We start from the raw sequence: 111499 nt of genomic DNA, 5'->3' as shown, positions 1-111499 counted from the left end.
CGACGACGGCGGCCAGGCAGACGACGACCGCCACGCGCTGCTCGCCGACGCCGTCGCGGCGCGTGATCCAGCACGGGCGGCCGCCGAGAGCCGCAGCCACCTCGCCGACCTCGCGAAGACGCTCGGCTGACGCTCGCCGTCGACGTTCAGTCGCGACCGCGACGCCATAGCTTCGACGGCCACCAGATGACTCGACCCAGGTCGTAGGCGAGAGCCGGCACCAGCAGCGAGCGCACCACGAACGTGTCGAGCAGCACGCCGAACGCGACGATGAACGCGAGCTGCACGAGGAACAGGATCGGGATCACCGAGAGCGCCGCGAAGGTCGCCGCAAGAACCAGCCCGGCCGACGTGATGACGCCGCCCGTGATGGACAGGCCCCGGAGCACGCCCTCGCGGGTGCCGTGCTCGAGCGATTCCTCCCGCACCCTGGTCATCAGGAAGATGTTGTAGTCGATGCCCAGTGCCACCAGGAACACGAATCCGTAGAGCGGAACCGCGGGGTCGGCGCCCGGGAAGTCGAACACGCCGTTGAACACCAGCGCCGAGACGCCCATCGCCGTGCCGAACGACAGCACGGTCGTGAGGATCAGCAGCACCGGCGCGAGGATCGAGCGCAGCAGCAGCATGAGGATGAGCATGATCACCACGAGGATCACCGGGATGATCAGGTTGCGATCATGAATGGAGGCGTCGTTCGTGTCGATCGCCGTCGCCGTGACTCCACCGACGAGAGCGTCGAGGTCGTCGAGCTGGGTGCGCAGGTCGCGAACGGTCGCAGCTGCGGCATCGGAATCCGCTGCGTCCGTCAGGGTGCCCTGCAACAGCACCTCTCCGTCGACGACGGTGGGCTCGGGGGCGGCTGTTCCCGGAGGGCCGACCGCTTCCAGCCCGTCCGTGGTGACCGTCGCCGAACCGCTCGGCGAATCGGCTGCCGTGACCGATACCCCGTCTATCCCGTCGTCGGCGAGGAGCACGTCGGCCGCATCCTGCAATTCGTCCTCCGCGACCACCACGTACACCGGGCTGCCGGAGCCGCCGGGGAAGTGCTCGCCGAGCGCGACCTGGCCGTCGCGGGCCTCGGATGCGCCGAGCACCAGATCGGACTGCGGCACGCCGACGGCGTTGAGCTGCAGTGCACCCGCGGCGCCGGCGAGCAGCACCAGCGTCGTGACGACCCAGATCAGGCGAGGACGCTTCGTGATCAGATGAGCCAGCCGTGCCCACAGGCCGGTCTTGCGCATGCCGTGCTCTTCGGCCACGACCTCCGGCTCGAACTTCGGACGCCGGGGCCAGAAGACCGCGCGTCCGAACAGCAGCAGCAGCGCCGGCAGCAGGGTGAGAGCGGCGAGCATCGCGAACACGATGCCGATCGCGGCCACCGGGCCCAGCGTGCTGTTCGACTTGAGGTCGCTGAGCAGCAGGCACAGGAGGCCTGCGATCACGGTTCCACCAGAGGCCACGATCGGCTCGAACGAGCCCTTCCAGGCGGCCAGCACGGCAGTGCCCTTGTCCTGGGCGACGCGCAGCTCTTCTCGGAACCTCGCGACGAACAGAAGGGCGTAGTCGGTAGCGGCTCCGATCACCAGGATGAACAGGATGCCCTGCGTCTGGCCGCTGAGCAGCAGCACCTCGAATTTGGCCAGCCACCACACGACCAGCAGCGCCACGCACAGGGCGAACAGGCTGGTCGAGAGCACGACGATGGGCAGCAGCAAGGAACGGTAGACCAGCACGAGGATGACGAGGACCGCCAGGAGAGCGACACCGAGCAGCAGGCCGTCGATACCCGCGAACCCTGCGACGAGGTCGGCGCTGAAGCCTGCGGGTCCCGTGATGTACACGGTGACGCCATCGGGAGCGGCGTCCCGGAGCTGCGCACCCAGCGCATCGATCGCGTCTGCCAGCTCTGCGTCGCCCTCGATCGGGATGAACGCCTGGATCGCCTTGCCGTCCTCCGAGGTGAGCGCGGGTGACACGTCCTCGCTCACACCCTCCACGGATGGAGCATCTGCGACGGCATCCGAGATGGTCTCGATGTCGGACTCCGAGAGCTCGTCATCGGACACGAAGACGGCGATGGCAGGGATCGCGTCGCTGTCGTTGAACTCCCCGAGGAGCTTCTGCACCTGAGTCGCGTCGGCGGACTCCGGCAGGTAGCTGGTCTGGTCGTTCGAGGACACCTCGTCGACCTTGCCGAACAGGGGGCCGCCGAGACCTGCGCCCACCAACCACACGAGGATCAGGACCACGGGGATGAGGACGCGGACCCAGGAGTGTCGACGCGTGCGTTCGCGGGTCGGCGGAATGGGCGCGTGCTCAGGGCTGGACATCAGGTTCCTCTCGGGGCGTGCAGGTGGGGATTCAAGCGGGTGATCAGGAGATCCAGGCGAGGATGAGGATCATCGTCGCGAGGAAGCCGGCGAAGTAGTTGAGCGCGATGAAGCGCCGCCATGCGCGGTTCGTGCCGCCCGACGTCTCATCGGTGACGCTCCACCAGGGGGCGGCGTTCACGATGTAGGGCACGGCGAGCAGGGCGCCCAGCGGCCCCGGCCAGGTGGTGAACAGCATGGCCGCCCCGGCGAGGACCCACAGAGCGATCGACAGTCGCACCGTGGCTCGTGCGCCGATGACCGTGGCGATCGAGCCGATGCCGCCCTCGCGGTCGGGGCCGATGTCCTGCACCGCGCCGAACGCGTGCGCGGCCATGCCCCACAGGAAGAAGGCGACGAGGACGATGACCGCGGTGGGGGTGACGGTCCCTGTGGCGAGAGTGAGGCCGACGATCGCCGGCGTCACGAAATGCAGGCTCGAGGTCGTCGAGTCCAGGAACGGACGCTCCTTGAACCGAAGCCCGGGCGCCGAGTACGCGATCACGGCGAACACGCTGATCGCCAGCCAGACCCACGACGCCGGGTTGCCGACGACGACGAGGTAGACGAGGAACGGGATGTTCGTCGCCGCCGCAGCCCACAGGGTGGTGCGGTGGATGCGGGGAGCGAGGAGTGCGCCCTCGATGCCGCCCTTGCGCGGGTTGGCGAGGTCGGATGCGTAGTCGAAGACGTCGTTGATGCCGTACATCGCGAGGTTGTACGGAACGAGGAAGTAGAGGGTGCCGATGATCAGCGTGAGGTCGATCTCGCGTGTGCTGAGCAGGTAGGCGGCCGCGAACGGGAAGGCGGTGTTGATCCAGCTGATGGGGCGCGATGACAGGACGATCTGAGCGAAGTCCCGGCCGACGGATCCGCGGGCGGGCGCGGTCACGAGGCATCCTCGGCGTCGGATCGAGGGTCGACCTGCGCGCGGCGGCGGGCGCGGAGCGCGGCCCACAGGGCGGGCAGCAGGACGGCGCCGGCGATCGGATAGGCGAAGTCCTCGAGCGGGGCGAGACCGACGTGCACACCGAGGAGGTGCTCGGGAGAGTAGTGGAAGAGTCCTGTCGCGATCATCACGGTGTCGAAGACGGCGGTGAGGATGACGAGCACCGCGAGCGTCACCGCGACCGCGCCCGTGTGGGCTCGATGCCGTCCGGCGAGGATCGAGAGCACGATCGCCGCAACGATCGCTGCGCCGACGAACCACGCCGAGAGCTGCAGGTACGTCATGAGGGCTCCTCCACGGCGGAGCGCCGGCGGATGCTCGACAGGACGCGTACTGCGCCGGTGTAGACGATCATGGTGCACACCACGAGGAAGAGCAGGAACACCGGCTCCTCGATCGGGAGCTCGGGTGCGAGCACGATACCGGTCGCCACGGCGGCCTCACCGCGGAAGAAGATCCCGCCGGCGATCCCGGCGACATCCCAGATCAGGAAGAAGGCGAGTCCCGTCACCGTCACGACGGATGCTGAGACCGCGTCGCGCCAGAAGAACAGCCGGAAGCGCCGGTCGAGCAGCAGCATGCAGCCGAGGGTCACGAGGAGGAGCGCCAGGTACACGAACCCCATCACGCGGTTCCGCTCTTCGCGGGGGCGGCGGTCGAGACGTCGAGAGGTCCGGACGAATGATCGCCGCGGATCCGCTTGAGCACGATCTCGGCGCTGATGAGGCACATCGGCACACCGACACCCGGCGCGGTGGTGGCGCCCGCGTAGTAGAGCCCCGAGACCCGGCGCGACGCGTTCTGCGCACGGAACATCGCGCTCTGCGACAGGATGTGCGCGGGGCCCAGCATGCCGCCCCGCCACGAGTTGTAGTCGTCGCGGAAGTCTGCGGGTCCCTTCGTCTCGCGGACGACGATGCGTTCGCGGAGGTCGGGGATGCCCGCCCACTGCGAGATCTGGTCGATCGCGTCGTCGGCCGCCTGCTCGATGCGTGCGGAGCCTGCGCCGTCGGATCCGCCGCCGCCGAGATCGGTGTCGGCAGGGATGGGGACCAGCACGAAGAGGTTCTCATGCCCCTCAGGCGCGACCGTGTCGTCGGTCGCGCTCGGGCGACACACGTAGGTCGATGCGGGCGAGGGGACCACAGGCTGATCGCCGAAGATGGCGTCGAAGTTGGCATCCCAGTCCTCGGTGAAGAACAGGGAGTGGTGGGGGAGCTCGGGGAGGGAGCCCCGGATGCCGAGCATCACCAGCACGGCACCGGGCCCGCTCGTGCGTCGCTGCCACCACGAGTCGGGGTAGGTGCGCAGGTGCGGGGGGAGCAGTGCCGTCTCGGTGTGGTGCAGGTCGGCTCCGGAGACCACGATGTCGGCGTCCGCGCGGCGCGCGGTTCCGTCGGCGTCGCGCCACTCGACGCCGGTCACGGTAGCCCCGCCGGAGCGGATGCCGGTGCTGATCGCGGTGACGTCGGCATCCAGCACGATCCGGACGCCCGCGCCCTCCGCCAGCTCGGCGATGCGCTCGACGACCCGCCAGAAGCCGCCCTGCGGATAGCTGACGCCCTCGTCGAGATCGAGTGCGCTCATGAGGTGATACATGGCGGGCGCCGTGCGCGGGTCCGTGCCGAGGAAGACGGCCGGGTATCCCAGCAGCTGCCGGATCATCGGATCGCGGAAACGCCGGGCGGCGAACGACTGCAGGCGTGTGCCGAGCAGTGTGAAGAGTCGGGGGAGGGCTCGCAGCACCTCGGGTGTCATGAGCCCGCGCAACCGGGTGAAAGGGTTGTAGAGGAAGTACCGCTCGGCCATGACGCGTGCGTCGTGCGCCGAGTCGAGATACGCGTCCAGAGCCTTCGCGGCGCCGGGCTCGCGCGACTCGAACAGGCGCGACACCTCCGCACGGCCCGAGGGCACGGTGACGGACGCCGCGGGGCGGCCTTCGGCATCCGGTGCCTGGAAGACGCGGTACCCGGGGTCGAGGCGCGTCAGGTCGAGCTGCTCCTCGGTCGTGGTGCCCATCATCGCGAAGAAGTGGTCGAAGACCTCGGGCATCAGGTACCACGACGGCCCGGAGTCGAACCGGAAGCCGTCTCTTTCGATGGTGCCCGCGCGCCCTCCGACCCTGCTGTTCTTCTCGTAGACGGTCACATCATGCCCGTCGCGCGCGAGCAGCCCTGCCACTGCGAGGCCGGCGACTCCGGCGCCGACAACGGCCACCCGGCTCATCGGGCACGCTCCAGGGATGTCACCAGCACCGATCGTGCGGCAAGCAGTGCCTTGATGGGATCGGGCACGCGGACCCTCCGCTCGTACAGGGTGGCCGCGGGCGTCTTCGCCACACGTCGGGTCAGGGATTCGAAGAGGGCCTGGGCGCTGCGCACGGCCGCGCGCGCATCCTTCGGCAGAAGAGGGATGGAGCGCCGGGCATCGTCGAGCTGCGCCGAGATCGTGCGCACCCACGCATCTCGGTCTGCGTCGCTGAGGCGGCCCGATTCGCCCAGATACCCCCGCTGCAGTCGATCTGTGTCGTCGGCGAGGTCGCGGAGGAAGTTGACGTTCTGAAAGGCCGCGCCGAGCTGTCGGGCTCCGTGTTCGAGGATCTCGCGCTCCTTCTCGGTGCGGGTCTCGTCTCGCAGGAACACCCGGAGGCACATCAGCCCCACCACTTCGGCGGAGCCGTAGACATAGCGCTCGTGCGCCTCGGCGTCGTAGGCGGTGAAGTCCGTGGCATCCGCGATGTCGGCGCCCATCGAGTCGAAGAACGGTTGGGTGAGGTCCTCGCCGATCCCGCACTCCCGAGCGGTCCGTGCGAACGCGTGCAGGACGAGGTCGGTGCTGTAGCCGACGCGGATCGAACGATGGGTCTCGGCGACGTACGAGGCGAGAGCCTCGGTCTGGGCAGAGGCGTCGAGGCCTGCCTGGGCGGCGACGCCGTCGACGATCTCGTCGGCGATGCGGACCATGGCGTAGATGTTCCGCACGTGCTGCCGGTGTCTCTGACCGAGCAGCCGCGTCGCCAGCCCGAACGACGTGGAGTAGGTGCGGATGACTTCCGTGGACGCGGTGTCGGCGGCTCGACTGAACCGCCCCAGGCTCTCCTCCGGGGCGTCGTTCGACGGCGGGGTCATGACTGGCGGCCCTCGAGACGGGAGGCGGAGACCAGAATCGACCGCGCCGCATCCGCGCTGATCTCCCCGGCCAGTTCCGCCTGCGCGAGCAGTGCGTAGACGGTATCCAGCTGGTCGCCGATCAGGCCGACCACGAATCGCTCGGCGCCGCATTCGCGGAGTCTTTCGCGGATCTCCGTGGCATCGTGCAGGCTCAGCTCAGCCGACCCGAAGTGCGGTTCGATGCGGGGCCAGGCGCCCGTCGACCGGGCGAACGCGATGATCGCTGTCTCCTTGCCCTCGCGCAGATCCGAGAACGCGTCCTTGCCGTGCGTGCGGTGGTCGCCGAACACGCACAGGAGGTCGTCCTGCAACTGATACGCCAAGCCCAGATGGCGTCCGACCGCCTGCAGCGTCTCCTCCGCCGACACAGAGGATCCTGCCAGCAGCGCGGCGGCCCGCAGCGGGAGGGAGAAGGAGTAGGTCGCCGTCTTGTACACGCTCATGGTGAGCACGGTGTCGACATCCGACGGGATGATGCCGTGGCTGAGGGCGACGTCGGTGTGCTCGCCTGCGACGGTCTCGAGGATCGTCTGCTCGACCAGATCGAGGAGGCGCCCTCGCGCGTGCGTGGGCACATCAGCACGGGCGAACCCCATGATCGCCGCAGAGAGCAGCAGGTCGCCCATGAGTATCGCGCTGGATCTCGCCCAGTGCAGCGAGTCCTCCTCCGTCGAACCCGGGCTGGCCGCAGCGAGCTCGCCGATGAGGTTCGGCCGCTTGCGTCGCGTCAGGTCTCCGTCGATCACGTCGTCGTGCAGGAGGAAGGCATAGTGCAGCAGCTCGATGTGCGTGGCGATGTCCACGGCTGCGATGCTCGGCTCGGCGCCCATGTCGGGGGCGAGTGCCCGGTGGATGTCGAGGAGCAGCCGCGGGCGCACGAGCTTTCCGCCGAGAGCATGTTCCGCCGTCGCCCGCCAGAGCGCGGCGAACTCCGCGCCGTACGTCTCCGCGTTCTCGCAGTGCAGTGCGAAGCGCTGGCGCAGCACCTCTTCGACCCGGGTGCTCATCTCTTCTCGGATCGCTGTGGATGCCACGGTCATACCGCCCCGAGCTCGCGCAGCCGGGGAAGCTGCTCCACCAGCCAGGGGCTGAAAGCGAAGGGGGCGGCGGTGACGGCGTCGGCGAATTCGGCCGGGTCGACCCAGACCCACTCGGACACCTCGTCGGGGTCGGGGGAGAGCGGCCCGTCCGCGACGGCGACGTGCACCGGGCAGATCTCGTTCTCGACGATCCCGCTCGCATCCACGGCGCGGTATCGGTAGTCGGGGATCGCGAGCGAGACTTCCGTGATGCGGAGGCCGAGCTCGTCGAGCGCGCGGCGATGAACGGCGTCGGTCATGTCCTCGCCGGGGCGAGGGTGGCCGCAGAAGCTGTTCGTCCAGACGCCCGGCCACGTGCGCTTCGCGAGGGCACGACGCGTCACCAGCAGAAGACCGTCTCTGTTGATCACGTGGCAGGAGAAGGCCAGGTGCAGGGGAGTGTCCGTCGTGTGCACCGCGTCTTTCGCGATCACGCCGATCGCGACGCCATCCGGAGAAAGGAGGGTGACCTCATCCAACGGGAACCTCCTCGATTTCGCTAGCTTAGCTAATAATCAACATAACATGAATCCAATGGTGTGTAGCATGATGGCATGGACAACGGATCTGACGCCAGTCCCCGGGGGAACGGGGCGTCGGACGTGCTCCCGCATCGGGGCTCACACTCTCCTGACGGCCTCGCCCATTCGGCGATCTACGACGTCGAATCGAGCGATCCTCGGAGCCTGCTGATCGATCGATCAGGCGTCGCCGCGGAAGACCTGCGTCAGATCGCGCTCGTGATGGGGGCGCTCGGAGATCTGAGGGATGCCGAGCAGAAGCTCTCGCTCGCGTCGAGACGCTACATGCAGCTCAACGAGACAGACATGCGCGCGCTGCACTATCTGATCGTGTGCGCGAACAAGGGCGCGACAGCGACCCCCGGTGGCATCGCCACGCACCTCGGCATCTCGACGGCGTCTACCACCAAGCTTCTCGACCGCCTCGAGAAGGGCGGGCACATCCGTCGTGCACCGCATCCCACCGATCGACGCGCGCTCGCGATCACGATCACGCCCGAGACGCGCCAGGCTGCCATGGAGACCGTCGGTCGTCAGCAGGCCAAGCGCTTCTATTCAGCGGCGCGGCTGACGCCGGAAGAGCGCGACGTGGTCATCCGATTCCTGTCGGACATGGCGCAGGAGATCACTCTCCGGGATGAGCCGTGGGCCCAGGCCGGAGTCGTGTCGTCCGAGTGAGTCAGTGCGCGGCGTTGTACGCCTCGACCACGGGAGCCGGAATGCGACCCCGCTCCGACAGCGTGTAACCGTTGTCGTTCGCCCAGGCGCGGATCGCCGCAACCTCGGGATTGCGCCCTGGGCGCTTTCTCGGAGCGGCGGAGCGCACGGCACCCGACGACCCCGCCCGGCGCCCGGCCGAGATGTAGGGCTCGAATGCCTTGCGCAGTTCCTCCGCATGCGCGGTATTCAGATCGATCTCATACGATGCGCCGTTGAGCGAGAAATGAACCGTCTCACCTTCGCCGACGTCGAGTACGGATCCGTCGATGTCATCGACCAGCTGGTGCACAATTCTTCTCGCCATGGAAATGACATTACCGTGGCGAGAAGAATTGCGACACGTCATCCGGGACCGGGTCGCGTATTCATTCGTGTCCGGGGTCGATGAGTTTCAGTCCGACGATGCATCCGACGAGTCCGAGCAGCAGCAGAATTCGCAGCCAGGAGATATCGCTGTCGCCGGTGATCATGGCCCAGACGACGGTGAGCGTCGCGCCGATGCCCACCCAGACGGCATAGGCGGTTCCGGTCGAGATGTCGCGCATCGCGAAAGCGAGCCCGATCATCGAGAGGATCAGCCCGCCGACGAAGATGACGCTCGGCCAGAGTTTGGTGAGTCCATCCGATTTGCCCAGGGCGGTCGCCCAGACGGCTTCGAGGACTCCGGATGCGATCAGCACGATCCACGACATGATGGTCCTTTCGGACCAGTCTTTTCGCTCACCGGGTACTGGTCTGCCTCGTCCGGGGCCGGGGTTCACCGACCAGTATCCATGCTAGCCACCCGGCCTGGGCAGCCACTGTGCAGTGCGCGGGGATCAGGCGGGCTGCTCAGGGGAGGAGGCCTGCGCGCCGCGCCTTGGTCACAGCGGCATGACGGGTCGACGCGTCGAGCTTCGACATCGCGGTACCGAGATACGCCTTGACGGTCCCCTCGCGAAGGCCGAGCTGGCCACCGATCTCGGCGTTCGTCGCGCCCAGAGCCGCGCAGGCGAGCACGTCGGTCTCCCGGCGGGAGAGATGGACGATGGGGACCGGGCCGGTCGCCGGGGCGACGGCATCCTCCGCAAGCAGCACGAGGCGGCGTTCGACCTGGGCGATGCGTGCACGAAGCCCCGCATCGTCCACGGAGGCGGCGATGCTGCGCAACTCGGCGAAGCTCTCGCGGAGCTCTTCCCGTTGGCGTGGGGCGACGGACTCGGCGACGGGGGAGACGGAGCGCAGGCGCCGGTCGACCTCATCGCGGATACGGAGCTCCTCCGCGACGGACTGCGCGACCTGCATCGCGGGGGCGGTCGTGACGCCGCCGACGGGGGTCCGCTCCCACGCCCCCGCGTAGAGCACGCCGCGCGGGCGACCGCTCACCACGATGGGCAGCGCCAACAGGGTCCGCAGCCCTTCGCCGAGGACGAACACGTCGTAGTCGTGGGTGATCTGCTGCGAGGAGCCGTAGTCGTTGGTCATTCGAGGGCGGAGTTCCATCATCGCCCGTCCGCCGAGTCCGCGCTCCGGCCGCACCCTGAGGCCGTCGAGGCTATGGGTGCGATTGCCCACGATGCTCGTGACGCTGACCACGCCTTCATCGATCAGGCCGCCGAATGCGACAGGGAACCGGGTGCGCTGAGCAAGCTCGCGCACCGCTCTGGCGACGAGCTCGGTCTCGGATTCCATGTCTGTCGACGTGCTCACGACTACCTACTTTCGGGGGTGACGGCCCTGTTCCCCGTTTCGTAGCGTCGACCCTACCATTCGCCCGGCAGATGAGGGCGAGCCGTGAACCATGAGGCAAGGAGGCCCCATGACCGACCATTCAACGGCCGATCCGGCGGGAGCGATCGACTATATCGCCGTCGAGGAATCGCCACGTTTCCGCGAGCTGAAGAAAACGCAGCGTTCGTTCATCTTCCCGCTCGCGGCATTCTTCCTCATCTGGTATTTCGTCTATGTCCTGCTTGCGGCATTCGCAACGGACTTCATGTCGCAGCGAGTGTGGGGCGATATCACCGTCGGGCTCCTGATGGGACTCGGGCAATTCGTCACGACGTTCGCCATCACGATGGGATACGTCGCTTTCGCCAATCGGAAGCTCGACCCGATCGCCACGGAAGTCCGTGAAGAGCTCGAGAAGGCTGAGGCCGGCGCATGAACCTGCTTCACGCGGCGACCGAACAGCCGACCGTCGAAAGCAATCCCGTCCTCAACATCTCGATATTCGCGGCCTTCGTCGCGGTGACGCTCTTCATCGTGATCCGGGCCAGCCGCAACAACAAGACCGCGGCCGACTACTACGCGGCCGGACGTTCGTTCACCGGCCCCCAGAACGGGTTCGCGATCGCGGGAGACTACCTGTCCGCCGCATCATTCCTCGGAATCTGCGGTGCGATCGCGATCAACGGCTACGACGGCTTCCTCTATTCGATCGGGTTCCTCGTCGCCTGGCTGGTGGCGCTGCTGCTGGTCGCCGAGATGATGCGCAACACGGGCAAGTTCACGATGGCCGACGTGCTGTCGTTCCGGCTCAAGCAACGACCCGTGCGGATGGCGGCGGCGATCACCACACTCGCCGTCTGCTTCTTCTATCTGCTCGCGCAGATGGCGGGCGCCGGTGGTCTGGTGTCGCTGCTGCTCGGCATCGACGGGAGGATCGGCCAGTCGATCGTGATCGCAGTCGTCGGTGTGCTGATGATCGTCTACGTGCTCATCGGCGGCATGAAGGGCACCACCTGGGTGCAGATCGTGAAGGCGTTCCTGCTCATCGGAGGCGCCATCGCGATGACGATCTGGGTGCTCGCGATCAACGGGTTCAGCCTGAACACGCTGCTCGAAGCTGCTGTCGCCAACTCCGACAAGGGCGATGCGATCCTGGGGCCAGGCCTGCAGTACGGTGCGAACCCCTGGGACTTCCTGTCGCTGGGCATGGCGCTCGTGCTCGGAACCGCCGGACTCCCGCACGTGCTGATGCGCTTCTACACGGTTCCGACGGCGAAGGAGGCTCGTCGCTCGGTGGTCTGGGCCATCTGGCTCATCGGCGGCTTCTACCTGCTGACCCTCGTGCTCGGTTATGGCGCCGGCGCTCTCGTGGGGGCGGACGTCATCGCGGCGGCTCCCGGCGGTCCGAACTCCGCGGCTCCGCTCCTCGCGCTGTACCTCGGCGGTCCTGTGCTGCTGGGGTTCATCTCGGCTGTCGCCTTCGCGACGATCCTCGCCGTCGTCGCGGGGCTCACGATCACGGCAGCAGCCTCGTTCGCGCATGACATCTACGCGAACGTGATCCAGAAGGGCAGGAAGGATGCGGCCGGCAACCCCGTCGAGCCCGACCCGAACGGTGAGGTGCGGGTCGCGCGACGCACGGTGGTCGTGATCGGCATCCTGGCCATCGTCGGCGGAATCGGCGCGCAGGGGCAGAACATCGCCTTCCTCGTGGCGCTGGCGTTCGCCGTCGCCGCATCCGCGAATCTGCCCACCATCCTCTACTCGCTGTTCTGGCGACGCTTCAACACCCGAGGTGCGGTGTGGAGCATGTACGGCGGGCTCGCGGCGGCGATCATCCTGATCGTGCTGTCGCCGGTGTTCTCGGGGTCGCCCACCTCGATGATCCCCGGCATCGACATCGTGCTCTGGCCGATGAACAACCCCGGAATCGTCTCGATACCGCTCGGGTTCTTCCTCGGCTGGCTCGGCACGATCACGAGTCGGCAGAAGGAGTCTCCGGCACTCGCCGCCGAGATGGAGGTGCGCTCTCTCACCGGGTTCGGTGCCGAGAAGGCAACGGATCATTGAACGACGCAGTGCGCCGACGCCGCGACCGGCGGTGAACAGCACGTGGACCCCGACGGCCTACTCGTCGGGGTCCACGTCGTCTGTCGGTGCTCAGCCGTGGGACTCGAGGTCCAGCAGGAACCTCTTGCGCTCGGGATGCGCACCGTATTGACCGGCGCTTCCGTCGGACCGCACCACGCGGTGCACCGGAACGATGACGGAGAACGGCGTGAGTCTGCAGGCCGTGCCCACCGCGCGCGCTGCTCCAGGACGACCGGCGAGCATCGCGACCTCTCCGTAGCTGAGCGTCTGCCCCCATTCGATCGTGCTGATCGTCTGCAGGGCGGCGCGGGCGAAACCGGTGCTGAGGCGCCAGTCGAACCGCAGATGCTCGTCGAAGCGCACCGCATCACCGTCGAAGTAGTCGGCGAGGAGGTGCGCGAGCTCGTCGGCGGCGCCGGGGTCGGGCTCGGGGACGGAGTGCAGCTGGCCGGAGACGTTCTCGAGGAGCCAGGGGACGGACGGGTCGTCGGATTCCGAGAGGTCGAATCGGACGATCCCCTCGTCGGAGAACACGGCGAGGGCGTCTCCGAAGGGGGTCGGTGCGAAGTCGTAGCGGAAGGTCATGCCTCCATACTGACCTCCGGGGCCGCCCCTCGACGTGCGCGATCACGGTGCCGGGGGAGAGGCCGCCGACTTATCCCGGCCGTGCAGGAGCAGTCCTCCGAGCATCCATGTGCCTCCGACTGCCTTCCGAGGGGCGGAAATGCGGTGAAACCCGCCCGGGATACCGCCGTCTCGGCGAGGCGCGCTTAGTGTGTGAGGTGTGTGGCGACGTGAAGGCAAGGCTGCGGATGATGCAGCGACCGATGCCTCAGCGACCCTGAGTGCGCCGCCCGAGCCCGTCGTCGGCTTCGGGATCGCCCACGCCGCAGAGGCCGAGCGCACACGTCTGCGTGCCGAAGCCGCCGACCTCGGTGGCTTGTCGCCCCTCGTGACGTTCCGAGACACCGTCGAATCGGGCATCGACATCTCCAAGGCGCACCCGGGCAGCCTCCCCCAGTTCATCACCGGAAAGTCGACGCTCCTGTCGAACCTCTTCCGCGACGAGGTCGGTCTTCGGACCGCTCGGCTCGCGGCCGAGCGGATCACGGCGAAGAACACCGAGCTCCGCACGGTTCGCGGCATCGAGGCGGTGCATCTCGCCGTCGGCGTCGCAGGATGGCGAATCGGCGGCGCTGACTTCGCGGCTCCCGTGCTGCTCCGCCCTCTCGCGATCCGTCGCCACCACACCGACTTCGAGCTCAAGCTGCAGGGGGCCTTCGAGGTCAACCCCGAGCTTGTGCGCATCGCCCGCGAGCACTTCGGCATCACGATCGATGCCGCGGCGCTCGCATCCCTCGCCTACGACGGCGGCATCTTCAAACCGCAGCCGGTGATCGACAGCCTCCGAGCGACCACCCGATCGATCGATACGTTCACCGTGCTGCCCAGGCTCGTCGTCTCGACCTTCGCGGACGTGGGCGGTGCGATGGCTCGCGACGGCGGCAGCCTCGACCACATCGTGCTCAACGCCCTCGCCGGGCACGTCGGCGACCGCGAGCAGGTCTCGGCGCGCAGGCCCGACCCGCACCACACCGGCCCGGACGACCGCGCGCCGGCATCCGACAACCTCCTGCTGGACGCGGATGCCGAGCAGGAGGCGCTTCTCGCCAAGATCGCCGCGGGACATTCTCTGACCGTCGCGACGCTCCCGGGTACGGGTGGCACGCAGACCGTCATCAACGCGCTCGGCGAGCTGGTGCGCAACGGCAAGCGCGTGCTCGTCGTGTCGGCGAGGCGTTCGACGCTCGACGGGGTGCGGCATCGTCTGGCAGGCATCGGACTCGACAGCCTGGCCGTGTCGCCGGCGAGCGTCCGCCGCGACCTCGTGCGTGCGATCGGACGCAACGAGAAGGCCACAGCCCCGAAGGTGAGCGACGTCGACGACGCGCTGGTGCGGCTGCGCACCGTGCTGCGCGACTATCGTCAGGCGCTCACAACTCCCGTCGCGGGAACCACATCGTCGGTCCTCGACGCCACGCGTCATCTCACCCGCCTCGCGTCGCTGCCCACGCCGCCGTCGACCAGTGCGCGGCTGAGTATCGAGACCCTGCGCCGCCTGGCCGACGACCGCTCCTCGGCAGCGGCGGCCCTCGCGTATGCGGCTCGTCTGGGCGAGTTCCGCTTCGGCCCGAACGACTCGCCCTGGTACGGGGTCACGTTCTCGAGCACCGAGGCCGCGAAGTCCGCTCATCAGCTCGCCGGCCGACTGCACTCCGACAGCGTCCCGGCGCTGCTCGAGCGCGGCTACGCCCTCATCGCGCAGACGCATATGCGCCCGTTCTCGACCATCGACGAACTCGGCGAGTACCTGCGACTGCTGCAGGGCATCCGCGACTCCCTCGATCGCTTCAGCCCGACCGTGTTCGAGCGCCCACTGGGCGAGCTGATCCAGGCGCACGGTTCCCGGCGCGACGCGCCCAACATGTCGGGTGCGAACAGGCGACGACTTCGTCGTCTCGCCAAGGAGTACGTCCGCCCGGGCGTGCACGTCACCGAGATGCACGAGTCACTGCTCCGCATCCAGGCGCAGCGCACGCAGTGGCAGCGCTGTGTCGAGGCGGGCGTCGCACCGGAGGTGCCGCTCGGACTCGCCGACGTCCACGCCTCCTGGCAGCGGGTGACGGCCGAGCTCGCGGAGCTCGATGTCGCTCTCGGTCGCAGGGAACCGCTCTCCACCCTGCCCGTCGAGCGACTCGTGCGCACCCTGGCAGGCCTCGCCGCCAAGTCCGACGTCTTCGACAACCTCGTCGAGCGCGCGCAGCTGCGCGACCGCCTCGCCGAGCTGGGGCTCGAGCCTCTGCTCGCGGAACTCTCGGTGCGCCACGTCTCCGAGGCCCGCGTGGGCGACGAGCTGGAGTTCGCCTGGTGGCAGACGCTGCTCGAGCGCGCCCTGCAGGACGACCGTGCCCTTCTGGGCGCGAACACAGCCGTGGTCGACCGGCTCGAGCGCGACTTCCGTCTCGTCGACGAGGCGCACGCGGCTATGGCGGGCCCCCTGCTCGCCTGGCAGCTCGCAAACCAGTGGAAGATCGCGATCGTCGACGAGCCGCAGGAGTCGCAGAATCTGCGCCGCGCGCTGAAGCAGCCGGCGACGACGACCGCCGAGATCGTCAGCGCCGCGCCCACCCTCGTCGACGTGCTGGCGCCCGTGTGGATCTCGTCGCCCTATCTCGTGCCGCACATCCCCGATTCGGTCGAGTTCGACGCGGTGCTCCTCGTGGATGCGGCCGCGATCAACCTCGCGGAGGCGGCTCCCGCCATCCGCCGTGCGCGCCAGGTCGTGGCATTCGGCGACCCTGTCACGCAGCTCCCCACCCCGTTCCACGTCGCCGTCGACCCCGGCGCCGAGTGGGAGCACGAGGTTCCCTTCGACACGGTCTCGGTGTTCGAGCGGCTGTCGGAGCTGCTCCCGGTGATGACGCTCACGCGCAGCTATCGGGCCGGCGGTGAGGATCTCGCCGAACTCATCAACGACGCGTTCTACGGCGGCGAGATCGTCTCCCTGCCGTGGGCCGGATCGTACCTGGGCCGCGGCAGCCTCGCCGTCGACTACGTCGAGGGCGGAACCGGAGCACCCGACCCCGTCTCGGGCGCCGTGGAGAGCCCGGACGCCGAGGTCGCCCGTGTCGTCACCCTGGTCGTCGAGCACGCTGTGCACCGTCCGGACGAGTCGCTCATGGTCGTCACCGCCAGCAGGCGTCACGCCGAGCGCGTGCGCGCCGCGGTCACCTCCGCGTTCGCCGGCCGTTCCGACGTCGCCGACTTCGTCGGGCGCGACACGGCCGAGCCCTTTGCCGTGCTGACGCTCGAGGAATCCGTGGCCGAGAGCCGTGACCGCGTGATCTTCTCGCTCGGATTCGGTCTCACCAAGCACGGCCGCGTCCTCAGCGACTTCGGCGACCTGTCGACGCCGGACGGCGAGCGGCTGCTCACGGTCGGCATGACCAGGGCGCGCCGCTCGATGGTCATCGTGTCGTCGATCAGACCCTCATCTTTCGACGACGGACGCCTCGAGTTCGGCGCGGCCACGCTGATGTCGATCCTCGGCGGCCTGGCCTCCCGGGGGCGCGAGGCACGCCTCGAGGATCTCGCAGACCCGCTCACTCTCGCGCTCGCGCGCGAGCTGCGTCGCCTGGGTGCGGCCGTGGACGTCGACTACCGCGGTCTTCTGCCGCTCGTCGCCCAGCACAAGGGCAAGGCGGTCGTGATCGAGTCCGACCCCGAGTCGCGAGGTGAGTCTCTGCGGGAGACGCTGCGCCTGCGTCCGCACGTGCTCCGGCGCCTCGGCTGGCACTACGTCCGCGTGCACGCCTTCGATCTCTACAGTGATCCGGTGACCGCGGCCGCCCGCATCGCCGAGGTCCTCGGCATCTCGGCATCCGCTGTCCGCGCCGAGAACGACACGCAGCCGATCGATCTCATCGATCCGCAGAATGACTGATCAGTCCGACCCGAGTGCTCCGCGGCAGAAGGTCGTGCGGGTTCCGGGATCTCGCCGCGCGCGGCTGACGCCCGTGGCCGGAACCGACACCGACCCCGAGTCGGCGGCGTCTCCTGCGAAGCCGAGCGCACCCGCCCCGCGTGGGCCGAAAGGTCCGAAGGGACCCAACGACGACCGGCTGATGCAGGACGTGCCGCCGCACTACTGAGGCGGATGCGACGAAGCGCACGGCCCCGACGGGACCGTGCGCTTCGTGCGGAGTGCGGTGAGCGTCAGCGGCGGGCGTTCTGGGCCAGCAGGTCGCGGATCTCGACGAGCAGCTCGGCCTCGGTCGCGGCGGCCGGCTCTTCGGCGGGCTCTTCTGCGGCGGTGCCCTTGCGGGCCTCGACCCGCGCCTTGAATGTGTTCATCGGCAGGACGAACACGAAGTAGACGACTGCGGCGACGGCGAGGAAGCTGATGATCGCAGAGATCAGGTCGCCGATCGGGAACGTGACGTCGTCGCCGTAGATGTTCTTGACGGTCCAGCCGAACTCGCCTGTCGCGTCGGCCTGGAAGAACAGAGCGACGAGGGGGGTGATGATGCTGTTCACGACGGCGGTGACGATGGCCGTGAACGCGGTGCCGATGACGACCGCGACAGCCAGGTCGATGATGTTGCCGCGGAGGATGAAGTCCTTGAAACCTTTGAGCATGGGAACCTCCGGAGGTCCGTTGTGTGTCAGGAAGAGGTGGTGCTCGACGCGGGCGCCGGGGTGGCGCTCTTCGTCGGCTCCGACTTCGATGATGCCGGGGTGGATGCCGATGCACCGGACCCCGCCCGCGAGTCGGTGCGATAGAAGCCGGATCCGTTGAACGTCACGCCGATGGATCCGTACTGCTTGCGCAGCTCGCCACCGCACTCCGGGCAGACGGTCAGTGCGTCGTCGGAGAAGCTCTGCACGGCGTCGAAGGCGTGGCCGCAGGAACGGCAGGCATAGGCATAGGTGGGCATTGCGGTCCTCGCGGGGGTCAGCGTCGCGACTGCGACAGGAGAAGAGTCTGCGTGGGTGTCACGACGCCGGTGACCGGCTGGTCGTGAACCTCCCGCGGCAGGAAGTCGAGTACCTCGGAATCATAGATGACCGCGTAGACCGGCGGGCACTTCTCCATCGATCCGATGGTCTTGTCGAAGTAGCCGCGGCCCCAGCCCATGCGCATCCCGGTGCGGTCGACGGCCGCAGCAGGGATCACCATCAGGTCGACGTCGTTGACAGCGATCGGGCCGAGCACCTCGCCCGTCGGCTCGGGCAGTCCGAACAGACCCTCGGCGATGTCGTCATCGTCAGTCGCGACGGCCCAGTCGAGCAGGCCGTCCGCGCGCGTGACAGGGAGGAGGACCCGGATGCCGCGGCGTACGGCGCCGGTCACGAACTCGCGGGTGCCCGGTTCTGTGGTCGTGGAGAGGAAGCACGAGATCGACTGCGCCCCGAGCGACTCGACGAGGTCGTCCAGACGCTGCGTGATGGCGGCTGCGGCGTTCTCGCGCTGCGAGTCGCTGAGCAGCTGCCGGCGTTCGCGGAGCTCCGCGCGCAGCGCGCGCTTCTCGTGCTCGACGTCGTGGGACATGCCTCCGAGTCTACGGCGGGCATCCCCACTAGGCTGTGAAGATGGGTACCCAGAAGATGAAGGCTGTCATTCCCGCCGCAGGACTGGGGACGCGATTCCTGCCGGCGACGAAGGCGATGCCGAAGGAGATGCTGCCGGTCGTCGACAAGCCGGCCATCCAGTACGTCGTCGAAGAGGCTGCGAGCGCCGGGATCGAGGACATCCTCGTCATCATCGGCCGCAACAAGAACGCCATCTCGAACCACTTCGACTCGGTTCCCGAGCTCGAGGTCAAGCTCATGGAGAAGGGCGACACCGGACGTCTCGAGCGGGTCGTGCGGTCGAGTGATCTCGCCGACATCCACTTCGTCCGCCAGGGTGAGCCCAAGGGGCTCGGTCACGCGGTCCTCCGGGCGCGCACCCACGTCGGAGACAGCTCGTTCGCCGTGCTGCTCGGCGACGATCTCATCGACGAGCGCGATCCGCTGCTCACCGAGATGATCGCCGAGCACGAGCGCAGCGGCGCCGCCGTCATCGCCCTCATGGAGGTCGATCCTTCGAACATCCACATGTACGGCGCCGCCGCCGTCGAGGAGATCGACGGATCCGACTCCGTGCGCGTGACGGGTCTCGTCGAGAAGCCCGCGCAGGAGGATGCGCCCTCGAACCTCGCGATCATCGGCCGGTATGTCCTGCCGGCATCGATCTTCGACGTGCTCGAGCGCACCGAGCCCGGTAAGGGCGGCGAGATCCAGCTCACGGATGCTCTGCAGGAGCTGGCGACCCGGCCCGAGGGCCCCGGTGTCGTCGGCGTGATCTTCCGCGGACGTCGGTACGACACCGGTGACCGCGTCGACTACATCAAGGCGATCGTCCAGCTCGCCTCCGACCGCGAGGACCTCGGCCCCGAGCTGCGGCCGTGGCTGAAGGAGTTCGCGGAGCGCCTCTAGGCGTCCACGCGGCGTCGGAGCGCTCGGATGGATCAGGCGACGGGAATGAGGCACGGTCCGATCGAGCTGCGTCTCGTGCGGTCTCGTGATGCCAGGCCGCTGCAGCATGAGCTGCTGAGCAACCGCTCGTGGCTGCAGCCGTGGGAGGCCACCGTCCCGTACGGATCAGTGTCGTTCGACATGCGGCTCAGCATCCGCCGTCTGCTTCAGCAGTACCGTGACGGTCAGGGGTACCCGTTCGTCATGGAGTACGACGGGGAGGTCGCCGGCCAGCTCAACGTGTGGGGAGTGGCCAGGGGATCGCTCTGCTCGGCGACCATCGGCTACTGGGTGAGCGAGCGATTCGCGGGCAAGGGCATCACGCCGACGGCGGTCGCGCTGGCCACGGACGCATGCTTCACCGAGTACGCGCTGCATCGGATGGAGATCTGCATCCGACCCGAGAATGCGGCGAGTCTGCGCGTCGTGCAGAAGCTCGGCTTCCGCTATGAGGGGCTTCGTCGGCGCTACATCCACATCGACGGGGACTGGCGCGACCACTACGCGTTCGCGCTCACGCGGGAGGATGTTCCCCAGGGCGTGCTGGCGCGATGGCTCAACGGTCAGGTCCCCCCGGATGCCGCGACGATCCCTCCGTCGGACCGACTCGCGATCTGAGGGCGCGACACGCCGAACTCGTCGCGACACACGCCCGGACTGAGCCGCGTGAACAGCGATGTTCCCGTACCGTTGTCGACATGGACGGGCCGGTGCTGAGCGGGGGAGTGATAGTCCTCGTCGCCGTGCTCCTGTGGATGCTCTATCTGCTGCCCTCGTGGCGCGGTCGTTTCCAGTACGACGCCGCCGAGCGCAACGCCGTCCGCCTGAACCAGGCTCTGCGCGTGCTGGCCGAGACCAGCGAGACGCCCGGCGAGGTGCGCCTCGAGCTGAACGCTCGAACGGCCCTGGCACAGCAGAAGCTCGCGAAGCGGGTGCAGTCCGAGAAAGAGGCCGCCGAGCTCACGCTTCTCCGCGAGGAGCTCGCGGCCGCCAGGGCCGATCCGGTCGTCCGCCAGGCGCGTGCGCGCCGACGGGTGCGCATCGTCGCGACCTCTGCACTTCTCCTGGGGCTCGCTCTCACGGGACTCGGCGTGTGGCAGCTCATCGCGGCCCAGGCTCAACTTCTTCTCTGGCTCGGTGGCGCGACAGTGCTGGCCGCCGGATTCGCTCTTCAGCGCATGGCGTCGGTCGCTGCACGTGCCGCTCGCAGACGGGTCGCTCCCGTCGAGCAGCCGGTCGCCCGCGTCGAACCGAAGCTGCACGATCAGGGCCGTGCCACCTGGACGCCTCGTCCGCTTCCCGAGCCGTTGGTCTCGGTGGCGGGGTCGCGCGCGCAGGTCGCGCGGGCCGAGATGGATGCGCAGGAGGAGCGTCGCACTGCCGCTCGCCTCGCGGAGCTGCGTGAACGCGCCGAGCGGATGGCACCAGCGACGCCCGTGCAGATCCCGGCAGCCGCGTCGCCCTTCGCGAAGATGGGTTACGTGGACGACGCCGAGATCGAGGCGCACGTGCGTGACCTGCTCGCGAAGCGGGCAGCAGGCTGATCTCAGCGACACGGGCACCTCTTCCGGCGTGATAGCGTAGAAGACGTCAGGGCCTATGGCGCAGTTGGTAGCGCGCCTCGTTCGCATCGAGGAGGTCAGGGGTTCGAATCCCCTTAGGTCCACAGACGAAGAAGCCCCTCCGAGCGAAGCACGGAGGGGCTTCTTCGTCTATACGGCTGAGTGATTCGGGGAGCCACCGCAGCGAAGCGAGGATGGCGGAGTCCCCTTAGGTCCACAGACGAAGAAAGCCCCTCCGAGCGCAAGCACGGAGGGGCTTTCTTCGTCTGCGGCTCGCCTACTTGCGGTTCGCCCGGTAGTACTCGAGGAGGGCCCTGGTCGACGCATCCTGCGCCTCGATGGCCGACTCGTCGCCGCCGATCGCGGGGGCGATCTGCATCGCGAGCTGCTTGCCGAGCTCGACACCCCACTGGTCGAACGAGTTGATGCCCCAGATCGTGCCCTGGGTGAACGTGATGTGCTCGTAGAGGGCGATGAGCTGGCCGAGCACCTGCGGTGTCAGGGCGGGCGCGAAGATCGATGTCGTCGGTCGGTTGCCGGCGAACGTGCGGGCCGCGATGAGAGCACCCGTGGTGCCCTCGGCCTCGACCTCCTCGGTGGTCTTGCCGAACGCGAGTGCCTTCGTCTGGGCGAGGAAGTTCGCGAGGAACAGCTCGTGCACGTCCTGGCCGCCGTCGGTGAGCGGATACGCGGGGTTCACGAAGGCGATGAAGTCGGCGGGGATGAGCCGGGTGCCCTGGTGGATGAGCTGGTAGAACGCGTGCTGGCCGTTGGTGCCCGGCTCTCCCCAGAAGACCTCGCCCGTGTCTGTCGTGACGGGCGTGCCGTCCCAGCGGACGGACTTGCCGTTGGACTCCATCGTGAGCTGCTGCAGGTACGCGGGGAAGCGATTCAACTGCTGCGCGTAGGGCAGCACGGCGTGCGACTGTGCGCCGTGGAAGTTCACGTACCAGACGTTGAGCAGGCCCATCAGCACGGGCACGTTGCGCTCGAGCGGAGTCGTGCGCACATGCTCGTCGACCGCGTGGAAGCCTGACAGCAGGTCGCGGAACGCGTCGGGGCCGAGAGCGATCGCGAGCGACAGGCCGATCGCGGAGTCGACCGAGTAGCGACCGCCCACCCAGTCCCAGAACCCGAACGCGTTGGCGGGGTCGATGCCGAACGCGGCGACCTTGTCGAGCGCGGTCGACACGGCCACGAAGTGGTGCGCGACGGCGTCGGTGCGGGCGTCGTCATCGTCGGAGATGGCACCGGATGCTGCGAGGCCAGCCCACAGCCAGTCACGCGCCAGGCGGGCGTTGGTGAGCGTCTCGAGGGTGGTGAAGGTCTTCGACGCGACGATGAAGAGCGTGGTCTCGGGGTCGAGGTCTGCGGTCTTATGGGCGAGGTCGGTGGGGTCGATGTTCGATACGAATCGCGCTTCGATACCGGCGTCCGCATAAGGCTTCAGTGCTTCATAGACCATCACAGGACCGAGGTCGGAGCCGCCGATGCCGATGTTGACGACGTGGGTGACCTTCTTGCCGGTGATCCCGAGCCACTCACCCGCGCGGACCCGCGTCGCGAACGTGCTCAGTGCGTCGAGCACCGACTGCACGTCGGCATCCACGTTCTGGCCGTCGACGACCAGCTCGGCGGAGGCCCCTGCCGGGCGGCGGAGCGCCGTGTGCAGCACGGCGCGGTCCTCGGACGTGTTGAGGTGTGCCCCCTCGAGCATCGCCGCGTAGCGCTCGGCCACGCCGGTCTGCTCTGCGAGGTGCACCAGCGCTGCGAGGACCTCGTCGGTGACGAGGTTCTTCGACAGGTCGACGTGCAGATCGGCGAGCGGGAAAGAGAATCGCTCGGCGCGGTGGGCGTCGGCGGCGAACCACCCGCGCAGATCGGCGCTGATCGACTCGCGCAGCGCTGCGAGCTCGGACCAGGCGGGAGTGAGTGTCGGATCAACAGGAGCGGTCATGGATCCACGGTACTGCGGCGGGCGACCCGATGAGCCCGTGATGACGCGCGGGCTCGCTCTAGGATTGCTGCGATGACCGACACGGCCCCCGAGACCACCGCAGACCGGCGGATCAGGGCGACCGTCACCCGCCGATTCGTGCGATATCCGCTGATCGTCGGGCTCGTCCTGCTCGCCGCCGCGATCGGCTGGACGCTCGCGGGCGACGATCTGGGCTTCTTCTCTTTCCTCCTGATGCTCATCGGAGGGTGGAGCCTCGCATTCTCCTTCGTGAACGCGACCATGGAGATGCGACCCGCGCGCAACGGCGTCGTGCTGGAGCTCGGCGTGGCAGCGGTGCTGACCGCGCTCATGGTCTTCGTCATCGAGTTCGGCGGCGACGACCTTCTCGAAGGCCTTCCGGAAGGCGCGCGGGCGGTGATCGTGGTGCTGCAGATCGCGGCGGCTCCTGCTACCGCATGGATCTGGCTCGGACTGCTCTCACGGATCACGGATCTGTTCGGGCGTCGGGACGCGAAGCGGCCGGCGCCCACGCCACCGGAATGGCAGCGGGAGGACGGCGGCGACGGATCACGTGTCGAGTTCCCGGCGCTCGACCTGCGGATGCGCTCGCTGACCCTCGGGGTCGTCGTGGTCGTCGTGGTCGTCGGCCTCGCGGGAACCGCACTGCTGATCGCGTTCGACGACGCCGTGATGGACATGGGCCCCCGTATTGCGATCATCGTCATGGGCGTCGTCGTCGGGCTTCCGGTGTATCTCCTGCTCAGGGCGACGCTGCGACGGCGGACCCTGTGGTGCACGCTCGCGTTCGGCAACGACGAGCTGAGGGTCCGTGTCGGGTCGTCGCGCCATCGCATCCCCTTCTCCGAGCTCGAGACGCTCGTCTGGCGGATGCGCAGCGATTACGCGCGGGTGGAGGTCGAAGGCCCCGGCGCCGACCTCTTCCTCATCGTCGGGCTTGCGAAGCCCCCGGCAGGCCGCACGGCGGAGCTCCCCGCGCTGCCCCGTCGCGTGTTCCGTCGGCTCGAGATCGCGGGGCTCACCGCGGAGCGATCTCGTCGCGACGAGGTCGTGACGTTCCGCAGAGCCCGGTGACCCCGCGCGCGTGTACGCGGGAGTGCGCGCACGAGGTACGGTTTCTTTCATGGGAAGACTGCGGTATGACGGCACATCGGAGCCGATACTGATCGACGACGAGACGCTCGCGCACCTCAAGGTCATCGTGGGGACGAAGCTGCGCCGCCAGGAGAGCTTCATGATGACCTGGCACCCGCGTGAGGGCGGCGACACCGGTCGACTGACCGTGTGGATCCACCCGGCGATCCCGCTGCAGTTCCTCTTCACGTCGGCGGAGTCGCTGCCCGTCGAGAAGCATCGCATCGAGGACATGATGCGCTCCCTCAACGCGACCGGTGAGCTCGTGATCGACGACTACGTCGAACCTTCGGTCGCGAACGGAAGCACGCCGCGCGCCTGAGTCACTCGGCCGGATACCCGTCGGCCTTGAGCAGTCGGGCGAGCTGCGCGGCGTTGCGGGCGGCCGTGGTCGTGGCGTCGGCGACCTTCTCGGGCGTCTCGTCGAGATCCTTGTAGTCGACGGTCTGCATCGCCTCGCCGTTCCAGTAGACCGACCCCTGTGCGGGCACCGAGTAGCCGATGTCGTTCAGCGACTGGAACAGGATCGCGGCGATATGGTGCGCGCCGTCCTCATTGCCGACGACGCCGGCGATCGCGACCTTGTCGAACAGGATCGGCCTGCCCGCGTCATCCGTCTCGCTCAGCTCGGCATCGAGCCGTTCGAGCACGCGCTGAGCGACGCTCGAGTGCTGCCCCATCCAGGTCGGGGTGAGGAACACGAGGATGTCGGCGGCGTGCACCTTCTCGCGCAGCGTCGGCCACTGGTCGTCCCCGCCCATGTCGGCCTCGACACCGGGGCTGATCACGTGATCGACGGCTCGTACGATCTCTCCCGAGACCCCGTGCTCGCCGAGGGCGGCGAGGATCTGCGACCCGAGCAGGTCGGTGCTCGAGTCCGCGGGGGAGGGCTTCAGAGTGCAGGAGATGGCAAGGGCGGTCAGTTGTGCTGTCATGTCTGCACGAAACCACCATCGCCGCGGATCCCCCAGGGGGTTCCGTCACCGGGGCGTCTGCGCTAGACGGTATCCTGGATGACGGCCGTTACGACAGGAGACCCCGTGATCCTCAGCTTCATCTTCTTCATGATCCTCTTCCTCGGAGGCATCTGGCTCATGGGGTTCGCTCAGTCGCTGGAGGACTTCCAGGCGATCGTCTTCGTCGCCGGGCTCCTCATCACCAGCCTGTCGCTGGCTTTCATGATGCGCCAGCGCGGGTCGGCCACCCGCCGCAAGGACAACTGGTCGGGCAACCCCACCGAGTAGTCGGCGCCGCCCGCCGGAACTCTCAGCTCCGCTTGACGAGTCTCATCTCGAGGTTCGCCTTCACCGCGGGCCATTCGGGCTCGATGATCGAGTACTCGACGCTGTCGCGCAGCGCACCGTTGCGGTAGCGGCTCATCGCGCGCATGACGCCGTCCTGTTTCGCTCCGAGCCTCTCGATCGCGGCTCGCGACTGGAAGTTCATCCACTGCGTGGTCAGTCCCACACGGAAGACCCCGAGTTCCTCGAACGCGTGGCGGAGCAGCAGCAGCTTCGACTCCGCATTCGTGCCGGTGCCGTGCGCGGACGGACGATTCCACGTGTACCCGATGTGCAGCCGGGGAGCATCCTCGTCGATGTCGTAGAACGACGTCAGGCCGAGGATGCGGCCGGACGAGTCGAACGCGGTGAAGGGGATCATCCCGCCGCTGTCGATGAGGCCGATCCGGCGATCGATCTCGGCGGCGAGTCCCTCGGGTGACGGAACGGACGTGTACCACGCGTTCTTCCACAGGTCTCCTTCGAGAAGGGCGTCGAGGAGCCCGTCGTGGTGGGAGGTCTCGAGCGGGCGGAGCTCGACGAGGCGTCCGGTGAGGGTGATCGGGGCAGGCGCGATGCGGAACGTCATGCTGTCATTCAACCAGCGGCGAGACCGGGGGAGTGTCAGGGGCTCGGCAGCCGATGCTCCCACTGACCTCTGCCCATCCGCGCCCCGACGTAGGTGGCGTCGCCGACCCTCCGGAGCAGCCGCTGGTAGGCGATCACGATCTCGACCGTCACACCCAGGTCGAAGGCGAGGCTCGCGGGGTGCGGGCCTCGGGCCTGCTCTGCCGCGGCGTACGCCGCGGGGGTGATCAGCAGGCGTGCTGCCCACTCGTCGGCGCGTCGCTCCTGGCGATCGCGCGCGGCGGCATCCGCCGTCGCGGTATGGCCGAGCATCGCGTGCGCGAGCTCATGCGCGAGCACGCTGCACGTCGCCCGCAGGCTCAGCCCCGGGGTCACTCGGATCGTGGCGGTGCGCGGCTCGTAGCCGCCATACGTGCGGCCGGAGCGCTCGACCAGGTGCAGCCCGTTCTCTTCGAGCAGACGGAGGAGGTTCTCCATGAGGTCTCCTCCTCGTCGGATCGTCAGTCGTAGAGATCGTCGGTGTCGTCGTCGTGTGCGAGGGGCGATTCGAATGCCACCTCGGCCTCATCTTCGCGCCGGCCGCGGACATCGGTGCGGGGGCGGAGAGGCGTGACGGTCGCGGTGTGGAGACCGCCCTCGGCGCGCAGTCGTTCCTCGGCGCGGCTGAGGACGAGGTGCGGCTCGAGATCGAGAGACGCGCTGACGGCGTAGAGCACCGGGATCGGAATGGACCGTTTGCCCGTGACGTAGTTGTCGAGGGCGCTCCGGGCGATGCCGATCTCGCGCGCCATCGCCGCGATGCTGCTGCCTGCGATGCCGATCTCACCGCGGAGCTGGCGCCCGACGGCCGCGTTGAACTGCTCGCCCGGTGTCTTCACGTGAGTCACGATAGCACCGGGATGAAGCCAGGATGCCGTCATACTGGTGCGTGGAGGCCTTGCCGCGCATCATGTGTGGCGTTACTGTCTACAAGTGACGACAGATCTGCGACGAGCGGTGGCACTGACCGTGAGATCCGAACTCGTGGGTGCGGGCCGAACAATCCCCTGGCTCTCCCAACAGACGGGGATCGCCTTGCACGTGCTGCAGAAGCAGTTGGCGACGCAGCTCGACTTCACGGTCACGGACCTGGCCGAGATCGCCGACGCCCTCTCGATCGACGTCGCGCGGCTCTTGCCACGGTCCGCGGAAACGTGACAGCAGCCGATCGATCGGAGATGCCCGCGCGCCTCGCGTCGTGAGCGCCCCCCGCAGTAGCGTGTCGGTATGAAGACTGTGCCGTTCGGATCCGCCACCGCCCCCGCTGTCGTCGCCGGAATGATGCGCATCGATGACAAGGATGCGGCGCAGATCCGCGAGCTGTACGACACTGCGCGCACCGCGGGGATCGACTTCTTCGATCACGCCGACATCTACGGCGGGAGCATGCACTTCTGCGAGGCGCGTTTCGCCGATGCGCTCGAACTGAGTCCGGCCGAGCGCGAGGAGATCGTGCTGCAGACCAAATGCGGCATCAACCCCGCGGAGGGCTCGTTCGATTTCTCATACGAGCACATCATCCGCCAGGTCGAAGGATCCCTGAGGGCGCTGCGCACCGATCACATCGACGTCCTGCTGCTGCACCGTCCTGATGCCCTCGTCGAGCCGGAGGAGGTCGCCAGGGCGTTCGACGAGCTCGAAGCCGCGGGCAAGGTGCGCTCGTTCGGCGTCTCGAATCACACGCCGCGACAGATCGATCTGCTCCGCACGGCCGTGACGCAGCCGCTCATCGCCAACCAGCTGCAGCTGTCGATCACTCACGCGCCGATCATCGCCCAGCCCGTCGCCGCCAACATGGTGGGCGAAGACCAGAGCATCGTCCGCGACGGCGGCGGAATCGTCGAGTACTGCCGTATCAACGGCATCACGATCCAGGCCTGGTCGCCGTTCCAGGGCGGATTCTTCACCGGGGTCTTCCTCGGCAACCCCGAGTACGCCGAGCTCAACGCGGTGATAGACCGTCTCGCCGCGTCGTACGGGGTCGCCTCGATCGCGATCGCCACGGCCTGGATCACGCGGCATCCCGCCAAGATGCAGGTCGTGCTGGGCACGACGACGCCCGAGCGGGTGCGCGATGCCGCGGCAGGGGCCGAGATCGAACTCACCCGCGCCGAGTGGTACGAGCTCTTCAGGGCGGCCGGTCACCTGCTCCCGTAGTCCGGGCACGACGCGCGCTCGTCGTCTACCCTGAACTCATGCCGTTCCTGTTCTCGATCCTCGTCATCGCGCTGATGGTCGGCGCGCTCGTGGACATCATCAAGCGCGACGACGCGCAGGTGAGATTCCTGCCCAAGAGGGCGTGGATCATCATCGTCATCCTGCTGCCGCTGATCGGCAGCCTGCTGTGGTTCGTGATCGGCCGGGAGTACTCGGAGGCGGGCCTGCGCATCCCGCGCATGCGTCCGGCCGCCCGACCGGCGACGCGTCAGCCGGACCAGCGGCCCGCCGCTGCGCCGGTCGACACCCGGAGCACCGAGCAGCAGATCGCCGACCTCGACCGGGAGATCGAGGAATGGCGTCTACGCCAGGAGATCGAGAAGCGTCGTCGCGAGGGCGGAGACTCGCCCGCGGGGTCGGAGTCTGCTGCGGGCTAAGCGGCCGCCGCGACGTCGAAGGACTCCCGAATGGCGTCTTCGAGCTTCGGGTAGGCGAACTCGAAGCCGGCGAGTGTGAGCTTCTCGGGGATCACCCATCGGCTCTTCAGGATCAGCTCGGTCTCGGTGCGGATGCCGATGGCGCCGAGCTCGAGCATCCAGCGAGGCATCGGAGGTCCGAAGCCCACGCCGAGCACTCGGCGCACGGTGGCCATGAACTCCGCGTTGTCGGACGGGTTCGGAGAGGCGGCGTTGACCGGTCCCTCGAGAGACGGAGTCGCCTCGAGGAAGTCGATGATGCGTGCGACGTCTTCGACATGCACCCAGCTGAACCGCTGCGCACCCCGCCGTGCGCCGGGGAGGTGCCCCGTGCCGGCGGCCCGCCGCGCGCGGCTCACAGGCCACGGACCGTCGTGCTGGGCGCCGCCGAGGCCGAGGCGGGCCAGGTTCTTCAGGGGTCCGAGCACGCCTCCGTGCCCGAGAACGATGGCGCTTCGCAGTGCGACCCGCCGGGTGTGCGGCAGGTCGTCGGCGAACAGCGCGCGTTCCCACGCCTTCGCCACCTCGACGGAGAACCCGGTGCCGAGGTCGCCGGACGACTCGGTCATCGGGCGGTCCTCTGCGTGGCGGTAGATCGTCGCGGTCGACGAGTTCACCCACAGCGGCGGCGGGTTCGTCGCCTTCGCGATCGCGGAGCTGAGTGACGAGGTGGTGTCGAGTCGCGAACGGAAGATGGCCGCGCGGTTCTCGGCGGTGTACCGGCAGTTCACGCTCTTGCCGGCGAGGCCGATGACCAGCGACGAGCCGTCCACGGCACGGTCGATCGCATCCTGGTCGCCCCATGCGATGTCGGCTCCCGAACGCGAGATCGTGATCACCTCGCGCCCTGCCGCGCTGAGGCGAGGGATCAGGTACTGGCCCATGAAGCCGGTGGATCCGCCGATCACGACGGGGCCCTCGGCGGAGTGAGTGGCATCCGTCACGGGGTCTCGCTCTCGATCGCGTATTCGAAGAATCCGGTGTACTCGTACACGCGACCGAGCAGGGGAGCATCGATCGTCATGTTCACGTGGTGCCGCTCGCGGTCTTCGTCCCAGCGCTCGACGAGGCCGATGCGCGGACGCAGGAAACGCGGGGCGGCGATGCGAAGACGTCCGAACCGCATCCCGACCCGGCGGATGGTGAGCACGACCGCTCCGTCGCGGACGTCGATGTCGAAGGTCGTCACGACCGTGCGGTGAGGGCCGATCTCGTTGCGCAGGATCCGGTTCGCACCGAGGGAGACGACATCGGGCATCACCCACGTGCGCCCGGGGAGCTCGAAATGCCGCACGGCCACGGCCGTCCCGTCGATCGTGCGGTTCTCGATCCGGAACGGGACGTCCTGCTCCCATCCGGCGAACGCGACGCCGAGCGCCTCCGCGATGCGGAAAACGGGCCACAGCCACCGATGCTGCGAACCCGCGCTCGTGAACACACCGGTCCCGACACCGACGTGGCCGTCGGGGATCGTGCGGAAGTACCAGGCCGTCTTCGGGTGGAGGTCGGAGATGCGCTCGCCGAGAGCCCGCTCGTAGGGCGACCCCTGTGCGGTGTCCGCTGCTGTCACCCCTTCACCCTATCGAGCGGCGGGGCGCAGCAGTCGATCGAGCAACGCCAGCGCCTCCTGCTGGGGCGCCGAGTCGTCGAGCAGCCACTGCGTCTGCAGGCCGTCGGATGCCGCCACGATGAGTGCGGCGACGGCATCGGCATCCACGTCGTCGCGCATGCGTCCGCTCTCCTGCTGGCGTCGCACGACGTCGGCCATGTCTGCACGCAGACGGGAGAATCGCGTCGTGGCGAAATCGCGTGCTGCGGGGTGGCCCTCTTCCAGCGCGGCCGACACCAGAGTCGAGTACAGCTGCACGAGACCGGGTACGGCGCGGTTGGTGCGGGCGGACTCGATCATGAGCTCGACCGGGGTCGCATCCGGCAGCAGGCGCTCCGAGGGCTGGCGCCCAGGGGCGTTGCTCTCCTGGTAGACCGCCACGAGCAGCTCTTCGAGAGAGCCGAAGTAGTGGGTCAGGGCGGAGTGCGTGACGCCGACGGCGCTCGCGATCGCGCGCAGGCTCGTGCGGTCGGCCCCGCGAGCGGCGAAGACCTCGATCGCTCGGTCGAGGATCTCCTGGCGGCGGGCGATCCCTTTCGCGTACGCGCCCCGCGGACGGGGGCGGTCCTCGTCGGCGTCGGCTGCGGCGGGGCGGTCGTCGGTCATGGGACGAGTGTAGCGAAACGAAAACTTCCGCGCGGAGGTATTTGGTGGTAACGTGCTCGGACAGACGGGTCGATGAGCCCGCACGTCGCCGATGACTGAAGGAGAGACCAGTGACGATCCAGACTTCCATCCAGCTGTTCACGATCAAGGACCAGTTGGAGGCCGACCTCGAGGGCTCCCTGAAAGAGGTCGCCGCCCGGGGCTTCACCGCCGTGGAGCCCTATGACTTCGTGCGCCGAGCGCAGCCGATGGCAGACGCCCTCAAGAGCGCGGGCCTCACCGCGCCCTCCGGCCACGCTTTTCTCGCGTCGCAGTCGTTCGTGAACCCCGACGGCAGTGGCACCACCCTGCCTGTGCCGTCGCCCGCCGAGGTCTTCGCCGCGGCCAAGGTGCTCGGCATGGGCACCGTCATCGACCCGTACACCGAGCCGGCCCGCTGGGAGTCGATCGAGCAGATCGAGGAGACGGCTCGACTGCTCAACGAGGCCGCCGCCGTCGGCGCGAGCGTCGGCGTGCGCGTCGGCTACCACAACCACGCCCATGAGCTCGAGGCCGTGTTCGGCGGCGTCACCGGACTCGAAGTGCTCGCCGGCCTGCTCGACGAGCGCGTCGTGCTCGAGGTCGACCTGTACTGGGTGGCCCGCGGAGGTGTCGATCCGGTCGCACTGCTGCAGCGCCTCGGCGGCCGCGTGATCGCGGTGCACGCCAAGGACGGCACGCTCGATCCCGCTCTTCTCGCCGCCTACCCGCCGGCCGACCAGGTGCCTGCGGGCGAGGGTGCGGTCCCGCTCGTCGAGGCCATCGGCGCGGCTCCGGCCCTCGAGCTCGCGATCGTCGAGTTCGACCACTACGAGGGTGACCTGTGGGCCGCGATCGAGCGCAGCCGCGTCTACCTCGACGAGAAGGTGGCCGGCTGATGGCCATCGGCAACGGACCCGTCGGCGTCGGCATCATCGGCGCGGGCAACATCAGCGACCAGTACCTGTCGAACCTCACCACGTTCCCCGATGTGCGGGTGCTCGCCATCGGCGACCTGCTCGTGGACCGAGCGAAGGCGCAGGCCGAGAAGTACGGCGTCCCGCGTGCGGGTGGCGTCGATGCGGTGCTGAACGACCCCGAGATCGACATCGTCGTGAACCTGACGATCCCGGCCGTCCACGTCGAGGTGTCCGAGGCGATCATCGCCGCGGGCAAGCACGTCTGGACCGAGAAGCCGATCGGTGTGCGCCGTGACGAGTCGCTGCGTCTGCTGCAGAAGGCGGATGCCGCGGGGCTCCGCGTCGGTGTCGCGCCTGACACGGTCCTCGGGCCCGGCGTGCAGACCGTGAAGCGAGCGATCGCGCGCGGCGACATCGGTCGTCCGCTCTTCGCCCAGACCACCTTCCAGTGGCAGGGGCCGGAGATCTTCCACCCGAACCCCGCGTTCCTGTACGCCAAGGGCGCGGGACCCCTGCTCGACATGGGTCCGTACTACGTGTCGGCGCTCGTGCACGTGTTCGGTCCCGTCGCGGCCGTCGCGGCCCTCGGGCTTCAGGGCACACCGACGCGCACGGTGCAGGTCGGCGAGCTCGCAGGTCAGGAGTTCCCCGTCGAGATCCCGTCGACCTTGAGCGTGCTCATGGACTTCGAGCAGGGCGGACAGGCGCAGAGCCTGTACAGCACCGACTCGCCGCTGCTGCGTCAGGGCATCGTCGAGATCACCGGCACCGAGGGCACGATCGTGATCCCCGATCCGAACACGTTCGGCGGGCCCATCACGATCACTCGTCCGCTGTCGCGGGTCTTCGTGCCGCCGGAGCCGACCGTGCAGGACGTCGTCGACGTCGAGCAGGAGGGTGTGCTCTCGGGTCGCGGCGTCGGACTGCTCGACATGGCGCGCTCGATCGCTGCGGGCCGCCCGCACGTCGCCACCGGCGAGTTCGGGTACCACGTACTCGACACGCTTCTGTCGATCGAGGAGGCGGCAGAGTCCCGCAGCTTCGTGAAGGTCGAGAGCACGCTCGACGAGGTCGGCGCGATCGACGCCGGCTTCGACCCGTTCGAGTCGACTCTCTGAGGGACGCCGGTGTGGCGGTGAGGAGGCGCGGTCAGCGCGTCCTCGCCGCCACATGACGATCGACGTTGGCAGGGGAGAGCACCTCGCGCGCGACCATGATCGCTGCACCGAGCACGGCTGCACGGTCACCGGCCTGCGACTGCACGATCGCGAGATGCTGCGTCGCGAGGGGGATCGAGCGCCGGTAGACGACCTCGCGCACCCCGGCGAGAAGGTGCTCGCCGGCTCGGGCGATGCTGCCGCCCAGCACGATGATCGACGGGTTGAGCAGATTGACGACCGTGGCGAGGACCTCGCCCACATCGCGACCCGCCTGTCGCGTCGCCTCGATGGCCACGGCGTTGCCGGCGCGGACGAGGTCGACGACGTCGGCGGGACTGCTCGCCTCGTGTCCGCCCGCCCGTAGAGCCGTCGCCAGCGCGGCCCCGCTGGCGAGAGCCTCGAGGTCGCGCTCGTCGCCGGGCTCCCTGGCAGAGCCCGATCCGCTCGGAACCTGCACGTGCCCCATGTCTCCCGCCGAGCCCTGGGCGCCACGCTGCAGCTGGCCGCCCGCGATGATTCCTGCGCCGATGCCGGTCGACACCTTGACGAAGATCAGGTCGTCGACGTGGGGCCAGGTCGTGGCATGCTCGCCGAGCGCGAGGATGTTGACGTCGTTGTCGACGAGCACCGGGACGTCGAAGGTGCGCTGCACGTAGCCGGGGACGTCGAAGCGGTCCCACCCGGGCATGATCGGCGGATTGGTCGGTCGCCCCGTCGAGTGCTCGACAGGGCCCGGAACCCCGATCCCGATGCCGAGCAGCGAGATCCCGGCGGATGCGGGGGTATCGAGAAGGGTCGCGCCATCGGCGAGGATCACATCGAGCAGGCTCTCGGGTCCGTCGCCGATGTCGATCGTGCGTGTGCGGGAATCGAGGATCATCCCGGCGAGGTCGGCGACCGCGACCGTCGCGTGCGTGGCGCCGAGATCGACGGCCAGCACGACTCCGGCACGGGGGTTGAAGGCCAGTCGGGCGGGCGGGCGTCCACCGGTCGAGACCGCCTCTCCTGCCGGGCGCAGCAGACCGGCGGCCAGGAGCGCGTCCACTCGCAGCGCCACTGTCGAGCGGGCGAGGCCGGTGAGGGCCGCGAGCTCGGCCTTGGTGCGGGCGGTGCCGTCGCGGAGGATCTGGAAGATCTCTCCGGCACCGGGATTCGCCGCCGCGGCGGGGCGAAGTGCGTCAACCATTGCGTCAGTAAACCACAGCACTTACGTGTGTCTTCGATTGACTTCCGATTCGTTACAAAGAACTTTTGACAGGGGGCTAGCAGAAGTCCCTCGCGCTGTGTCAGACTCACCGGCATGACAACGGATGTCACAGACACCGGTCTCGGAACGATCCGAGCCGGCATCCTCGGCGGAGGATTCATGGCCCGCGTGCATCGCACCGCGGCTCGCGACGCAGGCGGCGAGCTGCGCGCCGTCGCCACCCGCTCCGCATCGGGAAGCAGGCACGCGGCCGACGAGCTCGGAGCCGGTCGCGCCGAGACCGACGTGGCCGCGCTGTTGGACGCCGCCGACATCGATGTCGTGCACATCTGCACCCCGAACGCCACCCATGCCGACCTCGCCCTCCGTGCGCTCGACGCGGGCAAGCACGTCATCTGCGAGAAGCCGCTGGCCACGAACGCCGAAGACGCGAAGCGGCTCGTCGACCTCGCGGCGCGACGCGGTCGCGTCGCCGCCGTGCCTTTCGTCTACCGGTATCACCCGATGGTGCGCGAGGCGCGGGCCCGCATCGCCCAGGGGGACCTCGGGGTGCTCCTCACGCTCGACTGCTCGTATCTGCAGGACTGGATGCTGCTCCCGACCGACGACGACTGGCGGGTGCGATCGGCGACGGGCGGTGCCTCCAGGGCGTTCGCCGACATCGGCTCGCACCTGTGCGACCTGATCGAGTTCGTGATCGGCGAGCGCATCCGGTCTCTGAGCGCCCGCACCCGTCGCGTGTTCGACGAGCGGGCAGGGCAGACGGTCGACACCGAGGACATCGTCGCGATCCTCGTCGAGACGGAATCGGGTGCGCTCGGCACGCTGCTCATCTCGCAGATGGCCGCAGGGCGCAAGAACGCGTTGACGCTCGAGCTCCACGGATCGCTGCAGAGCCTGCGCTTCGAGCAGGAACGCCCCGAAGAGCTGTGGGTGGGGATGCGGCAGGAATCGCGCGTCCTGCTGCGCGACCCCGCCACGGCCGCGCCCGATTCGGCCCGTCTGCAGCGGGTCCCCGCAGGCCACGCGATGGGCTATCAGGACGCGTTCAACGGATTCATCGCCGACGTGTACGCGGCGATAGGCGGCTCGCGTCCGACGGGCCTTCCGACATTCGAAGACGGGTATCGATCCGCCGTGCTGACCGAGGCCGTTCTCGCCTCCGCTGCCACGGGCGGTCGCTGGACGGAGGTGGCGGCATGACCGCAGCAGTCGACACGCAGGCGGTGCTCGAGGTGTCGGGCATCCGCAAGTCGTTCTTCGGAGTCGAGGTGCTGAGGGGCATCGACTTCGACGTGCGCCCTGGTGAGGTGCACGGACTCGTGGGGGAGAACGGGGCGGGAAAGTCCACGCTCATGAAGATCATCGCCGGAGTGCAGCCCGCCGACGAGGGCGTCGTGCGGTACCGCGGCGACGAGGTGCACCACACACACCCTCGGCAGGCGATGGACGACGGGATCGTGACGGTCTTCCAGGAGTTCACGTTGCTTCCCGAGCGCACGGTCGCGCAGAACGTGTACCTCGGACGCGAGCCGCGCCGCGGCGGGTTCGTCGACCGCAAGGCGATGGTCACCCGGACGGCGGAGCTCCTCGCCGATCTCGGCGTCTCCTTCATCGATCCGCAGGCGCGGGTCGGCTCGCTGACGGTCGCCGAGCAGCAGATCGTCGAGATCGTGAAGGCACTGTCGTTCGAGGCACGGGTCATCTCGATGGATGAGCCCACCGCCGCGCTCAGCGACCGCGAGGTCGAGCTGCTCTACGCGATCATCCGTCGACTCACCTCTCGCGGTGTCGCGGTGATCTACGTCTCGCATCGGCTGAAGGAGATCTTCGACCTCTGCGACCGCATCACGATCCTCAAAGACGGCGCGCTCGTGTCGACCGACGCGACGGCGGACCTCACGACCGATGAGCTCGTGCGCCGCATGGTGGGTCGCTCGATCCAGTCGTACTTCCCGGATGCCGTCGACGGCACGGTCGTCGGCGAGCCGCGGCTCGAGCTCGAGGGATGCGGCAATGCCTTCGTCGACGAGGTCTCGCTCACTCTCCGCGCGGGGGAGATCGTCGGGATCGCCGGCCTGCAGGGATCCGGACGCACCGAGCTTGTGGAGGGCATCTTCGGGATCGACCCGTTCGTCCGGGGGAGCATGCGCGTCGACGGCGCATCCACGCGCATCACGAGTGCGCGAGCCGCCGTGCGGGCAGGTCTCGCACTCGTCTCGGAAGACCGCAAGGCGCAGGGGCTGGCGCTGGGCCAGTCGGTGCTCGACAACTCGCTGCTCGTCATCCGGAGCGTGTTCTCCGGCCGCACGTCGGCGTCCCGCCGAGAGGTGCCGGGGGTGCTCAGCTCTCTCGAGATCAGCTCGCGCGGGCTCGACCAGGAGGTGCGCTTCCTCTCGGGCGGCAACCAGCAGAAGGTCGTGCTCGCGAAGTGGCTGCTCACGCAGCCGCAGATCGTGCTCTTCGACGAGCCGACCCGCGGAATCGACGTCGGCGCGAAGTACGCCGTCTACCAGCTCATGCGAGATCTGGCGGCACAGGGCAAGGCCGTGCTGATGGTCTCGAGCGAACTCCCCGAGGTGATCGGCATGAGCGACCGGATCCTGGTCATGCACGACGGCGAGCTCGTCGCCGAGCTGCCGGCGGGGGCTGCCGAGCACGAGATCCTCGGCGCCGCGACCGGAGCGATCCCCCCGCACGATGAGACCACCGACGGAGGTGCACGATGAAGCGCGTGCGGATCGACTCGACGGTCATCGTCCTCGGCATCCTGATCCTCGCCCTGATCGTCGGCGCGATCCTCGTCGCGACCGTCGGGCGCAACTTCTTCAGTGCGGGCAACATCCGCGACATCCTCACCGGGATGAGCGTGCTCGGACTCGTCGCGATCGGTCAGACGCTCGTGGTGCTCGGCGCCTCGCTCGACCTGTCGGTCACCTACGTCATCAGCCTCTCGAGCCTGCTGGCCGCCACGATCATGAACGGGAGTCCTGGCAACATCCCCGCCGCGGTCGCGGTCACCCTGCTCGTCTGCGCCGGGATCGGCCTCATCAACGGACTCATCGTCACGGTGCTCAAGGTGAACGGCTTCATCGCGACCCTCGGCGTCGGCCTCATTCTGCAGGGCATCCTCAACACCAACTTCGAGGGCTCGTCCGGCAACGTGCCGTGGGAGTTCCAGCTGATCGGCGCCACCGGCGTCGGGCCGATTCCCGTGTCGACCATCATCATGGTCGCGCTCGCCGTGGTCGTGTGGTTCCTCCTGAACCGCACCCGGACCGGTGCCCACCTGTACGCCGTCGGCGGGGATCCTGACATCGCTCGGCTGTCGGGGGTGCGCACCCGGCCGCCGCTGATCGCGGCCCACGTGCTGTGCTCCGTCTTCGCAGGGCTCGCGGGGCTGCTGCTCGCCAGCAGGCTCGGCGTCGGCAGCCCGACCGTCGGCCAGCAGGGCGGGTACGCGCTGCTCTCGATCGCAGCCGTCGTGCTCGGCGGCACCCTTCTGCTCGGGGGACGTGGATCGATCTGGGGTGCGATCGGCGGTGTCGCGATCCTCGCGGTGGTCGACAGCGTGATGAGCGTCATGCAGGTGAATCCGTTCCTGAAGGACGTGGTGCGCGGCGTCGTGATCGTCGCCGCCGTCGCGGTCTACAGCCGGCGAGCGATCGTCCGTCGCCGCCCGCGCTTCGGCCCAGGGGGCACGAGAACCGGGGGAGACGACGCCGCCAAGGCGGCCGAGCCCGAGATGGCGGCCGCTGCATCGGAGCTCGCCGATACGGGGACCGCTGTGGAAGGAGGGCGCTCATGAACGCGCTGCGCTCACTCGTGAGCCCCCGGGGTGCGGTGTTCCTGCTGCTCGTGATCCTGCTCGTCGCCGTCACGATCCTCAACCCGAGCTTCGCCGAACCCGGCCAGTTCATGCGGTTCATCCAGAGAGTGGCTCCGATCGCGATCGTCGCGATCGGCCAGTACTTCGTCATCATCGCGGGCGAGTTCGATCTGTCGCAGGGCTCGCTGATCACGGCACAGGTGATCATCGCCGGCAACCTCGTCGGAGAGGACGACTCGCGCACGATCCCCGTCCTGCTGCTCATGATCGCCTTCGGCGCCGTGGTCGGACTCGTCAACGGAGTGATCACGACGCTGCTCAAGGTGCCCTCCTTCATCGTCACGCTCGGCATGATGCTCGCCCTTCTCGGCGGCGTCATGTGGTGGACGGGGGGAGCTGCCACCGGCAACCCCGCCGACAGCTTCCGCGAGATCGGCCGCGGTGGAATCCGCGATGTACCGCTGCTCGAGTTCATCCCCTGGGCGGTGTTCATCCTGGTCGGCTGGCTCGCACTCGGCATCTGGATCACGAAGCGACCGCTCGGCAAGCTGCTCATCGCGGTCGGCGACAACGCCACGGCAGTCGACTTCGCCGGCGCCCGCAGCGCCTGGGTCACGACCCGCGCGTTCATGATCTCGTCGCTCTCCGCCACGCTCTCGGCCGTGCTGCTGGTCGGCTACGCGGGTGTGCACCCCTCTGTCGGTCGCGGCTACGAGTTCGTCGCGATCACGGCCGTCGTCCTCGGCGGGGTCGTGCTCGGCGGCGGACGAGGCTGGATCGTCGCCGCCGCTGCAGGCGCCTTCGCGCTCGAGGCCCTGTTCATGCTGCTGAACATCGCGGGCGTCCCCTCGACGCTGCGCGACGCCGTGCAGGGAGTCATCATCATCGCCGCCGTCGCCTACTCCGCCGTCGCATTCCGCGCCCGGCGCAGGCGAGGCCCCCGGACCTCTCCCGAGCTCAGTACCTCGGAGACCGCAGGAACCGCAGAACCCGTATCCACCGCAACATCCCGCACCATCCACACAGAAACCAGAGGAGATTAGCAATGCGACGATCAATGAGGATCGCCACCGCAGGGGTGGCTCTCTTCGGCCTCATCGCGCTCGCCGGGTGTACGACAGACCCGTCAGTGGCGCCGGCCGAATCCGACAGTCCCGACGAATCGGCCGAGACCACCGAGTGGTTCGACCAGGAGCTCTTCGACAAGCAGATGGAAGAGCGAGGTGTCGAGCCCCAGGGCCCGGCGGACGAGCCCTACCTCCAGCACATCAACGCCGAGATGGTCGACACGTCCGCGTTCGCGAGCGAGGGAGCGAAGAAGGCCTGCTTCGCGAACGCGTCGATCTCGAACCCGTGGCGCCAGACCGGCTGGATCACGATGAACGAGCAGCTCAAGTCGCTGCAGGAGGCAGGCGCCATCAGCGAGATGGAGACCCGCGATGCGCAGGACTCCGATGACACGCAGATCGCCGACATCGACTACTTCATCGCCGAGGGCGGCTGCGACGTCTTCCTCATCTCGCCGAACAGCACGGCGGCGATGACTCCGGCCGTCGAGCGGGCGTGTGAGACAGGCAAGCCGGTCATCGTGTTCGACCGCGGCGTGAACACCGACTGCCCCGTCACGTTCATCCACCCGATCGGCGGATTCGCGTGGGGCATCGACACGGCCGAGTTCCTCATCGACAACCTCGAAGAGGGAGACAAGGTCGTGGCGCTGCGGATCCTCCCCGGTGTCGACGTGCTCGAGCACCGTTGGGCTGCCGCCGAGAAGCTCTTCGACGAGGCGGGCATCGAGGCCGTGGACTACTTCACGGGTGCCGACCCCGCCGAGATCAAGAGCATCATCAGCGACGAGCTCGCCAAGGGCGACGTGCAGGGCATCTGGATGGATGCCGGTGACGGCGCGGTCGCGGCGATCGAGGCATTCGAGGATGCCGGTGCCGACTACCCGGTCATGACCGGTGAAGACGAGATGAGCTTCCTGCGGAAGTGGAAGGAGACGGGTCTCACGGGTCTCGCGCCGGTGTACTCGAACTTCCAGTGGCGCACGCCGCTGCTCGCCGCGCAGATGGTCTTCGCGGGCGAAGAGGTGCCGAAGGAGTGGGTGCTGCCGCAGAAGCCGATCACCGAGGCGGAGCTCGACGACTACCTCGAGGCGAATGACGGAATGCCCGACGGGCATTACGCCAAGTTCGGCGGGGAGAATCTTCCCGGCTACCCGACGGTCTGGCAGGAACGTCAGATCCCGTAAAGTCACGCGTGCGGGCGTTTCGTCTCGCTTCGCTCGCTCAACGACCAGAAACGGTCGTTGAGCGAGCAGCGAAGCGACGAGACGAAACGCCCGCAGTCATCCCCGAAGGAGCAGGATGCCTCGCACGATCGCCGTCAACACCTGGGTGTGGACGTCTCCGCTCACCGGTGCGGCGCTCGAGCCGCTCGCGCGAAAGGCCGCCGAGATGGGCTACCAGGCGCTGGAGCTGCCGCTCGAGAACGTCGGCGACTGGGATCCTGGGCGCACCCGCGAGGTCCTGGACGGCCTCGGGCTCGGCGCGATCGTCGTCGGGGCGATGGGCCCCGGCAGGTCGTTGCTCGCGCGAGCGGGAGACGTGGCCGGGACGCAGGACTACCTGCGATCGTGCATCGACGCGGCCCTCACTCTCGGGTCGGATGTCGTCGCCGGCCCCTTCTATGCACCGACCGGAGCGACCTGGCGGATGACGCCTGACGAACGCGCGGAGGTCGTGCGCGAGTTGCGCGAGAATCTCCGCCCCGTGGCCGAGGAGGCCGCATCCAAGGGCATCGCGCTGGCGATCGAGCCGCTCAATCGGTATGAGACCAGCGTGCTGAACACGGTCGAGCAGAGCCTGGATGCGCTCGAACCGCTGCTCGGTGCCGGCGTCGGGCTCGCGCTGGACACTTACCACCTCAACATCGAGGAGAAGAAACCCGCCGACGCCGTCCGGGCCGCAGGCTCGTCGATCTCCCATGTGCAGGTGTGCGGCAGCGATCGGGGAGCGGTCGGCGACGATCACACCGATTGGCCGGAGATGCTGAGGGCTCTCGACGATGCGGGCTACCGCGGACCGCTCGGCCTCGAGAGCTTCACGGGCGAGAACGCGACGATCGCGGTCGCCGCATCCGTCTGGCGTCCTCTCGCACCGAGTCAGGACGAACTCGCCCGACGCAGCATCCATGCTCTGAGGGCGCTCGGCGCCTGACACCGTCACGCGATACGAAGGAGCGTCCATGACCACCCACCCCGTCACGCTGTTCACCGGACAGTGGGCAGACCTGCCGTTCGAGGAGGTGGCGCGGCTCGCGGCCGAATGGGGCTACGACGGCCTCGAGGTCGCGGCCTCGGGCGATCACCTCGATCTGCGGCGGGCCGACGAGGACGACGACTACGTCGCCTCCCGACTCGAGATCCTCGATCGACATGGGCTGAGGATCTTCGCGATCTCGAACCACCTCGCCGGTCAGGCGGTGTGCGATGCTCCGATCGACTTCCGTCATCAGGCGATCCTGCGCGACTACGTGTGGGGTGACGGCGATGCCGAGGGCGTGCGCACCCGTGCAGCGGACGACATGAAGCGGGCGGCGCGCGTGGCGCGCAAGCTCGGCATCGACACGGTCGTCGGGTTCACCGGCTCATCGATCTGGCCCTATGTGGCGATGTTCCCGCCGGTGCCGGCATCGGTGATCGAGGGAGGCTTCGAGGACTTCGCCGCCCGCTGGAACCCGATCCTCGACGTGTTCGACGGCGAGGGTGTGCGCTTCGCCCACGAGGTGCACCCTGGTGAGATCGCCTATGACTACTGGTCGTCGGTGCACGCCCTGGAAGCGATCGATCACCGGAAGGCGTTCGGATTCAACTGGGACCCGTCGCACATGATGTGGCAGAACATCGACCCGGTCGGGTTCATCGTCGACTTCGCCGACCGGATCTACCACGTCGACTGCAAGGACACCCGGATGCGTCCGCACAACGGTCGTGCCGGGGTGCTCGGCTCGCACCTGCCGTGGGGTGACCCGCGCCGCGGCTGGGACTTCGTCTCGACAGGTCACGGCGACGTGCCATGGGAAGACGCGTTCCGCGCCCTCGAGGCGATCGGCTACACGGGTCCCATCTCGATCGAATGGGAGGATGCCGGTATGGATCGGCTGCACGGAGCACCCGAGGCCCTCCACTACGTGCGGTCGCTGCTGTGGCCCGCGCCCTCGGCATCCTTCGACGCCGCCTTCAGCAACCAGGAGACCGGAGCCCCCTCATGACCATCCAGCACACTGTCGTCTTCCGCCTGGTGCATGAGGCGGGTTCGGCAGAGGAACGCGAGTTCCTCGCCACCGGCCGGGCGGTGCTCACATCGATCCCCGGGGTCGAAGATTTCACGATCCGCAGGCAGGTGAGTCCGAAGAGCGACCTGGAGCACCAGTTCTCGATGGTGTTCCAGGATGTCAGCGCCTATCGGGCGTACAACGAGCACCCCGCGCACACCGCGTTCGTGTCGGAGCGGTGGGTACCCGAGGTGGCGGCGTTCCAGGAGTACGACTTCGAGGAGTGAGCGGCGGTGACCGTGACCTCGGTCAGGAGGCCGAGTCGCGCAGCTTCACCAGGCGCTCGTGTCCGGTCTCCTCGAGTTCGGCGATGCTCTCGCGCGACTTCAGGAAGTCCGAGAACGACCGGTAGCCGAGAGCCTTCTCGCTGAACGACGGATCCATGCGTCGCATGTGGGTCTTCACGGCCGAGCTGTGCAGCCACTCGTCGGCGTCGGTCTTGTCGTGACCGAGACGCAGCGCCCGCTGCAGCAGTTCGGTCGCCTCGCCCTGCTCGGTGCCGTCGTTCAGGTCTTCGGCCTTCACGGGCGCCGGCGCTGCGGCCTTCGCTTTGGCGGTCTTGGCCGGCTGCCTGGACTTGGCCTTCACCGCGGGCTCGGGCTCGGCGACCGGCTCGGGGACCTCCACGGCCGCGGGAGCGGTGGCAGTCGCCTTGGTCGGTCGCACGACGCCGGGAAGCGAGTCGTAGGCCTCGAACTCGTCGCACGCGGCGGCCAGCGACTTGGCGGTGGAGCCGGCGACGCCGACGCCGATGACGTAGCGGCCCAGACGCTTGCAGCGCTGCGCGAGCGGCACGTAGTCGCTGTCTCCGGCGACGATCACGACGTGGGTGAGGTCCGGCAGACGGAACATGTCCTCGACGGCATCGACGGCCAGACGGATGTCTGCGCCGTTCTTGGCGTAGGCCGCGGCGGGGAACAGCTGCACGAGGTCGACCGCACGCGCGACGAGCTGCGAGCGGTACACCGCGTTCACCGGAGACGACCAGTCGGCGTAAGCGCGGGTGAGCACGAGAGTGCCGAACGAGGCGGCGTAGTCGATGATCGCGCCGACCTCGATCATCGCGCGGGAGAGCCGCTCGGTGACCTCGGGGTCTGAGGGGTTCTCGGTGATGCGCTGGCGGTCCTTGCCGTAGGCGTTGCGTCCGTGCACCCGGTCGTACCAGGAGATGACGATGTTGTCGAAGTCGAGATAGACGGCGACGCGCGCGTCGTGTGCCTCAGCCATTGTGTGCTCCTTCGCCCGGGTACCGCACGCCGATCTGGGCGCGGATCTCGTCGAGGGTGCCCATGATGGCGACACTCTCGGCGATCGGCAGGATGTCGCCCTCGAGCAGGCCCTCGCTCACGAGCCGCTCGGCGGCATGCGCCTGGTACTCCATGCCTCGGCCCGCGACGTCGGAGGAGTACTCCTCGGCGACGGTGCCGTCGGGAAGGACCACGCGGAACGTCGTCGGGGCGTACCAGACCTGATCGATGTCGATGCGCGCCTTCGTGCCGATGATGCTTGCGGCGTTCGGTCCGGCCGCCCTCGACGACGACAGGGTGGTCGAGATGGCGCCTCCCTCGTGAGTCATGATCGTCGCGACCTCGGCATCAGCGCCGGTCTCGATCAGGCGGGCGACCGACTGGATGCCGGTCGGGGCGCCGAGGATGTCCCATACGAACGAGATCGGGTAGATCCCCAGGTCGAGCAGTGCGCCGCCGCCGAGCTCGAGCGCGCTCAGCCGATGCGCGGGGTCGGTGGGCAGGAGCTGCGTGTGGTCGGCGCTCACGGCACGGATCTCGCCGAGCGTGCCGGCGGCGATGATCTCGCGGATGCGGACCATGTGCGGCAGATACCGCGTCCACATCGCCTCCATCGCGAGGAGTCCTCGCTCGGTGGCCAGACGCTGCAGGTCTTCGGCCTCGCCTCTGTTGAGGGTGAAGGCCTTCTCGACGAGCACGTGCTTGCCGGCCTCGAGCGCCAGGCGGGCAGCCTTGTGGTGCATGGGGTGCGGCGTGGAGACGTAGATGATGTCGACGTCGGGGTCGGCGACGAGGGCGTCGTACGAGGGGTGCGCGTGCGCGATGTCGAAGCGGGCCGCGAAGGCGTCGGCCGAGTCCTGCGAGCGAGAGCCGACGGCGACGAGATCGAGCCCGGCGGTGCGCAGATCGGATGCGAACGCGCCGGCGATGCCGCCGGTCGCGAGGATTCCCCAACGAAGACCAGTCATGGTCTCAGCGTAGAGGGTGCGGCCGACAGCCGTGACGATCAGGCGAGAGCTGCGAGCGTGCGCTGCGGCACGAGAGGGAAGACCTGCTCGGCGATCCGATCGAGCTCCTCGTCGAGCGGCGACGCCTGGATCAGCAGCAGCGTGATCCCGGCATCCGCATAGTCGTGGATGCGCTCGGCGACCTGCTCGGCCGTGCCGACGAGGTTCGGGCGAAGGCCTCTGGTGCCGACCGAGTACTCGCGACGGGTGAGCTCGAGCGACAGCTTCGAGTTGCGCTGGAACTCCTCGAACGACGCGTACCCGGGGGAGTCGGGGTCGACGGTCGTGATGCGGTCGAGCTCGCGCTGCGCCTCGGCCTCGGTGTCTCTGACGATCACATATGCCGGCATCCCGAACTCGGCGATCGGGCGACCGTGCAGCCGATCGGAGCGCGCGTTCATGTCGGTCACGTTGGCGCAAACCTCATCGAGGGTGCCGCCGTGCATGACGTAGGCGTCGGCGAAGCCGGCGATCGACTCGCGCCCCGCTTCGCTCTCGCCACCGGCGAAGATCACGGGATGGGTCGAGGGCTTCGGCTCGACGATCGTCCCGTCGAGGGCATAGTGCGAACCCTGGAACGAGTACGGCGTCTGCTCCCACAGGCCGTTCAGCACCGTCACGAATTCCTCGGCCTGCACGTAGCGCTCGTCATGGGTCGTGAACCGTCCACCGAACTGTCGGGCCTCCTCCGCCCACCACGCGGCGACGACGTTGAGGGAGACGCGACCAGGGGCGATCTGATCCAGCGTCCCGACGGTCTTCGCGAGCACGGCCGGGAGGTGGAAGCCGGGGCGCACGGCTGTCATGACACGCAGGTGCTCGGTGACGGCGAGGATGGCGGCCGACAGCGACCAGGCCTCCAGGCTCGGTGCGTCGGTGCCCTTGCGGTCGTTGAGGTAGAGCTCCGGCACGAGCGTGGTGTGGAACCCGAGGCGGTCGGCCTTCACCGACACCTCGCGGATGTACTCCCAGGTGGCGGCCATCCGGCCCTCATCGGTGACGTTGCGCAGGAATCCGCCGTAGACGGGGGTCCAGTATCCGAGATCGATTGCCATGAGAGCTCCTTCTGTCAGACCAGTGCGAGCGCGTGGTCGAGGTCGGCGATGAGATCGGCCGGGTCTTCGAGCCCCGCCGACAGCCGGATCGTCGTGAGCGAGATGCCTGCGGCGGCCCGCTGCTCGGCGGTGAGGTGCGAGTGCGTCATGGACGCCGGGTGGTTCACGAGGCTGCGCGCGTCGCCGATGTTCGCCACGAGACGGATGACCCGCAGCGAGTCGATCACACGCGCGACGCTGCCCTGCGTCTCGGCATCGAGCGGGACGGCGAGGTCGAACGAGAAGACCGAGGGGCCTCCTCGCGGCAGGTAACGCTGGGCGAGTGGATGCCAGCGGTTGCCCTCGAGCCCGGGATGGTGCACGGTCGCGACCGCCGGATGCCGCTGCAGGTGCTCCGCGAGCGCGAGCGCCGTGGCGGTCTGCCGCGCCACCCGCAGGTCGAGCGTCTCGACGCCCTGCAGGATCTGCCAGGCGTTGAACGGCGAGAGCGAGGGGCCGAGGTCGTGCACGTACTTCGACTTCACGAGGGCCGCGAACGCCTGACCGCTGCCGAAACGCTCCCACAGGGTGAAGTCCCCGACGCGTGCGTAGGGCTCGGTGAAGTGCGGCCAGCGCGCGGGCTCGCGGCCGAAGTCGAAGGTGCCCTGGTCGACGACCACACCGCCGAGAGACGTGCCGTGGCCGCTGAGGAACTTGGTCGCGGAGTGCACCACGAAGTCCGCGCCGTGCTCACCCGGTCGCACCAGATACGGTGTGCCGACGGTGTTGTCGATCACGAGGGGCACACCGGCCTCGTGCGCGATGTCGGCGACGGCACGGATGTCGAGGACCTGGGCGATCGGGTTCGCGATGGACTCGGCGAACAGCACGCGCGTCTCGGGCCGGATCGCGGCGCGCCAGGCATCGGGGTCGTCCTGATCGACGAAGGTGACCGGGATGCCGAAGTCGTCGAAGGTCTCCTGAAGCAGATCGACCGTGCCGCCGTAGAGCTGGGTGGCTGCGACGATGTGACCTCCGCGGCCCACGAGCGCGAGCAGGGTCACGGCGACCGCCGCCTGGCCTGACGCCACGGCCACCGCCGACGCCCCGCCCTCGAGCGCGGCGATGCGCTCTTCGAGGATCTGCTGGGTCGGACTCGCGTTGCGGCTGTACAGGTTGCCGGCGGTACGCAGCGCGAACAGGTCTGCGGCATCGGCGAGCGAGGCGAACTCGTACGCGGCCGTCTGATAGATCGGCGGGACGGCGCTGTTCTGCGGAGTCCCCGGGGTGTAGCCCGCCTGGATCTGACGCGTGGAGAACTCGGTCATGCGGTCGCCACCGCCGCCGTCTGGTGGCTGCGGACGATCTCGGCGTGCACGTCACCGCCGCGCAGGCGTTCGAGCCACTGCACGAGCGCCGCCGCGACGCTGCGGTGCGACTGGTCGTTGAGCGCGTCGTGCAGTCCGTCGACGGTCTCGACGATCTCGAGGTCGGGAACGGCGCGCAGCGCGTCGATCACCTGTGGCAGCGGCGACACGGCGTCGGCGCCGCCGTGCACGGCGAGCACGGGGACCTCGATCGCCGCGAGGTCTGCGGGAGCCGGGAGCGGCTCGGCCGGAGCGACGTCGACCGAGGTGGCCTCGCTGGCCAGCACGCCCAGGTGCAGCGGGCACGCCGTGCGCTCCTCGGCGGACGGCAGGTCGAGCTCGGCATCCACCAGGGTTCCGGCGACGACCGCTGCCTCGACGGAGACGCCCTGCGCAGCGAGACGGAGCACGGCGGATGCTCCGGCATCCGACCCGACGAGCACTCGCGGGGTGTCGGTGGCCTCGGATAGCCAGGCGCTCGCGGCATCGGCATCCTCGTCGAAGACGGCGACGAGGTAGCCGTCCGAGCTCAGACGGCGGCCGAAGCGCTCGTACACGCCTGCGCGCTCGCCGCGTCCTGTGACGAGGGCGAGCGTGCCGCGGACGCGAGCGGGAGGCGTCCAGAGTGCGGGGGAGGAGGTCGTGGTCATGCCCCCATCCTCCGATCGGCCACCGACATGCACGGAGGATGTGTCGCCGTGTTGCGGTCCGTTTCGCTGCGCTTCTGTGGCGGTTGGCGGTCGGATCCGGGCGCTCATACTTTCGGGGGCATGACCGAACCCCTCATCATCGGCGCCATGGTGCGCACGCTCGGCGCGTACCCGTCCGGTTGGCGTCAGCCGGGCGCGCACCGCGACCCCTCGGCGGACGCGGACATCCTCCGCCACATCGCGCGCGAAGGCGAGGATGCGGGGCTCGACTACCTGTTCTTCGGCGACTGGCTGGCGACGGGACCGGACCTCGAGTTCCGCGACCCGTATCTGCTGGCGCGCATCGACCCGGTGAGTGCGGTGCTGTTCCTCGCGGGGGTCACCTCGCGGATCGGGCTGATCGCGACGGTGAACACGACCTACGCCGACCCGTATGCGACAGCGCGCTCGCTCGCCTCGCTCGACGTGCTCACTCAGGGTCGCGCCGGCGTGAACCTCGTCACGGGCGCGGAGCCGCGCGCGGCGGGCAACCACGGACGTGACGCGCACGCCGACAACGAGACCCGGTACGACCGTGCCGAGGAGTTCGTCGCGGCGCTGCGCCGACTCTGGGGCTCGTGGAGCGAGGACGCCTGGATCGCGGATGCCGAGCGGGGCGTGCTGATCGACCCCGACGGCCTCCGCGGCGCCGACCTGCAGGGCGCGCATGTGCGGGTCTCCGGTCCGTTGAACGTGGCGCGCCCGCCTCAGGGCCAGATCCCCATCGTGCACGCGGGCACTTCTCCGCGCTCTCGTTCGCTCGCGGCCACCGAGGCCGATCTGGCGCTGATCGCCGCCCCGAACATCGCGGATGCGATCGCCACCCGTCGCGACCTGCGCGATATCGCGGCAGCCGCCGGGCGCTCGCCCGAGACGCTGAAGGTGATCGCTCCCGTGCTGCCGGTCGTCGCTGACTCCGACGCCGAGGCCCACCGCATCGTCGAGCGACTGCTCGCTCTCGTGCCTCTCGCAGAGGGACATCAGCCCGCGCGCACCGCGTTCCCGCCGAACCGGTCGGTCGCGGCGCTCGCCGATGCACTCGGGGTGGCGGCGGACGATCCGCTGCGCGCGGCCGACTTCGATCAGGCCGTCTCGGCGGACGACGCATCCCGGCTGGGCGACGCCGGTGAGGCACTGCTCGACAGGCTCGGCCGAATCGCCGGCGTGCGTGTCGAGGGGCGGGGAACCGGCGGTGCGCTGACCTGGCGTCATCTGGTCGCGGCGCACGCCGTGCCCGCCGCGTTCGTCGTGGGCGACGCCTCGACGATCGCCGACCACTTCGAGACCTGGCGCGGCGAGGGGGCGGCCGACGGATTCAACGTGCTCTCGGCGTTCCAGCCGGCGCAGTTCGAGGCCTTCACCCGGCTCGCCGCTCCCGAGCTCCGTCGCCGGGGACTCCTCGGCCGCGCCGGTGACGGTGCCCGACCGACTCTCAGAGACCGGCTCGGGGTCGGGGCCCGCGACGGCGCCGCATCATCCCTCGCCGCACTCTGAACCGCCGAATCCGTTACGCCGCGTTGCGCCGGGTGACCGGTCATGACGCCTCGTGACAGGTCGCGACTGCGCATGACGACTCCATTCGCGACCGGGGTCGCGGAGTCCCTAGCGTGACCTTCACCCCCGCACACCACGAACCACAGCATCCCTTCTCAGGAGGACCCGCATGACCCGCCGTCTCATCCGCGCAGCAGCCGTGGCGCTTCCGCTCGTCCTCGCGGCGGGCCTCGCCGCCTGCGCATCGTCCCCCGCGCCGTCCGGCACGTCGGCCGCAGCCGGCGACCCCATCACCGGGGGCACGCTGACGTACCTGGAGCACCAGACGTTCACGAACCTGTACCCGCCGCAGGCGGGCTTCTACCCGAACGGCGGCGTGGTCAACAACATCACCGCGCGCCTCACCTGGCAGAACCCCGACTCGCTCGAGATCGAGCCGTGGATCGCATCCGACTGGACCGTGAACGACGACGCCACCGAGTACACCTTCAACCTGAAGCCGGATGTCACGTTCTCCGACGGCACGCCGCTGGATGCCGCAGCGGTCGCGAAGAACTTCGACACCTACGGTCTCGGCGACGCCGAGCGTGGCCTGACCGTCTCGGAGGCGATCAACAACTACGCCTCCAGCGAGGTCGTCGACGAGGACACCGTCACGTTCCGCTTCTCGGCTCCCGCCCCCGGCTTCCTGCAGGCGACGTCGACGATCAACTCCGGACTCCTCTCACCCGAGACCCTCGACGGCACGATCGAGGACTTCGGTGCGGGCAACGCCGAGGCGATCATCGGTGCGGGGCCCTTCACCGTCACCGACGAGAAGCTCGGCACCGAGTTCACCCTGACCGCCCGCGAAGACTACGCCTGGGCTCCGGAGAGCGCCGAGAACCAGGGGCGTCCGTACCTCGACGCCGTGCACGTGCTCGTGACCCCCGAGGACTCCGTGCGCATCGGCTCGCTGCTCGCCGGTCAAGCCGACTACGTGCGCTACGTGCAGGCCTTCGACGAGGACCGCGTCGAGAGCTCGGGCTTCACGCTCTACGCCCCTCAGACCCGCGGAGTGAACAACTCCATCTCGCTGCGTCCCGAGAACCCGCTGCTCACCGACATCCGGGTCCGCCAGGCGCTGGTCGCAGCTGTAGATGCGCAGGAGGTCGTCGACACCCTGTTCACCGAGAACTACCCGGTCGCGACGTCGGTGCTGTCGCAGGAGGCCCTCGGCTACAAGGACGAGTCGGAGCACTACGCCTACGACCCCGACAAGGCTGAGAAGCTGCTCGATGAGGCCGGCTGGGAGCCCGGTTCCGACGGCATCCGCGAGAAGGATGGCGAGCGCCTGTCGATCACCGTCTACGAGGCCGCCCCGCAGCCGCTCTCGAAGCAGACCCTCGAGCTCGTCGCCCAGCAGCTCGCGAAGGTTGGCGTCGAGCTCACGGTGAAGCCCGCCGACGCCGGCTCCTACGCGGCGGACACCCGCGACCCGCTCAAGACCGGCTTCTACCACTCGATGGTCGGACGCGCGGACTTCGACGTTATCAAGAGCCAGTACTACACGAAGAACCGTGACGCGCTGATCTCGAACGACCCCGAGCTCGACGCGCTGCTCGAGGCCGTGGCCTCCGAGCCCGACACCGCCAAGCGGGTCGAGGCCTCGCAGGCCGTGCAGGACTACATCGCCGAGCAGGCGTACGTCATCCCGCTGTTCGAGGAGCCGCAGGTCTACGGCGCCGCCACCTACGTGCACGGTGTGGACTTCGAGTCGGTCGGTCGCCCCACCTTCTCGGGCGTCTGGCTCGCCGAGCACTGAGCCTGACTGACACGGTGCATCGATGAGCTTCGTCCTCCGACGAGCCGGGCAGGCCGCGATCGTTCTGATCGCGGCCTTCACGGCCACGTTCTTCCTGCTGCAGCTGCTGCCGGGCGATGCGACCCTGATCAAGTTCTCCGACCCCAGCCTCGGGCTGTCGCCGGAGCAGCTCGACGGGATCCGCGCCACATACGGTGCCGACCTGCCCTGGTGGCAGCAGTACGTGCACGCGGTGCTGGGCTTCGTGGCGGGCGACTTCGGATACTCGACGCAGTTCGGCACCCCGGTGCGGACCATGCTCGCCGAGGCGCTGCCGTCGACCCTGCTGCTGGCGGCGCTCGGACTCGTGGTGGCGCTGCTGATCGCGGTGCTCGTCGCAGGGCTCTCCTCTCTCGCACCGCTCGCGTGGCTGCGCAACGGCATCCGCCAGGTGCCGGGACTCTTCGTCGCCGTTCCGGTGTTCTGGCTCGGCATCCTGCTGATCCAGGTCTTCTCGTTCGGCCTCGGCTGGGTGCCGATCGTCGGCGCCGACCCGGTCGCGGGGCTCGTCCTGCCGGTGCTCACTCTGGCCGTGCCCATCTCGGCCCCGCTCGCGCAGGTGCTGGTGCGGGCGATCGATCAGGTGCAGGCGCAGCCCTTCATCACGGTCGTCCGCGCCAAGGGTGCGCCGCCGTCGTGGGTCCTCACCCGCTCGGTCGCGCGCAACGCCGCGCTGCCCGCGCTCACGGTCGCCGGCGTGCTGTTCGGAGAGCTGGTCGGCGGCGCGGTCGTCACCGAGACAGTGTTCGGCCGCACCGGCATCGGCCGGCTCACCGAGCAGGCGGTGTCGAACCAGGACATCCCCGTGCTGCAGGGCGTCGTGCTGCTGTCCGCCCTCGGCTTCGTGCTCATCAGCTTCGCCGTCGATCTCGTCACCCCGCTGATCGATCCCCGCCAGCGCGCCCTCTCGAAGGCAGGAGTCTCGGCATGACCGTCGCCGCCATCGCCGCATCGACCGACCCCGCCGTCGAGCCTCCGCAGCAGGATGCCGCGGCATCCGCCCCGAGCAGGCGGGCCCGAGGGCTGCGTTCCCGGCCCTGGGGCCTGTACCTCGCGATCGTCGTCGTGGCGCTCGCGGTGCTCTGGGCCCTGATCCCCGGGGTGTTCGCGCCCGGCGACCCGCTCACCGGCACCCCCGCCGACAAGCTTCTGCCGCCGAGCGCCGCGCACTGGTTCGGCACCGACACCCTCGGCCGCGATCTGTTCGGTCGCGTCGTCCACGGTGCGGTGCACTCGCTCTCCGGCGCTCTCATCGCGGTCACAGTAGGCCTCGCGCTCGGCACCCTCCTCGGAGCGATCGCCGGGGCCCTCGGCGGCGTCGTCGACGACATCCTGATGCGCGTGGTCGACGTGCTGCTCGCCATCCCCGGTCTGCTGCTGTCGCTGTCCGTCATCATCCTGCTCGGGTTCGGAACCGTGAACGCGGCGATCGCGGTGGGCCTCGGCAGCGTGGCCGCCTTCGCTCGCCTGATGAGGTCGGAGGTCGCACGCGTGCGGCGCAGCGAGTACGTCGAGGCGGCGTACGGCAGCGGCGGCACGTTCCTCACCGTCCTGCGGCGCCACGTGCTCCCCAACTCGCTGACGCCGATCGTCGCGCTCGCGGCTCTGCAGTTCGGAACCGCGATCCTCGCGATCTCGACGCTGGGCTTTCTCGGCTACGGCGCACCGCCGCCCACCCCGGAGTGGGGGCTGCTCATCGCGGAGGGCCGCAACTACACCGCCACCGCCTGGTGGCTGACCGCTCTGCCCGGCCTCGTCGTGGTCGCGGTCGTACTCAGCGCCAACCGCATCTCGCACCGCATCGGAAGGAACTCGCGATGACCGTTCTCGCCGTCGACGACCTCAGGGTCTCGTACGCCACCCGCAGCGGTCAGCGCGAGGTCGTGCACGGCGTCTCGTTCGAGATCGCCGAGGGCGAGGCGCTGGCGCTGGTGGGGGAGTCCGGGTCGGGCAAGTCCACGACCGCTCACGCGCTGCTCGGCCTGCTGCCCGCCGGCGGTCGGGTCGAGGGCGGCACCGTGCGTCTCGGCGACCTCGACATCTCAGGGTGGACGGATCGCTCGCTGCGGAGCGTCCGCGGGCCCGAGATCGGTCTCGTCCCGCAGGACCCGGTGACGTCCCTCGACCCCGTGCGCCCGATCGGCGCTCAGGTCGAAGAGGTGCTGAAACTGCACGGGCACCGCGACCGTCGTGCGCGTCGGGCGCGGGTGATCGAGCTGCTCGATCGCGTCGGCATCGACGACCCCGACCTGCGTGTGCGCCAGTATCCGCACGAGCTCTCCGGCGGCATGCGGCAGCGGGTGCTCATCGCATCGGCGATCGCGTTGCGACCCCGACTGCTGATCGCCGACGAGCCGACCAGCGCCCTGGATGCCACGGTGCAGCGCAAGGTGCTCGACCTGCTCGACGAGCTGCGCCGCGACGAGGGGACGAGCATCCTGCTGGTCACCCACGACCTCGGGGTCGCCGCGGATCGCGCCCAGCGCCTGGTCGTGCTCAAAGACGGGCGCATCGTCGAGCAGGGCGCGAGCGAGGCCGTGCTCGCGGCGCCGTCGGACGCCTACACGAAGCAGCTGCTCGCCGATGCCCCGGCGTTCATCACGGGGTTCCGCAGGCCAGAGGCTCCGCCCTTCCTGCGGGATGCGGCGGCAGTGGCCGCCGAGAACCCGTTCGCGATCACCGCAACAGGGCTCGTCAAGGAGTTCAGGGTCGCCGGGCGCGAGCGTTTCCGTGCTGTCGACGACGTCTCGTTCCGCGTCCGCCGGGGAACCACGCATGCGCTCGTGGGGGAGTCGGGGTCGGGCAAGACGACCACCGCGCGTCTGATCACACGGTTCCATCAGCCGGATGCCGGTGCCATCGAGATCGACGGCGAAGACGTGACCGGACTGTCGGGTCAGAGGCTGCGGGCGCTGCGCCGGCGCATCCAGCTGGTCTACCAGAACCCGTTCGCGTCTCTGGACCCGCGGCAGCAGATCGTCGACATCATCTCCGAGCCGCTGCAGAACTTCGGCGTCGGCTCGCGTGCCGAGCGCAAGGACCGGGCGCTCGCGCTGCTCGACCGGGTGTCGTTGCCGAGCGACGTCGCCGCGCGTACTCCCCGCGAGCTCTCGGGCGGCCAGCGCCAGCGTGTGGCGATCGCCAGGGCGCTGGCGATCGACCCCGAGATCGTCGTGCTCGACGAGGCGGTCTCGGCCCTCGACGTGACGGTGCAGGCGCGCATCCTCGAACTGCTCACCTCGCTTCAGGCCGAGCTCGGTCTGACCTACCTGTTCATCTCGCACGATCTGGCGGTCGTGCGCCGGATCAGCCACACGGTCTCGGTCATGCGCCGAGGCCGCATCGTCGAGGAGGGCAACACCGAGGAGCTCTTCCACGCCCCGCAGCACGAGTACACCAGGGAGCTGCTCGCAGCCGTCCCCGGACGAACGGAGCAGCCCGCATGACCACCCCCACGATCGCCTTCTTCACGCGCCTGCTCGACGATGCGGCCCCTGCCGAGCGGTACGCGCTGGCCGCCGAGCAGATCCGGCACGCCGAGCGATACGGCGTCGGCCGAGCCTGGGTCGCCCAGCACCACTTCCGTGCGGCGGAGGGCGGGCTCCCGTCGCCGCTCGTCTTCCTCGCCCACGTCGCGGCGCAGACGTCGCGCATCCGCCTCGGCACCGGCGTGATCACGCTGCCGCTCGAGGATGCGGTGCGCGTCGCCGAGGATGCCGTCGTCGCCGACCTTCTCGCCGGCGGGCGCCTCGACCTGGGCCTGGGAAGCGGAGGGACGCCGTCGTCGTTCGTGCCGTTCGGCGAGGACGTGCGCGACAAGGCGCCGACCTACGACCGCAAGCTCCGCCTGCTGCTCGACGCCCTCTCGGGGCGAGACATCGGCGCCGAGAACACCCTCTATCCGGATGCCGGCACACTCGCCGACCGCATCTGGCAGGCGACGTTCTCGGCACCGGGCGGCCATCGGGCCGGCATCCACGGGCACGGCCTGCTGCTCTCCCGCACCCAGCCGCGGTCGACGGATGCGCTGCACGCGCCGCTCTCGGCGCTGCAGGATCCGATCATCGATGCCTACCTCGAGGCGCTGCCCGGCAGCGTCGCTCCTCGCGTGACCGCCTCGCGCACCGTCTTCGTCGCGGACGATCGGGCCGAGGCCCTGCGCTTCGCGGAGGTCGGACTGCGCCGCGCCGCCGAGGGATTCCGGCGCCAGGGGCAGACGATCCCCGGCGACGACCTCGACGAGCTGATCGTCGCGCTCGACACCCATCTCGGTACGCCCGAGCATGTCGCCGAGTCGCTTGCCGCCGACGCGACCCTGGCGAGGGCCACCGAGGTGGCGTTCCAGGTGCACTCCGTCGACGCACCGCATGAGCACGTGCTGCGCTCGATCGAGCTCTTCGCCGAGCAGGTTGCCCCGGCCCTCGGCTACACCCTCACCGACACCATCAAGGAGAAGGCATGACCACCGACATCGTCGACCAGATCGTAGGGGTGACGCCCGAGCTGGATGCTCTGCGGCGCCGCCGCCCCGTCACCAGGGAGCAACTGCAGGCGAGCTTCGACGCGCTCTTCGCGCCGGTGTCGACGGAGGAGGTCTCGCAGGCCGAGCGCGAGCTGATCGCCGCGTTCGCCACGCGCCTCGCCGGCGACACGGATGCGACGGGCACGTTCTACGCGGACCGGGCGCTGGCGGTGGACCCGCAGCGCGCGACCGTCGTGATCGCCGAGGCCACGGACGCCGCGGTGACGGGACCCTTCGGCTCGTACACCGAGGCGGGCCTGCAGGACGAGAACACCGAGGGCGAGCGCTACACGCCGTCGCCCGAGGTTGCAGAGGTGCTCGGCGAGCGGCTCGCCGCCGCCCTCGCGCACACGCACCTGCTCGTGTTCCGGCCGCGCGAATCCGCAGCCGTCGACATCCAGCGGCTGGTGGATGCGGGGTGGTCGGCCGACGGCATCGTCACCCTCTCGCAGCTCGTCTCGTTCCTCGCGTTCCAGCAGCGCGTCATCACCGGCCTGAGGGTTCTCGCAGCCGCCGGCATCGCCGCGGCATCCGACTCCGAGGAGGAGGCAGCGTGACCGAGCTTCTGCACGACCTTGTGCGCAACGATTCACCGCACCCCGAGGCCTTCACCCGTGCCGAGGTCGGGTGGACGCCCCATCTTCCCCCTCTTGCCGAGGAGGACCTGACCGAGCGCCACTACGACGGACTCGTCGACGCCTCCCGCGCGAAGAACGACTACTTCCGGCTGCTGGCGCGCGACCCCGAGGTGCTCAAGGCGCGCACGCTCGTCGACAAGGACATCTTCTACAACGCCGCTGAGGGTCTTCCGCGTGCGGAGCGCGAGCTGTCGGCGACCGCGGCCTCGCGCCGCAACGGCTGCGTGTTCTGCGCCTCGGTTCACGCGCGCTTCGCGGCGCACCACAGCAAGCGGGTCGACGACGTCGATCTCCTGCTCGACGAGGGTGTGGACGCCGACCTCGGCGAGCGGTGGAACGCGGTGGTCGCCGCCTCCGTCGCCCTCACCGACACCCCGAGCGCCTTCGGCCCCGACGAGATCGCGCGCCTGCGCGCAGCTGGGCTCGACGACCTCGAAGTGGCCGACGTCATCCACGGCGCGGCGTTCTTCAACTGGGCGAACCGTCTGATGCTCTCGATCGGTCGCCCCGTCGCACCTGCCTGAAACAGCGCGAGTTCTGCGCCAGCCCCCTCCGGCCGTCTCGCGGCCGGAGGGGGCTGATCGCTTTTGCGAGAGTATCGGCATACTCCTGCATGTCCTCATATGACGACGTATAGCTTGCTAGCGTCGACGCATGGCACCTCGGGGCGGAACTTCGTACGACGTCGACACCGACGTGTCGCGACTACGAAGGCAAGTTCGCGAAGGGCCAGCACGATCCCTTGTGGGTCGATAAAGAGAAGATCGGCCTCACGGAGTACGCCCAAGACTTCAAAGTCGAGGTGATCCGCTCGAAGATCAAAGTCGACTACGAGGGTTCTCCGCAGAATGGGCGCTTCTACGACGGGCTTGTGAACAATAACGACGGGCCGAATACCTATACGGGCGTGGAGGTGAAGTCCGGCAATGCGATCGAGGCATACAACAGGCCAGGAAGCACACAGCGACAGTTCGATGACGCGGTGAACGCGGGCACACCAGCGCACGGAAAGATGGACGGCGAGGACATCCTCATCACACGGGTGGACAGTAAGGACATTCCATGAGAGCACCGTTTACTCACGGCGAGCAGTCTCCAAGCGGGATGCAGGGGTGGGTGACGGACGGTTATCGCCCGATCCCCGATCACCTGCGCCTCATGCTTGGACATCTTGACGGCGACGGCAAGTACACGTACATCATCTGGCCGGGCTCCGATCCTTCGAGCGCCATCGGATTCCGCGTGCCGGCAAATGATTCGTTCATGCAGGCCGCGGGCTCCGCTGACGCTATGACTGTCGAGGTGCGGCTTCCCGGCCCCGACGGTGAGTCGCACCTGTACACGGTCGGACGGCCGGAGCCCGCAGACCGCACGACCACTCTCATCCCTATCAGCGACGACCGCGCGGTGCGGGTGTTCTCGAACGAGGTCTTCACCGCCGACGAAGCCGCGGTGATCTTCTACACCTACTACCTGACCGATGCCGTCTCGCAGCCGTACGTGCTTCGCAAGCTGGATCTCTCGAACGAACTCTCGGAGGAACGATGACGCTCTATGGACCCTTCGTCCAGGCCGCGGACGACGGCCGAATCGGCTGGCTGGCGGACGAGTACCTAACGATCCCCGAGCGGCTCCGACGCACGCTGGAGTGGCTGGATGCCCACAAGGACTACACATACTCGATCTGGCGCGGCGCTGACCCCACAAGGACCGACGGCTACCTCGAACCCGCGAACGGTTCATCCATGCAGGCCGCGGGCTCGGCCGACGCGATGACGGTGGAAGTGCGGCTTCCCGGTCCCGACGGGGAGCACCACCTCTACACGGTCGGCAGGCCCGAGTCGGCACACGGCGCGACCACTCTCATCCCGATGAGCGACAAACGCGCCATCCGAGTCTTCGCGAACGAGGTCTTCACCGCCGACGAGGCCGCGGGGATCTTCTCCACGTTCTACCTCACCGAAGCCGTCTCTCAGCCCTATGTCCTGCGCGAGCTCGACCTCACACAGGACCTCTCGGAGGAACGATGAAGGTCTCCGTTCGTCACGACGCCGTCGCGGATACGGTCGCGCGGCTCGCGCTCAGCGTGAAGGCCTTCGAGCACGAACTCGACGCCCTCGATTCCGAAGTCGACCGTCTGAGGTCCTCATGGGACGGGCAGGCACAACGCGCCTACGACCGGGCACAACAGGAGTGGTCCACCGCGATCGGGAGCATGAAAGCCCTGCTCGCCGAAGCCACGCGCCGACTGATCGCCGCGAACTCCATCTCCATGAGCACTGCCGACACCGCCGCAGACGTCTGGTCCTGAGGCGTTACGGGATCAGGACGATCTTCCCCGAGGCGGCGCCGGACTCCACGAGCTCGTGGGCCCGCGAGGCTTGGGTGAGAGGAAGCTCGGGGCCGAGCTCGATCGTGAAGTCGCCCGCCGCGAGCAGGTCGACGGTCGCCGCGAGGGCCTCGGCTCGCCACGCGAGTTCCTGCTCGGTCAGCGGCACGGGGGAGCCGCCGGAGAAGGCGCGGATGCCGAAGGATGCGGCGTCCGGTCCACGCACGATCGTCGCGATGCGGTCGCGGTCGGCGACCAGCTCGAGCGACACCTCGATGGCCTCATCGGTGCCGGCGCAGTCGAGTGCGACGGTGACGCCCTCCGGAGCCGCCTCGCGCACGCGCTCGAGAAGCCCCTCGCCGTAGGCGACCGGGATCGCACCGAGTTCGCGCAGCTGATCGTGACGGGCGGGGCTTGCGGTGGCGATCACGGTCGCGCCCCAGGCGACGGCGAACTGCACGGCCGCCTGCCCGACGGAGCCTGAGCCGCCGTGCACGAGCAGCACGTCGCGCTCCGTGACGCCGAGCGAGCGGAGCGCCTGGTAGGCCGTTCCCGCGGGGATGCCGATGCCGGCGCCCTCCGCCGCGGTGACCGAATCGGGGAGGGCGACGAGCTTGTCGACCGCCACGGCGAGCAGGCTCGAGTAGGTGCCGACCGTGTCGCGGATCGCCACGCGGTCGCCCACCGCGAAGGCGTCGACGTCGTCGCCGAGAGACTCGATCACGCCGGCGCCGTCGAAGCCCACGCCGCGCGGTTCGGTGATGGGCGGCGACGGGCGCGTGGCCGAGCGGAGCTTGGCATCGATCGGGTTGACGCCTGCGGCTTCGATGCGCACCACCGCCTCGCCGCTCAGGGCGATCGGATCGGGGGTCTCGATCAGATGCAGCACGTCAGGGGAACCGAACTCTGTGTAGACGATCGCGCGAGCCATGGCTTCAGGCTACCCCCGTGCGGACAGCACCTTCATGATGCGCTGCGGGGAGACCGGCTGTGCGGTGCCGAGACGCTGCGCGAACACGCTCACGCGATACTCCTCGAGCAGCCAGCGCGTCTCGACGAGCGCGGGCGAGGCATGCGGAGCGAGCGGGATCGTGCCCCCGGCATCCTCGAACACCTTCGCCATGCGCTCGAACTCGCTCATGCGGGTGCGGTCCTTGCCGGGTTCGCTCGACAGCGTCTTCAGCCGATCGAGCATCCCGTCGAGGTAGCGCGGGAAGTGCGCGAGGCGTTCGACGCCTGCCGCCGAGACGAACCCAGGGTGCAGCAGGCCCGAGAGCTGCGTGCGAATGTCATTGAGGGGCCCGAGCAGCGCGAGCGAGTTCTGCGACTTGATGCCGCGTTCGACGTCACGTGTCTTGGTGAGGATGCGGGCGACGAGAGACACGCACGCGAACAGCTGGTCGACGAGCGATGCCGACACGGCGTCGCGCACGCTCACGAACTCGGCCTCGGTGCGGATGATGCCGCCGGGGTGCGCCCGGTCGATCAGGTTCTGCACGACGGCTGCTCGGCAGTTCTCGATGAGCGCCGCGGCCGACTGGTACGGCGACGCCGCGAGCGCGAGCTTCTCCTGGCTCGTGAGGTGCTGCTGCACGTAGGACGACGGCGACGGCACACCGAGCAGCACCAGGCGCAGCACGCCCGCACGGGTGGCTGCGACCGCCGCATCCGCCGTGGACTCCACGCGCACCGAGACGGTCTTGCCCTGATCGACGATCGCGGGGTAGCCGCGGACGACGCCGCCGGCCACGCGTGTGTCGAGCACGTCGGGCAGGTCGCCGAAGGTCCAGGTGGTGAGACCGTCCTTCTCGATCGAGGCGGCGGCGGCAGCGGGCTGCGGTCCTGTCGACGGGCCGGGGCGGCGGGGCGGGGCCGCGATCGATCGTGCCACGCTGCTGCGCGCCCGGTCGGCGAGCTCGGCCTGCAGTGTGCTGAGGTCGCGGTTCGATCCCGCGACGCGCCCACGCTCGTCGACGGCACGGAAGTTCATGCGCAGATGCGCCGGCACCCGGTCGTCCTCGAAGTCGGCCGCAGAGACGAGCTGGTTCGCGAGCGGCTGGATCAGGCGGGCGAGTGCCTCTTTGAGCGTGCGGCCGGGCAGGCCCCCGTGCGACTCCGGACCTTCTCCCGTGAGCTCGGCGCCGAACTTGTCCGCCCAGTCCGCAGCGGGGACCACGTGACGACGGATCGCCTTCGGCAGCGCGCGCAGCAGACCCGTGACGAGTTCCGCACGAAGCCCCGGCACCTGCCAGTCGAAGCCCCGGTCCTCGATCTGAGCGAGCAGGGGGAGCGGGATCACGACGCTCACGCCGTCGTCTGCCGCGCCCGGTTCGAAGCGGTACGCGAGCCCGAGCACCTGATCGCCCTGCGTCCACCTGGTGGGGAACTCGTTCTGGTCGGCACGGCTGTCGTCGTCGAGAAGGTCGGCCTCGCGCATCACGAGCAGCTTCGGGGTCGTGGCGAGCTGCTCGCGCCACCACTTCTCGAACGAGCGCACGTCGAAGACGTCGGCCGGGATGCGCTCGTCGTAGAAGCGGAAGACCGCCTCGTCGCCCGCGAGGATGTCGCGGCGGCGCTCCCTCTCCTCGAGCTTCTCGAGGCGCTTGCGCAGCTCGGCGTTGCTGCGCCAGAACGCGCTCACCCGCTTGTCGATGCGCGTCGGATCCCATTCGCCCTCCACCAGCGCGTGCCGGAGGAACAGCTCGCGTGAGGCGGGGCGGTCGATCCGGGCGAACTGCACGCGGCGGCGCGGGATGATCTCGACGCCGAACAGGGTCACCTTCTCGTAGGCGACGGCGGCCCCTGCATCCTTCGACCAGTGGGGCTCGGTGACCTGGCGCTTCGCGAGGTCGCCGGCGAGCGCCTCGGCCCAGGCCGGATCGATCGCGGCGACCGTGCGTGCGTAGGTGCGGGACGTCTCGACGATCTCTGCGGCCATGACTGCCGGCGGGCTCTTCTTGCGCAGGGCCGATCCGGGGAAGATCGAGAAGCGGATGCCGCGGGCGCCGCGATACTCGGCCTGACGGCGCTTGGCATCCTTCGGCGGGGTCTTGCTCTGGCCGCGGCTGGGCGTGTTCCGCTCGTCGAGGATGCCGATCTGCGACAGCAGGCCGGCGAGCAGGGCGCGGTGGATCGCATCCGGATCCGCGGTGCCGGAGCCTCCGGCATCCTTCTCCCTGACGAGCGATCGCAGCTGGCGGTGCACGTCGAACCACTCGCGCACTCGGACGTAGTTGAGGTGCTCGGAGCGGCAGAGGCGACGGAACGCGCTCGAGCCGAGCTCGCGCTGCTGCTCCCTGAGATGGTTCCAGAGGTTGAGGATCGAGAGGAAGTCGCTCGTCGGGTCGGCGAAGCGCGCGTGCATCCGGTCGGCCTCGTCGCGCACACTCTGCGGGGCATCCTGCGAAGGACGCTCGCGCACGTCTTGGATCGACATCCCCGCCACGATCGCGAGCACGTCGCGCGTGACGTTCGACGAACCCGATGCGGTGCGCCCCGCCTCGATGAGCATGCGGGCGAAGCGGGGGTCGATCGGGATGCGCGAGATGTCGCGGCCGATGCGAGTGAGACGAGGAGAGTCGCCGCTGCCGCTCACCGCGCCGAGCTCGGTGAGCAGGTCGACGGCCGCCTTCACGCCGCGGGAATCGGGCGGGGTCAGGAACGGGAACGCCGTGATGTCGCCGAACCCGAGCGACAGCATCTGCAGGATGACGGAGGCGAGAGAGGTGCGCAGGATCTCGGGTTCGGTGAACTCCGCCCGCTTGTCGAAGTCCTCTTCGCTGTACAGACGGATCGCGATGCCGTCGCTCGTGCGACCAGCCCGGCCGGAGCGCTGGTTCGCGGAGGCCTGCGAGATCGCCTCGATCGGCAGACGCTGCACCTTCGATCGACTGCTGTAGCGCGAGATGCGCGCGGTGCCGGTGTCGATCACGTAGCGGATGCCCGGCACCGTGAGGCTGGTCTCGGCGACGTTCGTGGCGAGCACCACGCGGCGACGCACTCCGGCGACCCGGCTCTTCTCGAACACCCGATGCTGCTCGGCGGCCGACAGGCGCCCGTAGAGCGGCAGCACCTCGGTGGGGGAGCGGTCCTTCGAATACGCGCCGCGCACGGCATCCGCCGCATCCCGGATCTCAGCCTCGCCGGGGAGGAACACCAGCACGTCGCCCGGTTCTTCCCTGTCGAGCTCGCGCAGCGCCGCGACGATCGCGGTCACCTCGTCGGACTCCTCGGTCTCCTCCGTCTGCGCCCGGTAGCGGATCTCGACCGGGTACGTGCGTCCCGACACCTCGATGACCGGTGCGGGCTCGCCCTGCGGCGTCGCGAAGTGCCGGGCGAAGCTCTCGGGGTCGATCGTCGCCGACGTGATGATGACCTTGAGGTCGGGGCGCTCCGGCAGGATGCGCACGAGATACCCGAGCAGGAAGTCGACATTGAGCGAGCGCTCGTGCGCCTCGTCGATGATGATCGTGTCGTAGCGGCGGAGCAGCCGGTCACGGTGGATCTCGTTCAGCAGGATGCCGTCCGTCATCAGCGCGATGCGCGTCTCATCCGACACCTTGTCGGTGAAGCGCACCTTGTAGCCGACGAGGGTTCCGAGCTCCACCTGCAGCTCCTCGGCCACACGCTCGGCGATCGTGCGGGCCGCGAGCCGGCGGGGCTGCGTGTGCGCGATGCGCTCGCGGCCGAGATCGAGGCAGATCTTCGGCAGCTGAGTCGTCTTGCCCGACCCCGTGGCGCCCGCGACGATCACGACCTGGTTGTCGCGGATGGCGTCGGCGATCTCGTCCTTGGCGGCGCTGACGGGCAGCTCGGGAGGATAGATGATCACGGGGGAGGACATAGCACTCCCATCGTACGATTCATCCGTGAGCACTGTGTCGACAGCCCTTCCCGCAACGCGGTGGTTCCACGAGTTCGGGCGGGCTCCCCGCATCCTCGGTCTCGACGTCGCGAGAGGACTCGCGATCCTGGGGATGGCCGGGGCGCACATCGGCGAGACCGAGGCGTTCGACCCGTTCGACCTGTCGACCTGGACCGATCTCGTGCACGGGCGATCGTCGATCCTGTTCGCGGTGCTCGCGGGACTCTCGATCGCGCTGATGACGGGGAGAAGCACGCTGCCTGCTCCCGAGCGGATGCCGACGATCCGTCTGCAGCTCGTCGGACGCGGTGCGGTGATCTTCGTGATCGGGCTCGCGCTCGAGATGCTGAACACCCCGATCGCGGTGATCCTCACCCTGTACGGATTGCTCTACGTCGCCGTCATCCCCTTCCTGCGGTGGCAGCCCTGGAAGCTGCTGATCACCGCGGGCATCCTCGCGCTCGCGGCGCCGGCGCTGCTGGCGCTGCTCGCCGCCCTGACCCTCAACCCCTACGGCGCCGGCATCAGCCTCGTGCTCTACGGCTCGTACCCGATCACCGCATGGCTCGCCTTCGTGCTGGCGGGCATGGCCCTCGGGCGGCTGCACGTCGAGAAGCTCGAGACCGCTGCCATCACCTTCGGCGCGGGCGTCGGCCTCATGATCACCGGTTACGGACTCGGCCTCGTCGGAGCGGTCGCGGGGATCACCGGCTCGTCCTCGAAGGGAGGGTGGGCTCAGGGCTCAGGAGCGGCATCGGGATGGAGCACCTACCCGGATGCGCTCGCCGCAGCGGATCCGCTGGGGGCGGTGCTCCGAGCGATCTTCGGAGTCGATCCGCACTCCGGCGGCACGGCCGAGATCCTCGGCTCCGGCGGCTTCGCCCTGTGTGTCATCGCGCTGTGCGTGCTGCTCAGTCGTCCGCTGCGCTGGGTGCTGCTCCCATTGGGTGCACTCGGATCCATGCCGCTCACGGCATATAGCGCGCACGTGTTGTCGGTCGCGCTGATCGGCGGCCCCGGCGGGTTCTTCTCGAGCAACGTCTTCTGGGCTGCGACGACGATCTGCCTGCTCCTGGCCACGACGCTGTGGTCGATCCTGGTGGGGCGAGGGCCCCTCGAACGGCTGGTGGGCAGGGCCGCGCAGAAGATGGCTTCGGTACCGGGGCGGCCGCCTGTCATCACAGGGTCGTAGGGTGGGATCATGACGATTCCTGCACTCGAACTGAACGACGGCCACTCCATCCCGCAGCTCGGCTACGGGGTGTTCAAGGTTCCGGCCGACGAGACCGAGCGGGCCGTGAGCGAGGCTCTCGAGATCGGCTACCGCCACATCGACACCGCAGCCATCTACGGCAACGAAGAGGGCGTCGGCGCGGCCATCGCCGCATCCGGCATCGCCCGCGACGAGCTGTTCATCACCACGAAGCTGTGGAACGACCGTCACCACGACGACGAGCCGAACGCGGCGATCGCCGAGAGCCTCGAGAAGCTCGGCCTCGACGCCGTCGACCTGTACCTCGTGCACTGGCCGACCCCCGCGAAGGACGACTACGTGCACGCGTTCGCGAAGCTCATCGAGCTGCGCGACGCCGGTCTCACGCGCAGCATCGGCGTCTCGAACTTCCTCGTGCCGCACCTTGAGCGCGTGGTCTCCGAGACGGGCGTGACCCCCGCGGTCAACCAGATCGAGCTGCACCCTGCCTACCAGCAGCGCGACGTCGTCTCCTGGGCGACCGAGCACGGCATCCGCATCGAGTCGTGGGGTCCGCTCGGACAGGGCAAGTACGACCTGTTCGGCACTCCCGCGATCGCCGAGGCCGCTGCCGCCCACGGCGTGACCCCCGCGCAGGCGGTGCTGCGCTGGCACCTGCAGAAGGGCTTCATCGTGTTCCCGAAGTCCGTGCGCGCCGAGCGCCTGCGCGAGAACCTCGACGTGTTCGGCTTCGAGCTGACCGATGCCGAGGTCGCATCGATCGACGCCCTCGACCCGCTCGACGGCTCGGGTCGTGTCGGCTCGCACCCGAACGACGTCAACTGAGGCGTTCCGTTTCGACAGATGACGCCCCGTGTCGCTTCTCGCGACACGGGGCGTCGTCGTGAGTAGCGTCAACGGCATGACAGCTCCCTACCGCGTCGTCGCCGTGTCCGGCTCTCTGCACGAGCCCAGCAAGACCACGGCGCTCGTCCGTGCGATCGCCGCGGCCGTCGCCGAGCGTGCCGAGGTCGAGATCGAGGTCATCGAGCTCACCGACATCGGCCCGTCGCTCGCGGGGGCCCTGCGCCGCGACCACCTTCCGGCGAATGTCGAGGAGAAGCTCCTGGCCATCGAGGCGGCAGACCTGCTGATCGTCGGCAGCCCCGTCTACCGGGCCTCGTTCACCGGCCTGTTCAAGCACCTGTTCGACTTCGTCGGTCAGTACGAGCTCGTCGGCAAGCCGGTGCTGCTCGCGGCGACAGGTGGCGGCGAGCGTCACGCGCTGATCATCGAGCACCAGCTGCGGCCGCTTTTCGCGTTCTTCCAGGCGCTGACCCTGCCGCTCGGCGTCTACGCCAGCGACACGGACTTCGACGGCTACGTGATCGCGTCTGATGTGCTGCACTCGCGCATCGCCCTTGCCACCGAACGAGCACTGCCTCTCGTCGGCTACGCGGCGTCACGGCCCGCGGAACAGCTCCTCGTCTCCTGATCGGCGTAGCGTGAGCCCATGACCAACAGGCTCGCCGACACGCTCAGCCCGTACCTGCGGGCACACGCCGACAACCCCGTCGACTGGTATCCATGGGGCCCCGAGGCCTTCGCCGAGGCGCAGCGCCGCGACGTGCCGCTGCTGATCTCGATCGGCTACTCGACCTGCCACTGGTGCCACGTGATGGCGAGGGAGTCGTTCGCCGACCCGGCGACGGCGGCGCTGATCAACCGCGACTTCGTGGCGGTCAAGGTCGACCGTGAAGAGCATCCCGACGTCGACGGCGCCTACATGGCCGCAGCGTCCGCGTTCACGCAGAACCTCGGCTGGCCGTTGACGGTCTTCACGACGCCACGCGGGCGCACGTTCTACGCCGGCACGTACTGGCCGCCCGAGGCGCGACAGCCGATGCCCGCGTTCCGCGATGTGCTCGCGGCTGTGAACGAGGCGTGGACCGTCCGCCGCGCGCAGGCCGAGGAGTCGGCGGATGCGGTGACCGAGGCGCTCGCCAGGGCGGCGGCCTCGACTCCCTCCGATCTGCCGGATTCCGCGGCCCTCGCCGCCGCAGCCGACACGATCGCCCAGCGCGAGGACACACTGTACGGCGGGTTCGGCGGCGCGCCGAAGTTCCCGGTGGCGACGACCCTGGGGCTGCTGCAGACTCCGCTCGTACGACGGGAAGCTTCGGATGCCGCGGCCTCGGCCGCTCGCGCACTCGCCGCGATGTCGGCATCCGATCTGCGCGACGCCGACGGCGGCTTCTTCCGCTACGCGACCCAGCGCGACTGGACAGTGCCGCACTACGAGCGGATGCTGACCGACAACGCCCAGCTGCTGCTCGTGGCGCTGGATGCGGGGGACGAGCCGACCGCACGCGGTGTCGCCGACTTCCTCATGGGCACTCTGCGCCGCGAAGGCGGCGGATTCGGTGCCGCTCAGGATTCGGAGTCGTGGATCGACGGTCAGCGCAGCGAGGGCGGGTACTACCTGCGGCCGGTGACCGGGCGTGCGGCGCTCGAGCCGCCGGCCGTCGACGGCAAGGTCATCACGGGCTGGAACGGGCTGGCCATCGCAGCTCTCGCCCGGGCGGGTGCCGCGCTCGGGGAGAGGGCGTGGGTGCAGGCCGCGGTCGATGCCGCCGAGTGCGTGCTCCGGGTCAATCGGGATTCGACGGGAGCCCTCGTGCGCGCGTCTCTCGACGGTGTCGCCTCGGGTGCGGTGGCGACCACGGCCGATGTCGCGCTCCTGGCCGAGGGACTGTTCGCTCTCGCCGCGGCCACCGGCGACGCCGCCTGGGCCGTCGAGGCGCGCGCGCTGGTCGACGCGGCGATCGAGGGGCTCGACGGCGATCCGCTGCTCGCGGCGCACGGCATCGCGGCGTCGCCCGATCAGACAGACGGAGACCTGCCGTCCGATGCGGCGGCCGTGGCTGCTGCGGCGCTCACCGCGTGGCGTCTCGGCGCGGGGGACCGGTATCGGGAGGCAGCCGCCGAACGGGTGCGCGCGCATGCCGCTCAGGCCGTGTCGCAGCCGTTCGCGCACGGCAGCCTGCTGCGCGTGGCGGCGGGACTCGTCGATGCCCCGAGGCAGATCGTCGTCGTCACCGAGACGCCGGAGGGTGCACTCGCGTCTGCAGCGCGCACGGCAGACGCCGACGTGACCGCGATCGTGGCCCCCGCGCAGGCGAGGGCGTTCGCGGACGCCGGCTTCGAACTGTTCGAGGGCAAGGGCAAGGGCGACGCGAGGGAGCAGGCGTTCGACTGCCGCTCGTTCGTGTGTCGGCTCCCGGTGAGCGATCCCGCAGACCTTCCTCTCGCGCGGTGAATCGTCAGCGCGCGTTGCGCGGGTGCTGCCGCGCGGTGCGCTCGTTGCCGCGGCGATAGTTCCCGGTCAGTCGTGCCATCAGCAGCTGCGCATCGCCCTGCTCCACCTCCGCGAGGAACTCATTCGCCTTCGATCCGCGCAGCACGGCCGCGGTGACGCCGTGATGTCGGATGACCACGTCATCACCGCGCACCGCGAACTCGAAACCTGAGGGGCTGCCCATGCTGCGATCGTAGACCGCCCGCTGAACCGAATAGGCTGTGCAGTCTGCTCAGCAGTTCGGGGATCACACCCCGCCGGTTGCGCGCGTTGCGCACCGGAGGCTGCACCGATTGCCCACCCTCCGATTTCCGGTCTAGTGTTGCGCGACAGCAGGCGCCGCCACCAGGGACGCCGCTGGATCACAGCAAGGATGCTCTGAGAATGCCCCTCCCCACCCGCGCCGGCCTCGACGCCGTGCCCGCCTACCGCCAGGGGCGCTCCGCCCCCACCGGTGCCTCGAAGCTCTCGTCCAACGAGTCGCCGCACCCGCCCCTCCCGTCCGTCGTCGAGGCGGTGCAGCAGCGTCTGTCGTCGATGCACCGTTACCCCGACATGAGCGCCGCGACGCTCCGTGACCGGCTGGCCGCACGCTATGACGTCGATCCGGACGTCGTCACCGTGGGTGCGGGCTCGGTCGAGCTCGCATCCCAGCTCATCCACGCGGTGGCGGGCGACGGCGACGAGGTGATGTTCGCCTGGCGGTCGTTCGAGGCCTATCCGTCGCTGGTGCGCATCGCCGGAGCGACTCCGGTCGCGGTGCCGCTGGGCGACGATCACGCGCACGACCTCGACGCGATGCTGGCGGCGATTACCCCTCGGACGCGACTGATCTTCGTCTGCAACCCGAACAACCCGACCGGGACCGTCGTCGGCGCCGCAGAGCTCGAGGCCTTCGTCGCCGCAGTGCCGCGAGACGTGCTGGTCGTGATCGACGAGGCCTACGTGCACTTCGACCGCACCGAGTCGTACGGCGCGGGCATCGAGCTGTTCCGCCGGCATCCCCACGTCGCGGTGCTGCACACCTTCTCGAAGGCCTACGGACTCGCAGGTCTGCGTATCGGCTATGCACTCGCGCCGGTCGAGGTCGCCGAGAACCAGCGCAAGGTCGCCGTGCCGTTCGGTGTGACCGACCTCGCGCAGACGGCAGCGCTCGCGTCGCTCGACGCCGAGGACGAGCTCGCCCTGCGCATCGACGAGGTCGTCGTGCAGCGCGAACGCCTGCACTCGCTGCTCGTCGCGGCCGGGTGGCCCGCGGTCGCATCGCAGGCGAACTTCGTGTGGGTGCCCGCCGGCGACCGCACCGAAGAACTCGAGCTCCTGCTCCGCGAGGGCGGCGTGATCACGCGGGCCTTCCCCGGCGAGGGCGTGCGCATCTCCTCGGGCTCGCGAGAAGACATCGACCGCGTGCAGGCCGCGCTCCACATCCAGACCGCTCCGCAGGAGGAACGCGCATGACCGAGGTCCCCACCACCACGACTACCACCAAGGGGCTGCACCCGGGCCTCACCCGTCGCCAGATCTCGATGATGGGGCTCGGCGGTGCGATCGGCGCCGGTCTCTTCGTGGGTTCGGGGCAGGCGATCAGCATCGCCGGTCCCGCTGTGCTCATCTCGTACCTCGTCGCCGGCGGCATCGTGGTGCTGGTCATGGCGATGCTCGCCGAGATGGTCGCCGCCCGTCCGAGCTCCGGGGCGTTCAGCTCCTATGCCCAGAAGGCGATGGGACGCAGCGCCGGCAGCGCGGTCGGCTGGCTCTACTGGATCCAGCTGGTCGTCGTGATCGCGGCGGAGGCCACGGGCGCCGGCGGCATCATCTCGGCCTGGATACCCGGAATCCCCGCGTGGGTGTGGGTGCTCGTCTTCGTGGTGGCGCTGACCGCCGTGAACCTCTTCGGGGTGCGCAACTACGGCACGTTCGAGTTCTGGTTCGCCGCGATCAAGGTCGCCGCGATCATCGTCTTCCTCGTCGTCGGCGTGTGCGCCATCGTGGGCTTCATCCCGGGGGTGCCGGCGACCGGCATCGGCAACCTCGTCGACAACGGCGGCTTCGCCCCTAACGGCATGACCGGCATCGCAGCCGCTCTCCTGATCGTGGTCTTCGCGTTCGGCGGCACCGAGGTGGTAGCGATCGCGGCCGCGGAATCCGACGACCCCGCGCGCAACATCCGCCGTATCGTGCGCGAGGTGCTCGTGCGCATCCTGATCTTCTACGTCGGCTCGATCTTCGTGATCGTGTCGGTGCTGCCGTGGAACGACCCGGCCGTCAAGGACGGTCCTTTCTCTGCCGTGCTCGACACGCTGCAGCTGCCGGGCGTCGGGCTCGTGATGGACCTCATCGTCGTGATCGCGCTGCTGTCGGCCATGAACGCGAACATCTACGGGGCGTCGCGCATGGCGTACTCGCTCGGCGAGCGGGGCCTTGCTCCTCTCGCGGCGACGCGCACCACGGGCAACGGCGTGCCCGTGGTCGCCGTCCTCGCGTCCGTCGCGTTCGGCTTCATCACGGTGGGCCTCAACTGGGCGTTCCCCGACGTGGTGCTCCCGGCGCTCCTCAACGTCGTCGGGTCGACGCTGCTGGTCATCTGGACCGCGACCGCGGTGTCGCAGATCATCCTCCGTCGTCGCGCCGATCGCACCGGCGAGCGGATGCCGATGCGCATGTGGGGCTTCCCCTGGCTGTCGTGGCTGTGCCTGGCGCTGCTCGCCGGCGTCATCGCGCTCACGATGATCGACGAGGCCGCACGCGTGCAGCTGCTGCTGACCATCGCCCTCACCGCGGTCCTGCTGGTCGTCGCCCGACTGACGCGCGACGTCTCGCGCCCGGGCATCGCCAGGGAGCACGGGGGAGCGGTCGAGGACTGACCGTGCGGATCGATCGCCTCGACGCCGAGCTCATCCGGATGCTCACGGAGTCGCCGCAACTGCCGATCCTGGAGTGCGCGCGCCGACTCGGCGTCGCCCGCGGCACGGCGACCAGCCGTCTCGCCCGTCTGCACGAGGGCGGTGTGATCGAGGCGATCGTGCCGCGGGTCGACCCCGCCGGCTTCGGTTACGGCGTGGTGGCGTTCTGCCTCGTCGAGATCGACCAGAAGGTCGGTCATGACGAGGTCGCCTCAGCGCTCGCCGATGCGGTTCCCGAGATCGTCGACATGCACACCGTGACCGGGGCGAGCGACATGCAGCTGAGGCTGGTCGCGCGCGACGCGACGCAGCTGCAGGAGGTGCTCGACCGCGTCGCACTCGTGCCGGGCGTCTCGCGCACGGCGTCGTCGATCGCGATGCGCACGCATCTGTCCGGCCGGGTGCTGCCGCTGGTCGAGCACGTCGCGGGCGAGGTCGACTGAGGTCGACGGGGACGTCAGATCCAGCCGGGCATCCAGTTGTGCAGCAGCCAGAAGTCATAGGGCACGCTCATGCCGGTCCACACGGGATAGAAGAAGGCGGAGACCAGCACCACTACGGCGAGGAAGATCAGCACGGTGCGCTCACCCGACTGCCGTCGGTGCAGGGGATCCTCCCGCCGCCCGGCGATCTGACGCAGCACGACGGCGAGTCCGATCACGAGGAACGGCGCCATCGCGACAGTGTAGAACTGGAAGATCGTGCGTTCGGGGAACAACAGCCAGGGCACGTAGGTCGCGGCCAGCCCGACCAGAGGGAACGTGAACGCGGCGCCGACCGGTCGGCGGTCGATCCATCCCCGCACGAGCCGGTAGATCAGATAGACGGCCGCCGCGACTCCGGCGTACCAGATGATCGGGTTCGGGATCGTCGAGATCACGGCGATGCAGTGGTCGACGCCGCAGGGCGCCGGGTCCGTGCCCACCCATACCGCAGTCGGTCGCAGCAGCAACGGCCATTCCCAGGCGGGGCTCGCATACGGGTGGCCCTTGCTGAGGCCGACATGGAAGTTCAGGATCGCCTCGTGATAGTTCCACAGTGCGATCAGCGGGTTCGGGTCGCTCTGACGGGCATAGCCGCCGGAGGTCACCAACCATCCGGTCCAGCTGGCCAGATACACCCCGAGCGCGGGGAACACCAGCAGCACGAACGACGCCGGACCCTGGCGGAACGCCGCGGCGGTCGGCCAGAGCACGACGCCGGCGCGACGCCTCGCGAGAGCATCCGTCCCCACCACGTAGAGCCCGAAGGCGGCGAGGGCGTACAGGCCCGACCACTTGACGGCGCAGGCTGCGCCGAGGGCGAGACCCGCAGCGATCAGCCACGGGCGACGCCACAGCACCGGCCCCCACATCGGGTCGGGGGAGTCGGGGTCAGGGCGCTCGAGCAGCGGGATTGCGCGGTCGCGGTCGTACAGGATGAACAGCGCGCCGAGCAGCAGGAAGAAGGTCAGCGGGCCGTCGAGCAGTGCGGTGCGGCTCATCACGATGCTGAGGCCGTCGATCGCCAGGAGCGTTCCGGCGACCGTCGCCACGACGATCGATCCGGTCAGACGCCGGGCGACCAGATAGACGAGCAGCACGGTGGCGGTTCCGAGCAGGGCGGTGGCGATCCGCCATCCGACGGTGTTGTCGGGGCCGCCGACGGCCATGCCGAGTGCGATCAGCCATTTGCCCAGCGGTGGGTGCACGATGAACGCGCCGACATCCGACAGCGGCAGCTGCTGAAGGGTGACGAACGCCTCGTTGGCGTCCTTGCCCCAGGTGCCCTCGTAACCCAGGGTCCACAGCGACCAGGCGTCCTTGACGTAGTACGTCTCGTCGAACGCGAGCTGGTGCGGATGACCGAGGTTGACGAGGCGCAGCACTGCCGCCAGCGCCGTGACGACGAGCGGCGCGAACCACCGCATCATCCGCCCCCAGTCGGGGTCTCGCAGGATGCGGTCGCGCAGCTGGCCGTAGCGCGTCAGCCGCTCCTCGGGGGGAGGCAGCAGAGGCACGGGCGCGGTCACCGCTCCAGCCTAGACAACCCGCCTGTGGTGGCCGCCTAAGCTGGGCGGGTGATCATCCTCGCCGCAACGCCGATCGGAAACCTCGGGGATGTCTCGCGTCGCCTCGTCGAGGTGCTGGAGAACGCCGAGGTGGTCGTCGCGGAGGACACGCGCACCACCGGACGGCTGCTGCAGGCGCTGCAGATCGCCAATCGGCCGCGACTGATCGCGCTGCACGATCACAACGAGAAGCAGAAGGCCGCCGAGCTCGCCGCGCTCGCGGTCGAGACCGACGTCGTCGTCGTCAGCGATGCCGGGATGCCGGCGATCAGCGACCCCGGCTACGGACTCGTCGCCGAGGCCGTCGCGCTGGGCGTGACCGTGACGGCGATCCCCGGGCCGAGCGCGGTGCTGATGGCGCTCTCGATCTCGGGGCTGCCGACCGACCGCTTCACGTTCGAGGGGTTCCTGCCCCGAAAGCCGGGGGAGCGGCGGTCGACGTTGCGGGCGCTCGCCGCAGAGCCCCGCACCATGATCTTCTTCGAATCACCCGCGCGCCTCGCCTCATCGCTGGCCGACATGGGCGCGGCCTTCGGCGACGACCGCCGCATCGCCGTGTGCCGTGAGCTCACCAAGTTCTACGAAGAGGTGCGCCGCGGCACGTCGGCCGAACTCGTCGAGTGGGCGACCGCCGGGGTCAAGGGCGAGATCGTCGTCGTGGTCGAGGGTGCGCCCCACCGCGAGGCCTCGGCGGACGACGCGCTGGCACAGGTGCAGCGGCTCGTGGCATCCGGAGTTCGCCTGAAGGAGGCGTGCGCCGAGGTCGCCGCGGCCACCGGACTGTCGTCCCGCGACCTCTACCAGGCAGCGCTCGCGGCCCGCAGCTGATGGCGGCCCGCAGCTGATGGGTCGCGCATCTGACCCCGACATCGCGGCGGCGTACGACGCGCGGGCCGCGGAGTACGTCGCGCTGGCCGGCTCGATCGAGCAGATGGATGCTCGGGATGCGGCGGTCATAGCGGCCTGGCGTGACGGCAGCCAGGGGTCGCTGCTGGACGCAGGATGCGGACCGGGCCAGTGGACGGAGTTCCTCTCGCGCGGAGGCCGTGAGGCGCGCGGCATCGACGTGTCGGCCGAGTTCATCGCGACCGCGCGGGGGCGGCACCCCGGCATCCCGTTCGAGGTCGGCTCGTTCCGCGACCTGCCGCTCGAGTCAGAGTCGCTCGGCGGCATCCTCGCCTGGTACTCGCTGATCCACACCCCGCCCTCTGATGTGCCCGAGATCCTCACCGAGTTCGCCCGAGTGCTCGCCCCTGGCGGCAGCATTCTGATCGGATACTTCGACGGCACGCCACGTGAGCGCTTCGCGCATGCCATCGCCCCCGCGTACTTCTGGTCGGCGGACGCGCTCTCCGAGATGCTCGCCGACGCGGGCTTCGAGGTCGTGGCGAGCGAGACCCGCGGCCGGGAGCCCGGCGAAGTGAGCGCCCGCCCTCATGGCTCGCTCACCGCCCGCATCGCGGCGGGTACCCTGGTGCACACGCAACCGGAGGAGGACCGAGCGTGAGCAAGAAGGCGACCGTCTACGACGTCGCAGAGCGCGCCGGAGTGTCGATCGCCACCGTCTCGCGGGTGCTTCGGCAGCCGGATGCCGTGCGCCCGGCCACCCGCGAGCGCGTGCTCGACACGGTCTCCGAGCTCGGCTACGTGCCCAGCGGCAGCGCGCGCGGCTTGGCCGAACGCCGCACCGGTGTGCTGGGGCTGTACTTCCCGGGTTTCGACGCATCGGAGGATGCGCCGGTGCTCGATGTGCTCGCCGACGAGCAGGCCGACGCGCCGCCGTTCACGGTCGAGCAGGCGTCGGCGGACGCCGACGCGCCACATCCGACCATGCTGTTCCTCGACGAGGTGCTGCGGGGCGCCGAGCTCGAGGCGTGGAAGCAGGGCTTCGTGCTCATGATCGGCGTCGGTCGTGACGATCCCACCCGCGAGACCGTGCGCGATATCGCCGGCCGGGTCGACGGGCTGATGGTGCTGGCGCAGAGCGTGCCGGCCGATGTGCTCGCCCGGCTCGCCCAGCGGATCCCGGTGGTCGTGCTCTCGGGCCCCGCGCGGGGCGACAGCTACGACCACGTGACGGTCAACAACGCCGAGGCGATGACCGAACTCACCCGACTCGTGCTCGCAGAGGCCGACCCCGGGGGTATCGCCTTCCTCGGCGGCCCGGAGGACTCACCGGACGGTGCGCAGCGCTGGGACGGCTTCGCTACCGCCGTCGCCGAGGCGGGGCTCGCCATCGACGACGTGACGGTGCTGCGTGGCGACTTCACCCGCGCCTCGGGTCATGCCGCCGCGGAAGAGCTCATCGCCCAGGGGGCGCCGTCGGTGCTGGTCGCGGCGAACGACCAGATGGCTCTCGGTGCGATCGACGCGTTCCACTCGGCGGGCATCCGCGTGCCGGACGATGTGAGGGTCACCGGCTTCGACGGGCTCGAGGCGGCCGCGCTCTCGCGTCCGGCGCTCACGACCGTTCGTCAGCCGATGATCGATCTCGGTCGTGCCGCCGTGCAGCTGCTCGCACGACGCCTCGAGCAGCCGGACGCCGATCCGATGACCGTGCGCCTGCCCCTGCAGATCCTCGTCCGAGAGAGCTCGCAGCGCCCCTGACGGAGCCCTGGCGAGGAGTCCGTGCTCAGGCGCGGTCGTGCAGCGTGATGCGGTAGCCGTCGGGGTCGGCGAACGTGAAGGTGCGGCCGAACGGGCCGTCGATCGGATCCGCGACGATCGTGTGTCCGTCGGCGGCGAGAGCGTCGTGGATCTCCTGCACATCGGTGGCGTGCAGCCAGATCGCGGCGCCGATCCCCGGCTGGTCGACCCCGTCGAGGTCGGTGCCCGGCGCGATGTCGCGCAGCGCGAAGGCGATCGGCGTCGTCTCGAAGACGACGGCGTGCGGGGGCCCGGCCTGCGAGCGGACCAGGCCGAGGTACTTCTCGTAGAACGCCTGGGAGGCGGTGAGGTCGCGGGTCTGGAGGGAGACGAAGTCGGGGCCGGTGACGGGCATGGTGGGACTCTTTCCTTGGTGTGTGTCAGTTATCTGACATGAATCAATGTATGTCAGAATACTGACATGAGTCAAGACGGCGTGGGCATCGACCTGGACACATCGCTCGGGTACCTGCTCAAGGAGGCCGCGAGTGCGCTCCGTGCGGCGATGGAAGAGGTGCTGCGCCCGCTCGGCATGACCATCACGCACTATTCCTGCCTCGAACTGCTCGCTCAGCGCCCAGGGCTGTCGAACTCCGAGCTGGCCCGCGGTGCGTTCGTCACCAGGCAGTCGATGAACGTCCTGCTGCAGGGGCTCGAGCGCGACGGCTTCGTCACGAGGCCCGCCGAACCTCCGACCGGCAAGGCTCTCCCGACGACACTCACCCCGCGGGGCAGGCAGAGTCTGGCGGCTGCGACGGCCGCGGTGCGATCGGTCGAGGTCAGGATGCTCTCGGGCATGACGGATGCCGAGCAGACGGCGGCGTTCCGGGCGCTCCAGAGCATGGCGCGCTCGCTGCGCGGCGGCGCCGGGTAGTCGCGAGTTTGGCACCGCTCCCATCCCTGTTACTGAGGGGGATGGCGGCGCCTGGCCCCCTTGTCAAGGGGTTGCAATCGCAAAATGTATGCGCTTACAATCGGTTATGCGGCTTCGGCCGCGGGGTGCCCCGACCCGCGGGACCCCCTTCATGACACAGACGACATGAGGTGGCAGTGTGGCGAAGACGCACATGCTCCGACGCTGGCGGAGAGCCGCGATCGTGGGACTGGCGGCAGCAGCCGTCGTGCTCAGCGGTTGCAGCATCCAGATCAGTTCGCAGCCCGATCCATCGATCGGCGACGACACGATGCTCATCAATGCGGACAAGGGGAACCCGTTCTTCACGCGGAACTTCAACCCGTATCTGACCAACACGCGCACGGCGTCGCGGTGGATCTATGAGCCGCTGATCCTGGTGAACCCGCTCGACGGAACCGAGAACCCGTGGCTGGCAAGCGAATGGTCGCAGCCCGATGCCCGCACGGTCGTGATGACGATCCGCGACGACGTCGAGTGGAGCGACGGCGAGAGGCTGACGCCCGATGACGTGGCGTTCACGTTCCAGCTGCTCAAGGACAACCCCTCGCTCGACATCAAGGGCGCCTGGCAGCACCTCGAGACCGTCGAGGTCGACGGCGATGACGTCATCATGCACCTGCAGACCGATGACGCGCCGTCGCTGCCGATCCTCGGTCAGACCATGATCGTGCCCGAGCACCTCTGGTCGGATGTGAAGGATCCGGGCACCTATCGCAACGAGAACCCGGTCGGCACCGGGCCGTTCGTGCTCGGCAACTACAACGACCAGCAGTACTCGGTGGACAAGAACCCCGACTACTGGCAGGCCGACAAGATCGAGATCGAGCACATCATCCTGCCGTCCACGAATTCGCAGCTCGACACCGTCACGCGCGGTTACGACTGGGCCTACTCGTTCATCTCCGATGTCGAGGGCACGTGGGGTGCGGCAAGCGACGACAACGCCTGGTGGTTCCCGCCGGGAGGCGTGATCGCGTTGATGCCGAACCTCGAGGTCGCACCGTTCGACGACGTCAACGTGCGCCGAGGCATCGCCCTCTCACTCGACCGTGAGGAGATCGCCGAGACGGCCTCGGAGGGGTACATGGAGCCCGCAGGGCAGACCGGACTCATCCGCCCCAACCAGGAGGAGTACCTCGATCCGAGCATCCCCGACGCGGGCATGATCACCCAGGACACGGATGCCGCACTCGCGGCGTTCGCCGAAGCGGGATACACCCTCGACGGCGACCGCCTCGTCGGCGCCGACGGAGAGCAGCTCGAGTTCGCGCTGACGACCGCCAACGGCTACTCCGACTGGACCCGCGCGGCGCAGACGGTGCAGAGCCAGCTGGCTGAGGTCGGCGTCAAGGTGACCCTCAAGCTTCCGCAGCCGGCCGGCTACCAGAGCGCCATCAGCAACGGCGACTTCGAGATGGCCATCGGCGGCATGGGCAACGGCGACATCTACCAGGCGTACAACAACCTGCTCTCGAGCGAGTTCTACGTGCCCTCGGGCGAAGCGACCGCGAACAACTTCGAGCGCTACCGCTCGGACGAAGCCGACGCGCTGCTCAAGGAGTACCGCGAGACCGTCGACCCCGCGCGCCAGACCGAGATCGTGCAGGAGCTGCAGGCCATCGTCTACGAGGAGATGCCGGTCATCGGCCTCTACTACGGCGGCATCTGGGGCCTGTTCAACGATTCCAAGTTCACCGGATGGCCCTCAGAGGACGACCCGTACATGATCCCGCAGAACTACGACTCGGCACCTCTGGGCATCTTCACCCGGCTCGAGCGTGTGAAGGAGGATGACCGATGAAGTACGTCCTCCAGAAGGTCGGCCTGTTCGTGCTCACGCTGTGGGCCGCCATCACGCTGAACTTCTTCCTTCCGCGACTCATGCCCGGCTCTCCGGCCGACGCCGCGATCGCGAAGCTCTCGCAGAACGGCCCGGTGTCGGATGCGACGCGGGCAGCGATCGAGGCCCAGCTCGGCGTGCCGACCGGATCGATCTGGGACCAGTACGTGGCGTACCTCGGTCAGGTCGCCCGGCTCGACTTCGGCGTCTCGTACACGTTCTATCCGCAGACCGTGTCGAGCATGGTCTCGACCGCGCTGCCGTACACGATCGGCCTCGTCGGAATCGTCACGATCCTCGCGTTCGTGATCGGCACGCTGATCGGCACCGCCGCCGCCTGGCGCCGTGGCACGTGGCTGGACTCGCTGCCGACTCTGACCGGATCGTTCCTCAGCACCTTCCCGTATTTCTGGACCGCCCTGCTGCTGCTGTTCTTCTTCGGATACGTGCTGCACTGGTTCCCGACGACGGGCGCCTACTCGGCGACCACCACACCGGGCTTCACCTGGGACTTCTTCATCGACCTCGTGCAGCATGCGATCCTCCCGGCGGTGACGATCCTGTTGACGTCGCTCGGCGGATGGATCATCGGCATGCGCAACGCGATGATCAACACGCTGGGTGACGACTACGTGACCTTCGCCGAGGCGAACGGCCTGCACGGTCGCACCATCGCTCTCCGCTACGCCGCACGAAATGCGATCCTGCCGAACCTCACCGGCTTCGGGCTCACGCTCGGTGGCGTGGTCGGCGGATCGATCCTCGTGGAGCAGGTGTTCGGCTATCCGGGTATCGGATACCTGCTCTTCAACGCCGTGATCGGGCAGGACTACCCGCTCATGCAGGCGCTCTTCCTGATGATCACCGTGAGCGTGCTCGTCGCCAACTTCCTCGTCGACATCCTGTACGGCGTGCTGGATCCAAGGACCCGCCGATGACCTCCACCATGAATGTCAAGGTTCCCTCCGACCGGATCGCGGCTCCCAGCCCGTGGCGCTCGTTCGCCCGGATGGTGGGCACCCTCTGGTCCAACGGCAAGGCTCGCCTCGGCCTCATCATCCTCGGGCTGTTCGTGCTGGTCGCGGTGTTCGCACCGCTGCTCGCGCCCTACGGCCCGAAGGACAACTCGTTCGAGCGCAACGCCGACGCGTCGGCCGCGCACTGGCTCGGCACCACGGCTGCGGGTGAAGACGTCCTGAGCCAGCTGATCTACGGCTCGCAGATCAGCCTGCTGGTCGGCATGGCCGCCGGCATCCTCTCGACGATCGTCGCCGTGCTGATCGGACTCAGCTGGGGCTACATGCGCGGATTCGCTGGCGAGGTGGTCGGCTTCATCGTCAACCTCTTCCTGGTGATCCCCGGACTCCCGCTGATGATCGTGATCGCCGCCTACTTGCAGAACGGCGGCATCCTGATGATCATCGCGGTGATCGTCGTCACCGGATGGGCGTGGGGCGCGCGAGTGCTGCGCAGCCAGACCCAGTCGCTCCGGGGCAACGACTTCGTCACCTCGGCGCAGTTCTCGGGCGACAGCCGGGCGCGCATCGTGTTCCGCGAGATCCTGCCGAACATGACCTCGATCATCGCGGGCACGCTCTTCGGGGCGGCGACCGCGGCGATCCTCGCCGAAGCGGGCCTCGAGTTCCTCGGGCTCGGCGACTCGAGCATCGTCAGCTGGGGCACCATGCTCTACTGGGCGCAGAACTCCAACTCGCTGCTCACCGGGCAGTGGCTGCTGCTGTTCGCCCCCGGTCTCTGCATCGCCCTGCTCGCTCTGAGCCTGACACTGATCAACTTCGGCGTGGACGGCATCTCCAATCCGCGCCTGCGAGAGGGGAAGGGCCGATGAGCGCCATGGAAGCGAACACCTCCACGGATGACGTGCTGCTGGACGTCCAGGGTCTGTCCGTCGAATACGCGTCGCCGGGCACGACGCCGGTAACTGCGGTCGAGAACGTCTCGTTCACGCTGCGCCGCGGCGAGTTCGTCGGTCTCGTCGGCGAGTCGGGCTCGGGCAAGTCGACGCTCGGCTTCGCGCTGACCCGTCTGCAGAAGCCGCCGGCTCGCATCAGCGGCGGACGCATCCTGTTCGACGGCCGCGACATCCGCGAGCTGAACGCCGAGGAGCTGCGTCGCCAGCGCCAGGGCGGGTTCGCGATGGTGCTGCAGTCAGGCATGAACGCGCTGAACCCTGTTCGCACGATCGGCAACCACTTCCGGGACATCTTCGCCGCTCACGGGCACGTCGCCAAGGAGAGCCGGGATGCCAGGGCGCGCGAGCTGGTCGGCAAGGTCGGTCTCGACCCCGTGGTGCTCTCGCGTTACCCGGGTGAGCTCTCGGGCGGCATGCGCCAGCGCGCCTCGATCGCGCTCGCGCTGTCGCTCGAGCCGCAGCTGATGGTGTTCGACGAGCCGACCACCGCTCTCGACGTGCTCGTGCAGCACGCCGTGATGGACACGATCAAGGATCTGCAGCGCTCCGAGCACTTCACCGCGATCCTCATCAGCCACGACCTGGGCATCGTTCTCGAGGCGACCGATCGCGTGATGGTGATGCACGAGGGACGGATCGTCGAAGACGCGCCGAGCCTCGACATCCTGCACCGTCCGCAGGACGAGTACACGCGGATGCTGCTGAGCCATTACGCCGACCCCAGGGCCGAGTCGATCTCGATCCCCGGATTCGTCGACCTCGGCACCCGGCGCCGCGAGGGCCACTCGCGCACCGACCTCACCGAGACCCTGCCCACGGTGTCGCAGCGCGACACCCGACGAGCCGATGCCGCGATCGTGGTCGAGGGCGTGTCCAAGCGCTATGCGGCTCCCCGTCGCGGGGAGAAGCCGGTGGTCGCGGTCGACGACGTCTCCTTCCGGCTCGAACCCGGCGAGGCTCTGGCTCTCGTCGGCGCCTCCGGATCGGGCAAGTCGACGATCGCGAAGCTCATCACCGGAGTCGAGAAGCCGACAGAGGGCACCGTGCGCTTCGGAGACGTCGACGTGGCCACGCTCCGCCGCACGGGGCTCCGGGATCTGCGCAAGGACGTGCAGATGGTGTTCCAGGACCCGTATGCGGCGCTGAACCCGCTGCACACGGTGGAGTACGCGCTGAGCCGGCCGATCCGCAACTACACACCGCTCCGCGGTGATGAGGCGAGAGCCCGCGTGCTCGAGCTCCTCGAGACGGTGGGGCTGACGCCCGTCGAGCAGTTCGCGGCCAAGCTGCCGCATCAGCTGTCGGGCGGACAGCGCCAGCGCGTGGTCATCGCCCGGGCGCTCGCGAGCGATCCGCAGGTGCTGATCGCCGACGAGCCCGTGTCGATGCTCGACGTGTCGCTGCGTGCCGGTGTGCTCGCCCTGCTCGAGGACCTGCGTGAGAGATGGGGCATCAGCATGCTCTACATCACGCACGATCTTCTCAGCGCGCGTCTCGTCACCGAGAACATCCTCGTGCTCAACAGCGGTCGCGTCGTCGAACGCGGCGAGACCTCGCAGGTGCTTCAGCATCCGGAGGACGAATACACCGTGCAGCTGCTCGACGCCGTGCCGAACCCGGCACGCGCCGAACGCTGACGAAGACCATCGCAAGACGAAAGGAGCACTCGTGCTCACATTCCCTGACGGCTTTCTCTGGGGCGCTGCGACCGCAGCCCATCAGGTGGAGGGGAACAACACGACCAGCAACTGGTGGGCCATGGAGCATGCTCCGGGTTCGCCCATGGTCGAGCCCTCGGGCGACGCCGCCGACCACTTCCACCGGTACCCGGAGGACATGCGTCTGCTGGCGGACGCCGGTCTGAACTCGTACCGCTTCTCGATGGAGTGGGCGCGCATCGAGCCGGAGCGCGGCTTCGTGTCTCGCGCGATGCTGCACCACTACCGCCGCATGATCGACACGGCGCGCGAGAACGGACTCGACCCGACGGTGACGCTGATGCACTTCACGGTGCCGCAGTGGTTCCAGAAGGACGGCTTCTGGCGTGCCGACGACGCGGTCGACCTGTTCTCGCGCTACGTCGAGACGGTGCTCCCGATCCTCGAAGGCGTGAAATACGTCTGCACGATCAACGAGCCGAACATCGCGGCGATGCTCGCCGGGGGAGAGGATGCGGCCAACCTCGTCGCGTTCGGCCTGCCGAACCCCGACCTCGCGGTCGCCGACACGCTGCTCGACGCGCACCACCGCGCCTCCGAGATCCTGCACTCCGTCTCGGGCGTGCAGGCCGGATGGACGATCGCGACGCAGGCCTTCCACTCCACGGGTGAGCCGGGGGCCGACGAGATGCTCGCCGAGTACGGCGACCCTCGCGACCACTGGTACCTCGACCAGTCGGCTGGCGACGACTTCGTCGGCGTGCAGGCGTACACGCGCACCTTCATCGGCCCCGAGGGGCCCCGGCCCGTCGCGGACGATGTCGAGACGACGCTCACCGGGTGGGAGTTCTTCCCCGAGGCACTCGAGATGGGCGTGCGCAGTGCGTGGGAGCGCAGCGGCGGCGTGCCGGTGCTCGTGACCGAGAACGGCATCGCGACCAGCGATGACACGCGCCGCATCGCTTACACGCAGGGCGCCCTCGAGGGGCTGCACCGGGCGATCTCCGACGGCATCGAGGTCAAGGCGTACCAGCACTGGAGCGCGCTCGACAACTACGAGTGGGCCAGCGGATTCCGCCCGACCTTCGGTCTGATCGGCTTCGACCACCAGACGTTCGAGCGCTCCCCGAAGCCCTCGCTCGCCTGGCTCGGCGAGGTCGCACGTCGCAACGGGCTCTGAGCAGGGTAACCCCGGGGCACTGCCCCGGGGTTACCCTCGGATCATGAGCCATGCAACCCGTACGACGCGCGGTGACAGGCTCCGATCGGCGGCCGCGGGGCTGAGCGCGGCGGTCGCCGCGGTCGGCCTGGCAGAGCTCGTCGCGGCGGTGGTCGAGCCGAGCGCGAGCCCGTTCGCGGTGATCGGCAGCGGCCTGATCGATCTCGCCCCCAGCTGGGCGAAGGATGCGGCCATCGCGCTGTTCGGCACCGGCGACAAGATCGCGCTGCTCACCGGGATCGCGATCGTGCTCGTGGCGGTGGCCGCTGTCGCCGGCATCCTGGAATCCCGCCGAGCGGGTGTGGGATCCGCGATCCTCGCAGCGCTCGGCGTGCTCGCCCTCGTCGCCGCCATGATCCGCCCGGGCGCGGGTCCGTTCGCCTGGCTCCCCGGTCTCGTCGCCGGCGTGACCGCGGTCGTCGCCCTGCGGCTGCTCATGCGCAGGGTGCATCCGATTCCCTATCTTCGCGCCGAGCACGAGGAACGCCGTCAGTTCCTGCTCTGGACCGCTGGCGTGGCCGCCACCGGGGTCGCGGCGCTCGTCATCGGCACCGCCGCACGCGGTGCCACCCGCTCGATCGAGGCGGTGCGCACCATGCTCCGGCTGCCTGCCCCGACGACGGCGGCTCCCGCCGTGCCTGCCGCCGCCGAGCTGGGCATACCCGGTCTCGCCTCGGTCGTCACCTCGAACACCGAGTTCTACCGCATCGACACCGCGCTCATCGTCCCGCGCATCGACCCCGCCGACTGGTCTCTGCGCATCCACGGGATGGTCGAGCGCGAGGTGGTGATCTCGTGGGACGAGCTGCTGACCCTGCCGATGACGGAGTCGCACGTGACGCTCGCGTGCGTGTCGAACGAGGTCGGCGGCGATCTGATCGGCAACGCCCGCTGGCTCGGCCACCCGATTCGCGAACTGCTTGCCCGCGCGGGAGTCGACTCGGATGCCGACATGGTGCTGTCCCGGTCGTCCGACGGGTTCACGGCGTCGACGCCGATCGAGGCGCTCACCGACGACCGCGACGCGCTGCTCGCCGTCGGGATGAACGGCGATCCGCTGCCGATCGAGCACGGATTCCCGGTGCGCATGGTGGTGCCGGGGCTCTACGGCTACGTGTCGGCGACCAAGTGGGTGACCGAGCTGGAGGTCACCAGGTTCGACCGGGCCACCGCCTACTGGACCGACCGCGGATGGTCGGAGCGCGGACCGATCAAGCTGCAGTCGCGCATCGACGTGCCCCGCCGCGGGACCCGGCTCGAGCCGGGGGACTCGGTGATCGCCGGTATGGCGTGGCAGCAGCACGTCGGCGTCGACGGTGTCGAGGTGCGGATCGATGAGGGCCCGTGGCGACGCGCCGAGCTCGCGACGGCGATCTCGGCCGACACCTGGGTGCAGTGGCATCTGCCGTGGACGGCTGAGAGCGGAGCGCACACGATCGAGTGCCGTGCGATCAGCGCGGACGGCGAGACCCAGACGTCCGATCCGGCGGACGTCGTGCCCGACGGCGCTCAGGGGTGGCACCGCATCGAGGTGTCGGTCGCCTGAGCGTAACGACGCCCCGCATCCCACCTAGAATTGTCCCCATGCCCGCAGGCGAATCGTTCTACATCACCACGCCCATCTACTACCCCTCCGATGTGCCTCACATCGGTCACGGGTACACCTCGGTGGCGGTCGACGCGCTCGCGCGCTGGCACCGTCAGGGCGGCGATGACACGTGGATGCTCACGGGCACCGACGAGCACGGCCAGAAGATGCTCCGCGCGGCGGCGGCGAACGACGTCACCCCGCAGGAATGGGTCGACAAGCTCGTGACCGAGGCGTGGTTCCCTCTGCTGGAGACCCTCGACGTGGCGAACGACGACTTCATCCGCACCACGCAGGAGCGGCACGAGACGAACGCTCAGAAGTTCTGGCAGACGATCTACGACCGCGGCTACATCTACGCGGGCGAGTACGAGGCGCTCTACTGCGTGGGCTGTGAGGAGTTCAAGCCCGAGTCCGAGATCCTCGACGGCACCGGTCCCTTCGAGGGGCTGAAGGTCTGCGCGATCCACTCCAAGCCTCTCGAACTGCTGCAGGAGAAGAACTACTTCTTCAAGCTCAGCGAGTTCCAGGACCGCCTGCTCGAGCTGTACAAGACACAGCCCGACTTCATCCGCCCGGAGTCCGCTCGCAACGAAGTCGTCTCGTTCGTTCGCCAGGGCTTGAAGGATCTCTCGATCTCGCGCTCGTCGTTCGACTGGGGCATCCCCATCCCGTGGGACACCTCGCACGTGCTGTACGTCTGGATCGATGCGCTGCTCAATTACGTCACCGGCGTCGGCTACGGCGCGGATGAGGACACCTTCGACCGCCGGTGGCCCGCGTATCACGTGGTCGGAAAAGACATCCTGCGCTTCCACGCCGTGATCTGGCCAGCCATGCTGATGGCAGCGGGCCTCGATGTTCCGAAGGGCGTGTTCGCGCACGGGTGGCTGCTCGTCGGCGGCGAGAAGATGTCGAAGTCGAAGCTCACCGGCATCGCTCCGACCGAGATCACCGACGTCTTCGGCTCCGACGCCTACCGCTACTACTTCCTCTCCGCGATCGCGTTCGGGCAGGACGGCTCGTTCTCGTGGGAAGACCTATCTGCCCGCTATCAGGCCGAGCTCGCCAACGGCTTCGGCAACCTCGCCTCGCGCACCACGGCGATGATCGAGAAGTACTTCGAGGGTGTCGTGCCGCCGCCCGCCGAATACACCGAGAACGACCTCGCGATCCAGAAGATCGTGGCGGATGCCGCATCGAACGCGGATGCCGCGATCGAGCAGTTCCGCATCGACGAGGCCATCTCGTCGATCTGGACCATCGTCGACGCGCTCAACGGCTACATCACGGCAAACGAGCCGTGGGCGCTGGCCAAGCAGTCGAACAGCGGAGACGAGGCTCAGCGCGGTCGTCTGGGAACGGTGCTCTACACGTGCGCCGAGGGCCTGCGCGCTCTCGCCGTGCTGCTCTCGCCGGTGATGCCGCAGTCGACCGAGAAGCTCTGGGTCGCCCTGGGCGCCGCCGAGAGCCTCGGACGCCTGCAGGACCAGCCGATCCGCGACGCCGGAGCCTGGGGCGTGCTGCGCCCGGGCACGAGCGTCAACGGTCTCGCACCGCTGTTCCCGCGCGTGGAGTCCACCGCCTGAGCCGCTTTTCGTCTCGCTTCGCTCGCTCAACGAACGGGATGAAGACGATTTCATCGGTCGTTGAGCGACGAGCGGAGCGAGGAGACGAAACGCTGTGGCGGACACCTACGTGAAGGCACGAGGCGGCGACGGACGCAAGGATCTCCGGTACCCGGCGGCACCCGAGCCGCTCGCCGTGCCGGTCTACGACAACCACGCGCACCTCGAGATCCTCGACGGTGACGAACCTCTGTCGCTGACCGAGCAGCTCGACCGGGCCGAGGCCGTGGGCATCGCGGGCGTCGTGCAGGCCTCGGGCGACATCGAGTCGTCGCGCTGGGCCGTCGAGGCCGCGGCATCCGACCCCCGCGTGCTCGCGGCAGTCGCGATCCACCCGAACGATGCGCCCGCGTATGCCGAGCAGGGGCGTCTCGGCGGTGTCGGTCTCAGTGATGCGATAGCGGTGATCGACGAGCTCGCCGCGCACCCGCGCACCCGCGCGATCGGCGAGACGGGGCTGGACTTCTTCCGCACCGAGCCCGAGCGCCGCGCGCCGCAGTTCGAATCGTTCGAGGCGCACATCGCACTCGCCAAGAAGCACGGCATCGCGATGCAGATCCACGACCGTGACGCGCACGACGAGGTGCTCGAGACCCTGGCTCGTGTGGGGGCTCCCGAGAAGACCGTGTTCCACTGCTTCTCGGGCGATGACGCGATGGCGAGGATCTGCGCGGATGCCGGGTACCACCTGTCCTTCGCGGGCAACGTCACGTTCAAGAACGCGCAGAACCTGCGCGATGCCCTGAAGGTGACGCCGCTCGATCGCATCCTCGTCGAGACCGACGCCCCGTTCCTCACTCCGACGCCGCTGCGCGGACGGCCCAACGCCCCCTACCTCGTGCCGATCACGGTGCGGTTCATGGCTGCGGAACTCGGCATCGAGGTCGACGAATTGTCGGCCCAGATCGCCGTCAACACGCTGAGGGTCTACGGCTCGTTCAGCGACTGATCCACAGGTGCTGCGCTGACGATCTGCGAGATCGGCTTCCAGACCAGCAGCAGTGTGAGCGCAGCGCCGACGAACGCGAACCACCACGGCGCCGTGAGCCCCCATACCTGGGCGATCACTCCGCCGAGAGCCTGGCCGATCACCATGCCGCCGAACACCCCGACCATGTTGACGGATGCGACCCTGCCCTGCAGCTCGGCCGGCACCAGACGCTGACGCACGGTGGTCGAGATCGTGCCCCAGACGAAGGCGTAGGCGCCGAACACGAACATAATCACGAGCGCCACCCATCCGGCGGTCGTGAGGGCGAAGGCCAGGTGCATCAGCACCTCGAGCGACAGCACCACGCGCATCAGGGTGGCGAACGACACGTGGCGTTCGAGCCACCCGAAGCTCATCGTGGCGAGGATGCCGCCCGCAGCGGATGCCGTCGTCAGCGCTCCGTAGCCCACGGCGCCCATGTTCAGGTGCTCGGTGGCGTAGAGCACGAGCACGCCCCAGGGCGCCGCCCACGTCACGTTGAACACGAGGATGATCAGCACGAGCATCCGCACCGGCGGGTTCTGCCACAGCCAGCGGAGTCCCTCGCCGATGTCGGTGTGGACGTGCGACTTGACGCCCTCGCCTGCGGCCCGGGGAGGCACGGGCGTCCGCGCCATGCGCGAGATCAGGACGACCGCGAGGAGGACGCAGAGGATCTCGAGCAGGAACGGCCAGGCCGTGCCCGCGGCGAAGAGGAACGCGCCGAGCGGGGGACCGGCGAACTGATTCGCGACCAGGTATCCCGCCTGCAGTCGCGCGTTGCCGACACCGAGATCGGCAGGCTTGACGAGCATCGGCAGCAGCGTGCTGCCTGCTGTGTCGACGAACACCTCGGCCGTGCCGTAGAGGAAGGCCACCGCGAGCACGATCCAGATGTTGGCCGTGCCCGTCAGCAGGAAGACGCAGAGGCCGGCGAGCACGACGGCCCGCGCGGCGTTGGCGACCATCACCAGGCGTCGGCGGTCGAACCGGTCGGCGATCGCTCCCGCATGCAGGCCGAACAGCAGCCACGGAAGGAACTGCATGATGGCGCCCGCCGCGACGAGGATCGGCGACGACGTCATCGACGCGATGAGCAGGGGAGCGGCCGCGAGAGCGACACCGTCTCCGACGTTGCTCGTCCACGATGACGCGAGCAGCCAGCGGAAATCCCTGCCCATGCGCCGAGGAGCGATCAGTTCACCGAGGGAGGGCATCACAGCAGACTACTGGCCGGTTCGGACACTGATGGAGGTGGGGGACAATGGAGCAATGACAGTCACCCTGCTCGGCGCCACCGAGATCCGCCGGCTCGCCGCCGAGCTCGATGTCACCCCGACCAAGAAGCTCGGCCAGAACTTCGTCGTCGACGCCAATACGGTCCGCAAGATCGTGCATGCGGCGCGGGTGCAGCCGGGGGAGCGGGTCGTCGAGGTCGGGCCGGGGCTCGGCTCGCTCACGCTCGCGATCCTCGAGGCCGGGGCCTCCGTCACCGCCGTCGAGATCGATCACCGGCTCGCCGCCCGACTCTCGCAGACCGTCGTCGAGCATGGAGTACCGGCCGAGATGCTCACGGTCGTCGACGCCGACGCGCTGCGCATCACCGAGCTGCCCGGCGAACCCACCGTGCTCGTGGCCAACCTGCCCTACAACGTCTCGGTCCCGGTGCTGCTGCACTTCCTCGAGAACTTCTCCTACCTGAAGCGCGGTGTCGTGATGGTGCAGGCCGAGGTCGCCGAGCGCATCGCGGCCAAGCCCGGCTCCAAGATCTACGGCACCCCGAGCGTCAAAGCAGCCTGGTACGGCGAGTGGAAGCTGTCGGGCACCGTGTCTCGTCAGGTCTTCTGGCCGGTCCCCAACGTCGACAGCCTTCTCGTCGGCTTCGACCGGTCGGAAGGCGAGCGCGGCACGGAGGACGAACGCCGACTCACCTTCAAGATCGTGGATGCCGCCTTCAACCAGCGCCGCAAGATGCTGCGACAGGCGCTGTCCGACCTCTTCGGCAGCTCAGCCGCGGCATCCGAGATCCTGATCGCGGCAGGAGTCGCGCCGACCGCTCGTGGCGAGGACCTCACGGTCGATGACTATCACCGTATTGCGCGGCACGTCGCTCAGATCGAAGACGCCGTCGTCACCGACTAACCTGGCACCGTGACCGACTCTCCTCGCTTCCGTCCGAACATCCCCGAGCTGCACCGTCCGTATGCCGCCGACGAGAGCCGCTACCAGCAGTTCGAGTACCGCCAGGTGGGCACCTCCGGCCTGTTCCTGCCGCCGATCTCGCTCGGGCTGTGGTGGAACTTCGGCGACAACATCCCGCTCGACAACCAGCGCGCGCTGCTGCGTCATGCGTTCGACCGCGGCATCACGCATTTCGACCTCGCGAACAACTACGGCCCGCCCTACGGCTCGGCCGAGAAGAACTTCGGCCGCATCTTCGCCGAGGACTTCCGCCCCTACCGCGATGAGCTGATCATCTCGTCGAAGGCCGGCTGGGACATGTGGCCCGGACCCTACGGCGACTTCGCGAGCCGCAAGTACATCCTCGCGAGCGCGGAGCAGTCCCTGACCCGCATGGGGCTCGACTACGTCGACATCTTCTACTCGCACCGCGCCGACCCGGTGACTCCGGTCGCCGAGACGGTCGCGGCGCTCGACACGCTCGTGCGCCAGGGCAAGGCCCTCTACGTCGGGATCTCGTCGTACAGCGCCGAGCGCACGGCAGAGGCGGTCGCCGTCGCCACCGAGCTCGGCACGCCGCTCGTGATCCATCAGCCCGCGTACTCGATCCTCAACCGCTGGGTGGAGGACGGTCTCACCGAGACCCTCGAGCAGGCGGGAGTGGGCGCGATCGCGTTCACGCCGCTCGCGCAGGGCCTGCTCACCGACAAGTACCTCGGCGACGGCACCGCGGCGCGCGCGCAGAAGCGCGGCTCGCTTCCCGAGGCTCCGCTGTCGGATGCCGCGGTCGAGACGCTCCGCTCGCTGAACGAGATCGCGAAGGAACGCGGGCAGTCGCTCGCGCAGCTGGCGATCCAGTGGACGCTGCGCAACCCCGTGGTCGCCTCCGCGCTGGTCGGAGCGTCGCGCCCCGAGCAGCTCGACGAGAACATCGCAGCGGTGAACGGCCCCGCCTTCACCGACGAGCAGCTCACCCGCATCGACGAGGCCGCAGGCTCCATCGACGTCGACCTGTGGGCGTCCTCCACGGAGCTGTGACGGGAGCCCCGAGATGAGCTTCGCCGCCCCCGTCGACTCGGTTCATGTCCGCGCTCCGGGAAAGATCAACGTCTATCTCGGCGTGGGAGGCCGTCACGATGACGGCTATCACGCGCTCGCGACGGTGTTCCAGGCGGTGTCGCTGTATGAGGACGTGATCGCCAGGCACGCCGACGACTTCTCGATCACGGTATCGGGCGTCGATGACCCGGACGCCGTGCCGCTGGATGATCGGAACCTCGCCATGCGGGCCGCGAAGCTCCTCGCCACGGCGGCGGAGTACGACGGCGGCGTCGCGCTCGAGATCCGCAAGAGCGTGCCGGTCGCCGGTGGCATGGGCGGCGGATCGGCGGATGCGGCCGCAGCCCTCGTCGCGTGCGATGCCCTGTGGGGCACCGGCTTCTCGACGGCGCGTCTGCACGAGCTCGGCGCTCGTCTCGGCGCCGACGTGCCGTTCGCGCTGCACGGCGGCACCGCTGTCGGCACCGGTCGCGGTGACCAGCTGAACCCGGCGCTGGCCCGCGGCCGCTTCGACTGGGTGCTCGTCCAGAGCGATGAGGGGCTCTCGACGCCGGTGGTCTATGCCCGGCTCGACGCCCTGCGCGATGACGAGGGCGCTCTCGCCGACGATCCGCCCCTCTCCCTGGAGGTGCCGGCACCGGTGCTCCAGGCGCTGCGCTCGGGAGATCCGGATCTGCTGGCCGAGAGCATCTACAACGATCTGCAGGAGGCCGCTCTCTACGAGCGCCCTGAGCTCGAGACGACGATCCTGCGCGGCATCCATGCCGGAGCCCTGCAGGGGATCGTGTCGGGCTCCGGCCCGACGGTCGCGCTGCTGTGCGCGAGCCCCGAGGGCGCGCAGGAGGTGCAGTCGCTGCTGCGCGAGCACGGCCTCGAGTCGCTGCATGTGCATGGCCCTGTGCAGGGCGCCCGCATCATCTCCTGAGCGGTCGCGGTACCCGCTCGACACACGCGCGGCACCGGCTCGGCGTGCGCTCGGCGTGCCTGGCATACATAATGTAGAGACGATGTGACCGTGCACATACGAGGAGGTCTGTGATGTCGACGGCCTCCGAGCGTGCCCGCATGCCCAGCATCCGCGACGTCGCGCGCCTCGCAGGAGTGTCGCATCAGACCGTCTCCCGAGTGCTGAACGACCACCCGAGCATCCGCCCTGAGACCAAGGCCAAGGTGCTCGACGCCATCGCGGTGCTCGACTACCGCCCGAATCTCGCTGCCAGGGCGTTGGTGACGAGCAAGTCCAACATGCTCGGCATCCTCGCGGCGACGGTCGGCGAGTTCGGCCCCACCTCCTCGATCGTCGGCATCGAGGATGCGGCGCGCGAGGAGGGGTATTCGGTCTCGACGCTGAACCTCTCGGCCACGACTCCCGAGGCCATCGGGAGTGCGCTCAGGCAGCTGGCTCGAGAGCAGGTCGACGGCATCGTGGTGCTGGCGCCGCAGGTGCGGGCGTTCCATGTGCTTCGTGGAATGGCGGTGGAGATCCCGTTCGTGTCGCTGCAGACCGCGTCCGGCTCCGACGGGGTGAGCCTGTCGGCCGACCAGGTCGCCGGTGCACGCAAGGCCACCGAGCACCTGATCGGGCTCGGGCACAGCGACATCATCCACATCGCGGGCCCGCAGGACTGGATCGAGGCGGAGTCGCGCATGCGCGGCTACCTGGATGCCCTGCGCGAGGCCGACCTGCCGACCTTCCCGCCCATCCGCGGAGACTGGACGGCGGATTTCGGCTACTTCGCAGGGCAGGAGCTGTCGCGTCGTCGTGACTTCACCGCGGTGTTCGTCGCGAACGACCAGATGGCGATCGGTCTGCTGCACGGTTTCCGTGACGCCGGCATCCGTGTGCCGGAGGACGTGAGCGTCGTCGGGTTCGACGACATCCCGGTCGCGGCCCATGTCGCGCCGACGCTCAGCACGGTGCACCAGGACTTCCCCGAGCTCGGCCGCCGGGCCGTGCGTCTGCTGCTCGCCCAGATCCGCGGAGAGCAGACGCCGCAGTTCGGGCCGCTGCAGACGACCCTGCGCACCAGGGAATCATCGGCCGCTCGATAAGGCCACAATTTCGCTCGTGGTCTTGACACCGCCTGAGCGAGCGTAGACTATGTAATCCAATGTGAACGGTCACATCGAGTGTGACCGCCCGTCGCGAGGAAGATCTTGTGAGCACCACAGCAACGTTGCCGGTCGTGTCAGGCCCCATCCTGGAGATGCGCAGCATCACCAAGGAGTTCCCGGGAGTCAAGGCGCTGTCCGACGTGTCCATCACCGTCCGCGCAGGAGAGATCCATGCGATCTGCGGGGAGAACGGCGCCGGGAAGTCGACTCTGATGAAGGTCCTCTCCGGCGTGTACCCCTACGGCACGTACGACGGGGAGATCCTGCTCTACGGCGAGGAGCAGCGCTACCGCGACATCGCGGCCAGCGAGCAGGCGGGAATCGCGATCATCCACCAGGAGCTCGCGCTGATCCCCGAGCTCTCGATCACCGAGAACATCTTCCTCGGCAACGAGATCCGTCACTTCGGCCGTATCGACTGGCAGGCGCAGCGCCAGCGCACGGTCGAGCTGCTCGCCCGTGTCGGTCTGCGTGAAGACCCCGATGTGGCGATCAAGACCCTCGGTGTCGGCAAGCAGCAGCTCATCGAGATCGCGAAGGCGCTCAACAAGGACGTCAAGCTGCTCATCCTCGACGAGCCGACCGCGGCGCTGAACGAGAACGACTCGCAGCACCTGCTCGACCTGATCCTCGGCCTCAAGGCCAAGGGGATCGCATCGATCATGATCAGTCACAAGCTCAACGAGATCGAGCAGATCGCCGACGAGATCACGATCATCCGCGACGGCCGCACGGTCGAGACCCTCGACATCTCGCGCGGCGAGATCAACGAGGACCGCATCATCCGCGGCATGGTCGGCCGCTCGCTCGAGAGCCGCTACCCCGACCGCACGCCCGAGATCGGCGAGGTCTTCTTCGAGGTCAAGGACTGGTGGGTGCAGCACCCGACGGTCTCCGAGCGCATGGTCGTGAAGGGCTCGAGCATCAACGTCCGCCGCGGCGAGGTCGTCGGCATCGCAGGCCTCATGGGCGCCGGTCGCACCGAGTTCATGATGAGCCTGTTCGGTCGCTCGTACGGCACGTTCCTGGGCGGCCAGGTCATCAAGGACGGCCGGGAGATCTCGATGCCCGACGTCTCGTCCGCGATCAAGCACGGTCTCGCGTATGTCAGCGAGGACCGCAAGGTGCTGGGTCTCAACCTGCTCGACACCATCAAGCGCTCGGTCGTCGCGGCGAAGCTGTCGAAGATCTCGAAGCGCGGCGTGGTCGACGAGCGCCAGGAGTTCTCGATCGCCGAGCAGTACCGCAAGGCGCTGCGCATCAAGGCGCCGAGTGTCGAGGAGGGCGTCGGCAAGCTGTCCGGCGGAAACCAGCAGAAGGTCGTGCTGGCGCGGTGGATGTTCACCGACCCCGATTTGCTGATCCTCGACGAGCCGACCCGAGGCATCGACGTCGGAGCGAAGTACGAGATCTACGCGATCATCAACGAGCTCGCCTCCCAGGGCAAGGGCGTGATCGTCATCTCGAGCGAGCTGCCCGAGCTCCTCGGCATCTCCGACCGCATCTACACAGTCTTCGAAGGTCGGGTCACCGACTGCATCCCGGCCGACCAGGCGACACCCGAGGCACTCATGCGCAGCATGACCTCCGCGAACCAGAAAGCACCCGCATGACCACCGACCTCACGACAACGAAGCGTGGCTTCCACTTCAGCGACATCCGCAAGATGTTCGGAAGCAACGGCACTTCCTCGCTGCGCCAGTTCGGCATCCTGGGCAGCCTCATCGTCATCATCCTGTTCTTCGAGGTCATGACGCTGTTGAAGAACCCCGCTGGCGCGACGCTGACCCCGGGCAACCTGATCAACGTCATCAACCAGTACTCGTTCATCCTGATCCTGGCGATCGGCATGGTGATGGTCATCATCATGGGCCACATCGACCTGTCGGTCGGATCCGTCGCCGCCTTCACCGGCATCATCGTGGCGAAGTCGATGGCCGACTGGAACCTCCCCTGGCCGCTGGCGATCCTGCTCGGCCTGGGTGTGGGAGCTCTGGTCGGTGCCTGGCAGGGATTCTGGGTCGCCTACGTCGGCGTGCCCGCGTTCATCGTGACGCTCGCCGGAATGCTCTTCTTCCGTGGCGCCCAGCAGTTCATCGGTGACGCGCAGACCATCCCGGTGCCCAAGGGCTTCCAGTACATCGGAACCGGCTACCTTCCCGAGGTCGGCCTGCCGCTGCCGTTCAACGTGCCGACGATGATCCTCGCGCTGCTCGGTGTCGCCTGGCTCGTCTTCTGGGAGATCCGCACCCGCCGCATCCAGCACAAGATGGGTTCCGACAGTGCTCCCGTGTGGGTGAGCACGGTCAAGGTCGTGCTGCTCTCGGTCGTCGTCCTCGCCGCCGGCTGGATGTTCGCCACCGGTCGCCCCGGCACGAGCTTCCCGGTCCCGGGCATCATCCTGCTCGCGCTCGTGGTCATCTACTCGTTCGTCACCCGCAACACGGTCTTCGGCCGTCACATCTACGCTGTGGGTGGCAACCGTCAGGCCGCACGCCTCTCGGGTGTGAAGGATCGCTGGGTCGACTTCTTCGTCATGATGAACATGTCGATGATGGCCGCTCTCGCCGGAATGATCTTCGTCGCCCGTTCGCAGGCATCCGGCCCGAACGACGGTACCGGCTGGGAGCTGGACGCGATCGCATCCGTCTTCATCGGTGGCGCTGCCGTCGCCGGCGGTATCGGAACGGTCATCGGGTCGATCATCGGTGGTCTCGTCATGGCCTTCCTCAACAACGGTCTGGCCCTTCTCGGCCAGGGCGCCGACGTCGTCTCGATGATCAAGGGCCTCGTGCTGCTGCTCGCGGTCGGCATCGACGTGTGGAACAAGCAGCAGGGTCGCCCCTCGCTGATCGGCTTCATGATGCGTCGTTCGAATCGCAAGGACGACCCGGAGGCCACGCCGACCTTCGAACCCAACAGGACTTACCAAGCCCCGCCCGTCGACAAGACGAGGGCCGAGTAAGCGGACTCTCCGCGCAGTGCTCGCACGCAGAATCCGTCACATCACACAGAAAGAGATCACATGAAGAAGATCATCGTCACAGCGACAGCGCTCGTCGCGACGGCTGCCTTCGCCCTCACCGGCTGCTCGGCAGAGCGCGGTGGAGACACCGGCTCGGGCTCCGGCGACGAGGCCGCAGCAGGCTTCGCGGCCGACTCCTCGATTGGTGTCGCGCTCCCCGACAAGACCAGTGAGAACTGGGTCCTCGCCGGTCAGCTGTTCACGGACGGGCTGGAGAAGGCCGGCTTCAAGGCCGACGTCCAGTACGCTCCCGCGAGCAACACGGTCGCCGAGCAGCAGAACCAGATCCAGGCCATGGTCACCAACGGTGCCAAGGTCATCATCATCGGTGCCAAGGACGGCAAGCAGCTCGCCACGCAGGTGCAGGCGGCCAAGGACGCCGGCGCGTACGTGATCGCGTATGACCGTCTCATCGAGAACACCGAGGCTGTCGACTACTACGTCGCGTTCGACAACTTCAAGGTCGGCCAGCTGCAGGGCCAGGCTCTGCTCGACGGTCTCGCCGCACGTGCGGGCCACGAGGCTCCGTACAACATCGAGCTCTTCTCGGGTTCGCCTGATGACGCCAACTCGAAGGTCTTCTTCGACGGCGCCATGGACGTCCTGCAGCCGGAGATCGACAACGGCAACCTGGTCGTCGTCTCGGGTCAGACCGAGATCGCCCAGACCGCGACCGAGGGCTGGCTCGCGGAGAACGCTCAGAACCGCATGGACACGCTGCTCACCGGTTCGTACAGCGGTGACACGGTTCTCGACGGCGTGCTGTCCCCGAACGACACCCTTGCTCGCGCCATCATCACCTCGGTGCAGCAGGCCGGCAAGCCGGTTCCGGTCGTCACGGGTCAGGACTCCGAGGTCGAGTCGGTGAAGTCGATCATGGAGGGCATCCAGTACTCCACGATCAACAAGGACACCGCGCTGCTCGTCGAGCAGTCGATCAAGATGGTCGGCCAGCTGCAGAAGGGCGAGGACGTCGACGTCAACGACGAAGAGTCGTACGACAACGGCGCCAAGGTCGTTCCGGCATACCTGCTCGACCCGATCATCGTCACCAAGGAGAACGCGGCCGAGGCATACGCCAACGTGCCGAGCCTCCTCGAGATCGTGAAGTCGTACCAGTAAGCGATTAGTCCTCGCCAAGGGCAAACGAGGGGCCGTCCGGGTCATACGACCCGGGCGGCTCTTTGCCATGTCGGGTCGACTTTTCACACCGCACGCGGTGCGAGCCGCGCGCGGGCGAGCCGCTGGCGGGAAGCGGCCGTCCTCTGTCGGAAGACGTCCGCACGCGGTGCGCTAGCCCCAGCGGGGGTCGTCGGGATCGGGAGAGTCTGTGCCGTCGGCATCTGTCATGATGCGCGCTTCAGCGATCCACGACGTCAGAGGGCCATCTCGGAGGAGATGAGGTCGCGGTGTGTCGAGCAAAGCGGAGGCAGTCACCTTGTCCAGCGGCTCATCGCTCGCGAATATGACGACGTTGCCGAGCGGCCCTTCCGCATCTTCCGGCTCTGCGTCGAGCACGACAGCGACGTGATCGAACACGGTGCTCAGGGTCGCGGCCTGTCGTCGTGAGTATTCGAACGGATGCCCGTCGAGCAGGTTCACGGCGACTACGCCCGCTGCTGCGGAGCGCGCGGCGACCCGGCGATAGAACTCCTGGCTGGCCACACGATGCCGGATGACGGCGGCATCCCAGAGATCGACGACGGTGAAGCACGCCTCCACCCAATCTGTGTCGATTGCGGTGCGATAACTCGCTGCGTCGTCAAGTCCGGGGGACGGAGATGACTGCACCGGCGATGTCTTCTCATTCGGAAGAGCGGCGTCCGCGACCGTCCGAGCGTCACCGAGGATGACTCGTATGTCAGACCCGGAAGGCAATGGCAGCGCGTCGATGACGGCGGCGTAGAGCGCGGGTTCGAACTCCACCACCAGCTGAGGTGATCCGGCGCGCGTCGCCTGGACGTAGCGCGCCAGCGTGAGTGCTCCGGCCCCCAGATGCACGGTGAACAGCGGCGCATCAGGCTCGGCGGCGGCATCCATTGCGCGGGCGATGTGTTGGGTGTAGCTGTACTCGAGGTCGGTGGGTTCGGTGATCGAGACGACGGACTGCGCAATTCCATCCACGCTGAGCTCGAAGCGACCGGGTCGCCTTCTCGACTGCACCAGCTTTGCCTTGCGGTTGGCTAGTGAGAGCGAGAACACCCGGCGACTCCATGGCACCTGTCTAGTTTAGGCCGGAGGGGATCGGTCGGCGGCTGCGTCTCGAGTAGCAGAGCGCCGTAGGTGAATCTGCTCTCGGAAGGCCGAGCCTCCTCGAGATCGTCGAGTCGTACGAGAAAGCGATCAGCCATCTGACAGAACAGGGCCGCTCCGACCTTCGGGGCCGGGGGTCTTTCTTGTTGGCGTGCTGCTGCGGTGCGTTCTTCAGCAGCCTATGCCGGCCGGGTTCTCGTCGCAGGTGTGGGCGACGAGCGCGGTGCGGGCCTCGAGGATGCGGATATCCTGGACGGCACCGGGCGTCGTGAGCTGCCCGGGAATGTCGATCCATCCGCCGCCGAGGTCCACCTGTGCGGTGTATCGGATGTCAACTCGGGCTGGGTACACGCCGGGGTCGCGGTAGACGTGGCTGGTCGGGGTCGGCGTGAACTGCGCCTGACCGAGCGCCTCCCAGGTCTGCCCCGGTGTCGTCACTGTCGCGAAGCTGCCGTCGCCGAACGTGTAGTCGTATCCGGCCGGTGTGAAGCGGACGCGGAGGGGGATGCCGAACAGCTCGCCGTCTTGGACCTGCGATGTCGCTGCGCCGATGAAGTTCGTCGGCATGCCGGCGATCCCGAGGTTTCCCGGCTCGGCGGTGGCGAGGACGGATGCCGGGGCGAACCGCGCGAGGTCGGAGATGACGATCGTCGGAGTGCCCGTCGCCAGCGGGGTCGCCGCCGGCGCAGCGGGCCGGTTCAGACGGGGTGCGCATCGCGTGGTGCCCGAGTCATCCATGCACGCCGCGAGATCGATCGCCTCATCGCTCGGCCCCGATGGTGCACCGGGGTCGGAGGGGCCGCCGTTGCTCCGGCGTGTGTCCGTGTTCGGGTTGGTGCCCTGCTGCTGTTGCGTGCCGGAGATCGTAAGAGACGAGCCGTCGGTTGAACCGCAGAGACCCATCATTTGCGAGGACGTGGTGCAGCCCGAACTAGCCCGAGTGGCAGCGTTAGGCATCGCCAGCACTAGTGCGACGGCCATCAAGGCCATCGCGGTCCTGGTTAGCATGTCTCCCCATCTGCGGAATCCTCGTGAGCGATCAGCAGGTTATCGCCGTCTCCGGAGAATTCCACGAGCTGTGCGACAACGTCGCCTCGGTCAGGAGGGGTGACGTCGATGCCGCCCGCATCAACGACTCGAAACTCAGATACGTCGATGCACACCATTCCTTCGACTTTCGCGGTCGGCTCGCCAATACTTGCCTCTGTCCCGCGGAAAGACAGGATCCTCGCCTCCCCGCTGGCCCGTAGCCCCCATTCACGTAGTGACCTTTGAGCCTCGATGTCGCTTTCGAGCGCGAGAGACGTAAGAAACTCTTGTGGGTCAGGCTCAGAATCACCACGTGCCCGAGCGCTTAGGGCGTCAAAATACGCCCGGTACACCTCTTCCGCCGCCGCAAACGCCTCTTCCTCGCTGGCGAATGCAGGTGTCGGCGTGGGCACCGGTGCCGGCCCTGGTGCGCACCCGAGCAGCTGGCCGAGAGCGATCGCAACCAACACGACAGCCACACTTCTTTTGCGCGTTGTCATCGGTCGAGGAGCGGGCGAGGGTAGCGAGCGAGGAGGGGTCACCGCGCCACCGTAGTCAAAGTGCGGTCGGTGCCGCCGCAGTTATCCACAGCCCATGGACTGCGCGTACGCCGAAACCGTCAGAACGGGGCGCGCACGTCGTCGGACACGGTGAAGGTGACCGTGTTCGGTGCAGGGGGAGTGTCGATGTAGGTGCGACCGGTCGGGCTCGTCCATTCGACGACTCCGCCCTGCTTCTGTTCCACATGCCAGGGGGAGTGGTGTTTCAGGACGTGGTGTCGCCGACAGAACGAGGCGAGGTTCGTCTCGCAGGTCGCGCCACCCGCCGATGCTGCGTGATTGTGGTCGAGGTCGCATTTCCGCGCGGCGATCCCGCATCCGGGGAAGCGGCAACGTTGGTCTCTCGCTCGAAGATGTCGTCGTAGGTGCTTGCCGGGTCTGTATCGGTCGACTGCGAGCACCCGCCCGCTGATCGGATGAGTCATCACCCGATCCCACCCCGTGGCCATGCCTGCGAGCTTCCGCGCGGTGTCGGTATCGATGGGGATCACGCCGTCGAGTTCGGCTGGCGGCGTCGCGGAGCCCTCACCGGTCGGTATCTGGTCGCTCGACGCCGGGCTCGCATCATCGGCCATCAGGGTCGTCACCGGAACTGTGACCTCGATGCGAGCCGTGATCTCTGCGAGCAGCCCGTCTTCGGTGTCGTGCCCGGTCGGCGTGCCGCTGAGCACCAGGTCCGTGAGCAGATCGGCGCGGATCTCATCGATGGTCCGGTCGTCTGCCTCGAACTCTCGACCTTCTCGCTTCGCCTCCCGCCTCGCGCGGAGGTTCTCGTCGCGCAGTGCGTGCGCCATCTGCGAGAGGCGGTCGAACATGCCGTGGATCAGCGCCGCGGGCGCGTGCGCATGCAACCCGGCCATCCCGTCTTCGCCGTCAGTCACCCAGACGCGACGCTGAGCACGCGCGTTGCGGTGTCGCTCCGTCACGGTCGTGGGCGCGAATCGCTCGGCCACTCGACGCGCCAGCGCCCGCAACCGATTGGGCGACTCAACCTCGGCGAGAGGAAGCATGATCGTCGCGTACGCCTGGCTGGCGCTCGGCGACTCGATGTGCGACCCGGCGTCGACGATGACCCGGGCATGTGCGGCGCTGATGCGCCCCTGACCCTGCGCCTCCCACACGGTCGGAAAGAGGTCGATCAACATTCCCGCAGCTGCCATCCGCCGCTCGATGGTGCGATCACTGACGTGCTGCACGGAGGCGATCTCGGCAGCCACGGTGCGAAGAGAGTGGTCTCCGCGATCAGGATGGTCTCCCTGTTTCGCGATGTCGATCGCCAGTCGCCCGGCGATTGCGAGAAGTCCGTCGCGAGCCGCCATCATGCTGCTCACCGTCGCCTCCACGATCTGCAGCGACGTCACCAGATCGGCGAGTGTCGCCATCTGGGAGTCCGTCGCGTCGAGCAGTGCTGTCATGCAATAAGTAGATCAGTAACCACCGACATTCGAACGAAGATTCGAGATATTCCCGACTCATTATTATTACGAAGAGATAACGACTTCTGGCACACTGGGGAAATGCTGCTTCACGCGATCGACGCAGAACCGGACGCAAACGCACGCGCAGGAGACGCGCACGAGCGCTCGTCCACCGTCGTCCTGCTCCACGGGATGATGGGTTCGTCCGAGAGCTGGTGGCGAGTGATCCCTCGCCTCACAGCGCAGGGGCACCGCGTACTCGCACTGGATCTGCCGGGGCATGGACTGTCCCCACGCAACCCGAGCCTCACCATCGAACAGGCCGCGACGTCCGTCGTCGAGACCGTGCAGGACCTCGCATTCGGGCAGCGGGTGGCCGCAATCGGGCACTCCTATGGGGCGAGCGTCCTCGCGGAGGCGGCGGGGGAGCTCCGCGCGGAACTCGCGGTCTACATCGACGCGTCGCTCTCGCTCGTCGGCGGCCAGGACCGTTCACGCCTCACCGAGCAGTACGCGCGGGATCGACGCGCTCGATCATCCGTCGATTACCTGCGGGCGTCACGCCCCTTCTATTCCGCGAGAGATGCCGAGGCTGAGGCACGTTCCGCCGAGTGCTTCGACCCAGCGACGATGGCGTCCGTCTCCTGCGGGTCCGATCACGAGTGGCTTCCGGATGCAGGCTCGATCGTCATCCGCGCCGATCCGAGCAACTGGGTGACCGACGCCGATGTCGTGCGATTCGAGCGACGCGGTATCGATGTGCGACGCATCCCTGATGCCGCGCACACCGTCTGGTACAGCCATTTCGAAGAGTTCGTCGCATCCGTTCCCGAACTGTTCGGCGCTCCCCGTCACGACCCCCTGCCATAGCCTCGGCCCATGGCCACGGCACTCCCACCCTCACGCGCCACGCTCGCCGAGTTCGGAGTCTCCGCCACGCACCAGGACGAGATCCGGAACCTCCCGGGCGGGCGCGGGTTGACCTGGCGGGCCGGCGACACGGTGCTGCGTCCGTCGGCAGGCGACGGTGAGACGGTGTGGAAGGCGAATGTCCTCGCAGAGCTGCCTCACTCCGCACGGTTCCGCACTCCACGTCCGATCGCCGCTCGATCCGGAGCGTGGACGCTCGACCGGTGGGAGGCCTGGCAGTGGCTCCCGGGTGCCGCGGATGAGACGCGCGTGACGGACGTGCTCGACGCAGGGGAGGCGTTCCACCACGCGGTCCGTGGGCTCGACCGCCCCGACTTCCTCGATCAGGCCGACGATCCGTGGGCGAGATCCGACAGGATCGCCTGGCAGGAGGAGCCGCCGCCTGCGAACGCGACCCTCCATCGTCTGATCGCCGCATTCCGCCCGGTCTCGGCGACAGCGCAGATCATCCATGGGGATCTTCTCGGCAACGTGATGTTCGAACCGGGACAGCCTCCGGTGGTCATCGACTGGGCGCCCTACTGGCGTCCGGTCGCCTTCGCCGCTGCGATCGTCTTCGCCGACGCCGCGTGCTGGCACGGCCTCGACCCCGCGGAGATGATCCGGCTCGCGGACGCCAGGAATGTGGACCGGCAGTTCCTGATCCGCGCTCTCGTCTTCCGCATCGCGACGTTCGAACTCCTCGGGCACTGGGACGACCGGATGCAGGCGCGGCACATTCCTGCGATCGAGGCCGCCCTAGTCTGACCGGGGCGCACAGCGCGCCCGACTACCCTGGGAAGCAACATGGCACATCTTCTCGGGGCAGAAGCCCTTCACCTCGAATATCCGACGAGGGTCGTCTTCGACTCCGTGACCCTCGGCATCGAAGAGGGCGACCGCATCGGCATCGTCGGCCGCAACGGCGACGGCAAGTCGAGCCTCCTCGGCATGCTGGCCGGCATCAAGGAGCCGAATTCGGGCCGCGTCACCGTGCGCGGCGGCACGACCATCGGCGTCCTCGACCAGGCCGACACCCTCAGCGACGACCTCACCATCAGTGCCGCGGTCGTCGGAGACACCCCCGAATACGAGTGGGCCGGCGACCCCCGCATCCGCGATGTGATCGAGGGTCTGCTGAAGGATCTGCCCTGGGATGCCGAGATCGGCTCCCTCAGCGGTGGCCAGCGTCGTCGTGTCTCGCTCGCCAAGCTGCTCACCGGCGACTGGGACGTCATCGCCCTCGACGAGCCCACCAACCACCTCGACGTCGAAGCCATCACGTGGCTTGCCGGGCACCTCAAGAAGCGCTGGAGCCCGAACTCGGGCGCTCTCATGGTCGTGACCCACGACCGGTGGTTCCTCGATGAGATCTGCACCGAGACCTGGGAGGTGCACGACCGCATCGTCGAGCCCTTCGAGGGCGGCTATGCGGCCTACATCCTGCAGCGCGTCGAGCGCGACCGGATGGCGGCTGCCACCGAGGCCAAGCGCCAGAACCTCGCCAAGAAAGAGCTCGCCTGGCTGCGCCGGGGAGCGCCCGCCCGAACCGCGAAGCCGAAGTTCCGCATCGACGCGGCGAACGAGCTGATCGCCGACGTGCCCGAGATCCGCGACAAGATCTCGCTGCAGTCGCTCGCCGTCTCACGCCTCGGCAAGGACGTCGTCGACCTGCTCGACGTCGGAGTGACCTACCCGACCGCAGACGGCGGCACACGCGAGGTGCTCCGCGACGTCGAATGGCGCATCGCACCGGGCGAGCGCACCGGAATCCTGGGAGTCAACGGCGCCGGCAAGTCGACGCTGCTCGGACTCATCTCGGGCACGGTCGAGCCCACCGTCGGCCGCGTGAAGCGCGGCACGACCGTGAAGGTCAAGACCCTCACGCAGCGTCTCGACGAACTCGAGGACGTGCGGCGCGAGCCGGTGCGCGTCGTGATCTCGCGTCTGCGGACCTCGTACACGATGGGCGCGGGATCCAAGGCGCAGGAGCTCACTCCCGGGCAGCTGCTCGAGCGGCTCGGCTTCGACTCGGCGCAGCTCTCGACTCCGGTGAAGGACCTCTCGGGCGGTCAACAGCGTCGCCTCCAGCTGCTGCTCGTTCTCCTCGACCAGCCCAACGTGCTCATCCTCGACGAGCCGACCAACGATCTCGACACCGACATGCTCGCGGCGATCGAGGACCTGCTCGACTCGTGGTCGGGAACCCTGCTGGTCGTCAGCCACGACCGGTACTTCCTCGAGCGCGTGACGGATCAGCAGTTCGCGATCCTCGACGGGCACCTGCGACACCTCCCCGGAGGGGTCGACGAGTACCTGCGCCTGCGTCATCTGCAGACGTCGGCCCCCGGCAGATCCCAGACCGCCGTCAACACCGAGAAGAAGGCCCCGAGCCTCGACGGCGCCGCCCTGCGCGCAGCGCAGAAAGAGGTCGCCTCGCTCGAGCGTCGCATCCAGAAGCTCACCCAGCAGGTCGACAAGGCGAAGACCGCTCTGGCGGATCACGATCAGTCGGACTTCGCAGGCCTCGGCGACAAGATGAAGGCGATCAGCGATCAGCAGGCCGAGATCGAGGAGCTCGAACTCCGCTGGTTCGAGCTGACGGAAGAGCTCGACTGAACCGACCCCTCGCGATCCGGCCTCCGTGGGAATACGGTGGCACTGCGATGCGCTGTGCTCTGGGCGGGGTTCGATGCCATCCGGGATCGCACAGCTTGATCCTGCGGTACCCGGGAGGTTCAGATGGAAGGACTCGAGGTCACCGTCCTGATCGGACTCACGATCCTCGTGGGGACGCTGCTCGCGCCCAGAGTGCGGCTGGCGCTGCCCCTGGTGCTCGTCATCATCGGACTGCTGCTCGGCTTCGTGCCGCAGCTGCGTGAGATCCAACTCCCGCCCGAGACCGTGCTGCTGCTCTTCCTCCCGGTGATGCTGTTCTGGGAGAGCCTGACGACGTCGCTGCGCTCGATCCGCCGCGACTTCCGCTACATCCTGCCGATGAGCACGGTGCTGGTCGTGGCATCCGCCTTCGCGGTCGCGGGCGTCGGACTGCTGTTCGGGATGCCGTGGGAGACCGCTCTCATCCTCGGGGCCGCGGTCGCCCCGCCGGATGCCACAGCCGTCGCAGCCCTCGGCCGGCTGCTGCCGCGTCGAATGTTCATGAAGCTCAAGGCTGAGAGCCTGACCAACGACGGCACCGCGCTCGTGCTCTACGCGATCGCGGTATCGCTGGCACTCGGCGGCAACATCACGCCGCTGTCTGTCACGATGTCGGTGCTCACCTCGTATGTCGGAGGGATCGCTGCCGGTGTCGTGATCGCTGCCCTCGGCTACCTGCTGCTGCGCCGCACCTCGTCGACGATCGTCATCAACGTGACGCTCCTGCTCATCCCGTTCTCGGCCTTCCTGCTCGCCGAGATCGTGCACGCGTCGGGAGTGCTGGCTGTCGTCGTCGCCGGTCTCATCGTCGCGTACGTCTCGCCACGAGTGACCACGGCATCGTCGCGGCGTCAGGCCGACGCGGCCTGGCCGTTCGGCGTCTTCCTCCTCAACGGAGCGCTGTTCGTGCTGATCGGGCTCGAGGTGCAGTTCGTCGCGCACGAGATCTCCGCGGCGGCGATCGGACGCCTCGTGCTCATCACCCTCGGCGTGTGGGTGACGCTGCTGGTCGTGCGCTACCTCTTCCAAGTCGTGAACATCCTCTTCCAGCGCAGGACGGTCCCTCGCCCGTCGCCCGGGGCGCGGGCGCGGTCGATGGCCGTGTCGACCGTCGCGGGAATGCGGGGAGCCGTGTCGCTCGCGATCGCGCTGTCAGTGCCTGCCGCGAGCGCGACCGAAGGCGAGATCGCCGGTCGCGACGAGATCGTCTTCGTGACTGCGGGGGTGATCCTGCTGAGTCTTCTCGTGCAGGGGCCATTGCTGCCGGCGATCGTCCGCTGGGCCCGCTTCCCGGTCGATCACAGGGAGGACGAGGAGTACGAGCTCGCCGAACGTGCGATCTCGGGTGCGGCGCTCGCGGCCCTCGACGACCTCGCCGCAGAGCACGGCGTCGGACAGGAGATCCGCGACAAGGTGCGCGCGGAGGGCTACCAGATGCTCGAATTCTCGAACGCGCGCGCACTGGCCCGTGAACAGGCGATCGTGGACGCCGAGGCGCAGGCGCTCGACGTGCTGCTCGACGAGCCGGATCCCCTCGGCAGCGGCAACACGATGTCCGAGACCGCGGGTGACGGCCGGCCGGGAGACGGCGGATCGGATGCAGCGCAGACGGTGCTGCGTCTGCCGGACGCCACGCGCATCGACGCCGACGGGGAGAGCCCCGAAGGCGAGGTCAGGACCCTGCAGATGCTCGCGACCTCGGTCGACGTCGACGTCATGCAGCGCTCGCCGCTGCTGCGGCACGAAGAGCACACGCGTCTCAAGCTCGCCCTCATCGACCGCAAGCGCGAGGTGCTCCTCGGGCTCCGCAGAGAGGGAACAGTCGACGATCTCGTCGTGCGCCGGATCTCGGCGCGGCTCGACCTCGAGCAGGTCCGACTGCAGGGCATCGAGGAGTACGACTGAGAGCTGTGACGCTCTGTGACACTCGATTGTCGCCTGCGGCGTCGCGCTGCCTAACGTATTCGAGTCCCCCAAGAGAGGAACCCGAACACTCATGTCCATCACAGCATCCCGTCGGACCACATCCGTCATCGCCGCGCTCGCCGCGGTCCCGCTCTTCGTCGCGCTCGCAGGCTGCGCGACGGCATCCTCCGATGCCGGCTCCGGCGGCGGTGACTCCGAGAACGAGACCGTCAAGATCGGCGTCGTCGGCAAGGGAGACGCACAGTGGGCTCCTTTCGTCGAGGCAGCCGCTGACGAGGGCATCACGGTCGAACTCGTCGACTTCGGCTCGTACGAGCAGCCGAACCCCGCACTGACCGAGGGAGAGATCGACCTCAACCAGTTCCAGCACATCGTGTACCTGGCCGAGTACAACAGCGCCTCGGGCTCCGACCTGACGCCGATCGGCTCGACTGCGATCTACCCGCTGGGTCTGTACTCGCAGAAGTACGACGATGTCGACGACATCCCCGAGGGCGAGACCGTCGCCGTTCCGGATGACGCGTCGAACCAGGCACGTGCGCTGCTGGTGCTGCAGTCGGCCGGACTCATCGAGCTCAAGAGCGGCGGAACGATCTTCTCGGATCTCGCCGATGTCGACACCGACGAGTCCAAGGTGAAGGTCACGGCCCTCGAGGCAGCCCTGATCCCCACGTCGCTGCCCGACGTCGCCGCGGCGATCATCAACAACGACTTCGTGGAGGACTCCGGTCTGACCTTCGACGACGCGATCGCGCAGGACGACCCGGAGGACCCGAACGCGCTGCCGTACGTGAACATCTTCGCGTCGCGCGCCGAGGACGCAGACAACGAGACGTACCTCAAGCTCGTCGAGATCTTCCAGACGAACGAGGACGTGCAGGCCGGTCTGATCGAGTCGTCGGGTGACACCGCGGTTCCGCTGCAGACTCCGGTCGAGGACCTCGTCGCCTCGCTGAAGAAGGTCCAGGAGGACACCGAGGCCAAGAAGTAGGACGACCGGGTGCAAGACACCCCCGTCCGATGAGGGAGAATCGGGTGGCGCTTCGTGCGTCACCCGATTCTTCGTTCCCGAAGCAGACCGGAGCACCACATGCCGATCGTCACCCTGACGAACGTCTCGAAGACCTACCCTTCCCGCACCCGTGAAGACGCCGAGGTCGTGGCCGTCGACGACGTCACCCTCTCGATCGAGAAGGGCGATGTCTTCGGCATCATCGGATACTCCGGCGCGGGCAAGTCGACCCTCGTGCGGCTGATCAACGCGCTCGAACCCGCGACCGGCGGCACCATCACGGTCGACGACGTGGACATCACCTCCCTCCGGGAGAGCGAGCTGCGCAAGGTCCGCGGGGGGATCGGCATGATCTTCCAGCAGTTCAACCTGTTCGCCTCGCGCAGCGTCAAGGCGAACATCGCGTACCCGCTCAAGCTCGCCGGCTGGTCGAAGGCCGACATCGATACGCGGGTCGCCGAGCTCCTCACCTTCGTCGGCCTGGCTGACAAGGCCAAGGCCTACCCCGAGCAGCTCTCCGGCGGTCAGAAGCAGCGGGTCGGCATCGCCCGCGCCTTGGCCACGGGCCCTGCCATCCTGCTCGCCGACGAGGCCACCAGCGCCCTCGACCCGCAGACCACGCACGAGGTGCTGGATCTGCTCAAGCGCGTCAACCGGGAGCAGGGCGTCACGATCGTCGTGATCACCCACGAGATGGACGTCATCCAGACGATCGCCACCAAGGTCGCGGTCATGGAGAACGGTCGCGTGATCGAGCAGGGCGATGTCTTCGACGTCTTCTCCGCCCCGCAGAACCCCGCGTCGCAGCGCTTCGTCGGCACGGTCGTGAAGGGTATCCCCTCGCCGTCCGAGCTCAGTGTGCTGCGCGAGCGGCACCGAGGCCGCCTCGTCACCTTCTCGTTCCGCGACGGAGACTCGTCGCAGGCGCAGGTGTTCCTCGACCTCGCCGGCGCCGGGCTCGACTTCGAGCTCGTGTACGGCGGGATCAACGACATCCGCGGGCGGGCCTTCGGCCATCTCACGCTCGCGATCCGCGGTGACGGCGCCGTGATCGACCGCACGCTGGGGGAGATCTCGCAGCGCGTCGAAGTCACCGAGATCGCCGGAGAGGAGGCGCGCTGATGGATCGTCTGAACGAACTGTGGCCAGAATTCTGGAAGGCCGCGCTCGAAACGCTCTACATGACGTCGTTCGCGCTCGTGCTCGGCGGCATCCTCGGCCTCGCGATCGGTGTCATCCTCTACGTCACCCGTCCAGGCGGGCTCGCGCAGAACCGGCCCGTCTCGGTCGTCGCGAACCTCGCGGTGAACTTCTTCCGCCCGATCCCGTTCGTGATCTTCATGGCCGTCGCGCAGCCCTTCGCTCGCGTGGTCGTCGGCACCGGCATCGGCACCACGGCCGGCGCGTTCATCATCGGTCTCGCCGCTGCCTTCGCGATCGGCCGCATCGTCGAGCAGCACCTCGTCTCGGTCTCGCCTGGAGTAATCGAGGCCGCCCGCGCGATGGGCGCCGGGCCCTGGCGCATCCTCTTCACCGTGGCGATCCCCGAATCCCTCGGACCGCTGATCCTCGGGTACACGTTCATCGTCGTCGCGCTCATCGACATGACCGCGATGGCCGGTCTCATCGGCGGCGGCGGCCTCGGAGCATTCGCGCAGATCTACGGCTTCCGTCAGTTCGAGCCGCTCGTGATGTGGGCCGCGATCGTTCTGATCGTGGTGTTCGTGCACCTCGTGCAGATGCTCGGCACGCGGCTCGCGCGCAAGATCATGCGCCGCTGACAGGCGCTTCCTGCAGCGTGCGCGTCGTGGAGAACACCCTCGGCGCACCGCTCAGCGGATCCACGAAGTGCAGCTCACGCGCGAGCAGCTGCTTGGGGTGATCGAAGTCATCGGGGCGCTCGCCCCGCAGCTCGGGGTAGAACGGGTCGTTCAGGATGCCGAGGCCGAGAGCTGCGAGGTGCACCCGCAGCTGATGCATCTTGCCGCTGTGCGGGCGCAGCAGCGTGTGCACGACACGCTCGTCGGCATCGAGGACCTCGATCAGCGTCTCGGCGTTCGGCTCGCGGTCGTCGTCGACCTGGACCTTCAGCTCGTTGCGCAGCTTCACGATGTGGTTGCGGTAGACGAGGGGGAACCGCGACGCATCCCAGTCGGCCGGACGTGCGGAGACGGCCTCGTAGACCTTCTGCACCTGTCGGGTCTCGAACAGCAGCTGATACGGCCCTCTGGTGGCCGGGCGCGCCGAGAACATGAGCACTCCGGCGGTCGCTCGATCGAGTCGGTGGATCGGTGCGAGCTCGTCGTTGCCGAGCAGGTTGCGGAGGCGGATCAGCGCAGAGTTCTGCAGGAACTTTCCGCCGGGGATGGTCGGCAGGAAATGAGGTTTGTCGATGACCACCAGGTCGTCGTCCTGATGGATGACCTCGATCTCGACGGGGAGCCGTGTCTCGACAGGGGGATCACGGTAGTACCAGATGAACTCCTCGACACCCAGGGGCGTGTCCCGAGCCAGGGGAGTGCCGTCGCGGGCCACGATCTCACCGCGGTCGAAACGGCTGAGCAGGCCTTCGGGATCGAGATGGAAGAAGCGGTCGATCATGTAGGCGCCCACGGTGGGCCATTCGCCGCTCATCGGGACGTGCAGGCGCGTGGCGCCGACGCCGTCGCGCACCGGAAGAGGGGAGAGCATCGCCATGTCGTCAGTCCCTCACGCGTCGAAACTGAGGCTCAGCTTGCGCAGCAGCGCGGCGAGCCGGTCACGATCGCCTTTGGAGAGGGCCTGGAGCAGGTCGTCCTCGACGTCGACGAGGCGCGTGATCGCGGCATCCACCCTGATCCGCCCGTCATCCGTGAGCGTGACGAGCACGCTGCGGCCGTCGGCCGGGTCGCCCTCGCGTCGCACGAAACGGCGACCGACCAGCCGGTCGATGCGGTTGGTCATGGTGCCGCTCGACACCAGTGTCTGCTGAAGCAGCTGCTTGGGGGAGAGCTGGAAGGGAGCCCCGGCGCGACGCAACGCCGAGAGCACATCCCACTCCCAGGCCTCCAAATCGCTGCGGCGGAACACGTCGCGCCGGGCGCGGTCGAGCAGGCGGGTCAGCCTGTCCATCCGAGAGAGGACCTCGAGGGGTGAGAAGTCGAGGTCGGGGCGCTGGGTGTTCCAGGCGCCGACGATCCGATCAACCTCATCAGCCTCTGTCATCCGTCCATTATCGCCGGTAGCACGCAGGCGGACGTGGCAGACTTGACCCGCGGCTCCCTCGAGGGCCGCGGTCCGCCGTGGTGTAATGGCAGCACGACAGCCTTTGGAGCTGTTAGGTCTAGGTTCGAGTCCTGGCGGCGGAGCATGACTGGGAACAATCTCGCGATCATCATCCTCGCCGCAGGCCAGGGAACCCGCATGCGCTCGCGCTTGCCCAAGGTGCTGCACCCGATCGGTGGACGACCACTCGTCGGACACGTCCTCACGACCGCCGGCCGGCTCGAGGCCTCCCACGTCGAGGTCGTCGTGCGGCACGAGCGCGACCAGGTGATCGCTGCTCTCGAAGCGGACTACCCGGATGCCGTGTTCATCGATCAGGACGAGGTGCCAGGCACCGGACGCGCCGTGCAGGTCGCGGTCGATGCGCTTCCCGCATCCTTCGACGGAGACGTCCTCGTGCTCTCCGGCGACTGCCCGCTGGCGGATGCCGACACTCTGCGCTCATTCCTCGACGCCCACCGCGAGGCGGACGCCGAGGCGACTCTGATGACCGCGGTCGTCGACGACCCGAACGGCTACGGCCGTGTCATCCGCGATGCCGAGGGCGGCGTCGACCGCATCG

112 protein-coding genes, 2 tRNA genes and 1 riboswitch (2 of these 115 only partly in view) are annotated in these 111499 nt (G+C 68.4%); of the genes, 73 read left to right on the top strand and 41 right to left on the bottom strand.

Annotation, left to right across the window (positions count from 1 at the left end):
• Nucleotides 1–130, top strand: partial view of an FCD domain-containing protein gene (locus ASF63_RS11210; protein WP_321163161.1) — the final stretch only. Its footprint begins 326 nt before the window's first position; 130 of the gene's 456 nt are visible here — the last part of the coding sequence; the start codon falls outside the window, past its left edge; it ends in the stop codon at nt 128–130.
• Nucleotides 131–146: 16 nt separating this feature from the next.
• On the opposite strand, the gene ASF63_RS11205 is transcribed toward ASF63_RS11210, so the two are convergent.
• The 8 genes from ASF63_RS11205 to idi are packed head-to-tail and all read right to left on the bottom strand — an operon-like array spanning nt 147 to nt 8049.
• Nucleotides 147–2333: an MMPL family transporter gene (locus ASF63_RS11205; RefSeq protein ID WP_056513733.1), complete on the bottom strand. Its 2187-nt coding sequence runs from the start codon at nt 2331–2333 to the stop codon at nt 147–149.
• A 43-nt stretch (nt 2334–2376) separates the two neighbouring features.
• The gene (locus ASF63_RS11200; protein WP_056513730.1) at nt 2377–3264 is read right to left on the bottom strand and encodes a prenyltransferase; all 888 of its coding nucleotides are present in this window, start codon (nt 3262–3264) and stop codon (nt 2377–2379) included.
• Nucleotides 3261–3605, bottom strand: a complete 345-nt coding sequence (locus ASF63_RS11195; RefSeq protein WP_056513727.1) for a lycopene cyclase domain-containing protein — start codon at nt 3603–3605, stop codon at nt 3261–3263. Before ASF63_RS11195 ends, ASF63_RS11200 begins: the two co-directional genes overlap by 4 nt.
• The gene (locus ASF63_RS11190; RefSeq protein ID WP_056513723.1) at nt 3602–3946 is read right to left on the bottom strand and encodes a lycopene cyclase domain-containing protein; all 345 of its coding nucleotides are present in this window, start codon (nt 3944–3946) and stop codon (nt 3602–3604) included. Before ASF63_RS11190 ends, ASF63_RS11195 begins: the two co-directional genes overlap by 4 nt.
• Complete coding sequence (gene crtI, locus ASF63_RS11185) at nt 3946–5547, bottom strand: phytoene desaturase family protein (protein WP_056513721.1); 1602 nt, start codon at nt 5545–5547, stop codon at nt 3946–3948. The genes ASF63_RS11190 and crtI overlap by 1 nt, the downstream gene beginning before the upstream one ends.
• Nucleotides 5544–6449: a phytoene/squalene synthase family protein gene (locus ASF63_RS11180; RefSeq protein ID WP_056513718.1), complete on the bottom strand. Its 906-nt coding sequence runs from the start codon at nt 6447–6449 to the stop codon at nt 5544–5546. Before ASF63_RS11180 ends, crtI begins: the two co-directional genes overlap by 4 nt.
• Complete coding sequence (locus tag ASF63_RS11175; protein WP_235560775.1) at nt 6446–7498, bottom strand: polyprenyl synthetase family protein; 1053 nt, start codon at nt 7496–7498, stop codon at nt 6446–6448. Before ASF63_RS11175 ends, ASF63_RS11180 begins: the two co-directional genes overlap by 4 nt.
• Nucleotides 7499–7527: 29 nt before the next feature.
• Entirely contained in the window at nt 7528–8049 is a 522-nt protein-coding gene (gene idi, locus ASF63_RS11170; protein ID WP_056513715.1) for an isopentenyl-diphosphate Delta-isomerase, read from the bottom strand.
• A 75-nt stretch (nt 8050–8124) separates the two neighbouring features.
• Here idi and ASF63_RS11165 point away from each other — a divergent pair, with 75 nt between their 5' ends.
• Entirely contained in the window at nt 8125–8769 is a 645-nt protein-coding gene (locus tag ASF63_RS11165; protein WP_082478076.1) for a MarR family winged helix-turn-helix transcriptional regulator, read from the top strand.
• A gap of 1 nt (nt 8770) precedes the next feature.
• On the opposite strand, the gene ASF63_RS11160 is transcribed toward ASF63_RS11165, so the two are convergent.
• The 3 genes from ASF63_RS11160 to ASF63_RS11150 all read right to left on the bottom strand — a co-directional run bounded on the left by ASF63_RS11160 (nt 8771) and on the right by ASF63_RS11150 (nt 10500).
• A complete protein-coding gene (locus ASF63_RS11160; RefSeq protein ID WP_056513713.1) occupies nt 8771–9115 on the bottom strand; it encodes a histone-like nucleoid-structuring protein Lsr2 in 345 nt (114 codons plus the stop codon).
• A gap of 61 nt (nt 9116–9176) precedes the next feature.
• Complete coding sequence (locus tag ASF63_RS11155) at nt 9177–9503, bottom strand: DMT family transporter (protein WP_056513710.1); 327 nt, start codon at nt 9501–9503, stop codon at nt 9177–9179.
• Nucleotides 9504–9513: 10 nt separating this feature from the next.
• Nucleotides 9514–9581: riboswitch (guanidine-III (ykkC-III) riboswitch) on the bottom strand.
• Nucleotides 9582–9642: 61 nt separating this feature from the next.
• On the bottom strand, nt 9643–10500 hold the full coding sequence (locus ASF63_RS11150) for a LuxR C-terminal-related transcriptional regulator (RefSeq protein ID WP_056513708.1): 858 nt from the start codon (nt 10498–10500) through the stop codon (nt 9643–9645).
• Between the two features lie 109 nt (nt 10501–10609).
• Here ASF63_RS11150 and ASF63_RS11145 point away from each other — a divergent pair, with 109 nt between their 5' ends.
• Together ASF63_RS11145 and ASF63_RS11140 are read left to right on the top strand one after the other, a co-directional pair.
• Nucleotides 10610–10957: a DUF485 domain-containing protein gene (locus ASF63_RS11145; protein WP_056513705.1), complete on the top strand. Its 348-nt coding sequence runs from the start codon at nt 10610–10612 to the stop codon at nt 10955–10957.
• Complete coding sequence (locus tag ASF63_RS11140) at nt 10954–12591, top strand: cation acetate symporter (RefSeq protein ID WP_056513703.1); 1638 nt, start codon at nt 10954–10956, stop codon at nt 12589–12591. Before ASF63_RS11145 ends, ASF63_RS11140 begins: the two co-directional genes overlap by 4 nt.
• A 90-nt stretch (nt 12592–12681) precedes the next feature.
• On the opposite strand, the gene ASF63_RS11135 is transcribed toward ASF63_RS11140, so the two are convergent.
• Nucleotides 12682–13197 (bottom strand): methylated-DNA--[protein]-cysteine S-methyltransferase, encoded by a 516-nt coding sequence (locus ASF63_RS11135; protein WP_056513699.1) that lies wholly within the window; start codon nt 13195–13197, stop codon nt 12682–12684.
• Between the two features lie 199 nt (nt 13198–13396).
• Between ASF63_RS11135 and ASF63_RS11130 the strand changes: the two genes are divergently transcribed.
• Entirely contained in the window at nt 13397–17116 is a 3720-nt protein-coding gene (locus ASF63_RS11130) for an ATP-binding protein (protein ID WP_056513696.1), read from the top strand.
• Nucleotides 17109–17324, top strand: coding sequence for a hypothetical protein (locus tag ASF63_RS11125; protein WP_056513691.1), 216 nt, complete (start codon nt 17109–17111; stop codon nt 17322–17324). The genes ASF63_RS11130 and ASF63_RS11125 overlap by 8 nt, the downstream gene beginning before the upstream one ends.
• A 64-nt stretch (nt 17325–17388) precedes the next feature.
• Here the strand turns inward: ASF63_RS11125 and mscL are convergent, their stop codons facing one another.
• The 3 genes from mscL to ASF63_RS11110 are packed head-to-tail and all read right to left on the bottom strand — an operon-like array spanning nt 17389 to nt 18724.
• The gene (gene mscL / locus ASF63_RS11120) at nt 17389–17811 is read right to left on the bottom strand and encodes a large conductance mechanosensitive channel protein MscL (protein ID WP_056513689.1); all 423 of its coding nucleotides are present in this window, start codon (nt 17809–17811) and stop codon (nt 17389–17391) included.
• 26 nt (nt 17812–17837) lie between these two features.
• Complete coding sequence (locus tag ASF63_RS11115; RefSeq protein ID WP_056513686.1) at nt 17838–18110, bottom strand: FmdB family zinc ribbon protein; 273 nt, start codon at nt 18108–18110, stop codon at nt 17838–17840.
• Nucleotides 18111–18127: 17 nt separating this feature from the next.
• Nucleotides 18128–18724, bottom strand: a complete 597-nt coding sequence (locus ASF63_RS11110) for a 5-formyltetrahydrofolate cyclo-ligase (protein ID WP_056513683.1) — start codon at nt 18722–18724, stop codon at nt 18128–18130.
• A gap of 41 nt (nt 18725–18765) precedes the next feature.
• Between ASF63_RS11110 and galU the strand changes: the two genes are divergently transcribed.
• The 4 genes from galU (at nt 18766) to ASF63_RS11090 (ending at nt 21358) form a co-directional block, all read left to right on the top strand.
• Nucleotides 18766–19653: a UTP--glucose-1-phosphate uridylyltransferase GalU gene (galU, locus tag ASF63_RS11105; protein ID WP_056513681.1), complete on the top strand. Its 888-nt coding sequence runs from the start codon at nt 18766–18768 to the stop codon at nt 19651–19653.
• Between the two features lie 45 nt (nt 19654–19698).
• Nucleotides 19699–20310 carry a GNAT family N-acetyltransferase gene (locus ASF63_RS11100; protein ID WP_056312505.1) on the top strand — a complete coding sequence of 204 codons (612 nt, stop codon included), beginning with the start codon at nt 19699–19701 and terminating at the stop codon, nt 20308–20310.
• 80 nt (nt 20311–20390) lie between these two features.
• Nucleotides 20391–21236 carry a hypothetical protein gene (locus ASF63_RS11095; RefSeq protein WP_056513678.1) on the top strand — a complete coding sequence of 282 codons (846 nt, stop codon included), beginning with the start codon at nt 20391–20393 and terminating at the stop codon, nt 21234–21236.
• Between the two features lie 49 nt (nt 21237–21285).
• A tRNA-Ala gene (locus ASF63_RS11090) sits at nt 21286–21358 on the top strand.
• 173 nt (nt 21359–21531) lie between these two features.
• Here ASF63_RS11090 and pgi read toward each other — a convergent pair.
• Nucleotides 21532–23211, bottom strand: coding sequence for a glucose-6-phosphate isomerase (pgi, locus tag ASF63_RS11085; protein ID WP_056513675.1), 1680 nt, complete (start codon nt 23209–23211; stop codon nt 21532–21534).
• Nucleotides 23212–23283: 72 nt separating this feature from the next.
• Between pgi and ASF63_RS11080 the strand changes: the two genes are divergently transcribed.
• On the top strand, nt 23284–24306 hold the full coding sequence (locus ASF63_RS11080; protein ID WP_056513672.1) for a hypothetical protein: 1023 nt from the start codon (nt 23284–23286) through the stop codon (nt 24304–24306).
• Nucleotides 24307–24355: 49 nt separating this feature from the next.
• Nucleotides 24356–24688 (top strand): hypothetical protein, encoded by a 333-nt coding sequence (locus ASF63_RS11075; RefSeq protein ID WP_056513669.1) that lies wholly within the window; start codon nt 24356–24358, stop codon nt 24686–24688.
• A gap of 1 nt (nt 24689) precedes the next feature.
• Here the strand turns inward: ASF63_RS11075 and ASF63_RS11070 are convergent, their stop codons facing one another.
• Nucleotides 24690–25301 (bottom strand): flavodoxin family protein, encoded by a 612-nt coding sequence (locus ASF63_RS11070; protein ID WP_056513666.1) that lies wholly within the window; start codon nt 25299–25301, stop codon nt 24690–24692.
• Between the two features lie 78 nt (nt 25302–25379).
• Here ASF63_RS11070 and ASF63_RS11065 point away from each other — a divergent pair, with 78 nt between their 5' ends.
• Nucleotides 25380–25610 carry a hypothetical protein gene (locus tag ASF63_RS11065; protein ID WP_235560774.1) on the top strand — a complete coding sequence of 77 codons (231 nt, stop codon included), beginning with the start codon at nt 25380–25382 and terminating at the stop codon, nt 25608–25610.
• Nucleotides 25611–25632: 22 nt separating this feature from the next.
• Here ASF63_RS11065 and ASF63_RS11060 read toward each other — a convergent pair whose 3' ends face one another.
• The 3 genes from ASF63_RS11060 to ASF63_RS11050 are packed head-to-tail and all read right to left on the bottom strand — an operon-like array spanning nt 25633 to nt 27112.
• Nucleotides 25633–26235 carry a GNAT family N-acetyltransferase gene (locus ASF63_RS11060; RefSeq protein ID WP_056513663.1) on the bottom strand — a complete coding sequence of 201 codons (603 nt, stop codon included), beginning with the start codon at nt 26233–26235 and terminating at the stop codon, nt 25633–25635.
• A gap of 35 nt (nt 26236–26270) precedes the next feature.
• Nucleotides 26271–26711: an ImmA/IrrE family metallo-endopeptidase gene (locus ASF63_RS11055; protein ID WP_082478074.1), complete on the bottom strand. Its 441-nt coding sequence runs from the start codon at nt 26709–26711 to the stop codon at nt 26271–26273.
• A 23-nt stretch (nt 26712–26734) separates the two neighbouring features.
• Nucleotides 26735–27112 (bottom strand): helix-turn-helix domain-containing protein, encoded by a 378-nt coding sequence (locus ASF63_RS11050; protein WP_235560773.1) that lies wholly within the window; start codon nt 27110–27112, stop codon nt 26735–26737.
• A gap of 94 nt (nt 27113–27206) precedes the next feature.
• On the opposite strand from ASF63_RS11050, the gene ASF63_RS11045 reads away from it, so the two are divergent.
• The 3 genes from ASF63_RS11045 to ASF63_RS11035 all read left to right on the top strand — a co-directional run bounded on the left by ASF63_RS11045 (nt 27207) and on the right by ASF63_RS11035 (nt 28867).
• Nucleotides 27207–27431 (top strand): hypothetical protein, encoded by a 225-nt coding sequence (locus tag ASF63_RS11045; RefSeq protein WP_235560772.1) that lies wholly within the window; start codon nt 27207–27209, stop codon nt 27429–27431.
• 69 nt (nt 27432–27500) lie between these two features.
• Nucleotides 27501–28430 carry an aldo/keto reductase gene (locus tag ASF63_RS11040; protein WP_056513656.1) on the top strand — a complete coding sequence of 310 codons (930 nt, stop codon included), beginning with the start codon at nt 27501–27503 and terminating at the stop codon, nt 28428–28430.
• A gap of 38 nt (nt 28431–28468) precedes the next feature.
• A complete protein-coding gene (locus ASF63_RS11035; RefSeq protein WP_056513654.1) occupies nt 28469–28867 on the top strand; it encodes a PLDc N-terminal domain-containing protein in 399 nt (132 codons plus the stop codon).
• On the opposite strand, the gene ASF63_RS11030 is transcribed toward ASF63_RS11035, so the two are convergent.
• From ASF63_RS11030 to ASF63_RS11020, 3 genes are read right to left on the bottom strand one after another with little or no spacing between them, the layout of a single operon-like run.
• Nucleotides 28864–29850 carry an epimerase gene (locus ASF63_RS11030; RefSeq protein ID WP_082478072.1) on the bottom strand — a complete coding sequence of 329 codons (987 nt, stop codon included), beginning with the start codon at nt 29848–29850 and terminating at the stop codon, nt 28864–28866. The two genes, ASF63_RS11035 and ASF63_RS11030, sit on opposite strands and share 4 nt — an antisense overlap.
• The gene (locus ASF63_RS11025; protein WP_056513651.1) at nt 29847–30476 is read right to left on the bottom strand and encodes a DUF4166 domain-containing protein; all 630 of its coding nucleotides are present in this window, start codon (nt 30474–30476) and stop codon (nt 29847–29849) included. The genes ASF63_RS11030 and ASF63_RS11025 overlap by 4 nt, the downstream gene beginning before the upstream one ends.
• 9 nt (nt 30477–30485) lie before the next feature.
• Nucleotides 30486–31121: a TetR/AcrR family transcriptional regulator gene (locus tag ASF63_RS11020; protein WP_056513648.1), complete on the bottom strand. Its 636-nt coding sequence runs from the start codon at nt 31119–31121 to the stop codon at nt 30486–30488.
• 110 nt (nt 31122–31231) lie between these two features.
• Between ASF63_RS11020 and ASF63_RS11015 the strand changes: the two genes are divergently transcribed.
• Together ASF63_RS11015 and ASF63_RS11010 are read left to right on the top strand one after the other, a co-directional pair.
• Complete coding sequence (locus tag ASF63_RS11015) at nt 31232–32038, top strand: sugar phosphate isomerase/epimerase family protein (RefSeq protein WP_056513645.1); 807 nt, start codon at nt 31232–31234, stop codon at nt 32036–32038.
• Nucleotides 32038–33177: a Gfo/Idh/MocA family protein gene (locus ASF63_RS11010; RefSeq protein ID WP_056513643.1), complete on the top strand. Its 1140-nt coding sequence runs from the start codon at nt 32038–32040 to the stop codon at nt 33175–33177. The genes ASF63_RS11015 and ASF63_RS11010 overlap by 1 nt, the downstream gene beginning before the upstream one ends.
• A 31-nt stretch (nt 33178–33208) precedes the next feature.
• On the opposite strand, the gene ASF63_RS11005 is transcribed toward ASF63_RS11010, so the two are convergent.
• The gene (locus ASF63_RS11005) at nt 33209–34405 is read right to left on the bottom strand and encodes an ROK family transcriptional regulator (protein ID WP_056513640.1); all 1197 of its coding nucleotides are present in this window, start codon (nt 34403–34405) and stop codon (nt 33209–33211) included.
• A 114-nt stretch (nt 34406–34519) separates the two neighbouring features.
• Here ASF63_RS11005 and ASF63_RS11000 point away from each other — a divergent pair, with 114 nt between their 5' ends.
• From ASF63_RS11000 to ASF63_RS10965, 8 genes are all read left to right on the top strand, one after another.
• Entirely contained in the window at nt 34520–35629 is a 1110-nt protein-coding gene (locus ASF63_RS11000; RefSeq protein ID WP_056513636.1) for a Gfo/Idh/MocA family protein, read from the top strand.
• Nucleotides 35626–37155 carry a sugar ABC transporter ATP-binding protein gene (locus ASF63_RS10995; protein ID WP_056513633.1) on the top strand — a complete coding sequence of 510 codons (1530 nt, stop codon included), beginning with the start codon at nt 35626–35628 and terminating at the stop codon, nt 37153–37155. The genes ASF63_RS11000 and ASF63_RS10995 overlap by 4 nt, the downstream gene beginning before the upstream one ends.
• Nucleotides 37152–38234 (top strand): ABC transporter permease, encoded by a 1083-nt coding sequence (locus ASF63_RS10990; RefSeq protein ID WP_056513630.1) that lies wholly within the window; start codon nt 37152–37154, stop codon nt 38232–38234. Before ASF63_RS10995 ends, ASF63_RS10990 begins: the two co-directional genes overlap by 4 nt.
• Nucleotides 38231–39298: an ABC transporter permease gene (locus ASF63_RS10985; protein WP_056513627.1), complete on the top strand. Its 1068-nt coding sequence runs from the start codon at nt 38231–38233 to the stop codon at nt 39296–39298. Before ASF63_RS10990 ends, ASF63_RS10985 begins: the two co-directional genes overlap by 4 nt.
• Nucleotides 39299–39300: 2 nt before the next feature.
• Nucleotides 39301–40509: a substrate-binding domain-containing protein gene (locus ASF63_RS10980; protein ID WP_056513624.1), complete on the top strand. Its 1209-nt coding sequence runs from the start codon at nt 39301–39303 to the stop codon at nt 40507–40509.
• A gap of 115 nt (nt 40510–40624) precedes the next feature.
• Nucleotides 40625–41476 carry a sugar phosphate isomerase/epimerase family protein gene (locus tag ASF63_RS10975; RefSeq protein WP_056513621.1) on the top strand — a complete coding sequence of 284 codons (852 nt, stop codon included), beginning with the start codon at nt 40625–40627 and terminating at the stop codon, nt 41474–41476.
• Nucleotides 41477–41504: 28 nt separating this feature from the next.
• Entirely contained in the window at nt 41505–42530 is a 1026-nt protein-coding gene (locus tag ASF63_RS10970; RefSeq protein ID WP_056513618.1) for a sugar phosphate isomerase/epimerase family protein, read from the top strand.
• A complete protein-coding gene (locus ASF63_RS10965; RefSeq protein WP_056513615.1) occupies nt 42527–42820 on the top strand; it encodes a Dabb family protein in 294 nt (97 codons plus the stop codon). Before ASF63_RS10970 ends, ASF63_RS10965 begins: the two co-directional genes overlap by 4 nt.
• A 22-nt stretch (nt 42821–42842) precedes the next feature.
• On the opposite strand, the gene ASF63_RS10960 is transcribed toward ASF63_RS10965, so the two are convergent.
• The 5 genes from ASF63_RS10960 to ASF63_RS10940 are packed head-to-tail and all read right to left on the bottom strand — an operon-like array spanning nt 42843 to nt 47898.
• Nucleotides 42843–43820 (bottom strand): NYN domain-containing protein, encoded by a 978-nt coding sequence (locus ASF63_RS10960; RefSeq protein ID WP_056513612.1) that lies wholly within the window; start codon nt 43818–43820, stop codon nt 42843–42845.
• Entirely contained in the window at nt 43813–44808 is a 996-nt protein-coding gene (locus tag ASF63_RS10955) for a Gfo/Idh/MocA family protein (protein WP_056513609.1), read from the bottom strand. The genes ASF63_RS10960 and ASF63_RS10955 overlap by 8 nt, the downstream gene beginning before the upstream one ends.
• Before the next feature lie 38 nt (nt 44809–44846).
• On the bottom strand, nt 44847–45902 hold the full coding sequence (locus ASF63_RS10950) for an LLM class flavin-dependent oxidoreductase (protein WP_056513607.1): 1056 nt from the start codon (nt 45900–45902) through the stop codon (nt 44847–44849).
• A gap of 14 nt (nt 45903–45916) precedes the next feature.
• On the bottom strand, nt 45917–47209 hold the full coding sequence (locus ASF63_RS10945) for an O-acetylhomoserine aminocarboxypropyltransferase/cysteine synthase family protein (protein WP_056513604.1): 1293 nt from the start codon (nt 47207–47209) through the stop codon (nt 45917–45919).
• Nucleotides 47206–47898, bottom strand: coding sequence for an alpha/beta hydrolase (locus tag ASF63_RS10940; RefSeq protein ID WP_056513601.1), 693 nt, complete (start codon nt 47896–47898; stop codon nt 47206–47208). Before ASF63_RS10940 ends, ASF63_RS10945 begins: the two co-directional genes overlap by 4 nt.
• Nucleotides 47899–48018: 120 nt before the next feature.
• Between ASF63_RS10940 and ASF63_RS10935 the strand changes: the two genes are divergently transcribed.
• From ASF63_RS10935 to ASF63_RS10880, 12 genes are all read left to right on the top strand, one after another.
• Complete coding sequence (locus ASF63_RS10935) at nt 48019–49431, top strand: NtaA/DmoA family FMN-dependent monooxygenase (protein WP_056513599.1); 1413 nt, start codon at nt 48019–48021, stop codon at nt 49429–49431.
• 169 nt (nt 49432–49600) lie between these two features.
• Complete coding sequence (locus ASF63_RS10930; protein WP_056513596.1) at nt 49601–51235, top strand: TIGR04028 family ABC transporter substrate-binding protein; 1635 nt, start codon at nt 49601–49603, stop codon at nt 51233–51235.
• A 22-nt stretch (nt 51236–51257) separates the two neighbouring features.
• Complete coding sequence (locus ASF63_RS10925; RefSeq protein ID WP_056513594.1) at nt 51258–52205, top strand: ABC transporter permease; 948 nt, start codon at nt 51258–51260, stop codon at nt 52203–52205.
• A complete protein-coding gene (locus ASF63_RS10920) occupies nt 52202–53095 on the top strand; it encodes an ABC transporter permease (protein ID WP_157534316.1) in 894 nt (297 codons plus the stop codon). The genes ASF63_RS10925 and ASF63_RS10920 overlap by 4 nt, the downstream gene beginning before the upstream one ends.
• On the top strand, nt 53092–54720 hold the full coding sequence (locus ASF63_RS10915; protein ID WP_056513591.1) for a dipeptide ABC transporter ATP-binding protein: 1629 nt from the start codon (nt 53092–53094) through the stop codon (nt 54718–54720). The genes ASF63_RS10920 and ASF63_RS10915 overlap by 4 nt, the downstream gene beginning before the upstream one ends.
• Nucleotides 54717–55736, top strand: coding sequence for a putative FMN-dependent luciferase-like monooxygenase (locus tag ASF63_RS10910; RefSeq protein ID WP_056513587.1), 1020 nt, complete (start codon nt 54717–54719; stop codon nt 55734–55736). The genes ASF63_RS10915 and ASF63_RS10910 overlap by 4 nt, the downstream gene beginning before the upstream one ends.
• On the top strand, nt 55733–56353 hold the full coding sequence (locus ASF63_RS10905) for a CMD domain protein (protein WP_056513584.1): 621 nt from the start codon (nt 55733–55735) through the stop codon (nt 56351–56353). Before ASF63_RS10910 ends, ASF63_RS10905 begins: the two co-directional genes overlap by 4 nt.
• Nucleotides 56350–56958 carry an alkylhydroperoxidase domain protein gene (locus ASF63_RS10900; RefSeq protein ID WP_056513580.1) on the top strand — a complete coding sequence of 203 codons (609 nt, stop codon included), beginning with the start codon at nt 56350–56352 and terminating at the stop codon, nt 56956–56958. The genes ASF63_RS10905 and ASF63_RS10900 overlap by 4 nt, the downstream gene beginning before the upstream one ends.
• A 218-nt stretch (nt 56959–57176) precedes the next feature.
• Nucleotides 57177–57500, top strand: coding sequence for a hypothetical protein (locus tag ASF63_RS10895; RefSeq protein ID WP_056513577.1), 324 nt, complete (start codon nt 57177–57179; stop codon nt 57498–57500).
• A gap of 92 nt (nt 57501–57592) precedes the next feature.
• Nucleotides 57593–57982, top strand: coding sequence for a hypothetical protein (locus ASF63_RS10890; protein ID WP_157534315.1), 390 nt, complete (start codon nt 57593–57595; stop codon nt 57980–57982).
• Entirely contained in the window at nt 57979–58464 is a 486-nt protein-coding gene (locus ASF63_RS10885; protein ID WP_056513572.1) for a hypothetical protein, read from the top strand. The genes ASF63_RS10890 and ASF63_RS10885 overlap by 4 nt, the downstream gene beginning before the upstream one ends.
• Nucleotides 58461–58745: a WXG100 family type VII secretion target gene (locus ASF63_RS10880; protein WP_056513569.1), complete on the top strand. Its 285-nt coding sequence runs from the start codon at nt 58461–58463 to the stop codon at nt 58743–58745. The genes ASF63_RS10885 and ASF63_RS10880 overlap by 4 nt, the downstream gene beginning before the upstream one ends.
• Before the next feature lie 4 nt (nt 58746–58749).
• Here ASF63_RS10880 and ASF63_RS10875 read toward each other — a convergent pair whose 3' ends face one another.
• Complete coding sequence (locus tag ASF63_RS10875) at nt 58750–59694, bottom strand: quinone oxidoreductase family protein (protein WP_056513566.1); 945 nt, start codon at nt 59692–59694, stop codon at nt 58750–58752.
• Between the two features lie 9 nt (nt 59695–59703).
• Nucleotides 59704–63606, bottom strand: a complete 3903-nt coding sequence (gene hrpA / locus ASF63_RS10870; protein WP_056513563.1) for an ATP-dependent RNA helicase HrpA — start codon at nt 63604–63606, stop codon at nt 59704–59706.
• A 25-nt stretch (nt 63607–63631) separates the two neighbouring features.
• Here hrpA and ASF63_RS10865 point away from each other — a divergent pair, with 25 nt between their 5' ends.
• From ASF63_RS10865 to ASF63_RS10850, 4 genes are all read left to right on the top strand, one after another.
• Nucleotides 63632–64819, top strand: a complete 1188-nt coding sequence (locus ASF63_RS10865) for a heparan-alpha-glucosaminide N-acetyltransferase domain-containing protein (RefSeq protein ID WP_235560771.1) — start codon at nt 63632–63634, stop codon at nt 64817–64819.
• A gap of 9 nt (nt 64820–64828) precedes the next feature.
• Nucleotides 64829–65665, top strand: a complete 837-nt coding sequence (locus ASF63_RS10860) for an aldo/keto reductase (protein WP_056513560.1) — start codon at nt 64829–64831, stop codon at nt 65663–65665.
• Between the two features lie 76 nt (nt 65666–65741).
• Nucleotides 65742–66314: an FMN reductase gene (gene msuE / locus ASF63_RS10855; protein ID WP_056514859.1), complete on the top strand. Its 573-nt coding sequence runs from the start codon at nt 65742–65744 to the stop codon at nt 66312–66314.
• An 18-nt stretch (nt 66315–66332) separates the two neighbouring features.
• A complete protein-coding gene (locus tag ASF63_RS10850) occupies nt 66333–68138 on the top strand; it encodes a thioredoxin domain-containing protein (RefSeq protein WP_056513557.1) in 1806 nt (601 codons plus the stop codon).
• Between the two features lie 4 nt (nt 68139–68142).
• Here ASF63_RS10850 and ASF63_RS10845 read toward each other — a convergent pair whose 3' ends face one another.
• Nucleotides 68143–68361, bottom strand: coding sequence for a hypothetical protein (locus ASF63_RS10845; protein WP_056513554.1), 219 nt, complete (start codon nt 68359–68361; stop codon nt 68143–68145).
• Nucleotides 68362–68561: 200 nt separating this feature from the next.
• Here ASF63_RS10845 and hisC point away from each other — a divergent pair, with 200 nt between their 5' ends.
• The 3 genes from hisC to ASF63_RS10830 are packed head-to-tail and all read left to right on the top strand — an operon-like array spanning nt 68562 to nt 71523.
• Nucleotides 68562–69635 carry a histidinol-phosphate transaminase gene (hisC, locus tag ASF63_RS10840; protein ID WP_056513551.1) on the top strand — a complete coding sequence of 358 codons (1074 nt, stop codon included), beginning with the start codon at nt 68562–68564 and terminating at the stop codon, nt 69633–69635.
• Nucleotides 69632–71041 (top strand): amino acid permease, encoded by a 1410-nt coding sequence (locus tag ASF63_RS10835; RefSeq protein ID WP_056513548.1) that lies wholly within the window; start codon nt 69632–69634, stop codon nt 71039–71041. The genes hisC and ASF63_RS10835 overlap by 4 nt, the downstream gene beginning before the upstream one ends.
• A gap of 2 nt (nt 71042–71043) precedes the next feature.
• Nucleotides 71044–71523 (top strand): Lrp/AsnC family transcriptional regulator, encoded by a 480-nt coding sequence (locus ASF63_RS10830; RefSeq protein ID WP_056312405.1) that lies wholly within the window; start codon nt 71044–71046, stop codon nt 71521–71523.
• A gap of 14 nt (nt 71524–71537) precedes the next feature.
• Here the strand turns inward: ASF63_RS10830 and ASF63_RS10825 are convergent, their stop codons facing one another.
• A complete protein-coding gene (locus tag ASF63_RS10825; protein ID WP_056513544.1) occupies nt 71538–73091 on the bottom strand; it encodes a dolichyl-phosphate-mannose--protein mannosyltransferase in 1554 nt (517 codons plus the stop codon).
• 48 nt (nt 73092–73139) lie between these two features.
• Between ASF63_RS10825 and rsmI the strand changes: the two genes are divergently transcribed.
• The 3 genes from rsmI to ASF63_RS10810 are packed head-to-tail and all read left to right on the top strand — an operon-like array spanning nt 73140 to nt 75737.
• Nucleotides 73140–73958 carry a 16S rRNA (cytidine(1402)-2'-O)-methyltransferase gene (gene rsmI, locus ASF63_RS10820; protein ID WP_056513542.1) on the top strand — a complete coding sequence of 273 codons (819 nt, stop codon included), beginning with the start codon at nt 73140–73142 and terminating at the stop codon, nt 73956–73958.
• A gap of 16 nt (nt 73959–73974) precedes the next feature.
• Nucleotides 73975–74637, top strand: coding sequence for a methyltransferase domain-containing protein (locus ASF63_RS10815; protein WP_056513538.1), 663 nt, complete (start codon nt 73975–73977; stop codon nt 74635–74637).
• Nucleotides 74634–75737, top strand: a complete 1104-nt coding sequence (locus ASF63_RS10810) for a LacI family DNA-binding transcriptional regulator (protein WP_056513535.1) — start codon at nt 74634–74636, stop codon at nt 75735–75737. The genes ASF63_RS10815 and ASF63_RS10810 overlap by 4 nt, the downstream gene beginning before the upstream one ends.
• A gap of 25 nt (nt 75738–75762) precedes the next feature.
• Here ASF63_RS10810 and ASF63_RS10805 read toward each other — a convergent pair whose 3' ends face one another.
• Nucleotides 75763–76131: a VOC family protein gene (locus ASF63_RS10805; protein ID WP_056513531.1), complete on the bottom strand. Its 369-nt coding sequence runs from the start codon at nt 76129–76131 to the stop codon at nt 75763–75765.
• 66 nt (nt 76132–76197) lie between these two features.
• Here ASF63_RS10805 and ASF63_RS10800 point away from each other — a divergent pair, with 66 nt between their 5' ends.
• The 9 genes from ASF63_RS10800 to ASF63_RS10760 all read left to right on the top strand — a co-directional run bounded on the left by ASF63_RS10800 (nt 76198) and on the right by ASF63_RS10760 (nt 87507).
• A complete protein-coding gene (locus tag ASF63_RS10800; protein ID WP_056513527.1) occupies nt 76198–76650 on the top strand; it encodes a MarR family winged helix-turn-helix transcriptional regulator in 453 nt (150 codons plus the stop codon).
• A 178-nt stretch (nt 76651–76828) separates the two neighbouring features.
• Complete coding sequence (locus ASF63_RS10795; protein WP_235560770.1) at nt 76829–78493, top strand: ABC transporter substrate-binding protein; 1665 nt, start codon at nt 76829–76831, stop codon at nt 78491–78493.
• Nucleotides 78490–79470, top strand: a complete 981-nt coding sequence (locus tag ASF63_RS10790) for an ABC transporter permease (RefSeq protein ID WP_056513524.1) — start codon at nt 78490–78492, stop codon at nt 79468–79470. Before ASF63_RS10795 ends, ASF63_RS10790 begins: the two co-directional genes overlap by 4 nt.
• Nucleotides 79467–80381 carry an ABC transporter permease gene (locus ASF63_RS10785; protein WP_056513522.1) on the top strand — a complete coding sequence of 305 codons (915 nt, stop codon included), beginning with the start codon at nt 79467–79469 and terminating at the stop codon, nt 80379–80381. Before ASF63_RS10790 ends, ASF63_RS10785 begins: the two co-directional genes overlap by 4 nt.
• Nucleotides 80378–82102: an ABC transporter ATP-binding protein gene (locus ASF63_RS10780; RefSeq protein WP_056513515.1), complete on the top strand. Its 1725-nt coding sequence runs from the start codon at nt 80378–80380 to the stop codon at nt 82100–82102. Before ASF63_RS10785 ends, ASF63_RS10780 begins: the two co-directional genes overlap by 4 nt.
• A gap of 31 nt (nt 82103–82133) precedes the next feature.
• Nucleotides 82134–83303 carry a glycoside hydrolase family 1 protein gene (locus ASF63_RS10775; RefSeq protein ID WP_056513513.1) on the top strand — a complete coding sequence of 390 codons (1170 nt, stop codon included), beginning with the start codon at nt 82134–82136 and terminating at the stop codon, nt 83301–83303.
• Nucleotides 83304–83346: 43 nt separating this feature from the next.
• Nucleotides 83347–84888: a molybdopterin-dependent oxidoreductase gene (locus ASF63_RS10770; protein ID WP_056513510.1), complete on the top strand. Its 1542-nt coding sequence runs from the start codon at nt 83347–83349 to the stop codon at nt 84886–84888.
• Between the two features lie 38 nt (nt 84889–84926).
• Nucleotides 84927–86519, top strand: coding sequence for a methionine--tRNA ligase (gene metG / locus ASF63_RS10765; RefSeq protein ID WP_056513507.1), 1593 nt, complete (start codon nt 84927–84929; stop codon nt 86517–86519).
• 94 nt (nt 86520–86613) lie between these two features.
• Nucleotides 86614–87507 carry a TatD family hydrolase gene (locus ASF63_RS10760; RefSeq protein WP_056513505.1) on the top strand — a complete coding sequence of 298 codons (894 nt, stop codon included), beginning with the start codon at nt 86614–86616 and terminating at the stop codon, nt 87505–87507.
• Here ASF63_RS10760 and ASF63_RS10755 read toward each other — a convergent pair.
• The gene (locus tag ASF63_RS10755; protein ID WP_056513503.1) at nt 87486–88745 is read right to left on the bottom strand and encodes an MFS transporter; all 1260 of its coding nucleotides are present in this window, start codon (nt 88743–88745) and stop codon (nt 87486–87488) included. The genes ASF63_RS10760 and ASF63_RS10755 overlap by 22 nt on opposite strands.
• Before the next feature lie 55 nt (nt 88746–88800).
• Between ASF63_RS10755 and rsmA the strand changes: the two genes are divergently transcribed.
• From rsmA to ASF63_RS10720, 7 genes are all read left to right on the top strand, one after another.
• Nucleotides 88801–89670 carry a 16S rRNA (adenine(1518)-N(6)/adenine(1519)-N(6))-dimethyltransferase RsmA gene (gene rsmA, locus ASF63_RS10750; RefSeq protein WP_056513500.1) on the top strand — a complete coding sequence of 290 codons (870 nt, stop codon included), beginning with the start codon at nt 88801–88803 and terminating at the stop codon, nt 89668–89670.
• A gap of 9 nt (nt 89671–89679) precedes the next feature.
• Nucleotides 89680–90747, top strand: a complete 1068-nt coding sequence (gene mgrA, locus ASF63_RS10745) for an L-glyceraldehyde 3-phosphate reductase (RefSeq protein WP_056312376.1) — start codon at nt 89680–89682, stop codon at nt 90745–90747.
• Between the two features lie 13 nt (nt 90748–90760).
• Nucleotides 90761–91693, top strand: a complete 933-nt coding sequence (locus ASF63_RS10740; protein WP_056513497.1) for a 4-(cytidine 5'-diphospho)-2-C-methyl-D-erythritol kinase — start codon at nt 90761–90763, stop codon at nt 91691–91693.
• 113 nt (nt 91694–91806) lie between these two features.
• Complete coding sequence (locus ASF63_RS10735) at nt 91807–92820, top strand: LacI family DNA-binding transcriptional regulator (protein WP_056513495.1); 1014 nt, start codon at nt 91807–91809, stop codon at nt 92818–92820.
• Nucleotides 92821–92975: 155 nt separating this feature from the next.
• Nucleotides 92976–94496: a multiple monosaccharide ABC transporter ATP-binding protein gene (gene mmsA / locus ASF63_RS10730; protein WP_056514853.1), complete on the top strand. Its 1521-nt coding sequence runs from the start codon at nt 92976–92978 to the stop codon at nt 94494–94496.
• A complete protein-coding gene (mmsB, locus tag ASF63_RS10725) occupies nt 94493–95848 on the top strand; it encodes a multiple monosaccharide ABC transporter permease (protein ID WP_056513492.1) in 1356 nt (451 codons plus the stop codon). The genes mmsA and mmsB overlap by 4 nt, the downstream gene beginning before the upstream one ends.
• Nucleotides 95849–95908: 60 nt before the next feature.
• Complete coding sequence (locus tag ASF63_RS10720; RefSeq protein WP_056513488.1) at nt 95909–97030, top strand: sugar-binding protein; 1122 nt, start codon at nt 95909–95911, stop codon at nt 97028–97030.
• Between the two features lie 171 nt (nt 97031–97201).
• On the opposite strand, the gene ASF63_RS10715 is transcribed toward ASF63_RS10720, so the two are convergent.
• The 4 genes from ASF63_RS10715 to ASF63_RS10705 form a co-directional block, all read right to left on the bottom strand.
• The gene (locus ASF63_RS10715) at nt 97202–98032 is read right to left on the bottom strand and encodes a hypothetical protein (protein ID WP_157534314.1); all 831 of its coding nucleotides are present in this window, start codon (nt 98030–98032) and stop codon (nt 97202–97204) included.
• A 300-nt stretch (nt 98033–98332) separates the two neighbouring features.
• The gene (locus tag ASF63_RS10710) at nt 98333–98899 is read right to left on the bottom strand and encodes a hypothetical protein (protein ID WP_235560769.1); all 567 of its coding nucleotides are present in this window, start codon (nt 98897–98899) and stop codon (nt 98333–98335) included.
• A 263-nt stretch (nt 98900–99162) separates the two neighbouring features.
• Nucleotides 99163–99669 (bottom strand): hypothetical protein, encoded by a 507-nt coding sequence (locus ASF63_RS19050; protein ID WP_157534313.1) that lies wholly within the window; start codon nt 99667–99669, stop codon nt 99163–99165.
• Between the two features lie 140 nt (nt 99670–99809).
• A complete protein-coding gene (locus ASF63_RS10705; RefSeq protein WP_056513480.1) occupies nt 99810–101165 on the bottom strand; it encodes an HNH endonuclease signature motif containing protein in 1356 nt (451 codons plus the stop codon).
• A 102-nt stretch (nt 101166–101267) separates the two neighbouring features.
• Here ASF63_RS10705 and ASF63_RS10700 point away from each other — a divergent pair, with 102 nt between their 5' ends.
• From ASF63_RS10700 to ASF63_RS10670, 7 genes are all read left to right on the top strand, one after another.
• On the top strand, nt 101268–102038 hold the full coding sequence (locus tag ASF63_RS10700; protein ID WP_056513476.1) for an alpha/beta fold hydrolase: 771 nt from the start codon (nt 101268–101270) through the stop codon (nt 102036–102038).
• A gap of 9 nt (nt 102039–102047) precedes the next feature.
• Complete coding sequence (locus ASF63_RS10695; RefSeq protein ID WP_056513473.1) at nt 102048–102845, top strand: phosphotransferase; 798 nt, start codon at nt 102048–102050, stop codon at nt 102843–102845.
• Between the two features lie 39 nt (nt 102846–102884).
• The gene (locus ASF63_RS10690; RefSeq protein WP_056513470.1) at nt 102885–104696 is read left to right on the top strand and encodes an ABC-F family ATP-binding cassette domain-containing protein; all 1812 of its coding nucleotides are present in this window, start codon (nt 102885–102887) and stop codon (nt 104694–104696) included.
• A gap of 123 nt (nt 104697–104819) precedes the next feature.
• Nucleotides 104820–106640: a Na+/H+ antiporter gene (locus tag ASF63_RS10685; protein ID WP_056513467.1), complete on the top strand. Its 1821-nt coding sequence runs from the start codon at nt 104820–104822 to the stop codon at nt 106638–106640.
• A 91-nt stretch (nt 106641–106731) separates the two neighbouring features.
• Nucleotides 106732–107652 (top strand): MetQ/NlpA family ABC transporter substrate-binding protein, encoded by a 921-nt coding sequence (locus ASF63_RS10680; RefSeq protein ID WP_056513464.1) that lies wholly within the window; start codon nt 106732–106734, stop codon nt 107650–107652.
• 99 nt (nt 107653–107751) lie between these two features.
• Nucleotides 107752–108795, top strand: a complete 1044-nt coding sequence (locus tag ASF63_RS10675) for a methionine ABC transporter ATP-binding protein (protein WP_056513462.1) — start codon at nt 107752–107754, stop codon at nt 108793–108795.
• The gene (locus ASF63_RS10670; protein WP_042537425.1) at nt 108795–109454 is read left to right on the top strand and encodes a methionine ABC transporter permease; all 660 of its coding nucleotides are present in this window, start codon (nt 108795–108797) and stop codon (nt 109452–109454) included. Before ASF63_RS10675 ends, ASF63_RS10670 begins: the two co-directional genes overlap by 1 nt.
• Here the strand turns inward: ASF63_RS10670 and ASF63_RS10665 are convergent.
• Together ASF63_RS10665 and ASF63_RS10660 are read right to left on the bottom strand one after the other, a co-directional pair.
• Nucleotides 109441–110364, bottom strand: coding sequence for a pseudouridine synthase (locus tag ASF63_RS10665; RefSeq protein WP_200934021.1), 924 nt, complete (start codon nt 110362–110364; stop codon nt 109441–109443). The genes ASF63_RS10670 and ASF63_RS10665 overlap by 14 nt on opposite strands.
• An 18-nt stretch (nt 110365–110382) precedes the next feature.
• Nucleotides 110383–110877 carry a MarR family winged helix-turn-helix transcriptional regulator gene (locus ASF63_RS10660; protein WP_056513455.1) on the bottom strand — a complete coding sequence of 165 codons (495 nt, stop codon included), beginning with the start codon at nt 110875–110877 and terminating at the stop codon, nt 110383–110385.
• A 71-nt stretch (nt 110878–110948) separates the two neighbouring features.
• Here ASF63_RS10660 and ASF63_RS10655 point away from each other — a divergent pair.
• Both ASF63_RS10655 and glmU read left to right on the top strand, forming a co-directional pair.
• A tRNA-Gln gene (locus ASF63_RS10655) sits at nt 110949–111020 on the top strand.
• A 1-nt stretch (nt 111021) separates the two neighbouring features.
• Nucleotides 111022–111499, top strand: the start of a protein-coding gene (gene glmU, locus ASF63_RS10650) for a bifunctional UDP-N-acetylglucosamine diphosphorylase/glucosamine-1-phosphate N-acetyltransferase GlmU (RefSeq protein ID WP_056513451.1). It continues 953 nt past the right edge of the window; the window shows 478 of its 1431 coding nt (coding positions 1–478); it begins with the start codon at nt 111022–111024; its stop codon lies beyond the right edge, outside the window.

The organism is Microbacterium sp. Leaf320 (assembly GCF_001423485.1).
GTDB lineage: Bacteria > Actinomycetota > Actinomycetes > Actinomycetales > Microbacteriaceae > Microbacterium.
The sequence above is the reverse complement of the archived record's forward strand: the minus strand, read 5'-3'. Positions and strand labels throughout refer to the sequence as shown.

Bases quoted from the DNA above. Each gene is read 5' to 3' on its own strand.
- ASF63_RS11040 (WP_056513656.1), top strand. From the start codon at position 27,501: ATGAAGACTGTGCCGTTCGGATCCGCCACCGCCCCCGCTGTCGTCGCC.
- ASF63_RS10940 (WP_056513601.1), bottom strand. From the start codon at position 47,898: ATGACCACGACCTCCTCCCCCGCACTCTGGACGCCTCCCGCTCGCGTC.
- ASF63_RS11155 (WP_056513710.1), bottom strand. From the start codon at position 9,503: ATGTCGTGGATCGTGCTGATCGCATCCGGAGTCCTCGAAGCCGTCTGG.
- ASF63_RS10705 (WP_056513480.1), bottom strand. From the start codon at position 101,165: ATGACAGCACTGCTCGACGCGACGGACTCCCAGATGGCGACACTCGCC.
- ASF63_RS10805 (WP_056513531.1), bottom strand. From the start codon at position 76,131: ATGCCCGTCACCGGCCCCGACTTCGTCTCCCTCCAGACCCGCGACCTC.
- ASF63_RS10970 (WP_056513618.1), top strand. From the start codon at position 41,505: ATGACCACCCACCCCGTCACGCTGTTCACCGGACAGTGGGCAGACCTG.
- ASF63_RS10880 (WP_056513569.1), top strand. From the start codon at position 58,461: ATGAAGGTCTCCGTTCGTCACGACGCCGTCGCGGATACGGTCGCGCGG.
- ASF63_RS11080 (WP_056513672.1), top strand. From the start codon at position 23,284: ATGACCGACACGGCCCCCGAGACCACCGCAGACCGGCGGATCAGGGCG.
- ASF63_RS11110 (WP_056513683.1), bottom strand. From the start codon at position 18,724: ATGTCCCACGACGTCGAGCACGAGAAGCGCGCGCTGCGCGCGGAGCTC.
- pgi (WP_056513675.1), bottom strand. From the start codon at position 23,211: ATGACCGCTCCTGTTGATCCGACACTCACTCCCGCCTGGTCCGAGCTC.
- ASF63_RS11205 (WP_056513733.1), bottom strand. From the start codon at position 2,333: ATGTCCAGCCCTGAGCACGCGCCCATTCCGCCGACCCGCGAACGCACG.
- ASF63_RS10930 (WP_056513596.1), top strand. From the start codon at position 49,601: ATGACCCGCCGTCTCATCCGCGCAGCAGCCGTGGCGCTTCCGCTCGTC.
- ASF63_RS10875 (WP_056513566.1), bottom strand. From the start codon at position 59,694: ATGGCTCGCGCGATCGTCTACACAGAGTTCGGTTCCCCTGACGTGCTG.
- ASF63_RS10845 (WP_056513554.1), bottom strand. From the start codon at position 68,361: ATGGGCAGCCCCTCAGGTTTCGAGTTCGCGGTGCGCGGTGATGACGTG.
- ASF63_RS10980 (WP_056513624.1), top strand. From the start codon at position 39,301: ATGCGACGATCAATGAGGATCGCCACCGCAGGGGTGGCTCTCTTCGGC.
- rsmA (WP_056513500.1), top strand. From the start codon at position 88,801: ATGACAGTCACCCTGCTCGGCGCCACCGAGATCCGCCGGCTCGCCGCC.
- ASF63_RS11035 (WP_056513654.1), top strand. From the start codon at position 28,469: ATGCCGTTCCTGTTCTCGATCCTCGTCATCGCGCTGATGGTCGGCGCG.
- ASF63_RS11095 (WP_056513678.1), top strand. From the start codon at position 20,391: ATGGACGGGCCGGTGCTGAGCGGGGGAGTGATAGTCCTCGTCGCCGTG.
- ASF63_RS10920 (WP_157534316.1), top strand. From the start codon at position 52,202: ATGACCGTCGCCGCCATCGCCGCATCGACCGACCCCGCCGTCGAGCCT.
- ASF63_RS10815 (WP_056513538.1), top strand. From the start codon at position 73,975: ATGGGTCGCGCATCTGACCCCGACATCGCGGCGGCGTACGACGCGCGG.
- ASF63_RS11125 (WP_056513691.1), top strand. From the start codon at position 17,109: ATGACTGATCAGTCCGACCCGAGTGCTCCGCGGCAGAAGGTCGTGCGG.
- ASF63_RS10740 (WP_056513497.1), top strand. From the start codon at position 90,761: ATGAGCTTCGCCGCCCCCGTCGACTCGGTTCATGTCCGCGCTCCGGGA.
- ASF63_RS10710 (WP_235560769.1), bottom strand. From the start codon at position 98,899: ATGGATGACTCGGGCACCACGCGATGCGCACCCCGTCTGAACCGGCCC.
- ASF63_RS10965 (WP_056513615.1), top strand. From the start codon at position 42,527: ATGACCATCCAGCACACTGTCGTCTTCCGCCTGGTGCATGAGGCGGGT.
- ASF63_RS10925 (WP_056513594.1), top strand. From the start codon at position 51,258: ATGAGCTTCGTCCTCCGACGAGCCGGGCAGGCCGCGATCGTTCTGATC.
- ASF63_RS11060 (WP_056513663.1), bottom strand. From the start codon at position 26,235: ATGACGTTCCGCATCGCGCCTGCCCCGATCACCCTCACCGGACGCCTC.
- hisC (WP_056513551.1), top strand. From the start codon at position 68,562: ATGCCCCTCCCCACCCGCGCCGGCCTCGACGCCGTGCCCGCCTACCGC.
- metG (WP_056513507.1), top strand. From the start codon at position 84,927: ATGCCCGCAGGCGAATCGTTCTACATCACCACGCCCATCTACTACCCC.
- ASF63_RS10790 (WP_056513524.1), top strand. From the start codon at position 78,490: ATGAAGTACGTCCTCCAGAAGGTCGGCCTGTTCGTGCTCACGCTGTGG.
- hrpA (WP_056513563.1), bottom strand. From the start codon at position 63,606: ATGTCCTCCCCCGTGATCATCTATCCTCCCGAGCTGCCCGTCAGCGCC.
- ASF63_RS10850 (WP_056513557.1), top strand. From the start codon at position 66,333: ATGACCAACAGGCTCGCCGACACGCTCAGCCCGTACCTGCGGGCACAC.
- ASF63_RS10785 (WP_056513522.1), top strand. From the start codon at position 79,467: ATGACCTCCACCATGAATGTCAAGGTTCCCTCCGACCGGATCGCGGCT.
- ASF63_RS10680 (WP_056513464.1), top strand. From the start codon at position 106,732: ATGTCCATCACAGCATCCCGTCGGACCACATCCGTCATCGCCGCGCTC.
- ASF63_RS10985 (WP_056513627.1), top strand. From the start codon at position 38,231: ATGAACGCGCTGCGCTCACTCGTGAGCCCCCGGGGTGCGGTGTTCCTG.
- ASF63_RS10935 (WP_056513599.1), top strand. From the start codon at position 48,019: ATGACCGAACCCCTCATCATCGGCGCCATGGTGCGCACGCTCGGCGCG.
- ASF63_RS11065 (WP_235560774.1), top strand. From the start codon at position 25,380: ATGACGGCCGTTACGACAGGAGACCCCGTGATCCTCAGCTTCATCTTC.
- ASF63_RS10675 (WP_056513462.1), top strand. From the start codon at position 107,752: ATGCCGATCGTCACCCTGACGAACGTCTCGAAGACCTACCCTTCCCGC.
- mmsA (WP_056514853.1), top strand. From the start codon at position 92,976: ATGCGCAGCATCACCAAGGAGTTCCCGGGAGTCAAGGCGCTGTCCGAC.
- ASF63_RS11135 (WP_056513699.1), bottom strand. From the start codon at position 13,197: ATGACCTTCCGCTACGACTTCGCACCGACCCCCTTCGGAGACGCCCTC.
- ASF63_RS10950 (WP_056513607.1), bottom strand. From the start codon at position 45,902: ATGGCAATCGATCTCGGATACTGGACCCCCGTCTACGGCGGATTCCTG.
- ASF63_RS11195 (WP_056513727.1), bottom strand. From the start codon at position 3,605: ATGACGTACCTGCAGCTCTCGGCGTGGTTCGTCGGCGCAGCGATCGTT.
- ASF63_RS10910 (WP_056513587.1), top strand. From the start codon at position 54,717: ATGACCACCCCCACGATCGCCTTCTTCACGCGCCTGCTCGACGATGCG.
- ASF63_RS10800 (WP_056513527.1), top strand. From the start codon at position 76,198: ATGAGTCAAGACGGCGTGGGCATCGACCTGGACACATCGCTCGGGTAC.
- ASF63_RS11100 (WP_056312505.1), top strand. From the start codon at position 19,699: ATGAGGCACGGTCCGATCGAGCTGCGTCTCGTGCGGTCTCGTGATGCC.
- ASF63_RS11165 (WP_082478076.1), top strand. From the start codon at position 8,125: ATGGACAACGGATCTGACGCCAGTCCCCGGGGGAACGGGGCGTCGGAC.
- ASF63_RS10885 (WP_056513572.1), top strand. From the start codon at position 57,979: ATGACGCTCTATGGACCCTTCGTCCAGGCCGCGGACGACGGCCGAATC.
- ASF63_RS10890 (WP_157534315.1), top strand. From the start codon at position 57,593: ATGCTTGGACATCTTGACGGCGACGGCAAGTACACGTACATCATCTGG.
- ASF63_RS11005 (WP_056513640.1), bottom strand. From the start codon at position 34,405: ATGGTTGACGCACTTCGCCCCGCCGCGGCGGCGAATCCCGGTGCCGGA.
- ASF63_RS11115 (WP_056513686.1), bottom strand. From the start codon at position 18,110: ATGCCCACCTATGCCTATGCCTGCCGTTCCTGCGGCCACGCCTTCGAC.
- ASF63_RS10720 (WP_056513488.1), top strand. From the start codon at position 95,909: ATGAAGAAGATCATCGTCACAGCGACAGCGCTCGTCGCGACGGCTGCC.
- ASF63_RS11010 (WP_056513643.1), top strand. From the start codon at position 32,038: ATGGCCATCGGCAACGGACCCGTCGGCGTCGGCATCATCGGCGCGGGC.
- ASF63_RS10860 (WP_056513560.1), top strand. From the start codon at position 64,829: ATGACGATTCCTGCACTCGAACTGAACGACGGCCACTCCATCCCGCAG.
- ASF63_RS11190 (WP_056513723.1), bottom strand. From the start codon at position 3,946: ATGGGGTTCGTGTACCTGGCGCTCCTCCTCGTGACCCTCGGCTGCATG.
- ASF63_RS10700 (WP_056513476.1), top strand. From the start codon at position 101,268: ATGCTGCTTCACGCGATCGACGCAGAACCGGACGCAAACGCACGCGCA.
- ASF63_RS10995 (WP_056513633.1), top strand. From the start codon at position 35,626: ATGACCGCAGCAGTCGACACGCAGGCGGTGCTCGAGGTGTCGGGCATC.
- ASF63_RS10915 (WP_056513591.1), top strand. From the start codon at position 53,092: ATGACCGTTCTCGCCGTCGACGACCTCAGGGTCTCGTACGCCACCCGC.
- ASF63_RS10835 (WP_056513548.1), top strand. From the start codon at position 69,632: ATGACCGAGGTCCCCACCACCACGACTACCACCAAGGGGCTGCACCCG.
- ASF63_RS10945 (WP_056513604.1), bottom strand. From the start codon at position 47,209: ATGACCGAGTTCTCCACGCGTCAGATCCAGGCGGGCTACACCCCGGGG.
- crtI (WP_056513721.1), bottom strand. From the start codon at position 5,547: ATGAGCCGGGTGGCCGTTGTCGGCGCCGGAGTCGCCGGCCTCGCAGTG.
- ASF63_RS11145 (WP_056513705.1), top strand. From the start codon at position 10,610: ATGACCGACCATTCAACGGCCGATCCGGCGGGAGCGATCGACTATATC.
- mmsB (WP_056513492.1), top strand. From the start codon at position 94,493: ATGACCACCGACCTCACGACAACGAAGCGTGGCTTCCACTTCAGCGAC.
- ASF63_RS11070 (WP_056513666.1), bottom strand. From the start codon at position 25,301: ATGACAGCACAACTGACCGCCCTTGCCATCTCCTGCACTCTGAAGCCC.
- ASF63_RS10660 (WP_056513455.1), bottom strand. From the start codon at position 110,877: ATGACAGAGGCTGATGAGGTTGATCGGATCGTCGGCGCCTGGAACACC.
- ASF63_RS10955 (WP_056513609.1), bottom strand. From the start codon at position 44,808: ATGACTGGTCTTCGTTGGGGAATCCTCGCGACCGGCGGCATCGCCGGC.
- ASF63_RS10975 (WP_056513621.1), top strand. From the start codon at position 40,625: ATGCCTCGCACGATCGCCGTCAACACCTGGGTGTGGACGTCTCCGCTC.
- ASF63_RS11075 (WP_056513669.1), top strand. From the start codon at position 24,356: ATGGGAAGACTGCGGTATGACGGCACATCGGAGCCGATACTGATCGAC.
- ASF63_RS11180 (WP_056513718.1), bottom strand. From the start codon at position 6,449: ATGACCCCGCCGTCGAACGACGCCCCGGAGGAGAGCCTGGGGCGGTTC.
- ASF63_RS10665 (WP_200934021.1), bottom strand. From the start codon at position 110,364: ATGCTCTCCCCTCTTCCGGTGCGCGACGGCGTCGGCGCCACGCGCCTG.
- ASF63_RS11140 (WP_056513703.1), top strand. From the start codon at position 10,954: ATGAACCTGCTTCACGCGGCGACCGAACAGCCGACCGTCGAAAGCAAT.
- galU (WP_056513681.1), top strand. From the start codon at position 18,766: ATGGGTACCCAGAAGATGAAGGCTGTCATTCCCGCCGCAGGACTGGGG.
- ASF63_RS11175 (WP_235560775.1), bottom strand. From the start codon at position 7,498: ATGAGCACCCGGGTCGAAGAGGTGCTGCGCCAGCGCTTCGCACTGCAC.
- mscL (WP_056513689.1), bottom strand. From the start codon at position 17,811: ATGCTCAAAGGTTTCAAGGACTTCATCCTCCGCGGCAACATCATCGAC.
- ASF63_RS10685 (WP_056513467.1), top strand. From the start codon at position 104,820: ATGGAAGGACTCGAGGTCACCGTCCTGATCGGACTCACGATCCTCGTG.
- msuE (WP_056514859.1), top strand. From the start codon at position 65,742: ATGACAGCTCCCTACCGCGTCGTCGCCGTGTCCGGCTCTCTGCACGAG.
- ASF63_RS11000 (WP_056513636.1), top strand. From the start codon at position 34,520: ATGACAACGGATGTCACAGACACCGGTCTCGGAACGATCCGAGCCGGC.
- ASF63_RS10990 (WP_056513630.1), top strand. From the start codon at position 37,152: ATGAAGCGCGTGCGGATCGACTCGACGGTCATCGTCCTCGGCATCCTG.
- ASF63_RS10755 (WP_056513503.1), bottom strand. From the start codon at position 88,745: ATGCCCTCCCTCGGTGAACTGATCGCTCCTCGGCGCATGGGCAGGGAT.
- ASF63_RS11160 (WP_056513713.1), bottom strand. From the start codon at position 9,115: ATGGCGAGAAGAATTGTGCACCAGCTGGTCGATGACATCGACGGATCC.
- ASF63_RS10905 (WP_056513584.1), top strand. From the start codon at position 55,733: ATGACCACCGACATCGTCGACCAGATCGTAGGGGTGACGCCCGAGCTG.
- ASF63_RS10695 (WP_056513473.1), top strand. From the start codon at position 102,048: ATGGCCACGGCACTCCCACCCTCACGCGCCACGCTCGCCGAGTTCGGA.
- ASF63_RS10735 (WP_056513495.1), top strand. From the start codon at position 91,807: ATGTCGACGGCCTCCGAGCGTGCCCGCATGCCCAGCATCCGCGACGTC.
- ASF63_RS10770 (WP_056513510.1), top strand. From the start codon at position 83,347: ATGAGCCATGCAACCCGTACGACGCGCGGTGACAGGCTCCGATCGGCG.
- ASF63_RS10670 (WP_042537425.1), top strand. From the start codon at position 108,795: ATGGATCGTCTGAACGAACTGTGGCCAGAATTCTGGAAGGCCGCGCTC.
- ASF63_RS11020 (WP_056513648.1), bottom strand. From the start codon at position 31,121: ATGACCGACGACCGCCCCGCCGCAGCCGACGCCGACGAGGACCGCCCC.
- ASF63_RS10690 (WP_056513470.1), top strand. From the start codon at position 102,885: ATGGCACATCTTCTCGGGGCAGAAGCCCTTCACCTCGAATATCCGACG.
- ASF63_RS10960 (WP_056513612.1), bottom strand. From the start codon at position 43,820: ATGGCTGAGGCACACGACGCGCGCGTCGCCGTCTATCTCGACTTCGAC.
- ASF63_RS10780 (WP_056513515.1), top strand. From the start codon at position 80,378: ATGAGCGCCATGGAAGCGAACACCTCCACGGATGACGTGCTGCTGGAC.
- ASF63_RS11055 (WP_082478074.1), bottom strand. From the start codon at position 26,711: ATGGAGAACCTCCTCCGTCTGCTCGAAGAGAACGGGCTGCACCTGGTC.